The sequence below is a fragment of the Streptomyces sp. NPDC093149 genome (genome assembly GCF_044754145.1).
In the GTDB taxonomy this organism is placed as follows: Bacteria; Actinomycetota; Actinomycetes; order Streptomycetales; family Streptomycetaceae; genus Streptomyces.
This window is the reverse complement of sequence record NZ_JBIVON010000011.1, coordinates 184,011-291,172: the sequence shown is the minus strand read 5'-3', so window position 1 is coordinate 291,172 and position 107,162 is coordinate 184,011. Positions and strand designations below refer to the sequence as shown.

Annotated in this window: 91 protein-coding genes, 3 pseudogenes and 1 riboswitch; of the genes and pseudogenes, 68 read left to right on the top strand and 26 right to left on the bottom strand. The window is 70.5% G+C overall.

Annotation, left to right across the window (positions count from 1 at the left end; translation table 11 throughout):
* The 9 genes from ACIQCZ_RS30230 to ACIQCZ_RS30190 form a co-directional block, all read right to left on the bottom strand.
* On the bottom strand, positions 1-249 hold a 249-nt coding region (locus ACIQCZ_RS30230; RefSeq protein ID WP_402286694.1), incomplete at its 3' end, for a DUF6507 family protein.
* Between the two features lie 55 nt (positions 250-304).
* Positions 305-616 (bottom strand): pore-forming ESAT-6 family protein, encoded by a 312-nt coding sequence (locus ACIQCZ_RS30225; RefSeq protein WP_376222002.1) that lies wholly within the window; start codon positions 614-616, stop codon positions 305-307.
* A 21-nt stretch (positions 617-637) separates the two neighbouring features.
* Positions 638-970 (bottom strand): hypothetical protein, encoded by a 333-nt coding sequence (locus tag ACIQCZ_RS30220; protein ID WP_376222001.1) that lies wholly within the window; start codon positions 968-970, stop codon positions 638-640.
* A 361-nt stretch (positions 971-1,331) separates the two neighbouring features.
* A complete protein-coding gene (locus ACIQCZ_RS30215; RefSeq protein WP_402286690.1) occupies positions 1,332-2,186 on the bottom strand; it encodes a carbon-nitrogen hydrolase family protein in 855 nt (284 codons plus the stop codon).
* A 281-nt stretch (positions 2,187-2,467) separates the two neighbouring features.
* On the bottom strand, positions 2,468-2,944 hold the full coding sequence (locus ACIQCZ_RS30210; RefSeq protein ID WP_402286688.1) for an SUKH-3 domain-containing protein: 477 nt from the start codon (positions 2,942-2,944) through the stop codon (positions 2,468-2,470).
* Positions 2,945-3,043: 99 nt separating this feature from the next.
* Positions 3,044-3,280 carry a hypothetical protein gene (locus ACIQCZ_RS30205; RefSeq protein WP_402286685.1) on the bottom strand — a complete coding sequence of 79 codons (237 nt, stop codon included), beginning with the start codon at positions 3,278-3,280 and terminating at the stop codon, positions 3,044-3,046.
* Between the two features lie 177 nt (positions 3,281-3,457).
* Complete coding sequence (locus tag ACIQCZ_RS30200; RefSeq protein WP_402286683.1) at positions 3,458-3,994, bottom strand: hypothetical protein; 537 nt, start codon at positions 3,992-3,994, stop codon at positions 3,458-3,460.
* Between the two features lie 238 nt (positions 3,995-4,232).
* Entirely contained in the window at positions 4,233-4,520 is a 288-nt protein-coding gene (locus tag ACIQCZ_RS30195; RefSeq protein ID WP_402286681.1) for a DUF397 domain-containing protein, read from the bottom strand.
* On the bottom strand, positions 4,502-5,344 hold the full coding sequence (locus tag ACIQCZ_RS30190) for a helix-turn-helix domain-containing protein (RefSeq protein WP_402286679.1): 843 nt from the start codon (positions 5,342-5,344) through the stop codon (positions 4,502-4,504). The genes ACIQCZ_RS30195 and ACIQCZ_RS30190 overlap by 19 nt, the downstream gene beginning before the upstream one ends.
* Before the next feature lie 170 nt (positions 5,345-5,514).
* Between ACIQCZ_RS30190 and ACIQCZ_RS30185 the strand changes: the two genes are divergently transcribed.
* Genes ACIQCZ_RS30185 through ACIQCZ_RS30175 form a run of 3 tightly spaced genes read left to right on the top strand, consistent with a single transcriptional unit; the run spans position 5,515 to position 6,400 of the window.
* A complete protein-coding gene (locus ACIQCZ_RS30185) occupies positions 5,515-5,739 on the top strand; it encodes a hypothetical protein (RefSeq protein WP_402286677.1) in 225 nt (74 codons plus the stop codon).
* Positions 5,736-6,020, top strand: coding sequence for a hypothetical protein (locus ACIQCZ_RS30180; RefSeq protein ID WP_402286675.1), 285 nt, complete (start codon positions 5,736-5,738; stop codon positions 6,018-6,020). The genes ACIQCZ_RS30185 and ACIQCZ_RS30180 overlap by 4 nt, the downstream gene beginning before the upstream one ends.
* Positions 6,017-6,400 carry a hypothetical protein gene (locus tag ACIQCZ_RS30175; protein ID WP_402286672.1) on the top strand — a complete coding sequence of 128 codons (384 nt, stop codon included), beginning with the start codon at positions 6,017-6,019 and terminating at the stop codon, positions 6,398-6,400. The genes ACIQCZ_RS30180 and ACIQCZ_RS30175 overlap by 4 nt, the downstream gene beginning before the upstream one ends.
* Before the next feature lie 367 nt (positions 6,401-6,767).
* Here the strand turns inward: ACIQCZ_RS30175 and ACIQCZ_RS30170 are convergent, their stop codons facing one another.
* The 4 genes from ACIQCZ_RS30170 to gcvT form a co-directional block, all read right to left on the bottom strand.
* Positions 6,768-8,150, bottom strand: a complete 1,383-nt coding sequence (locus tag ACIQCZ_RS30170; RefSeq protein WP_351074618.1) for an L-serine ammonia-lyase — start codon at positions 8,148-8,150, stop codon at positions 6,768-6,770.
* A 183-nt stretch (positions 8,151-8,333) separates the two neighbouring features.
* Complete coding sequence (gene glyA, locus ACIQCZ_RS30165; RefSeq protein WP_402286670.1) at positions 8,334-9,593, bottom strand: serine hydroxymethyltransferase; 1,260 nt, start codon at positions 9,591-9,593, stop codon at positions 8,334-8,336.
* A 20-nt stretch (positions 9,594-9,613) separates the two neighbouring features.
* Positions 9,614-9,991: a glycine cleavage system protein GcvH gene (gcvH, locus tag ACIQCZ_RS30160; RefSeq protein WP_376221987.1), complete on the bottom strand. Its 378-nt coding sequence runs from the start codon at positions 9,989-9,991 to the stop codon at positions 9,614-9,616.
* A 91-nt stretch (positions 9,992-10,082) separates the two neighbouring features.
* Positions 10,083-11,198 carry a glycine cleavage system aminomethyltransferase GcvT gene (gene gcvT, locus ACIQCZ_RS30155; RefSeq protein WP_402286667.1) on the bottom strand — a complete coding sequence of 372 codons (1,116 nt, stop codon included), beginning with the start codon at positions 11,196-11,198 and terminating at the stop codon, positions 10,083-10,085.
* Between the two features lie 141 nt (positions 11,199-11,339).
* Positions 11,340-11,437: riboswitch (glycine riboswitch) on the bottom strand.
* Between the two features lie 157 nt (positions 11,438-11,594).
* Between gcvT and ACIQCZ_RS30150 the strand changes: the two genes are divergently transcribed.
* The 11 genes from ACIQCZ_RS30150 (at position 11,595) to ACIQCZ_RS30100 (ending at position 23,773) form a co-directional block, all read left to right on the top strand.
* Complete coding sequence (locus ACIQCZ_RS30150; RefSeq protein WP_402286665.1) at positions 11,595-12,296, top strand: AAA family ATPase; 702 nt, start codon at positions 11,595-11,597, stop codon at positions 12,294-12,296.
* Between the two features lie 36 nt (positions 12,297-12,332).
* Complete coding sequence (locus tag ACIQCZ_RS30145) at positions 12,333-13,103, top strand: enhanced serine sensitivity protein SseB (RefSeq protein WP_402286663.1); 771 nt, start codon at positions 12,333-12,335, stop codon at positions 13,101-13,103.
* A gap of 167 nt (positions 13,104-13,270) precedes the next feature.
* Positions 13,271-14,053, top strand: coding sequence for an enhanced serine sensitivity protein SseB C-terminal domain-containing protein (locus ACIQCZ_RS30140; RefSeq protein ID WP_402286661.1), 783 nt, complete (start codon positions 13,271-13,273; stop codon positions 14,051-14,053).
* 603 nt (positions 14,054-14,656) lie between these two features.
* The gene (locus ACIQCZ_RS30135) at positions 14,657-15,661 is read left to right on the top strand and encodes an ABC transporter permease (protein WP_402286659.1); all 1,005 of its coding nucleotides are present in this window, start codon (positions 14,657-14,659) and stop codon (positions 15,659-15,661) included.
* Between the two features lie 96 nt (positions 15,662-15,757).
* Positions 15,758-17,533, top strand: a complete 1,776-nt coding sequence (locus ACIQCZ_RS30130; RefSeq protein WP_402286657.1) for an ABC transporter substrate-binding protein — start codon at positions 15,758-15,760, stop codon at positions 17,531-17,533.
* Between the two features lie 144 nt (positions 17,534-17,677).
* Positions 17,678-18,679 (top strand): ABC transporter permease, encoded by a 1,002-nt coding sequence (locus tag ACIQCZ_RS30125; RefSeq protein WP_376217076.1) that lies wholly within the window; start codon positions 17,678-17,680, stop codon positions 18,677-18,679.
* Complete coding sequence (locus tag ACIQCZ_RS30120) at positions 18,676-19,776, top strand: ABC transporter ATP-binding protein (RefSeq protein ID WP_402286654.1); 1,101 nt, start codon at positions 18,676-18,678, stop codon at positions 19,774-19,776. Before ACIQCZ_RS30125 ends, ACIQCZ_RS30120 begins: the two co-directional genes overlap by 4 nt.
* A 35-nt stretch (positions 19,777-19,811) precedes the next feature.
* Positions 19,812-21,077, top strand: coding sequence for an ABC transporter ATP-binding protein (locus tag ACIQCZ_RS30115; RefSeq protein WP_402286727.1), 1,266 nt, complete (start codon positions 19,812-19,814; stop codon positions 21,075-21,077).
* A gap of 18 nt (positions 21,078-21,095) precedes the next feature.
* A complete protein-coding gene (locus ACIQCZ_RS30110; RefSeq protein ID WP_402286652.1) occupies positions 21,096-21,767 on the top strand; it encodes a trimeric intracellular cation channel family protein in 672 nt (223 codons plus the stop codon).
* Positions 21,768-21,865: 98 nt separating this feature from the next.
* On the top strand, positions 21,866-22,732 hold the full coding sequence (locus ACIQCZ_RS30105; protein ID WP_402286651.1) for a thioesterase family protein: 867 nt from the start codon (positions 21,866-21,868) through the stop codon (positions 22,730-22,732).
* Between the two features lie 51 nt (positions 22,733-22,783).
* Complete coding sequence (locus tag ACIQCZ_RS30100) at positions 22,784-23,773, top strand: helix-turn-helix transcriptional regulator (RefSeq protein ID WP_402286650.1); 990 nt, start codon at positions 22,784-22,786, stop codon at positions 23,771-23,773.
* A gap of 68 nt (positions 23,774-23,841) precedes the next feature.
* Here the strand turns inward: ACIQCZ_RS30100 and ACIQCZ_RS30095 are convergent, their stop codons facing one another.
* Positions 23,842-24,471: a TetR family transcriptional regulator gene (locus tag ACIQCZ_RS30095; protein WP_402286648.1), complete on the bottom strand. Its 630-nt coding sequence runs from the start codon at positions 24,469-24,471 to the stop codon at positions 23,842-23,844.
* A 116-nt stretch (positions 24,472-24,587) separates the two neighbouring features.
* Between ACIQCZ_RS30095 and ACIQCZ_RS30090 the strand changes: the two genes are divergently transcribed.
* From ACIQCZ_RS30090 to ACIQCZ_RS30080, 3 genes are all read left to right on the top strand, one after another.
* Positions 24,588-24,749, top strand: a complete 162-nt coding sequence (locus ACIQCZ_RS30090; RefSeq protein ID WP_402286646.1) for a hypothetical protein — start codon at positions 24,588-24,590, stop codon at positions 24,747-24,749.
* Between the two features lie 88 nt (positions 24,750-24,837).
* Complete coding sequence (locus ACIQCZ_RS30085; protein WP_402286644.1) at positions 24,838-25,200, top strand: DUF4190 domain-containing protein; 363 nt, start codon at positions 24,838-24,840, stop codon at positions 25,198-25,200.
* Positions 25,201-25,500: 300 nt separating this feature from the next.
* Positions 25,501-26,670, top strand: a complete 1,170-nt coding sequence (locus ACIQCZ_RS30080) for a cysteine desulfurase family protein (RefSeq protein WP_402286641.1) — start codon at positions 25,501-25,503, stop codon at positions 26,668-26,670.
* 31 nt (positions 26,671-26,701) lie between these two features.
* Here the strand turns inward: ACIQCZ_RS30080 and ACIQCZ_RS30075 are convergent, their stop codons facing one another.
* Positions 26,702-27,394, bottom strand: a complete 693-nt coding sequence (locus ACIQCZ_RS30075; RefSeq protein WP_402286638.1) for an N-acetylmuramoyl-L-alanine amidase — start codon at positions 27,392-27,394, stop codon at positions 26,702-26,704.
* A gap of 61 nt (positions 27,395-27,455) precedes the next feature.
* On the opposite strand from ACIQCZ_RS30075, the gene mnmA reads away from it, so the two are divergent.
* Complete coding sequence (gene mnmA / locus ACIQCZ_RS30070; protein WP_402286635.1) at positions 27,456-28,586, top strand: tRNA 2-thiouridine(34) synthase MnmA; 1,131 nt, start codon at positions 27,456-27,458, stop codon at positions 28,584-28,586.
* 347 nt (positions 28,587-28,933) lie between these two features.
* Here the strand turns inward: mnmA and ACIQCZ_RS30065 are convergent, their stop codons facing one another.
* The gene (locus tag ACIQCZ_RS30065; RefSeq protein WP_402286633.1) at positions 28,934-29,734 is read right to left on the bottom strand and encodes an alpha/beta fold hydrolase; all 801 of its coding nucleotides are present in this window, start codon (positions 29,732-29,734) and stop codon (positions 28,934-28,936) included.
* Between the two features lie 94 nt (positions 29,735-29,828).
* Positions 29,829-30,164, bottom strand: a complete 336-nt coding sequence (locus ACIQCZ_RS30060) for a DUF427 domain-containing protein (protein WP_376280769.1) — start codon at positions 30,162-30,164, stop codon at positions 29,829-29,831.
* Positions 30,165-30,305: 141 nt separating this feature from the next.
* Here ACIQCZ_RS30060 and ACIQCZ_RS30055 point away from each other — a divergent pair, with 141 nt between their 5' ends.
* From ACIQCZ_RS30055 to ACIQCZ_RS29975, 17 genes are all read left to right on the top strand, one after another.
* Positions 30,306-30,845, top strand: a complete 540-nt coding sequence (locus ACIQCZ_RS30055) for a TIGR00730 family Rossman fold protein (RefSeq protein ID WP_365690975.1) — start codon at positions 30,306-30,308, stop codon at positions 30,843-30,845.
* 27 nt (positions 30,846-30,872) lie between these two features.
* Positions 30,873-31,562, top strand: coding sequence for an SDR family oxidoreductase (locus ACIQCZ_RS30050; protein WP_402286629.1), 690 nt, complete (start codon positions 30,873-30,875; stop codon positions 31,560-31,562).
* Between the two features lie 210 nt (positions 31,563-31,772).
* A complete protein-coding gene (locus ACIQCZ_RS30045; protein WP_402286627.1) occupies positions 31,773-32,798 on the top strand; it encodes a methionine synthase in 1,026 nt (341 codons plus the stop codon).
* 30 nt (positions 32,799-32,828) lie between these two features.
* Entirely contained in the window at positions 32,829-35,021 is a 2,193-nt protein-coding gene (gene ligA, locus ACIQCZ_RS30040; RefSeq protein WP_402286624.1) for an NAD-dependent DNA ligase LigA, read from the top strand.
* A gap of 393 nt (positions 35,022-35,414) precedes the next feature.
* Positions 35,415-37,580: a putative bifunctional diguanylate cyclase/phosphodiesterase gene (locus ACIQCZ_RS30035; RefSeq protein WP_402286621.1), complete on the top strand. Its 2,166-nt coding sequence runs from the start codon at positions 35,415-35,417 to the stop codon at positions 37,578-37,580.
* A gap of 602 nt (positions 37,581-38,182) precedes the next feature.
* On the top strand, positions 38,183-38,479 hold the full coding sequence (gatC, locus tag ACIQCZ_RS30030; protein ID WP_015036350.1) for an Asp-tRNA(Asn)/Glu-tRNA(Gln) amidotransferase subunit GatC: 297 nt from the start codon (positions 38,183-38,185) through the stop codon (positions 38,477-38,479).
* Positions 38,480-38,484: 5 nt separating this feature from the next.
* Positions 38,485-39,987 carry an Asp-tRNA(Asn)/Glu-tRNA(Gln) amidotransferase subunit GatA gene (gene gatA / locus ACIQCZ_RS30025; RefSeq protein WP_402286619.1) on the top strand — a complete coding sequence of 501 codons (1,503 nt, stop codon included), beginning with the start codon at positions 38,485-38,487 and terminating at the stop codon, positions 39,985-39,987.
* Positions 39,984-40,223 (top strand): hypothetical protein, encoded by a 240-nt coding sequence (locus ACIQCZ_RS30020; RefSeq protein ID WP_402286616.1) that lies wholly within the window; start codon positions 39,984-39,986, stop codon positions 40,221-40,223. Before gatA ends, ACIQCZ_RS30020 begins: the two co-directional genes overlap by 4 nt.
* Before the next feature lie 15 nt (positions 40,224-40,238).
* Complete coding sequence (gene gatB / locus ACIQCZ_RS30015; RefSeq protein ID WP_402286614.1) at positions 40,239-41,747, top strand: Asp-tRNA(Asn)/Glu-tRNA(Gln) amidotransferase subunit GatB; 1,509 nt, start codon at positions 40,239-40,241, stop codon at positions 41,745-41,747.
* Positions 41,748-41,809: 62 nt separating this feature from the next.
* Positions 41,810-43,132, top strand: coding sequence for an SLC13 family permease (locus ACIQCZ_RS30010; protein ID WP_402286726.1), 1,323 nt, complete (start codon positions 41,810-41,812; stop codon positions 43,130-43,132).
* A 132-nt stretch (positions 43,133-43,264) separates the two neighbouring features.
* Complete coding sequence (locus ACIQCZ_RS30005) at positions 43,265-45,391, top strand: phosphocholine-specific phospholipase C (RefSeq protein WP_402286611.1); 2,127 nt, start codon at positions 43,265-43,267, stop codon at positions 45,389-45,391.
* A 163-nt stretch (positions 45,392-45,554) separates the two neighbouring features.
* Positions 45,555-47,018: a hypothetical protein gene (locus tag ACIQCZ_RS30000; protein ID WP_402286610.1), complete on the top strand. Its 1,464-nt coding sequence runs from the start codon at positions 45,555-45,557 to the stop codon at positions 47,016-47,018.
* 302 nt (positions 47,019-47,320) lie between these two features.
* Positions 47,321-49,567 (top strand): MMPL family transporter, encoded by a 2,247-nt coding sequence (locus ACIQCZ_RS29995; RefSeq protein WP_402286608.1) that lies wholly within the window; start codon positions 47,321-47,323, stop codon positions 49,565-49,567.
* Positions 49,567-50,121 (top strand): GNAT family N-acetyltransferase, encoded by a 555-nt coding sequence (locus ACIQCZ_RS29990; protein ID WP_402286605.1) that lies wholly within the window; start codon positions 49,567-49,569, stop codon positions 50,119-50,121. Before ACIQCZ_RS29995 ends, ACIQCZ_RS29990 begins: the two co-directional genes overlap by 1 nt.
* A 79-nt stretch (positions 50,122-50,200) precedes the next feature.
* The gene (locus tag ACIQCZ_RS29985; RefSeq protein ID WP_402286604.1) at positions 50,201-50,983 is read left to right on the top strand and encodes a hypothetical protein; all 783 of its coding nucleotides are present in this window, start codon (positions 50,201-50,203) and stop codon (positions 50,981-50,983) included.
* A gap of 335 nt (positions 50,984-51,318) precedes the next feature.
* The gene (locus ACIQCZ_RS29980) at positions 51,319-51,504 is read left to right on the top strand and encodes a hypothetical protein (RefSeq protein ID WP_402286602.1); all 186 of its coding nucleotides are present in this window, start codon (positions 51,319-51,321) and stop codon (positions 51,502-51,504) included.
* Between the two features lie 70 nt (positions 51,505-51,574).
* A complete protein-coding gene (locus ACIQCZ_RS29975; protein WP_402286725.1) occupies positions 51,575-54,733 on the top strand; it encodes an AAA family ATPase in 3,159 nt (1,052 codons plus the stop codon).
* Between the two features lie 492 nt (positions 54,734-55,225).
* On the opposite strand, the pseudogene ACIQCZ_RS29970 reads toward ACIQCZ_RS29975, so the two are convergent.
* The 3 genes and pseudogenes from ACIQCZ_RS29970 to ACIQCZ_RS29960 all read right to left on the bottom strand — a co-directional run.
* A pseudogene (locus ACIQCZ_RS29970) lies at positions 55,226-55,382 on the bottom strand (DUF6191 domain-containing protein); the annotation flags it as partial.
* Positions 55,383-55,413: 31 nt separating this feature from the next.
* The gene (locus ACIQCZ_RS29965) at positions 55,414-56,655 is read right to left on the bottom strand and encodes a PQQ-dependent sugar dehydrogenase (protein ID WP_402286601.1); all 1,242 of its coding nucleotides are present in this window, start codon (positions 56,653-56,655) and stop codon (positions 55,414-55,416) included.
* Between the two features lie 112 nt (positions 56,656-56,767).
* Positions 56,768-57,760: an aldo/keto reductase gene (locus ACIQCZ_RS29960; RefSeq protein WP_402286599.1), complete on the bottom strand. Its 993-nt coding sequence runs from the start codon at positions 57,758-57,760 to the stop codon at positions 56,768-56,770.
* A gap of 171 nt (positions 57,761-57,931) precedes the next feature.
* On the opposite strand from ACIQCZ_RS29960, the gene ACIQCZ_RS29955 reads away from it, so the two are divergent.
* The 7 genes from ACIQCZ_RS29955 (at position 57,932) to ACIQCZ_RS29925 (ending at position 68,597) form a co-directional block, all read left to right on the top strand.
* Positions 57,932-58,882: a 2-hydroxyacid dehydrogenase gene (locus ACIQCZ_RS29955; RefSeq protein WP_402286598.1), complete on the top strand. Its 951-nt coding sequence runs from the start codon at positions 57,932-57,934 to the stop codon at positions 58,880-58,882.
* Between the two features lie 407 nt (positions 58,883-59,289).
* Entirely contained in the window at positions 59,290-62,127 is a 2,838-nt protein-coding gene (locus tag ACIQCZ_RS29950; protein ID WP_402286595.1) for a putative bifunctional diguanylate cyclase/phosphodiesterase, read from the top strand.
* 217 nt (positions 62,128-62,344) lie between these two features.
* Complete coding sequence (locus ACIQCZ_RS29945) at positions 62,345-64,201, top strand: acetolactate synthase large subunit (RefSeq protein ID WP_402286593.1); 1,857 nt, start codon at positions 62,345-62,347, stop codon at positions 64,199-64,201.
* A gap of 22 nt (positions 64,202-64,223) precedes the next feature.
* Positions 64,224-64,751: an acetolactate synthase small subunit gene (ilvN, locus tag ACIQCZ_RS29940; RefSeq protein ID WP_351080820.1), complete on the top strand. Its 528-nt coding sequence runs from the start codon at positions 64,224-64,226 to the stop codon at positions 64,749-64,751.
* 313 nt (positions 64,752-65,064) lie between these two features.
* Positions 65,065-66,066 (top strand): ketol-acid reductoisomerase, encoded by a 1,002-nt coding sequence (ilvC, locus tag ACIQCZ_RS29935; protein WP_037690024.1) that lies wholly within the window; start codon positions 65,065-65,067, stop codon positions 66,064-66,066.
* A gap of 273 nt (positions 66,067-66,339) precedes the next feature.
* Complete coding sequence (gene serA, locus ACIQCZ_RS29930) at positions 66,340-67,932, top strand: phosphoglycerate dehydrogenase (RefSeq protein ID WP_402286590.1); 1,593 nt, start codon at positions 66,340-66,342, stop codon at positions 67,930-67,932.
* Between the two features lie 77 nt (positions 67,933-68,009).
* Positions 68,010-68,597 (top strand): TetR/AcrR family transcriptional regulator, encoded by a 588-nt coding sequence (locus tag ACIQCZ_RS29925; protein WP_402286589.1) that lies wholly within the window; start codon positions 68,010-68,012, stop codon positions 68,595-68,597.
* A 428-nt stretch (positions 68,598-69,025) separates the two neighbouring features.
* Here ACIQCZ_RS29925 and ACIQCZ_RS29920 read toward each other — a convergent pair whose 3' ends face one another.
* Entirely contained in the window at positions 69,026-70,168 is a 1,143-nt protein-coding gene (locus tag ACIQCZ_RS29920) for a PucR family transcriptional regulator (protein WP_402286587.1), read from the bottom strand.
* Positions 70,169-70,347: 179 nt separating this feature from the next.
* Here ACIQCZ_RS29920 and ACIQCZ_RS29915 point away from each other — a divergent pair, with 179 nt between their 5' ends.
* Together ACIQCZ_RS29915 and pruA are read left to right on the top strand one after the other, a co-directional pair.
* Positions 70,348-71,274: a proline dehydrogenase family protein gene (locus tag ACIQCZ_RS29915; protein ID WP_402286585.1), complete on the top strand. Its 927-nt coding sequence runs from the start codon at positions 70,348-70,350 to the stop codon at positions 71,272-71,274.
* 48 nt (positions 71,275-71,322) lie between these two features.
* The gene (gene pruA / locus ACIQCZ_RS29910; protein ID WP_402286582.1) at positions 71,323-72,954 is read left to right on the top strand and encodes an L-glutamate gamma-semialdehyde dehydrogenase; all 1,632 of its coding nucleotides are present in this window, start codon (positions 71,323-71,325) and stop codon (positions 72,952-72,954) included.
* A gap of 111 nt (positions 72,955-73,065) precedes the next feature.
* Here pruA and ACIQCZ_RS29905 read toward each other — a convergent pair whose 3' ends face one another.
* Positions 73,066-73,776, bottom strand: coding sequence for a nitroreductase family protein (locus ACIQCZ_RS29905; protein ID WP_376222138.1), 711 nt, complete (start codon positions 73,774-73,776; stop codon positions 73,066-73,068).
* Between the two features lie 225 nt (positions 73,777-74,001).
* Between ACIQCZ_RS29905 and ACIQCZ_RS29900 the strand changes: the two genes are divergently transcribed.
* The 3 genes from ACIQCZ_RS29900 to ACIQCZ_RS29890 all read left to right on the top strand — a co-directional run bounded on the left by ACIQCZ_RS29900 (position 74,002) and on the right by ACIQCZ_RS29890 (position 75,457).
* Positions 74,002-74,556, top strand: a complete 555-nt coding sequence (locus ACIQCZ_RS29900) for a GNAT family N-acetyltransferase (RefSeq protein WP_402286579.1) — start codon at positions 74,002-74,004, stop codon at positions 74,554-74,556.
* Entirely contained in the window at positions 74,474-75,145 is a 672-nt protein-coding gene (locus tag ACIQCZ_RS29895) for a hypothetical protein (protein WP_402286576.1), read from the top strand. The genes ACIQCZ_RS29900 and ACIQCZ_RS29895 overlap by 83 nt, the downstream gene beginning before the upstream one ends.
* 183 nt (positions 75,146-75,328) lie before the next feature.
* Complete coding sequence (locus ACIQCZ_RS29890) at positions 75,329-75,457, top strand: hypothetical protein (RefSeq protein ID WP_351080802.1); 129 nt, start codon at positions 75,329-75,331, stop codon at positions 75,455-75,457.
* A 165-nt stretch (positions 75,458-75,622) separates the two neighbouring features.
* On the opposite strand, the pseudogene ACIQCZ_RS29885 reads toward ACIQCZ_RS29890, so the two are convergent.
* Positions 75,623-75,913, bottom strand: a pseudogene (locus tag ACIQCZ_RS29885) (phosphoesterase); the annotation flags it as partial.
* 107 nt (positions 75,914-76,020) lie between these two features.
* Here ACIQCZ_RS29885 and ACIQCZ_RS29880 point away from each other — a divergent pair.
* The 8 genes from ACIQCZ_RS29880 (at position 76,021) to cimA (ending at position 85,921) form a co-directional block, all read left to right on the top strand.
* The gene (locus ACIQCZ_RS29880; protein ID WP_376272662.1) at positions 76,021-77,064 is read left to right on the top strand and encodes a 3-isopropylmalate dehydrogenase; all 1,044 of its coding nucleotides are present in this window, start codon (positions 76,021-76,023) and stop codon (positions 77,062-77,064) included.
* Positions 77,065-77,300: 236 nt separating this feature from the next.
* The gene (locus ACIQCZ_RS29875) at positions 77,301-78,389 is read left to right on the top strand and encodes a branched-chain amino acid aminotransferase (RefSeq protein ID WP_402286573.1); all 1,089 of its coding nucleotides are present in this window, start codon (positions 77,301-77,303) and stop codon (positions 78,387-78,389) included.
* Positions 78,390-78,594: 205 nt separating this feature from the next.
* Entirely contained in the window at positions 78,595-79,275 is a 681-nt protein-coding gene (gene ureA / locus ACIQCZ_RS29870; protein WP_402286570.1) for an urease subunit gamma, read from the top strand.
* On the top strand, positions 79,272-80,960 hold the full coding sequence (locus ACIQCZ_RS29865; RefSeq protein WP_402286567.1) for an urease subunit alpha: 1,689 nt from the start codon (positions 79,272-79,274) through the stop codon (positions 80,958-80,960). Before ureA ends, ACIQCZ_RS29865 begins: the two co-directional genes overlap by 4 nt.
* A 19-nt stretch (positions 80,961-80,979) precedes the next feature.
* Entirely contained in the window at positions 80,980-81,993 is a 1,014-nt protein-coding gene (locus ACIQCZ_RS29860) for an agmatine/peptidylarginine deiminase (RefSeq protein ID WP_402286565.1), read from the top strand.
* Positions 81,994-81,996: 3 nt separating this feature from the next.
* Positions 81,997-82,620, top strand: coding sequence for a TetR/AcrR family transcriptional regulator (locus ACIQCZ_RS29855; RefSeq protein ID WP_402286563.1), 624 nt, complete (start codon positions 81,997-81,999; stop codon positions 82,618-82,620).
* An 81-nt stretch (positions 82,621-82,701) separates the two neighbouring features.
* Positions 82,702-84,036: an MFS transporter gene (locus ACIQCZ_RS29850; protein ID WP_351080789.1), complete on the top strand. Its 1,335-nt coding sequence runs from the start codon at positions 82,702-82,704 to the stop codon at positions 84,034-84,036.
* Positions 84,037-84,313: 277 nt separating this feature from the next.
* Complete coding sequence (gene cimA / locus ACIQCZ_RS29845) at positions 84,314-85,921, top strand: citramalate synthase (protein ID WP_351080787.1); 1,608 nt, start codon at positions 84,314-84,316, stop codon at positions 85,919-85,921.
* 67 nt (positions 85,922-85,988) lie between these two features.
* On the opposite strand, the gene ACIQCZ_RS29840 is transcribed toward cimA, so the two are convergent.
* Positions 85,989-87,857, bottom strand: coding sequence for a lectin (locus ACIQCZ_RS29840; protein ID WP_402286560.1), 1,869 nt, complete (start codon positions 87,855-87,857; stop codon positions 85,989-85,991).
* 290 nt (positions 87,858-88,147) lie between these two features.
* Here ACIQCZ_RS29840 and ACIQCZ_RS29835 point away from each other — a divergent pair, with 290 nt between their 5' ends.
* The 10 genes from ACIQCZ_RS29835 to ACIQCZ_RS29790 all read left to right on the top strand — a co-directional run bounded on the left by ACIQCZ_RS29835 (position 88,148) and on the right by ACIQCZ_RS29790 (position 102,162).
* On the top strand, positions 88,148-89,122 hold the full coding sequence (locus tag ACIQCZ_RS29835; RefSeq protein ID WP_402286558.1) for a LacI family DNA-binding transcriptional regulator: 975 nt from the start codon (positions 88,148-88,150) through the stop codon (positions 89,120-89,122).
* A gap of 559 nt (positions 89,123-89,681) precedes the next feature.
* Positions 89,682-91,355, top strand: a complete 1,674-nt coding sequence (locus ACIQCZ_RS29830) for an ABC transporter substrate-binding protein (protein ID WP_402286555.1) — start codon at positions 89,682-89,684, stop codon at positions 91,353-91,355.
* Positions 91,356-91,385: 30 nt separating this feature from the next.
* A complete protein-coding gene (locus ACIQCZ_RS29825) occupies positions 91,386-92,504 on the top strand; it encodes an ABC transporter ATP-binding protein (protein ID WP_402286553.1) in 1,119 nt (372 codons plus the stop codon).
* A complete protein-coding gene (locus tag ACIQCZ_RS29820; RefSeq protein WP_402286551.1) occupies positions 92,501-93,481 on the top strand; it encodes an ABC transporter permease in 981 nt (326 codons plus the stop codon). Before ACIQCZ_RS29825 ends, ACIQCZ_RS29820 begins: the two co-directional genes overlap by 4 nt.
* Before the next feature lie 3 nt (positions 93,482-93,484).
* Complete coding sequence (locus ACIQCZ_RS29815; RefSeq protein WP_402286550.1) at positions 93,485-94,483, top strand: ABC transporter permease; 999 nt, start codon at positions 93,485-93,487, stop codon at positions 94,481-94,483.
* Positions 94,480-95,496, top strand: a complete 1,017-nt coding sequence (locus ACIQCZ_RS29810) for an ABC transporter ATP-binding protein (protein ID WP_402286548.1) — start codon at positions 94,480-94,482, stop codon at positions 95,494-95,496. Before ACIQCZ_RS29815 ends, ACIQCZ_RS29810 begins: the two co-directional genes overlap by 4 nt.
* Before the next feature lie 269 nt (positions 95,497-95,765).
* A complete protein-coding gene (locus tag ACIQCZ_RS29805) occupies positions 95,766-97,184 on the top strand; it encodes a GH1 family beta-glucosidase (RefSeq protein WP_402286546.1) in 1,419 nt (472 codons plus the stop codon).
* A gap of 73 nt (positions 97,185-97,257) precedes the next feature.
* Positions 97,258-98,631, top strand: a complete 1,374-nt coding sequence (locus ACIQCZ_RS29800; protein WP_402286543.1) for a hypothetical protein — start codon at positions 97,258-97,260, stop codon at positions 98,629-98,631.
* A 218-nt stretch (positions 98,632-98,849) separates the two neighbouring features.
* A complete protein-coding gene (locus ACIQCZ_RS29795; protein ID WP_402286541.1) occupies positions 98,850-101,543 on the top strand; it encodes a SpoIIE family protein phosphatase in 2,694 nt (897 codons plus the stop codon).
* A 172-nt stretch (positions 101,544-101,715) separates the two neighbouring features.
* Positions 101,716-102,162: a hypothetical protein gene (locus ACIQCZ_RS29790; RefSeq protein WP_402286539.1), complete on the top strand. Its 447-nt coding sequence runs from the start codon at positions 101,716-101,718 to the stop codon at positions 102,160-102,162.
* Between the two features lie 34 nt (positions 102,163-102,196).
* Here ACIQCZ_RS29790 and ACIQCZ_RS29785 read toward each other — a convergent pair whose 3' ends face one another.
* Positions 102,197-103,132 carry a hypothetical protein gene (locus tag ACIQCZ_RS29785; RefSeq protein ID WP_402286537.1) on the bottom strand — a complete coding sequence of 312 codons (936 nt, stop codon included), beginning with the start codon at positions 103,130-103,132 and terminating at the stop codon, positions 102,197-102,199.
* 205 nt (positions 103,133-103,337) lie between these two features.
* Positions 103,338-103,958: a YceI family protein gene (locus ACIQCZ_RS29780; RefSeq protein WP_402286535.1), complete on the bottom strand. Its 621-nt coding sequence runs from the start codon at positions 103,956-103,958 to the stop codon at positions 103,338-103,340.
* A 214-nt stretch (positions 103,959-104,172) separates the two neighbouring features.
* Here ACIQCZ_RS29780 and ACIQCZ_RS29775 point away from each other — a divergent pair, with 214 nt between their 5' ends.
* From ACIQCZ_RS29775 to ACIQCZ_RS29765, 3 genes and pseudogenes are all read left to right on the top strand, one after another.
* On the top strand, positions 104,173-104,697 hold the full coding sequence (locus tag ACIQCZ_RS29775; protein WP_402286533.1) for a hypothetical protein: 525 nt from the start codon (positions 104,173-104,175) through the stop codon (positions 104,695-104,697).
* Between the two features lie 453 nt (positions 104,698-105,150).
* Positions 105,151-106,326, top strand: coding sequence for a macrolide family glycosyltransferase (locus tag ACIQCZ_RS29770; protein WP_402286530.1), 1,176 nt, complete (start codon positions 105,151-105,153; stop codon positions 106,324-106,326).
* A gap of 311 nt (positions 106,327-106,637) precedes the next feature.
* A pseudogene (locus ACIQCZ_RS29765) lies at positions 106,638-107,162 on the top strand (collagen-like protein); the annotation flags it as partial.

The window sequence follows — 107,162 nt, the reverse complement described above, 5'->3', positions numbered from 1 at the left end:
CGGTGTCGTGTGCTCCGCGAACTGCGACAGGGCCAGCGCGACAAGACCACCCACGGCCTTCTCACCGTCCTTGCCACCACCACCGCCACCGTCACTGCCGCCCTCGGCGGTGATCGTGCCCGCACTCGACGCCGCCGACGACAGATGATCCCCGTACGACGTCGCATACGTCTGCAACTTCGACGCGACCTCACCCGTCGTCTTCAGCACACCCGAAATACCCTGCGGCTTCAGATCCCACCCAGTCACCAGTACACCCCCGTGAACTGCCTGCCGAACCAACCGAACGTCTACCAGGAACAACTCAGCCGATGTTGTCGACCGCGGCCTTCGCGCGTGTGATCGTGTGCTGCGCCGTGCCGTCGTTCTTCTCCAGCGTCGTCTTCAGCAGCTGGATGATGTTCTTGACCTCCTGCGAGGAGCGGTTCCACCGCAGTTCCTTGCCGTGGTACTCATCCGCGACACCATCGGCCGCGAAGTCCGCCATCGCCGCCTTCACCTGCGCGTCCCGCGCGGCGATCACTTCCTCCAGCCGCGCGATCACGACCTGGATGTTGCCCTGCGCATCAGCCGACGCGCCCGTGTCGTACGCACGACGGTCACCGTCACCAGCCATCAGAAACCCAACCCCCCGTGATCAACGGCCGCCGAAGCGCGCCGCATCGAAATTCGCCGCCGACATCTGCTGCCGCGCGTTGTCACCCTGCTCCTGGTCACCCGAACCGAACGCCTGCTCCATCCCCGACTGACCACCCAGGAGAGCCGACAGCGAACCGTTCAACGCAGCCGTGATCTCGTCCGAACGACTCTTGAACGAATCGAAGGCCACACGCCCCGCACCGTGGAACTTCCCCTCCAACGGAGCCGCCGCCTGCACCAACTGACGAATCAACGTGCCCAGATCATCACTCGACCCACGCGACTTCGACGACAGAGTCGTCAGAACCTGGGCCCCCATGTCGAACTTCATCCAGTCCCCCTGCCGAACCCGAGCAAACAAATGTGCCCCCCATCCCTATCAACTCCCAGGGAGCCGAAGCAATCGAGAACCTCAAAGCTGTGGACAGGCTGTGACACAGCCGAGTTCAGACGTGCGCGCAGTATCCGCAGTGCGGTTCGGCCCGTTCACCGTGCCACGGGGGTCTCGACCCGGTCGCGCAGTGCGGCCAGGTCCTCGGGGGCCTCCTGCCGGGCAGTCATTCTGCGCGACGGTGGTTGAGTGCAGGTCAGAAAGGGCGGGCGCGATCAAGGATGCCGCTGCGGCAGGCACGGCCTTCCAGGGTGATCACACGGCGTAGACACCCGCATGATCTCGGATCACCGCGCCTGTCTCACAGCCGGACACCGCTGCGGGAGCGGACCGGGGCGCTGAGCGAGGGGTCGACCAGGACCGGCTCTTCCGCCCGGGCTCGCGCCAGGACCCCCGGAAGGAGACCGGCGACGGCCAGGCCGGGTTGGGCGGTGGCGGCATCGGTGAGCAGAGTTCCGTCCGGATTCCAGACGGCACTGCCGCCGCAGCCGTGGAACGGGCCGCTGGGCCCGCTGTGATTGGCAAGCAGGACATAGCTGGTGTTGTCCAGAGCTCGCGCAGGAAAGATGATTGCACGCTGACGTTCACCGTTGCCCCGGCCGAACATTGCGCCGACCAAGTACACGTGACAGCCATCGAGGGCTGCGGCCCTGGCATGCTCGGGATAGCCGGAGTCCCAACAGATCCCGAGCCCGAGACGCCAGCCGTCCAAAGTGATGGTGCAACCGCGAACGCCCGCGCCGAAGCCGAAGGCGCGCTCGCTCGGAGTGACGTGCTGCTTGTCGTACTGGGCGGCGAAGTGCCCGTCACGCCCCAGGACCAGAGCGGAGATGCGCAGTTCCCCGGTCTCGGCGTCGCGCGTGGGTGCCCCGGCCACGACGGCGGTGCGGGTCTCGGCGCAGGCGGCGGCCAGTAGGTCCAGCCGGGAGTCCGTGGGGCTCAGCGTGCAGGTCGCCGGGTCCGCCACGATTCCCGGCAGCTCGTAGCCAGTGAGGAAGAGCTCGGGCAGAACCAGCAGATCGGCGCCCTGGTCGCCGGCACGGCGGACCAAGTCGGCGGCGGTGTCGGCGTTGGCTGCGACATCCAGCGCGACGCAGGCCGCCTGGCCGGTCGCCACGGTGAGCGGGGCAGAGGGCAGGGCATGAAGATCAACCATGACGGGTCAAGCTACCCCGAGCACGCTCGGACGGCGGCATCACGGGGCATCTCCGCGCCCGTTCCCCATCCCTCGCACACATCGGATGATCCATCACCGAAGCAGACGTAGTTCCACTTTGCAGAGGCTCTGTCGAGTCAGAGGCCCGGCGTATGGCCCGATTCGTCCGCCGTCCTGACCTGTCACAGGTCAGGACGGGGCGTCGCGTCTCTGCCGGAGAGGCGTGAGCTGCGTCGCCCCGGCCGCCGATCAGCGGGCAGGAGGCCACGGCAGGGAACTGCTCAGGCAAAGAAATCCTCCGCGTCAGGATCGGGTGCGCCGATCAGGAATCGGGAGAAAGCGTCCGCCGCGTTTTCTCCCAAATAGTACCCGCCTGTGTGATGGAGGTGGAAGAAGCGTTCCCTCTCGTCGATCAAAAGAATTCCATACTCGGAAGACTCATAACCAATAGGGAAGAGTTCTGTGCCCAGTCCGAATGCCAGTTCTTGGATGACTCGCGCATCGCCCTCGTATCCGAGGGTCGGTTCCATGATCCAGGAGATGTGCTGCGTCGTGGGATGGGGCAGGTGCAGCAGGCCGAATGTGTGGATGACGTGCACCGCGGCGGGTGCCGGAGTCAGGGTGAATCCTTGTCGCCGGGCGTCCTGTACCCGCACTCGAATGAGCTCGTCTGCACGCTCCCCGATGTCGCGGCCCGGGGACCAGCCGTTTGTGATGAGCCAGTCGCGTACCTCGGGAGTCAACTGTTCAGAGGTCATCGTCCATTCCGTTCCGTGAGCCGACGCGTCACGAGTGCACGGGACGACTCCGGAGGGCTGCCCGGAGCCGCCTGGGGTCGTTCGGGCAGCTACGGGCGGCTACGGGCGGAGGTGCTTCTCCGCCTCCGCTTGTTCGATCAGCTCCGCGTAGGAGTCGTCCTCCCCTGGCTGTCCCGACACGTGGCGAACGGACGCGGACCACGGAATGGGGCACGGCGGTGCGTGGTCCGGGTCCGGGCACAGCAGCTTGGCGATGCGTTCCTCGACCTCTTCGGCCTGCTGCTGAGTGGCGTAGATACCCAGCCGCACTTCCCAGATACTCGGGTTCTCGGACATCGCTCACGTCCCGGATCGGCGGAGAAAAAGGGGGAGGGGGAGGAGGGAAAAGCATAAGGGGGAAAGGCGCAGAGAAAACAAAACAGGGAGTGAAATGAAATGCCCCTTGCCGAGGCTATCAGGTGCGCTTGGCCTCGCAGCGACATTCCTCGCCGCGTGGGCCTCCGGCGGGGCCGGTCAGCGGCCCCGGCCCCGCCCCTGGGGGAACTCTCCGAGATGAACCGCGCGGTGGACCACCGTGGCCAGCTCCCGCATGTCCTCGGTGAAGGCGTCCACGCGGATCCGGCGTCCGCTGTGCAACCGGATCTCGCACGTGGAGCCCATGCCGCGAGCATCGGCGAGCGCACGGCCGTCGCCGCCGGAAGCGCTCACCAGCGCCACGTCCTCCCAGGGGATGACGGTGGCGTCGCCCGCCACGCGGTGGGTGAACCCCCGCTCATGGATGTCGAAGGACTGTTCCCGGGTACGGAACGCCTGTACCAGGCGCCAGATCCCCAGCCCCCATCCCACCAGGCCGACCCCGAGCAGCAGCCCCGCCAGCTTCGGAGCCCCGTGAACGGTGCCCACCGACGCGATCGCCACCGGCAGCCCGATGGCTGTGCCCGCCGCTCCGACCACCAGCCAGATGCCCGCCTGCCGCAGGCGTTTCGCGCCGTCGGTGCGGTGCTCCCGTACGAATCCGCCCAGCTGTCTGGCCACTTCTGTACGCCTCATCGGGCCCCTCCCGGATCGTGGACATCCCCCACACTGCCCGCTGCCGGAGGTTCCACTCACCCGCAGACCGCGAACCCCGCGCGGACCGGCTCGCGGGTCCGTCAGGTTACGCCGAAACCATCATGATGGAGTGTCAATCACTCGACGTAGTAGCCGAGTTGAGGAACGCCAACGCTCCGGTACGACAACGGCCCACGCCGCTCGGCGAGGGCCGGTCGTGCGCATGCTGTCGCGTGGCTCAGACGGTGAACTCCCCGCCCTTGGCGGCGGTCACGAACGACGACCAGGCGACCGACTCGAAGATGAGCGCGGGGCCGCCCGGGTTCTTGCTGTCACGTACGGGCACGACGGCGGGGAAGCCGTCGGCCACCTCGATGCAGTTGCCGCCGTCCGTGTTGCTGTAGCTGGACTTGCGCCAGGTGGCGGCGCTCAGGAAGTCGTCGGAGACCTCGATGCAGTCGCCGCCGTCCGTGTTGCTGTAGCTGCTCTTGCGCCATGTCACGTTGCTCAGGTCGATGGCTCGCACGGTGCTTCCTCCAACATTCGCATGATGAACTTCCGCGACTCGACCGGGGGCAGCGCCAGGTCACGCGCCGCATCATATCTGCGCTGCACACGCTCAACCCTGCTTGATTCCTCGATCAGTTCACCCCGTACGTCGTTCTCGGTGTAGGCCACCGTACGACCGTCCGGCAGTCGCAGGAACATCGCGTCGGTGCTCATCAGGCCGTGCGGACCGGCGTGGAACGGCAGTACGTGGAGGGTGATGTTGGGGCTGTTCGACGCCTCGGCCAGATACTCCACCTGCTCCCGCCACGCCTGGGTGTCGCACAGCCGCGTACGCAGCACGGCCTCGGAGAGGATGACGCGGAACGGCGGTGCGTCGTCACCCTCCAGCAGTTTCCGTCGCCCTATGCGTGCTTCGACCTGCTGGTTCAGCTCTTCGCCCCTGGTGCCGCCCGCCGCAAGTGCCTCGCGCGCGTACCCGCTCGTCTGGAGCAGGCCCGGCGGGGCGCTCACGGAGTACTGCCACAAGCTCACCGCCTCGGCCTCCAAGGTCATGTACCGGCGGTACTGCTCGCGGAACTGGGTGGGATCGCCGACCGCCAGCTCCCACAGAGTGAGCAGGAGGCCAGGCGTCCCGTAATGCTGGTCGAGCGCCTGCACGACCTCCGGACCGCCGAGGGTCTCCCCGCTCTCCATCTTGCCGAACAACGACCAGTCCCAGCCGAGGACTTCGCCCAGCTTGCGCAGGCTGTCGCCGTTCCGCGCGCGGAGCAACCGCAGCTCCTCGGCGAACCGTTGACGTGGTTGCCGGCTGCGGTCCGTGACCACCCGTCTCGGCGGCATGACGTGCTCCTCCGTGGAAGGTGTGGAACTACCGTCGTACGGCTGGGAAGTACAGCCCGCCGGTGGTGTTCGTTCCCTGTTCCGGGTCCATTCTCGTAATGCCCGGAACACGCACAGTAGTCCAAGCCCCCACATCTCACACCGATGTCGGGCGAACGGAACGGAACCCCATGACGACACAACGGCGAGCGGTGCGGAAGATCGACGAAGCCGAGGAGGCGCGCGACGCACTCGGTGCGGCGCTTCGGCGGGCAGGCATCCAGCTTCCTGCGCTGGACGTCCGTCCCGTGTCGCGCGCCGACGGTGCCGGGTACGGGCTGGTGACCCTCGGCGACTGCTCCGCGCCCGTGGCCCGTGCGCTGGCGGCGGTCATCGAGCAGGGAGCGGCGCGGTGACCCGGCGGGTGTTCCGCTACGTACCGTTCACCATCGAGCAGGACGCGACGGCGGAGCCGGAGTACGAGGTCCGCTGCGTGTCCGGTGACGAGACCGAGTGCGGCGCACGGTCCGGCACGTACAGCCATCCGGCACCGGTCGAGGAGTGGCAGCGCAGGCACACGCAGGAGACCCGGCACCGGCGCTACCACCGGCACTTCCGCGACTACGCGGTCATGCGCCCGACGGCCGGGTCGAGTGAGCCGGCTGAGCCGGTGCGGGCGGGCGGAGGCGCGGGGTGAGCTTCGCCCCGGCGGTCGAACGTCCGTGGCGCGATGCGTGGCCGCTCGCCGCGCGGACGGACGACGGCAACGCGTGGGTGACGGGCGACTGCTGGCTGTACTGCCGCCGTGACGGCGTGCGCGTGCTGTGGATCGGCTCCGTGCACGCGCCCGGCGCGACGGCCGACCTGTACGCGTGTGGCCCGTGTGTCGCGGAACTCGACCACATGGTGCGCGTCCAGTCGCACGGCAGGGACGTCCTTGCCGGGACGGAGACCAGGAAGAAGGCCGAGGTCAGGAACGAGACCCGGCCCAAGTCCGAGGCGTGCGAGCACTGGCAGACCGAGGAGCGCGACGGCAGGACCCACTGCCGCGCCTGCGAACGACAGCTCTACCTGTGACCGGACGCCACCGACCGAACGTCTGGTACCGAAGGCCGCGGCCGATGACGACGGCAAGCCCGGTGCCACGGTGAAGCTCACCGCGACCGACGACCACGAGTTCCGGCTCCCCGAGCCCGGCAAGTGGATGGAGGCCGGTGAGCTCCGGGCCGGTCAATGATGAAGATCAGGGACGGGCTCCGCGGCCAGGACCCGGCCGCCTTCAGGGACGACGTCGCCACCTGGTGGCAGCGGGCCTACGAGGAGGTCGAGCTCGACGCCGTCCGAGACCGGGCACGAGGGCCACCGATGCCCGGAAGGAACCGGGGCCGGGTCACCGGCCCCGGTTCCGTTCTTCGGCGGCCGACCGGGCATTCGATGCTGTCGGTCAGCACTCGATGATGTTCACCGCGAGCCCGCCCCGCGCCGTCTCCTTGTACTTCACGCTCATGTCCGCGCCCGTCTCCTTCATGGTCTTGATGACCTTGTCCAGGGAGACCTTGTGGCTGCCGTCGCCGCGCAGTGCCATCTTCGCCGCCGTGACGGCCTTGACCGCGGCCATGCCGTTGCGCTCGATGCACGGGATCTGGACGAGACCGCCGACCGGGTCGCAGGTCAGGCCGAGATTGTGTTCCATGCCGATCTCGGCGGCGTTCTCCACCTGCTCGGGTGTGCCGCCGAGGACCTCGGCGAGGGCGCCCGCGGCCATGGAGCAGGCGGAGCCGACCTCGCCCTGGCAGCCGACCTCGGCACCGGAGATGGAGGCGTTCTCCTTGAAGAGCATGCCGATGGCTCCGGCGGCCAGGAGGAAGCGGACGACGCCGTCCTCCTTCTCCGCCTCGGTGGCACCGCCGGCCGCGAAGTTCATGTAGTAGTGCAGCACGGCCGGGATGATGCCCGCGGCGCCGTTGGTGGGTGCGGTGACGACGCGTCCGCCTGCCGCGTTCTCCTCGTTGACCGCCATCGCGTAGAGGGTGATCCACTCCATCGCGTGGGTCTGCGGATCGCCCTCGGCGCGCAGCTGACGCGCTGTGGTCGCGGCACGGCGGCGGACCTTGAGACCGCCGGGCAGGATGCCCTCGCGGGACATGCCGCGCGCGACGCAGGCCTGCATGACGTGCCAGATGTCCAGCAGCCCCGAGCGGATCTCGTTCTCGGTGCGCCAGGCCTTCTCGTTCTCCAGCATCAGCGAGGAGATGGACAGGCCGGTGTCCTTGGAGAGCCGCAGCAGTTCGTCGCCGGTGCGGAAGGGGTACTTCAGCACGGTGTCGTCGAGAACGATCCGGTCCTCGCCCACCGCGTCCTCGTCGACCACGAAGCCGCCGCCGACCGAGTAGTACGTCTTCTCCAGCAGCGTCGAGCCGTCCCGGTCGAAGGCGAAGATCGTCATGCCGTTGGCGTGGTACGGCAGGGCCTTGCGGCGGTGCAGGACCAGCTGCTCGTCGGCGTCGAAGTCGATCTCGTGCATGCCGAGCAGGTTGATCCGGCCGGTGGTGCGTATCCGCTCCACACGGTCGTCGGCGGATTCCACGTCGACGGTGCGGGGCGACTCGCCCTCCAGGCCGAGCAGGACGGCCTTGGGCGTGCCGTGGCCGTGGCCGGTCGCGCCGAGGGAGCCGTACAGCTCGGCCCGTATCGAGACGGTGTGGGCGATCAGGCCCTCGTTCTTCAGCCGGCGCGCGAACATGCGGGCGGCGCGCATCGGGCCGACCGTATGGGAGCTGGACGGGCCGATGCCGATCGAGAACAGGTCGAAGACCGAGATGGCCACGGGTGACTCCTAAGGGGTTGGTAGACGCCGTTGTCTGCCGGGTGGTGCGGTACGGGCCGGTCGGCCCGAAGAGCAGCGGGGACAAGGGATGGGGCACCGCGCCCACTGACCAGTGTGCGTGGTGCCCCGCCCGAAAGGTGATGAACTGTGTCCCGTATTACTCGGGACGAGCCGCGTCCCGGACTACTTCAGACCGGGGTACAGCGGGAATTTCTCGGCCAGCGCGACGACACGGGCCTTCAGGCTGTCCGCGTCGTAGGACGGCTTGAGCGCGGAGGCGATGATCTCGGCGACCTCGGTGAAGTCCTCGGCCTGGAAACCGCGGGTGGCCAGGGCCGGCGTACCGATCCGCAGACCCGAGGTGACCATCGGCGGCCGCGGGTCGTTCGGGATGGCGTTCCGGTTGACCGTGATGCCCAGCTCGTGCAGCCGGTCCTCGGCCTGCTGGCCGTCCAGCTCGGAGTTGCGCAGGTCGACGAGGACCAGGTGGACGTCCGTACCGCCGGACAGCACGGAGACACCGACCTCGGTGACGTCCGGCTGGATCAGCCGCTCGGCGAGGATGCGGGCGCCGTCCAGGGTGCGCTGCTGGCGCTCCTTGAACTCCTCGGTCGCCGCGACCTTGAACGAGACTGCCTTGGCCGCGATCACGTGCTCCAGCGGACCGCCCTGCTGGCCCGGGAAGACCGCCGAGTTGATCTTCTTGGCGAGCTCCTGCGTCGACAGGATGACGCCGCCGCGCGGACCGCCGAGGGTCTTGTGCGTGGTGGTCGTGACGACGTGGGCGTGCGGCACCGGGTTGGGGTGCAGACCCGCGGCCACCAGGCCGGCGAAGTGCGCCATGTCGACCATCAGGTACGCGCCGACCTCGTCCGCGATGCGGCGGAAGGCGGCGAAGTCCAGCTGACGGGGGTACGCGGACCAGCCGGCGACGATCAGCTTCGGCTTGGACTCCTTGGCCAGACGCTCGACCTCGGCCATGTCCACGACGCCGGTCTCGTCGACGTGGTACGGGACCACGTTGTAGAGCTTGCCGGAGAAGTTGATCTTCATGCCGTGCGTCAGGTGACCGCCGTGGGCCAGGTTCAGGCCCATGATCGTGTCGCCCGGCTTCAGCAGCGCGAACATCGCGGCGGCGTTGGCCTGCGCACCGGAGTGCGGCTGGACGTTGGCGGCCTCGGCGCCGAACAGCGCCTTGATGCGGTCGATGGCGATCTGCTCGACGACGTCGACGTGCTCGCAGCCGCCGTAGTAGCGGCGGCCGGGGTAGCCCTCGGCGTACTTGTTGGTGAGGACGGAGCCCTGGGCCTCCATGACCGCGACCGGAGCGAAGTTCTCCGAGGCGATCATCTCGAGGGTGGACTGCTGACGGTGGAGCTCGGCGTCGACAGCGGCGGCGACGTCCGGGTCCAGCTCATGGAGGGAGGAGTTGAGAAGCGACATCAGGTGGTCCCTTGGGGTCTTTAGTTGCCGGAGAACTCGGTGTACTCGTCGGCGGAGAGCAGGTCCTCCGGCTCCTCCGCGACGCGTACCTTGAACAGCCAGCCGCCTTCGAAGGGAGCGGAGTTCACCAGCGACGGGTCGTCCACGACGTCCTGGTTCGCCTCGGTGACCTCGCCGGTCACCGGGGAGTACAGGTCGCTCACCGACTTGGTCGACTCCAGCTCGCCGCAGGTCTCGCCCGCGGTCACCGTGTCACCGACCTCGGGGAGCTGGGCGTAGACGACATCGCCGAGCGCGTTGGCGGCGAACTCGGTGATGCCGATCGTCGCCACACCGTCCTCGACGGCCGACAGCCACTCGTGCTCCTTGCTGTAACGCAGCTGCTGGGGGTTGCTCATGACCTGAATTCTCCTGTACGCGTGGGAGTGCTGATGAACGGTGGTCTTACGGTGTGAGACGGGAATGCGTCACTTCTGAGGTGCGCGGACGTCACTTCTGACGCTTGTAGAAAGGCAGCGCCACGACTTCGTACGGCTCGTGGCTGCCCCGGATGTCCACCCCGACGCCCGTGGTGCCGGGCGTGGCGTGCGCGGCGTCCACGTACGCGATGGCGATCGGCTTGCCCAGGGTGGGCGACGGAGCGCCCGAGGTGACCTCGCCGATGATCTCGCCGCCGGCGACCACGGAAAAACCGGCGCGCGGCACCCGGCGGCCCTCGGCGATCAGCCCGACCAGCTTGCGGGGCGGGGCGGTCTCGGCGCGCTCGGCGGCGGCCGTCAGGGCCTCGCGGCCGACGAAGTCGCCCTCCTTCTCGAACTTCACGACCCGGCCGAGGCCGGCGTCGAAGGGGGTCAGCTCGGTGGTCAGCTCGTGCCCGTAGAGCGGCATGCCCGCCTCCAGGCGCAGCGTGTCGCGGCAGGAGAGCCCGCACGGGATCAGGCCGTGGGAGGCGCCGGCCTCGGTGAGGGCCTTCCACAGCTGCTCGGCGTGCTCGGGGGCGACGAACAGCTCGAAGCCGTCCTCGCCGGTGTAGCCGGTGCGGGCGATCAGCGCGGGCACACCGGCGACCGTGCCGGGCAGACCCGCGTAGTACTTCAGCCCGTCCAGGTCGGCATCGGTGACCGAGGCCAGGATGGCGGGGGACTCCGGGCCCTGGACGGCGAGCAGCGCGTACGCGTCGCGGTCGTCGCGCACCGCGGTGTCGAAGCCGTCGGCCCGCGCGGTCAGCGCGTCCAGCACGATCTGGGCGTTCCCGGCGTTGGCGACGACCATGTACTCGTCGTCACCGAGGCGGTAGACGATCAGGTCGTCCAGGATGCCGCCGTCCTCGGCGCAGATCATGGTGTAGCGGGCGCGGCCCACGGCGACGGTGCCGATGTTGCCGACCAGTGCGAAGTCGAGGAAGGCCGCGGCCTCGGGGCCGGTGACGGTGATCTCGCCCATGTGGGACAGGTCGAAGAGACCGGCCCGGGTGCGCACCGCGTTGTGCTCGTCGCGCTCGCTGGCGTACCGCAGGGGCATGTCCCAGCCCGCGAAGTCGGTCATGGTCGCGCCCAGCGAACGGTGCAGGGCATCGAGGGCGGTGAGACGGGGGGCGGTGCTCATGGATGTGACTCCCGGGGCATGACGACGAGGACAATCCCTCCCCATCTGTCATCGGAACCTGAGAGGTTCGCCGAGAGCCCCCTGAGGGGTTCGGCTTGCACCTTGGGTGGAGCCGCGGAGCGGCCCGCTTTTCAGATCTGCCTCATCCACGCGGTACGGGGCCTGAGAGATTCAAGGGAGGAACTTGCTCCTTCGGCGCCCGGCACATGCAGTGACCGGAACTCTCCCGCGCGGATTCAAGCGGCCTTTATGCAGTTGGCCGGGTCATCATCGCACGCATTGCGCCGGAGTGGGGCCCCGGTCCCCCCTCGGAATCAACGGCGTGGACGGTTGTGTCGCATTACCTTTTCTTTACACTTCAGAAGCATACGCGGGTGACCCGACAGGGGGAGGGCGATGACGTTGCAGCGGTACGCGACAACCGCGGGAGTCGCGCACGACGCGATGCCCGCACAGCCGGGGATCCCGGCCGACGAGACGCTCGGCCCGCGCACGCCCGTCGTACGCGACCTGCGGGCGCGGGCCGGGCGCGGCCCGCGCAGCCTGCACTTCGCGGCGGGCGACGTGGTGGTGGTCTCCGGACTGCCCGGCAGCGGCAAATCGACGCTCATCCGGCGGACGGTGTCGACGGCCCGCGCCATCGACTCCCAGGACACCCGGGACCGCTGGGCCCGGCTGATGCCCCGCTTACTCCCGTACGCCGTCTATCGTCCGCTGGTCCGCGCCGCCCACTACCGGGGACTGTGGCGGGCGCTGCGCTCCGGCGAGTCCGTGGTCGTCCACGACTGTGGGACCCAGGCGTGGGTGCGCGGCTGGCTGGCCCGTGACGCCCGGCGCCGGGGCCGCGTCCTCCATCTCGTCCTGCTCGACGTCACACCGCAGACGGCGAAGGAGGGCCAGCGGGAGCGCGGGCGGGGTGTCTCCGGATACGCGTTCGCCCGGCACCGCAGGGCGGTGGGGAAGCTGCTGCGGGGCGCCGAGAGCGGCCTGCTGCCGCCCGGCTGCGCCTCGGCGGTGCTGCTGGACCGCGAGGCGGCGGGGGCGCTGGGCCGGATCATGTTCACCACGGCACCGAAGAGGCGGGCGGCCGGACGTTAATCTTCTGCGGGAAGGCTCGGGCAAGAAGGGGAAGCAGTGGACATTCCGGCGCAGGTCCAGTCCCATCCGCAGAGCGGATGGCCGGCCAATGAGCTCGAAGAGGTGCTGATGGCCTCGGTGGGCAACCCGGAGGCGGGCGGACGGCTCGTCGAGGTGCTCGGGCGCAACCAGGTCTGGGTGCCCCTGCCCAATGGCGGCGGACCCGACTCCCCGGACCTGGACCTGCCGACGCTGGAGATCGACGGCGCCGCGTACGTTCCCGTGTTCAGCTCCGAACAGCAGTTCCACGCCTGTGTCGGCACCCATATGTCCTTCACCGTCGCACCCGCCCGCGACTTCGCACGCGGCCTGCCCCCGCAGCTCGGCATCGCGGTGAATCCGGGCGGCGCCGTCGGGATGCCACTGCCGCCGCCCGCCGTGGCCGAGCTCTGCCGCGCCGGACGCACCCCGCTGGACGGGCCGGCCGGCGGCGGCCGGGTCCGGCTGTACGAACCGTCCTGGCAGGAGGAGCCCGTCGACTTCCTCGCCGCGGCGGCCGGCGAATTCGAGGAGAGCGGCGTCGTGCTCACCGCCCGCCGGACGCTGGCCAGCATCGAGGGCGGCGAGCCCGTCCTCTTCATAGGGGTCGAGTTCTCCGCCTGGGAGGGTGCCGGAGGCAACGCCCCGATGGACGCCCTCGGCCGTGCGCTGGGCCGGGTCGAGGTGCCCTGGCCGGTCAACCTGGTCCTGCTCGACGTGGCGCAGGACCCGGTCGGCGACTGGATGCGGGAGAAGGTCCGGCCGTTCTACCGGCGCGAGACCCGGTAGCACGCCGCGCGCTCCGGAGCCGCTTGCCGCGTCGGTCCATCGCGTCAAGTCGGTGTCAGGACCGACGCATAAGCTGGTTTGATGGCTGGTGCCTCGGCATCATGCCGCACCCGTGTGCCCCGGGAGCGGCGGGCCGACACAGTGGATCGAAGAGGGGGCGGGACCAGGTGAGTGCGTCAGGCACCGCGGCGGCCGGGCAGGTCGAGCACATGCTGCGCCAAGTGACGCCGGGACGCTACGACGCGTACGAGGCGCTGCTGCAGGCCCTGGTGAACGGCCGGATCTGGATGCTCCTCTGGCACGGCCAGGCGGGCTCGCCCGACGCCCAGTACGGAAACATGGAGATCGACGGTCTCGGCTACGCCCCCTGTGTGACCTCCGCCCAGGAGCTCTCGGCCAGTGGCTGGAACCGGGCCCATGAACTGGTCGGCGGGCGCGACATCGCCCGTGCCCTCTTCCCCGACCGCTGGGGCATCTGGCTCAACCCGCACGCCCCGGGCGGCGGAGTCGGCATCCCCTGGCTGGATCTGCGCCGGATCGCCACTGGCCTCGACCGGATGCCCGCGGGCCCCCTCCGGCTCACCGAGCCGGCCATCGAGATCCCGCAGTTCTACGCGCTGCTCGCGCAGAACGCCCACCACACCCCCGCGATCCGCTCGCTGCGCCGCGCCTGGGTGCAGCCCGCCCTCGGCGTCCCCTATCTCGCCATCGGCCTCGACCTCTACGACACGAGCCAGACCTCGGTCGACGCGGTGCGCGCGATGATGCAGCAGTCGATCGGCGCGGTCCCGGACGGGCTGCCCGTCTCCACCGTCGCGATGTCCGACGAGTACGACCCGGTCGCGATGTGGCTGCGCGCCAACGCCCGTCCGTTCTACGACCGCGAGGCCCATGCCCCGGTGGCCCCGGTGGCGGGCTACGGCTATCCGCCGCCGCAGGGCGCGTACTGAGCGCGCGCCGTCGAAGCCGCGCGTACCGCCGGCAGGGGCGCGCGGTCGGCCGTACCCGGTGTCCGTGACACACCGGCCGTTCCCGGTGCGCGTGGACGCGGACCGGGGTTCCGGGCGTCCGGAAGTTCCAGGCGCCCGTGGATGCCCCCGAAGGCGCCGAGCTCCCGTGACGTGACCGCGTGAGCCCGGTGTGCCCGGAATGCAGGTGTACGTTCCTGATTCCCGGGACATACCCATAGAGGTCCAACTCCCGAAATGCGGGTGCGTGTTCACGGCTTCCCGGTGCATCTCGCCCTGCATGTCCGGGATTTCCGCGCTGGGGACGTCTGGTGGTGAAAGCGGTGCGAATCTGCGTGCGTGCCCCTCTTCCGCCTCAACTGGCCCGTGTTCGAGGGGCGTTCACATCCGTCCGGATAACGGAACACCCCTGACCGCATCACGGTTAGGCATCCATTCGCCTGACGCTATGGCTACCTGTCACGACGGCAATGAAGACTCCCGCAGCAAGGGCGTCTTGCCGCCTCTGCGTACGACTGACTGATCGCGCCGCCACAGCGGCCAGTTCGGCCCGGCCACCGCCGGTTGAGAGGGGTCCTTGCCACGATGACGGCACCACTGCACGAGCCGACCACGGAAGCGGACTCGATCGCGACCGGCGGTCCCGCAGTCGACTCCGGGACGAAGAAGGTCGAGGGGCGTTCCCTCAAGCAGATCGCCTGGAACCGCCTCAAGCAGGACAAGGTCGCTCTGACGGGTGGCATCGTTGTCCTCGTCCTGATCGTGGTGGCCATCCTGGCGCCGCTGATCGTGGGCCTGCTGGGCCATCCGCCGAACGACTTCCACCAGGAGAAGCTCGACCCGCTGACCAACCTCCCCCAGGGGAGCCTCGGCGGCGTCAGCAGCGACTTCCTCTTCGGCGTCGAGCCGAACAAGGGGCGCGACATCTTCAGCCGGATCGTCTACGGCGCCCGGATCTCGCTCCTCGTGGCCTTTCTGGCGGCCCTGGTCGCGGTGGCCCTCGGCACGCTCTTCGGGATCGTCGCCGGCTACTTCGGCGGCTGGATCGACGCGGTGATCAGCCGGATCATGGACGTGCTGCTCTCCTTCCCGCAGCTCCTCTTCATCATCTCCCTCGTCTCCGTCCTCCCCGACGACCTGCTCGGCCTCACCGGCAGCGGGGTGCGCATCGCCGTACTCGTCGCCGTCATCGGGTTCTTCGGCTGGCCGTACGTGGGTCGCATCGTCCGGGGACAGACGCTTTCGCTGCGTGAGCGCGAATACGTGGAAGCGGCGCGCAGCCTGGGCGGCGGGCGCGGCCACATCCTCTTCCGCGAACTGCTGCCGAACCTGGTGGCGCCGATCACCGTCTACGCGACGCTGATGATCCCCACCAACATCCTCACCGAAGCGGCCCTCAGCTTCCTCGGTGCCGGTGTGCGGCCGCCCACGGCCTCCTGGGGCGGAATGCTGCGGGACGCCCTGGAGACGTACGAGCACGACCCGATGTTCATGGTCTTCCCCGGTGTGACGATCTTCATCACCGTACTGGCCTTCAACCTCTTCGGGGACGGGCTGCGCGACGCCCTGGATCCCAAGGGGACCCGATAGCCCACGACTTGCCCCTGCCGCACTGTCAGGTGGCTCTTCCCATGGTTCTCCGGCAAGCAACGGCCTGGGACCGCGATCTCGGAGGTTGCGAGAATAATGTCCACAGTTACCTCGAAACGACGGCTCACCGCTGGTGCGGCCCTCGTGGTCGCGGCGCTGATGACCACCACGGCGTGCGGCGGTGGCGACGACGGCGGCAGCGGCGACAGCAAGGCGAAGGGCGCCGGCTTCAACGCGGCGTTCAACAAGGTCGCCAACCCGTCCACCAAAAAGGGTGGAACGCTGAAGATGGTCGGCAAGCAGGACCTCGACTCCGCCGACCCCCAGCGTGCCTACTACGGCATGGCGTGGGACTTCATGCGCTTCTACACCCGCCAGCTGGTCACGTACGACACCAAGCCCGGCGCCGCGTCCACCAAGCTGGTCGGCGACCTCGCCACCGGCCCCGGTGAGATCACGGACGGCGGCAAGACCTACACGTACAAGCTGCGGGACGGCCTCACCTGGGAGGACGGCTCCAAGCTGACCTCCAAGGACGTCAAGTACGGCATCGAGCGCATCTGGGCGACGGACACCATCACCGGTGGCCCGCAGTACCTGAAGCAGACGCTGGACCCCAAGGGCGAGTACAAGGGCCCCTACAAGGACTCGTCCCCGGACAAGCTCGGTCTGAAGGCGATCGAGACGCCCGACGACAGCACCATCGTCTTCAAGCTGCCCAAGCCCAACGGTGACTTCGAGCAGTTCCTCGCCATGCCGTCCGGCACGCCGGTGAAGGCGTCGAAGGACACCAAGGCGAAGTACACCCAGCGGCCGTTCTCCTCGGGCCCGTACAAGTTCGAGACGTACAAGCCGGGCAAGAGCATCGTCCTCGTGCGCAACGACAAGTGGGACAAGGCTTCGGACCCGGTCCGCGCCGCGCTCCCGGACAAGGTCACCGTCACGATCTCCGCCAACCTGGAGGAGAACGACAAGAAGCTGATGGAGGGCGACTACGACGTCGACCTCAACGGCACCGGCATGACCCAGTCCGGCCGCGTCACCGCCGTCCAGGACCACAAGGACAGCGTCGACAACATGCAGACGTCCTTCGTCCGCTACGTCGCGCTCGTCCACACGGCGAAGCCGCTGGACGACGTCCACTGCCGCAAGGCCGTCTTCTACGCCACGGACTTCGCGGCCCTGCAGCAGACCCGCGGTGGCGAGATCGCCGGTGGCGCGATCGCCAACAGCACCCTGCCGGCCTCCATCAAGGGCCACAGCGACTACGACCCGTACGGTGTCCTCGCCCGCAAGGGCAAGCCGGACGAGGCCAAGGCCAAGGACGAGCTGAAGCAGTGCGGCCAGCCGAACGGCTTCGCCACCAAGCTCACCGCCCGTAACAACAACCCGGGCGAGGTCGACGTCGCCGAGGCGCTGCAGGCGCAGCTCGGCAAGGTCGGCATCAAGATCGAGGTCGACCCGATCGACGGCGCCGAGGCCTCCAGCATCACCGGTTCGCCGTCCGTCGTGAAGAAGCGCGGCTACGGCATGACGATGAGCGGCTGGGGCCCGGACTTCCCGTCCGGCCAGGGCTTCGGTCAGCCGCTGTGGGACAGCCGGTTCCTCTCGGAGACCGGTAACTACAACGAGTCGCAGATCAAGGACCCGCAGATCGACAAGCTCTTCGACGACGCGATCGCGGAGACCGACGCGGACAAGGCCGGCGAGATCTACAAGCAGCTCGACAAGCGGATCCTCGACCAGGCCGACTGGATGCCCTTCATCTACGAGAAGAACATCACCTGGCGCGGCAAGCGGCTGACCAACGCCTACATGTCCGACGCCTACAACGGCCGTTACGACTACGTCTCGCTGGGCGTCGTCAAGTAGCCGCTGTAGTCAACAGCATTCGCAGTCAACCCCGTTGACTGCCCCACCGCCGCCGAAACCCGCCAGTCCGAAGGGCAGGTGATGGCCGGGGCGGTGGCCGGGAGCCCTCACAAGGGGTTCCCGGCCACCGCCGGGCCGCGCACAGTGCTTGCTTATCTCATCCGGCGCCTGTTCGCCGTAGTCATCATGGTGCTCGTCGTACTGCTCGCGACCTTCACCATCTTCTTCATGCTGCCCAAGTGGGCGGGTCAGGACGTCGCAGTCCTCTTCGCCGGCAAGGCTTCCGGTGCCGAGCAGCTCGCAGGCATCCGGGTCAAACTGGGTCTCGACGACCCCCTTCTCGTCCAGTTCTGGGACTTCGTCAAGGGCATCCCGCTGGGGCGCGACTACGCCAACGGTGACGACGTCACCCACTGCGCCGCACCCTGCTTCGGGTACTCCTTCCGCACCGAGGTGCCGGTCTGGACCACCCTCAAGGACGCCCTGCCCGTCACCGGCGCGCTCGCCGCCGGCGCCTGCGTGCTGTGGCTCCTCGGCGGGGTCGCCACCGGTGTCGTGTCCGCGCTGCGGCGCGGCAGCATCTGGGACCGTGCCGCGATGACCACCGCCCTCGGCGGCGTCTCCCTGCCGATCTTCTTCACCGGCATGGTCGCGATGGGCCTGTTCGTGCACAACCTCGGCTGGGTGCACATCGCCGACAACCTCTCCACGGACGACGGCATCGGCACCTGGTTCCAGACACTGGTCCTGCCGTGGATCGTGCTCGCCTTCCTGAACGCCGCGATGTATGCCCGGCTCACCAGAGCCACCATGCTCGAAGTGCTCGGCGAGGACTACATCCGTACCGCCCGCGCCAAGGGCCTGGGCGAGGGCACCGTCATCACCCGGCACGCCCTGCGTTCGGCGATGACCCCGATCCTCACCGTCTTCGGCCTCGACATCGGCGTTCTCCTCGGTGGAGCCGTCCTCACCGAGTCCACGTTCAACCTGCCGGGGCTCGGGCTCGCGGCGGTCCAGGCCATCAGCAACAAGGACCTGCCGGTGATTCTCGGCGTCACCCTGTTCGCGGCTCTCGCGATCGCCGTCGCCAACCTCGTCGTCGACATTCTGTACGCCGTCATCGACCCGCGAGTGAGGCTGGGATGACCGAACTGCACAAGAGTGGTGCCGCGCTGGGCGAACCCGCCCCGGCCGGCTCGCCCGCTCCCACAGCCTTCCTCGAAGTGCGCGACCTCAAGGTGCACTTCCCGACCGACGACGGCCTGGTCAAGTCCGTCGACGGGCTCACCTTCCAGCTGGAGAAGGGCAAGACCCTCGGCATCGTCGGCGAGTCCGGCTCCGGCAAGTCCGTCACGTCGCTGGGCATCATGGGCCTGCACACCACGGGCCAGTACGGAAAGCGCAAGGCGCAGGTCTCCGGCGAGATCTGGCTGGACGGCAAGGAACTGCTGTCCGCGGACCCGGACGAGGTGCGCAGGCTGCGCGGCCGGGACATGGCCATGATCTTCCAGGACCCGCTCTCCGCGCTGCACCCGTACTACACGATCGGCAAGCAGATCGTGGAGGCGTACCGGGTCCACCACGACGTGGACAAGAAGACCGCACGCAAGCGTGCGATCGAGATGCTCGACCGGGTCGGCATCCCGCAGCCCGACAAGCGTGTCGACAGCTACCCGCACGAGTTCTCCGGCGGGATGCGCCAGCGCGCGATGATCGCCATGTCGCTGGTCAACAACCCCGAGCTGCTGATCGCCGACGAACCGACGACCGCGCTGGACGTGACCGTCCAGGCGCAGATCCTCGACCTGATCCGGGATCTGCAGAAGGAGTTCGGCTCCGCGGTCATCATCATCACCCACGACCTGGGCGTCGTGGCGGAGCTCGCCGACGACCTCCTGGTGATGTACGGCGGGCGCTGCGTGGAGCGCGGACCGGCCGAGAAGGTGTTCTACGAGCCCCGGCACCCCTACACCTGGGGTCTGCTGGGCTCGATGCCGCGCCTCGACCGCGACCAGACCGACCGGCTCATCCCGGTCAAGGGGTCCCCGCCGTCGCTCATCAACATCCCTTCGGGCTGCGCCTTCAACCCGCGCTGTCCGTACGCGGACGTACCCAAGGACGACGTGACCCGCACCGTTCGGCCCGAGCTGCAGGAGGTCGGCAGCCGGCACTGGGCGGCCTGCCACATGTCGCAGGAGCAGCGGGAGCGTATCTGGACCGAAGAGATTGCGCCCAAGCTGTGAGCGAGGACAAGGCCGTGACGAGCGAGGACAAGGGCGTGGACGTTCCGGCGCAGAGGTCTGCCGGGAGCGGTGCGCCGGCCGAGGACGCCGCCTCCCACGAGGTGCTGCTCAAGGTGACCGGGCTGCAGAAGCACTTCCCTCTCAAGAAGGGGATGCTGCAGCGCAACGCCGGTGCCGTGAAGGCCGTCGACGGGATCGACTTCGAGGTGCGCTCGGGGGAGACCCTGGGCGTGGTCGGGGAGTCCGGCTGCGGAAAGTCGACGATGGGCCGGCTGATCACCCGGCTGCTCGAACCCACCGCGGGGAAGATCGAGTTCGAGGGGAGGGACATCACGCACCTCGGCGTCGGTGCCATGCGCCCCATGCGCCGCGACATGCAGATGATCTTCCAGGACCCGTACTCCTCGTTGAACCCCCGGCACACGATCGGCACGATCGTGGGCGCCCCCTTCAAGCTGCAGGGCGTCACGCCCGAGGGCGGCGTCAAGAAGGAGGTGCAGCGGCTGCTGGAGGTCGTGGGCCTCAACCCCGAGCACTACAACCGCTATCCGCACGAGTTCTCCGGCGGCCAGCGCCAGCGCATCGGGATCGCCCGCGCGCTCGCGCTCAACCCCAAGCTGGTCGTGGCGGACGAGCCGGTCTCGGCGCTGGACGTCTCCATCCAGGCCCAGGTCGTGAACCTGCTCGACGACCTCCAGGCCGAGCTGGGTCTCACGTACGTGATCATCGCCCATGACCTGTCGGTCGTCCGGCACGTCTCGGACCGGATCGCGGTGATGTACCTCGGCAAGATCGTGGAGCTGGCCGACCGCGAGTCGCTCTACAAGGCGCCGATGCACCCGTACACCAAGGCGCTGCTCTCGGCGGTTCCGATTCCGGACCCGAAGCGCCGTTCGGCCAAGAGCGAGCGCATCCTGCTGAAGGGCGACGTGCCGTCGCCGATCTCGCCGCCCAGCGGCTGCCGATTCCACACCCGGTGCTGGAAGGCCACGGAGGTCTGCAAGACGCAGGAGCCGCCGCTGGTCGCGCTGAAGACCGGACACCAGGTGGCCTGCCACCACCCGGAGAACGCGCCCGACCAGGTGCCCGGTGAGACGGTGACGGCGGCGGCGCGCGAGGCGATCGAGATCGTCACGACGGGGCAGCCGGAGCCGGACGGGGCGCAGGAGGCCGAGGCCGTCACGGCGGCGGAGCCGGAGTCCGCCGCGGCGCGGGAGCCCGAGGCCGAGGAGGCCGGGGAAGCCGCCCCGGACGGCGGCACCGGATCGTCCGATACGCCGGAGGGCGGTCCGAAGGAGTAGTACCGGCACAATTGCCCGGTGCTCAATGAACTGTTCACGCCCTCCGTCCAGCATGCGCTCGACATCGCCGGGATCTTCGTCTTCGCGATCTCCGGCGCACTGCTCGCCGTACGCAAGAACTTCGATGTCTTCGGCATCGCGGTGCTCGCCGAGGTGACCGCGCTGGGCGGGGGGCTGTTCCGTGACATCGTCATCGGTGCGGTCCCGCCCGCGGCCTTCACGGACCTCGGCTACTTCACCACCCCGCTCCTCGCCGCCGGCCTGGTGTTCTTCCTGCATCCGCAGGTCGAACGGATCCAGGTCGGCGTCAACGTCTTCGACGCGGCCGGTCTCGGGCTGTTCTGCGTCACGGGCACGGTCAAGGCGTACGCCTACGGTCTCGGCCTCACCGCGTCGGCGGCCCTGGGGCTGGCCACCGCGGTCGGCGGCGGTGTGCTGCGCGACGTGCTGGCCAACGAGGTGCCCTCGCTGCTGCGCTGGGACCGGGACCTGTACGCGGTGCCCGCGATCGTCGGCGCCACGATGATCGTGCTGTGCATCCGCTTCGGCGTGCTCAACGCCTTCACCAGCGGTACCGCGGTGATCCTGGCGTTCCTGCTGCGGCTGCTCGCGATGCGCTTCCACTGGCGGGCCCCGCGCGCCTACAACCGGCGGTCGGCGACGGCCGAGGAGGGGCCCGCGACCACCTGACACGGTTCTCGCGGGCCGGTCGACGACGTGCGCCGCCGACATCTTCCGGCCACAAAAAAGCTACCGCTCAGTAATAATATCGGTGTACGGTGCCTCGCATGGCACACGCAGCAGAGCAGACCGCGCGGACCGCGCAGGCGACCATCGGCGACAGCGAGTTCGACCGCGACACCGCCGTCACCCTTCGAGAAGAAGGCGTCTACGACGCCGAGCTCTCCGCCGGATGGACGATCATCCACGCGGTCAACGGCGGCTACCTGCTCGCCATGCTCGGCCGCGCACTGGGCGAGGCCCTGCCGCACCCGGACCCCTTCTCGGTCTCCGCGCACTACCTCACCGCCTCCGTCCCCGGCCCCGCGGTGATCCGCACCCAGACGGTCCGCACCGGCCGCACCCTCTCCACCGGCCAGGCCTCCCTCTTCCAGTACGCGCAGGACGGCACCGAGGTCGAGCGCATCCGGGTGATCGCCACCTACGGTGATCTGGGTGCGCTGTCCGACGAGGTGCGCACCTCGGCGAAGCCGCCGGCCATCCCGCCGCCGACGCACTGCCTCGGCCCGGCCGACGGTCCCGCCCCGATCCCCGGCAGCTCCGCCATCACCGAGCGGCTCGACATCAAGCTCGACCCGGCGACGGTCGGCTGGGCCGTCGGCGCCCCCTCCGGCAAGGGCGAGATGCGCGGCTGGTTCGGTCTCGCGGACGGCCGGGACGCCGACCCGCTCTCGCTGCTGCTGACCGTCGACGCGCTGCCCCCCACCTCGTTCGAGCTGGGCCTCAAGGGCTGGACGCCGACCGTCGAACTCACCACCCACATCCGCTGCCGCCCCGCCCCCGGCCCGCTGCGCGTCTCCATCACCACCCGCAACCTGGCGGGCGGATACCTGGAGGAGGACGCGGACGTCTGGGACAGCGCGGACCGGCTGGTGGCCCAGTCCCGCCAACTGGCGCGGGCGCCCCGCGCGTAGCCGTACGGGTGCGGCGCGCCGGCGAGCGCGGCCGCGGGGGAAGCTGGTGGCGTGAAATCCGACCGGCTGCTCTCGATCCTCCTGCTGCTCCAGACCCGCGGCCGCGTGCCCGCCGGTGAGCTCGCCGAGCGCCTCGAAGTCTCCGTGCGCACCATCTACCGCGACATCGAGGCGCTCTCGGCCGCCGGTGTCCCCGTCTACGCCGAGCGGGGCCGGCACGGCGGCATCGCGCTGCTGCCGGGGTTCCGCACGGACGTCACCGGGCTCACCGCCGACGAGGCGCGCGCCCTGTTCGTCCTCGCCGCGCAGGGCGCCCATGCCGCCCTCGGCCTCGACGCCGCGCTCGGGTCCGCGCTGCGCAAGGTGATGGCCGCCCTGCCCGAGCCGCACCGGCCCGCCGCCGAACTGACCAGCAGACGCATCCTGGTCGACCCGGTGCGCTGGATGAGCGGCCCGCGACCGGTCGTGGATGTCGCCGAACTGCACGATGCCGTGTTCGCCGACCGACGGTTGCGGCTGGACTACCGGCACAGCGGTACGCGCACCCCGCGTGCCTACACCGTCGATCCGTACGGCCTCGTCGTGAAGGCGGGCGTCTGGTACCTGGTCGCGGACCGCGACGGGGTGCCGCAGCTCTTCAGGGCGGACCGGGTGCGACGGGCCGTCCTCACCGACGACGCGGTCGTGCGCCGGCCCGGGGTGGAGCTCGCGCAACTGTGGGACGCGTTGCGCAAGCAGGTCGAGGAGCGGCCCGGCGGCGTACGGCTGCGGGTGCGCGTGCACCGTTCCCGGCTCGATCTGTTCGCACGCCTGCACGCCGGGGCGCTGATCGGGGAGCCGCGGCCCGAGGGGGAGGGGGAGTGGGCGCGGGCCGAGCTGGCCGTCGACTCGGTGGAGTGGGCCCGCTCCCTGCTCTCCTTCGGCCCGAACCTCGAAGTGCTCTCCCCGCCGGAGGCGCGGACCGTGCTCGCCCGTCACGCGGCGGCGGTCGTGGCGCTGTACGGAGAAGCGGGCCACGGGCCGGGCGCGGAGGGCGGGTGAGGTCGCGCGCGGGGCGGTTGGGATTGCGTGCGCATCCCGGTCGGTCCTGCGGACCGGTTCCGGCGGCCTCAGATGTCCGCGTCGTCCAGCCAGTGCAGCCTGCCGAGGGTGACGAGTCTCAGCCGACGGCGGGCCACCTCCGCCACCCGCTGCTCGCCGCCCGGCCCCGCGTCCAGCAGGGCCGAGGCCGTGATCACCATGTGGTCGACGTACAGGCCCCCCAGCATCAGCAGGTCCTCGTCGCTCCAGCCCCGGGACTGCGGCTCCTCGGCGAGCGCCGCGGCCACCTCCTCGGCGAAGCCCCGCAGTTGGGCCGCTATGGCCTCGCGGACCGGGCCCACGCCGCCGTGCTGCTCACGGGCGATGAAGCGGAAGTGGGCAGGCTGCTCCCGTACATGACGTGTGATCAGCTCCACGCTGCGGTCCAGCCGCTCCTCGGTGTCGCCGGTCTCGGCGAGTGTCGCGCCGATCATCCCGTGCAGGCTGCCCAGCGTCTCCTCGACGAGTGCCACGCCGAGTCGGGCGGTGTCGTCGAAGTGCCGGTAGAAGGCGGTGGGCGTGAGTCCCGCGGCCCGGGTCACCTCGCGCAGTCCCAGGCTGCTGAGGCTCTGGTGCTCCAGGAGCCCGAGCGCGGCGTCCAGGAGTGCCTGGCGGGTCCTCAGCTTCTGGGTCCGGCGGATGCCGACGGTGTGACTCATGCCATTCAGTAAACAACTGTTCTCCGGGGCGGGGAAGGAGGGAGCGGTCTAGACTGAGTGGTCAGTGAACAGTCGTACTCTCAAGTGCTCGTGGAGAGCCCGCAGAAAGGCTGAACATGGTCCTCCTCGTCGCCGCCCTGCTCCTGCTCGGAGTCGTACTCGGAGCGGTGGTCCAGATTCCGCTTCCGCTCACCTTCGCGCTCGCCACCGTGATCGGCTGCTGGTTGCTGATCTTCGCCGTACGGGAGTGGCGAGGTGCGCAGCGCGGGCCCCGGTGACCGCCTGTCCTCATGCCCCCGCATTCCCTTGCGGCTGCCGAATGCCCGATCGCCGATCGTCCGATCATCGATTGAAGGAGCTCGCACCATGACACTCACCGCATCCGTCCGCCGCCCCGCCGGGAAGCCCATCGGCGGCACCGACACCGGCATCGGTGTCAGCACCGGCACCGAGATCGGTGCCGGAACCCCGCCGGACGGGCGCACGGGCCGTGCCCGGGACGCCGACGGGCTTGCCGTCGCCTCCTTCGTGCTCGGGCTCGTCGGTCTGCTGGTGATGAACATCCTGCTCGGCCCGGCAGCCGTCGTCATGGCGGTCATCGCCCTCGCCCGTTCCACCTCCCGGCGCGGTCGTGCCTTCCTCGGGCTCGCCCTCGGCATCGCCGACCTCGTGGTGCTGGCCCTCCTGGTCACCGGCAACGGAACCGTCTCCTGGAACTTCGCCGGCTGACCGAGGCCGACCGGAACGACCGACACGTACGGCCGAGACGTACGGCCGAGACGTACGACCGACACGTACGGCCGAGACGTACGGCCGAGACGCACGGCCGACATGTACGGCCGAGACGCACGGCCCGCACTCGGCAGCCGGCGCCGACGGCCCGCACCGGCGGTCCCCGTCGACGCCGTCCCTGACCGGATCGGGCTCCGGATCGGGGTGCGCGATCGAGTGCCCTGCCCGGTGCGCGGGCACCGGGCTGCGATGCGCCCGGCATACGCCCCACCGAGGGCTCGTAGAATCGAGCCCACCATGGCCTACCTCGACCACGCCTCGACCACGCCGATGCTTCCGGAGGCGATCGCGGCGATGACCGCCCAGCTCGCCGTCACCGGTAACGCGTCCTCACTGCACGCCGCCGGGCGCCGGGCCCGCCGTACCGTCGAGGAGTCGAGAGAGACCCTCGCCGACGCCCTCGGCGCACGCCCCAGCGAGGTGGTCTTCACCTCCGGCGGCACCGAGGCCGACAACCTCGCGGTGAAGGGCCTGTACTGGGCCCGCTGCGCGGCCGACCCCCGTCGCACCCGGGTGCTGGCCAGCCCGGTCGAGCACCACGCGGTGCTGGACGCCGTGGACTGGCTCGCCGAGCACGAGGGCGCGAACGTCGAATACCTTCCCGTCGACCAGCACGGACGCGTCCACCCCGACGTGCTGCGCGAGGCGATCCTCCGCAACCCCGACGATGTCGCGATGGTCACGGTGATGTGGGCCAACAACGAGATCGGCACGATCATGCCGGTACGTGAACTGGCTTCCGTGGCCCGCGAGTTCGACGTACCGATGCATGCCGACGCGGTCCAGGCGTTCGGACAGCTGGAAGTCGACTTCGCCCGGTCGGGGCTGGCCGCGATGACGGTCAGCGCGCACAAGATCGGCGGACCGTTCGGCATCGGCGCGCTGCTGCTCGGCCGCGCGTACACCCCCGTACCCGTGCTTCACGGCGGCGGCCAGGAGCGGCACGTGCGCTCCGGCACGCTCGACGTGCCCGCCATCGCCGCCTTCGCCCTCGCGGGGCGTCTGGCCGCCGACGGCCGCGAGGACTTCGCCCGGGAGATCGGCGGCCTTCGCGACGATCTGGTCGCGGCCGTGCTGACCGCCGTGCCGGACGCCGTCCTCGGCGGCGACCCGGCCCCGGGCGGTCGGCTCCCCGCCAACGCCCACTTCAGCTTCCCCGGCTGCGAGGGCGACTCCCTGCTCCTGCTGCTGGACGCCCAGGGCATCGAATGCTCCACCGGCTCCGCGTGCACCGCCGGAATCGCCCAGCCGAGCCATGTCCTGCTGGCCACCGGCACCGACCCGGACCTGGCCCGGGGCACTCTGCGCTTCTCGCTCGGCCACACGTCCACCAAGCAGGACATCGACGAGGTGGCCCGCGCGATCGGACCGGCGGTGGAGCGGGCACGGACGGCGGGACTCAGCTGAGAACGGGCCCGTCCCCCCAGCAGCTCGCTCCTCAGGCGCCGGACGGCTTCGCACGTGCCGCTCGGACCAGCTTCAGATAGCGGTCCCAGTCCCAGTGCTTCCCCGGATCGGTGTGATCCGTGCCCGGTACTTCCACGTGCCCGATGATGTGCTCGCGGTCCACCGGCATCCCGTACCGTCCGCATATCGCCGCCGCCAGACGCGCCGACGCCCCGTACATCGCAGCCGTGAAGTCCTGCGGACGGTCCACGAAGCCCTCGTGCTCGATGCCGACGCTGCGTTCGTTGTACGACCTGTTCCCCGCGTGGAACGCCACATCGAGCTCACGGATCATCTGCGTCACATGGCCGTCCTTGCGTACCACGTAATGCGCCGCCGCCCCGTGCCCCGGGTCCTGGAAGGCCTTCACCGCGCCCCGGTAGCCGCCCTGGGTGACATGGATGACCACCCGGTCGACCGGATAGTCCGCGGGGCGGTCGGCTCGCCGCCAGTTCGCCGGGGACGCCGATATCCATTCGGCCCGCGCGAAGTCCACCTCGCCGGGCGTCCGGGGCTTGTCCACCCCGGGCAGCCGCCACCAGGCGTGCTCCAGCTTCTCCCGCGCCAGCGCGGCCGTGCCCACGGCCGTGACGGCGGCGCCGATCAGCAGCCCGCGCCGACCGATGCCGTGCCCCGACCCCGCCCGCCCGGACCGGCCGCCACCCGATGTCCCCTTGGTCCCCATGTGATCCACAACGCATATCCGCGAGCGTTCGGTTCCCGGAGCCCCGTACTCTGGTGGAGCTATGACTCAGACTTCCCAGCGCCCCCTCCGTGTGCTCGCCGCCATGTCCGGCGGTGTCGACTCCGCCGTCGCCGCGGCCCGCGCCGCAGAGGCGGGGCACGACGTGACCGGTGTGCACCTCGCCCTCTCCGCGAACCCGCAGTCCTTCCGTACCGGGGCGCGCGGCTGCTGCACGATCGAGGACTCCCGCGACGCGCGCCGCGCCGCGGACGTCATCGGCATCCCGTTCTACGTCTGGGACCTGGCGGAACGCTTCCGCGAGGACGTCGTGGAGGACTTCATCGCCGAGTACGAGGCGGGGCGCACCCCGAACCCGTGTCTGCGCTGCAACGAGAAGATCAAGTTCGCCGCACTGCTCGACAAGGCCCTCGCGCTCGGCTTCGACGCCGTGTGCACCGGCCACTACGCCACGGTCGTACTGCGCGAGGACGGCAGCCGCGAACTGCACCGTGCCTCCGACATGGCCAAGGACCAGTCGTACGTCCTCGGTGTCCTGGACGAGAAGCAGCTCGCCCACGCGATGTTCCCGCTCGGCGACACCCTCACCACCAAGGACGAGATCCGCGCGGAGGCCGAGCGCCGGGGCCTCGCCGTCGCCAAGAAGCCCGACAGCCACGACATCTGCTTCATCGCCGACGGCGACACCCAGGGCTTCCTGGCGAGCAGGCTCGGTACCGCCGAGGGCGACATCGTCGACGAGTCCGGTACGAAGGTCGGCACCCACGAGGGCGCCTTCGGCTTCACCATCGGCCAGCGCAAGGGGCTGCGCATCGGCCACCCCGCCCCGGACGGCAAGCCGCGCTACGTCCTGGACATCTCCCCGGTGAACAACACCGTGACGGTCGGCCCGGTCGAGTCCCTCGATGTCACCGCGCTCACCGCCATCAGGCCCCGCTGGTGCGGCAGCGCCCCGGCGGGCTCCGGCACGTACACCGCCCAGCTGCGCGCCCACGGCGGCGAGACCGAGGTGACGGCGGAACTGGTCGACGGCACGCTGAACGTCACCTTCACCGAGCCGGTACGGGGCGTGGCCCCCGGCCAGGCGGTCGTGCTCTACGACGGCAGCCGCGTGGTCGGCTCGGCGACGATCGCGACGACGGTGCGGCGGGAGACCGCGGCGGCGTCCGGCTGACCGGTCCCGGTCCGCCCCGGCCCCGGTCCGCCCCGGCCCTGGCCGAACGCCGGGACCGGGACCGCCGGACCGCGGATCAGCGCGGGATCTTGGCCCTTGACGTCGCCGAATTCCTCGCATGCGGATTCCCGTCGGCCGTCGTCTCCGAGTCGATGCGCATCCGGAAGCCACCGGCGTCGACCTGTGTGAACGTCCCCGCAGCGGCGGCCGGTTGCCCTCCGAGGAGAGCGACCGCCGCAGTGAACCGAGCGACGAGCGCGGCCCACGTCCGGCGAACAGGCACGGCGACGCCCCGCGCGGTCACGTCCGACCCCTGTACGGACGTGACCGCGGGGCGGACCGTGGGCTCAGGAGGCCTGGTGCGCGTACATGTCGCGGGCGAAGAACTCCGCCAGGACGGGCGCGATCGCCTGGGGCGCCAACTCGCGCGTCTGGCCCGTCAGAGTGCGATGACGGGCGCGCGGGAGGGCGTCCGCGAGAGCGCGGGCCGCCAGCCGGGCCCGCGTGGGGCTGGAGCCGCCGCACACCACCAGGGTGCGCGCCGTGACGGACGCGAACCGTTCGGCCGGGATCGCGCCGTTGCCGAGCAGCGCGTCGTCGTACGCGAGGGTGTGCGCCATCGACACCAGGTCCCGCCACAGCGGCGCGCGCCGCATCCGGGCGATCATGTCGGCCGGGACGCCCGTCACGGACAGGAAGAGCTCCACGGCCCCGGCGCGGTCCCCGGCGGTCAGCAGCCGGTGCAGCCGAGCCGTGCAACAGGCTTTGAACCGCTCTCCCGAGGCGCCGGGGGTGTAGGGCGGCTCGTACACCGCCAGCAGGTCGACGGGGAGCCCTGCGGCCTGTGCCTCCAGGGCCAGCGCCCCGCCCGCCCCCGTGCCGAACAGCGAGGCCCGTCCGCCGGCCGCCGCGACGAGCGCGGCCAGGTCCTCGATCTCGCGCTCCACCCGGTACGGCCCGCTGTCGCCGCTGGAGCCGCGACCGCGTCTGTCGTACGTGATGACGCCGAGGCGCGGCGCGAGGAGCCGCGCCAGGGGGGCCTCGGTCGCGGCCGTGCTCAGAGCCCCGCCGACCAGGATCACCGGCGGCCCTTCACCCCGGCGCCGATACGCGATCGAGGTGCCGTCGCGGGAGAGAATCTTGTCCATGTGGGGGTGGACTGCGGCGCCCGCGAAAATTCATCGCCGGCGCCGAGATTTCTTCAGATCTCTCAATTCTCCGGGCCCGAGGAGTGGTTGACGGTCATTCGTCGACGGTCTCGGTGTCGTAGAAGCAGAAGTGGTCCTTGATCGCGGCGACTTCGGGCTTCGGTTCGGGGTAGGCCCAGACGAGATCGGCCGCGTCCGGCAGCGACCAGTAGGAGGCCTCGCCCTTGAACGGACAGTGGGTGTGGGTGTCCGAGGCCGTCAGCAGCTCCGTGCGGACGTCCTCGGGCGGCAGGTAGTAGCGCGCCGGACAACCCGTCTCGCGCAGGACGAGCGGGCGCCGGCTCTCGGCGAGCACCTGCCCGTCGCGCACCACACGTACATGCTCGGTGCCGGGTTCGACCGTGATGTGGTGTCCTGCTGTGGCAGTCATGTCAGGTTCAGCCGTGCCGCGCGCCGTTTTCTTCCCGGCGGCTTCATTTCCCGGCGGTTTCCTTCCGGGCGGGCTCCTTCCCCGAGGGCCTGTTCGCCCCCGTCCGCCGGGGCTGTCGGTGGTGGCCTTTACGGTTGCTGCATGAATATCTGTGTTTTCCTCTCCGCCGCCGATCTCGACGACCGCTACACCCAGCCCGCCCGCGAATTCGCCGAGCTGCTCGGCCGGGGCGGACACACACTGGTCTGGGGAGGGTCGGAGAGCGGCCTGATGAAGGTCGTCGCCGACGGCGTGCAGGAATCGGGCGGCCGGCTGGTCGGGGTGTCGGTCGACTTCCTGGCCGCCAAGGCCCGGAGCAACGCGGACGAGATGGTGATCGCGCGCGATCTCGCCGAGCGCAAGGCGCTGCTCCTGGAGAAGGCGGACGCGGTCGTGATCATGGTGGGCGGTACCGGGACGCTCGACGAGGCGACCGAGATCCTGGAGCTGAAGAAGCACGGCAAGCACGACAAGCCGGTCGTCCTGCTCAACACGGCGGGCTTCTACGACGGGCTCCGCCAGCAGTTCCAGCGGATGGAGGACGAGGGTTTCCTGCCCCTCCCGCTGACCGACCTGGTGTTCTTCGCGAAGGACGGCGTGGGCGCCCTGGCCTACCTGGAGGAGTGGTCCGGCCTGCGGTGACGCGATGACGGGTGAGATCATGGCGGGATGTCCACTCATGTCATCACCGGCGCCGGCTCCGGCATCGGCGCAGCCGTCACCCGTCGTCTACTGGAGCGCGGCGACGAGACCGTGCTGCTGGCCCGTGACGCCGGCCGCGCGAAGGAACTGGCCGCGCTCCACCCCGGCGCCCGGACGCTCGTCGGTGACCTCTCCAACCCGGACCGGCTCTCCTGGGCGTTCGCCCAGCAGGCGATGCCGGAGCGCGTCGACTCGCTGTTGCACGTCGCGGGCGTCGTCGAGCTCGGCAAGGTCGGTGACCTCACGCCCAAGGCGTGGCACTTCCAGCTCAACACCAACCTGGTCGCGCCCGCCGAGCTGACCAGGCTCTTCCTGCCGCAACTGCGCGTCTCCCAGGGTCATGTGCTCTTCGTGAACTCGGGTGCCGGCCTCGCCGCGCACGCCGAGTGGAGCGCGTACGCCGCGAGCAAGCACGGCCTGAAGGCGCTCGCCGACTCGCTGCGCCAGGAGGAGCACGCCAACGGCGTCCGGGTGACCTCCGTCTACCCGGGGCGTACCGCCAGCCCCATGCAGGTCAAGGTCCACCAGCAGGAGGGCAAGGAGTACGACGCCTCCCGCTGGATCGACCCGGAGTCGATCGCCACCACCATCCTGATGGCCATCGACCTCCCGCGCGACGCGGAGGTCAACGACCTCACGGTGCGCCCCGGGCACTGAGCCCTCGGCCACCGGCGGTGCCGGTGCCGTTCCACACGGACAAGCTGAAGGCAGGAGACGAGCCTCGGCCCCCGGCGGTTCCGGTGCCGGGGTGTCGCGCGCGATGCCGTCCCCAGGGGCCCCGGGCCGCCTCGTGGGGGCCGGACCGCCCTCGCCCGTGACGGGCCCGCCCCGCGACGGGCACGGGCGCTCGGACCGTAGGCTTCCCACGTGAGCGAGAAGAGCAAGTTCAGCGGGTGCCCGGCCACCGGAATCGGTTCCATGCCCGGGGGAGACGCACGGGAGGCGGCGAAGACCGTCACCGGGTCCTTCGGGGGCGGCGAGGGCCTGCCGCATCTGGCGGAACTTCCGGCCCGCGGGCCCGGTGCGGACATGATCGGGCGGACCATCGGGCTCCTCGTCGACCTGTACGGGCATGTCGAGCCCAGCGGCTGGCGGATCAGCGACCGGCCCGGACGCGACACCCGCCGGGCCAGGTCCTGGCTCGGCGAGGACCTCGACGCGCTGGAGGAGTTCACCCAGGGCTACGAGGGGCCGCTCAAGGTCCAGGCCGTCGGTCCCTGGACCCTGGCCGCCGCGCTGGAACGGCGGGGCGGCGAGGCCGCGCTCGGGGACCCGGGGGCCTGCCGGGACCTGGCGGGCTCACTGGCCGAGGGGCTGCGCGACCACCTCGGCGAGGTACGGCGCAGGGTGCCCGGCGCCGAGGTGATCCTCCAGCTCGACGAACCGTCACTGACCGCCGTACTGCGCGGACGGATCAGGACGGCGAGCGGGTACCGCACCCACCGGGCCGTCGACCGCCAGGTCGTGGAGGGCACCCTGCGCGATGTCCTGGCCGCGGCCGGGGACGGGGCGACGGTGGTGCACACCTGCGCGCCCGAGGTGCCGTTCGGGCTGTTGCGCCGGGCGGGGGCCGACGGCATCTCCTTCGACTTCTCGTTGCTCACCGAGCGTGAGGAGGACGCGATCGGGGAAGCGGTCGAGGGCGGCACCCGGCTCCTCCTCGGGGTGGTGCCGGGCACCGACCCGGCCTCGGGCGCATTGTCCGACCCGGGAGGTAGCGTCATGGGTGTCAGGACGCTGTGGCGCAGGCTGGGGCTGAATCCGGGGACGCTGTCGCAGTCCGTGGTGATCACCCCTTCGTGCGGGCTCGCGGGTGCCTCGCCCGCGTACGCGCGCGCCGCGCTCGCCCACTGCGTCCGGGCCGCGAGATCGCTCGCAGACAACCCTGAGTAACGGGGCAACGGGTAACGGGAGGACGAGACGATGGCCGGCGAACAGCAGATGGCAGTGCCCGCACAGGCCCGGGAGCAGCACGCGCTCCTGGCCGAGCAGATCGAGGAGCACCGCTTCCGGTACTACGTGAACGACCAGCCGGTCGTGAGCGATGCCGAGTTCGACCGGCTGATGCGTGAGCTGCAGGCCCTGGAGGAGACGTATCCGCAGTTGCGTACGCCCGATTCGCCGACGCAGAAGGTCGCGGGGCCGTACCAGACGCAGTTCACCTCCGTCGAGCACCGCGAGCGGATGCTCTCACTGGACAACGCCTTCAGCGACGTCGAGTTGGCGTCCTGGGGCGAGCGGATCGCCAAGGACGTCGGCACCACCGACTACCACTTCCTGTGCGAGCTGAAGGTCGACGGTCTCGCGGTCAACCTCACCTACGAGCACGGGCGGCTGACCCGGGCGGCGACCCGTGGTGACGGCCGCACCGGCGAGGACATCACCCCCAATGTCCGCACGATCGCCGAGATCCCCCACCGGCTGAAGGGCGACCGCGTCCCGGCGCTGGTCGAGATCCGCGGCGAGGTCTTCTTCCCGATGGAAGCCTTCGAGGAGCTCAACGCCCGGCTCGTCGAGGCCGAGGACAAGCCCTTCGCCAACCCGCGCAACGCGGCGGCCGGTTCGCTGCGCCAGAAGGATCCGAAGGTCACCGCCACCCGCCCGCTGCACATGGTGGTGCACGGCATCGGCGCCCGCGAGGGCTTCGACATCGACTGCCTCTCGCACGCCTACGAGCTGCTCCACGAGTGGGGTCTGCCCACCGCCAGGCACAACAAGGTGGTGGCTTCCCTTGACGAGGTACGGGAGTTCATCGCGTACTTCGGCGAGAACCGGCACTCCGTGGAGCACGAGATCGACGGCGTCGTCGTGAAGCTGGACGAGATCCCGCTCCAGGGCCGACTGGGCTCCACCTCGCGTGCACCGCGCTGGGCGATCGCGTGGAAGTACCCACCCGAGGAGGTCAACACCAAGCTGGTCAACATCCGGGTCGGCGTCGGGCGCACCGGGCGGGTCACGCCCTACGCGCAGGTCGAGCCGGTCGAGGTGGCGGGTTCCGAGGTCGAGTTCGCCACCCTGCACAACCAGAACGTGGTGAAGGCGAAGGGCGTCCTCATCGGGGACACGGTGGTGCTCCGCAAGGCCGGCGACGTGATCCCGGAGATCCTCGGTCCGGTCGTCGATCTGCGTGACGGCACCGAGCGGGCGTTCGTGATGCCGACGCACTGTCCCGAGTGCGGCACGGAGCTGCGGCCCATGAAGGAGGCCGACATCGATGTCCGCTGCCCCAACGCGCGTTCCTGTCCAGCACAGTTGCGCGAGCGCCTCGCCTATCTCGCGGGTCGTAAGAGCCTCGACATCGATCACTTCGGCTATGTCGCGGCAGCGGCTCTGACGAAGCCCTTGGAGCCTGCCGAGCCACCGCTGCGCGACGAGGGCGATCTCTTCGGTCTGACCGTCGAGCAGTTGCTGCCGATCCGGGCCTATGTCCTGGACCAGGACAGCGGATTGCCCAAGCGTGACCCGAAGACCGGCGAGGAGAAGACCGCGTGGGTCTTCGCCAACCAGCAGGGCGAGCCGAAGAAGAACGCCCTTGCCATGCTCGACGCCGTGGCCGCGGCCAAGGAAGCCCCGTTGGCCCGGGTTCTCACCGGCCTCTCCATCCGTCATGTGGGCCCGATCGCGGCCGAGGAGCTGGCCCGTCAGTTCCGCTCCATCGACCGGATCGACGAGGCGTCCGAGCAGGAACTGGCCGAGGCCGACGGGGTCGGTCCCATCATCGCCGCCTCGGTGAAGCAGTGGTTCGCCGAGGACTGGCACCGGGAGATCCTGCGCAAGTGGCGGGAGGCCGGAGTCCGGATGGAGGACGAGGGGTCGGGGGAGGACGTGGGTCCGCGCCCGCTCGAAGGCCTCACCGTCGTCGTCACCGGCACGCTGTCCGGACACACCAGGGACGGTGCGAAGGACGCGCTCCAGAGCCGGGGGGCGAAGGTGACGGGATCCGTCTCGAAGAAGACCTCCTTCGTGGTCGTCGGTGACAACCCAGGTTCGAAGTACGACAAAGCGGTGCAACTGAAGGTGCCCGTGCTGGACGAGGGCGGTTTCGCCGTGCTGCTCGAAGAAGGGCCGGACGCGGCGCGCGCCGCGGCCGTGACTGTCGGGGAACCTGCGGAATAGGACAGATCCCTGACCGAAAACAGGCGGAATATGGCGGGATCTTCGCGGAAGAATTAACGCAATGGGATAGATCCCCGTCGGAGAACCCCACATCGTGATCGATCGATGGGCGAACAGCGAACAAGGGTGCACAGAAAGGGTGTAGGGGGACGGACGGGGGCAGAGGTCGTCGCCGGTGGATCGGGTTCACCCGATCGGCGCATAGCAGATGCTGACGGACGGTTGGTTCGCATTCGGGCAAGAGCTGTAGAGCGCTGCCCGTAGAAGCGTTCCGCGGCCTACTGTTGAGAGATGCAACTGCCGTGCCCGGCCACGAGGTGGGAATTCGGGTCGTGGTGGCATGGAGCTGAACCATCAGGCGACATCGGCACCGCCGGCTGTGAGAGGGACGGAATGAAACCGACCGAGAGCGCCGCACCGGTGTCGCGGCTGCAAGGTTTCGTCGGCCTCACGCCCAAAGTGGGTGCCGTCTTCGTGGTGATCGCCGTTGTTCAGCTCACGACCGGTTTCTACCGGACCGTGAGCGAAGGACGCGCGCTCTTCCCCGACGGCAGGGTCGGGTGGTCCCTGGCCGTCCTCACCGGAATCGTCGTCGGCCACCTGGTCGCGCTCGGACGCGACCGATGGTGGGGCGGCACCGGTTCCGGGGCCGCCCTCACTCTCGCCGTGCTGCTGCTCTACGGCTGGGTGCCCGCCGGTCTGGTCAGCCTGGTCGTCGTCGTCCTCGTCGGCGCGGCCCGCAGACACCGCTGGTGGCAGGGGCTGCTGCACGGCGCCGTGGACATCCTGGGGATAGGCGCGGCGGCCCTGGTGCTCGCCGCGTTCGGCGACGTCCAGACCGTCGAATCGCCCTGGCGGCCACTCGACTGGGGCATCGCCGCCGTCCCCGAGGTCCTCCTGGCCGCCTCCACCTATCTTCTGGTCACCCGGGTCCTGCTGTGGTACGCACGGGCGCCCCAGGGCGGCGGACTGCCCACCGTCGCCCGCACCGCGCTGCTGCGCCAGGGCCTCGTCGCGGTCGCCCTCCTCGGCATCGCACCGCTGATCTGCGTGGTGGCGATGGCCATGCCCGTACTTCTGCCGCTCTTCGCGGTCCCCCTGATCGCCCTGGACTCCACCCTCTGGATAGCCCGCGCGCGGGCCGAGGAGCAGCTGCGCGACCCACTGACCGGACTGCCCAACCGGCAGTGGCTGCTGGAGCGCACCTGGACGGCCCTGGAGGACGCCGAGTCCGTCGGCGCCAGATCCGCTCTCGTCCTGATCGACCTCGACCGGTTCCGTGCGGTCAACGACACCCTCGGGCATCTGGCGGGGGACCGGCTGCTGCTGCAGATAGCGGAACGCCTGCGCCTCGCGCTCCCGCGGGGGGCGGAGGCCGCGCGGCTCGGCGGTGACGAATTCGCGGTGCTCCTGCCGACCGCGGACTCCACCACCAGCGCCCAGCGGGTCGCCCGCCACCTCGTCGCCGAACTGTCCTCCCCGCTGGACCTCGACGGTCTGACCCTGGTGCTGGAGGCCAGCGCCGGGGTCGCCGTCCACCCGGACCACGCGCTGGACGCCGAAGGGCTGCTCAGGCGCGCGGACGTGGCCATGTACCAGGCCAAGCGCGACCGTACGGGTGTCGAGGTGTACGAGTCGAAGCGGGACAGCAACACCCCGGACCGGCTCGGGCTGCTCGGTGATCTGCGGCGCGCGCTGGACGCCGGCGAGGTGGAGCTCCACTACCAGCCGAAGGTCCGCTTCGACGGACAGGTGGCCGGCCTCGAAGCGCTGGTCCGCTGGGTGCATCCGGAGCGCGGGCGGGTCCCCCCGGACGAGTTCATCGCCATCGCGGAGTCGTCCGGCCTGATGCCGCACCTGACGGAGTACGTCCTGGAGACTGCGCTGGCCCAGGTCGCCCGGTGGCGGGCGCAGGGGCTGTTCGTTCCGGTGGCCGTCAACGTCTCCCCGCGCGACGTGCACACTCCCGGATTCGCGGGCGGTGTGGCGGCCCGGCTCGCCCGGCACGGCGTCCCGGCCGGGGCACTGCAGCTGGAGATAACGGAACACGTGCTGCTGGAGGACCCGCAGCGCGCCGCCGACACCCTGGCCGGGCTGACCGGGCACGGCGTGAAGATGTCCCTCGACGACTTCGGCACGGGGTATTCCTCGCTGGTCCATCTGCGCCGGCTGCCGGTCAGCGAGCTGAAGATCGACCGCTCGTTCGTGGCCCGTCTGGCCGTGGACAACGAGGACGCGGAGATCGTCCGCTGCACCATCGACCTGGCCCACTCGCTCGGCCTGCTGGTCGTCGCGGAGGGGGTCGAGGACGACGAGACCTGGGAGCGGCTGCGGGATCTGCGGTGCGATGCGGTGCAGGGGTGGCTGGTCGCCGCGGCCATGCCGCCGCAGGAGGCGACGGCCTGGCTGCGGGCGCGGGGCGAGCACGGCTGGCGCCGGCCGGCGGAGCTGGCCGCGGCTGCCGCGGCGGCCGCCGCCGCGGCAGCCGCGGGCGCGAAGCCCGAGCTGGAGCAGCGGGCGTCCGGGCGGGCGGTCAAGCCGAGGCCCGCGACGACGTGAGCGCGGGGCGCCGGCCCGGCGTTGAACCATTCGCCGGGTGCGAGGCCGCGACGACGTGAGCGCGGGGCGCCGGCCCGCGTCGGACCCCACGCCGGGGGCGACGCGGCGACGACGTGGGCGCGGGGCGCCGGCCCGGCGTTGAACCATTCGCCGGATGTGAGGCCCGCGACGACGTGAGCGTGGGGCGCCGGCCCGGCGTTGAACCATTCGCCGGATGTGAGGCCCGCGACGACGTGAGCGTGGGGCGCCGGCCCGGCGTTGAACCATTCGCCGGGCGCGAGGCCCGCGACGACGTGAGCGTGGGGCGCCGGCCCGGCGTTGAACCATTCGCCGGGCGCGAGGCCGCGACGACGTGGGCGCGGGGCGCCGGCCCGCGTCGGACCCCACGCCGGGGGCGACGCGGCGACGACGTGGGCGCGGGGGGACGGGGGGTGCGCGATCCGGGGGCGCGTGCCCGGGTGCCGGCGGCCGTTGTGCCGCCCGACCCCGGGCGGACCCGAATCCGGCGCCCGACCAGGGCGTTCGCCCGGGTGGCGGGAGCGGCCACGGCCGACACCATAGGATTGGGCCAAAACCACACACCAACCCCTGAGGATCGCTGCATGCCTGGCATCACGCGCGAGGAGGTCGCCCACCTCGCCCGGCTGGCGCGTCTGGAGCTGAAGGGCGAAGAGCTCGATCACTTCGCCGGTCAGCTCGACGACATCATCGGCGCGGTCGCCCGCGTCTCCGAGGTCGCCGACCAAGACGTACCGCCGACCTCCCACCCGCTGCCGCTGACCAACGTCATGCGCGCGGACGAGGTCCGTCCGTCGCTCACCCCCGAGCAGGCGCTCTCCGGCGCCCCGGCCCAGGAGCAGCAGCGTTTCAAGGTGCCGCAGATCCTGGGGGAGGACTAACAGCCATGACGGACAACAGCACCATCATCAAGCTCACCGCGGCCGAGATCGCCGAGAAGATCGCGTCCGGCGAGCTCACGGCCGTCCAGGTCACCGAGGCCCATCTGGCCCGGATCGACGCGGTCGACGAGAAGGTCCACGCCTTCCTGCACATCGACCGCGAGGGCGCGCTCGCGCAGGCCCGTGCCGTCGACGCGAAGAGGGCCGCCGGCGAGAAGCTGGGCCCGCTGGCCGGTGTCCCGCTCGCGCTGAAGGACATCTTCACCACGGAGGGCATGCCGACCACCGTCGGTTCCAAGATCCTCGAAGGCTGGATCCCGCCGTACGACGCGACCCTCACCAAGAGGCTGAAGGCCGCCGACGTCGTCATCCTCGGCAAGACCAACATGGACGAGTTCGCCATGGGGTCCTCCACCGAGAACAGTGCCTACGGCCCGACCGGCAACCCGTGGGACCTCACCCGTATCCCGGGCGGTTCCGGCGGCGGCTCCTCGGCCGCGCTCGCGTCGTACGAGGCCCCGCTCGCCATCGGCACGGACACCGGCGGTTCCATCCGTCAGCCCGCCGCCGTCACCGGCACCGTCGGCGTCAAGCCCACCTACGGCGGCGTCTCCCGCTACGGCATGGTGGCGTTCTCCAGCTCCCTGGACCAGGGCGGCCCCTGTGCCCGTACCGTTCTTGACGCGGCCCTGCTGCACGAGGTGATCGCCGGGCACGACCCGATGGACTCGACGTCCATCGACGCCCCGGTCCCGCCGGTCGTCGAGGCCGCCCGCAACGGCAGCGTCGAGGGCATGCGCATCGGAGTCGTCAAGCAGTTCGCCGGTGAGGGCTACCAGGCCGGTGTCGTCCAGCGCTTCAACGAGTCGGTCGAGCTGCTGAAGTCGCTCGGTGCCACGATCGTCGAGCTGGACTGCCCCTCCTTCGACCTCGCGCTGTCGGCGTACTACCTGATCGCGCCGTCCGAGTGCTCCTCCAACCTGGCCCGCTTCGACGCCATGCGTTACGGCCTGCGCGTCGGTGACGACGGCACGAGGTCCGCCGAGGACGTCACCGCGCTCACCCGTGAGGCCGGCTTCGGTGACGAGGTCAAGCGCCGCGTCATCCTCGGTACGTACGCGCTCAGCTCCGGCTACTACGACGCGTACTACGGCTCGGCACAGAAGGTCCGCACCCTCATCACGCAGGACTTCGAGAAGGCCTTCGAGCAGGTCGACGTGATCGTCTCCCCGACGACGCCCACCACCGCCTTCCCGATCGGCGAGCGCGCCGACGACCCGATGGCGATGTATCTCGCGGACCTGTGCACCATTCCGACCAACCTCGCCGGGAACTCCGCCATGTCGCTGCCCTGCGGCCTGGCCCCGGAGGACGGCCTGCCGGTCGGACTGCAGATCATCGCCCCCGCCATGAAGGACGACCGTCTCTACAAGGTCGGAGCGGCCGTCGAGGCAGCCTTCGTGGAAAAGTGGGGACACCCGCTGCTGGAGGAGGCTCCGTCACTGTGAGTGCACTGACCAAGGCCAAGGGCTTCAAGAAGTCCAAGACCGGTACGTACCTGTCCATCGGCACCACCGCCTACGGTGCAGTGGGCGTCGTCAAGCAGGTCAGGAAGGCCCGCCTCGAGCACGACACGCTCCAACTGATCGACGCCGTTGTCTCCGCCGCCGCCATCGCCACCGGTCTCGCCCTGCTGCTGCGCGAACTCAAGCGCCTCGGCGATGACGACGTACTGCTGGGCTGAGAGGGAAGTTTCACCGTGACTGTCACCGACCTGGTGTCGTACGAGGACGCGCTCGCGTCCTACGACCCCGTCATGGGCCTGGAGGTCCATGTCGAGCTCGGCACCAAGACCAAGATGTTCTGCGGCTGCTCGACCGAGCTCAAGCAGGACGCCAACTCCCAGACCTGCCCGGTCTGCCTCGGCCTGCCCGGCGCGCTGCCGGTCGTCAACGAGATCGGCGTCGAGTCCGCCATCAAGATCGGTCTCGCGCTGAACTGCGAGATCGCCGAGTGGTGCCGCTTCGCCCGGAAGAACTACTTCTATCCGGACATGCCGAAGAACTTCCAGACCTCCCAGTACGACGAGCCGATCGCCTACAACGGCTATCTGGACGTCCAGTTGGAGGACGGGGAGGTCTTCCGGGTGCAGATCGAGCGTGCCCACATGGAGGAGGACACCGGCAAGTCGACCCACGTCGGCGGTGCCACCGGCCGTATCCAGGGCGCGTCCCACTCCCTGCTCGACTACAACCGCGCGGGCATCCCGCTCATCGAGATCGTCACCAAGCCGATCGAGGGAGCGGGCGCACGCGCCCCCGAGGTCGCCAAGGCGTACGTCGCCGAGCTCCGCGAGCTCATCAAGGCGCTCGGCGTCTCCGAGGCCCGGATGGAGATGGGCCAGATGCGCTGCGACGTCAACCTGTCGCTGCGCCCCAACGGCACCGAGACGTTCGGCACGCGCTCCGAGACGAAGAACGTGAACTCGCTGCGTTCCGTCGAGCGCGCCGCCCGCTTCGAGATCCAGCGCCACGCCGCGGTGCTGAGCTCGGGCGGCACGGTCGTGCAGGAGACCCGGCACTTCCACGAGGAGGACGGCTCCACCACGGCCGGCCGTATCAAGGACAACGCCGAGGACTACCGCTACTTCCCCGAGCCCGACCTGGTGCCGGTCGCCCCGGCCCGTGAGTGGGTCGAGGAGCTCCGCAAGGGACTCCCCGAGATGCCGCGGGTGCGCCGCAACCGGCTGAAGGAGGAGTGGGGCGTCTCGGAACACGACATGCAGTCCATCCTCAACGCGGGCGCGGTCGACCTGATCGTCGCCACGACCGACGCGGGCGCCCCCTCGGACCAGGCCCGCAAGTGGTGGATGGGCGAGCTGGCCCGTAACGCCAACGAGACCGGCCGCGGCCTCGACGAGCTGCCGATCACCCCGGTGCAGGTCGCCAGGGTGGCCGAGCTCGTCACCTCGGGCGATCTCAACGACAAGCTGGCACGCCAGGTGATCGAGGGCGTCCTCGCGGGTGAGGGCGACCCGGACACCGTCGTCGAGAAGCGCGGCCTGAAGGTCGTCTCCGACGAGGGCGCGCTGGGCGCCGCCGTGGACGAGGCGATCGCCGCCAACGCGGCCATCGCGGACAAGATCCGCGGCGGCAAGGTCGCGGCCGCGGGCGCGCTCGTCGGCGCGGTCATGAAGGCCACCCGCGGCCAGGCCGACGCGGCCCGGGTGCGTGAGCTGATCCTGGAGAAGCTCGGCGTCGAGGGCTGATCCCGGCCCCTGCGCGGGCGGTTTCCGCACGTCCCCGAAGGGGCGGTGCATCCATGGGACGGATGCGCCGCCCCTTCACCCGTCCAGAGAGTCCCCGGTCACCCGTCCAGAGAGTTCCCGGTCCGCTGAACACCGTCACTGCCGAGATCGTCTCCGTCGTGCTCCTGCTCGGCGTACTGGCCTTCGCCGTCGTACGCCCCCGGGGGCTGCCGGAGGCGACCGTCGCCGTACCCGCGGCCATGCTCGTGACCGCGGCCGGTGCGGTCCCCTGGTCCCGGGCCCGCGATCAGGTGGACAGCCTGCTGCCGGTCGTCGGCTTCCTCGCGGCGATCCTGGTGCTGGCCCAGCTCTGTGCGGACGAGGGGCTGTTCACGGCCGCCGGTGACCTGGTCGCACGGGCCTGCGGTGGCCGGACCGGCCCTCTGCTCGGCGGCGTCTTCGTCGTCGCCTCGGTGATCACCGCCGTGCTCAGCCTCGATGCGACGGTGGTTCTGCTGACCCCCGTCGTCCTCGCCACCGCGGCCCGCGTCGGCGCCCGGCCCCGCCCGTACGTCTACGCCTGTGCGCACCTGGCCAACTCGGCGTCCCTGCTGCTGCCGGTCTCCAATCTCACCAACCTCCTGGCGTTCACCGCGAGCGGCCTCTCCTTCACCCGCTTCGCCGCGCTGATGGCCCTGCCGTGGCTGGCCGCCATCGCCGTCGAGTACGTCGTCTTCCGCCGGGTCTTCGCGGCCGACCTGGCAGCCGGCGCGTATCCGCCGAAGCCGCAGGAGGAGCGTCCCGGCGCCCCCGTCTTCACACTCGTCGTCCTCGCCCTGACCCTGGGCGGCTTCGTCGTCACCTCGTTCGCGGGCGTGGAACCGCTGTGGGCAGCGCTGGCCGGTGCCGGGGTGCTGGCGGTCCGTGCGCTGGTGCGGCGCGAGACCACGGTGAAGGGCCTCGTCCGCTCCGCCAACCCGCTGTTCTGCCTGTTCGTGCTGGCGCTGGGCGTCGTGGTCGAGGCCGTGGTCGACAACGGCCTCGGTACCGGCGTCGAGACCTTCCTGCCGGACGGCTCGTCACTTCCCGCCCTGCTGGCGGTGGCCGCGGTGGCGGCCGTGCTCGCCAACCTGATCAACAACCTGCCCGCGATCCTCGCCCTGCTCCCCGTCGTCGCGGCGGCCGGTCCCGGACCGGTCCTCGCCGCACTGATCGGGGTGAACCTCGGCCCGAACCTCACCTACGTCGGCTCGCTCGCCACCCTGCTCTGGCGCCGCATCCTGCACAGCCACGGTGCCGCGCCCGACCTCGGCCACTTCACCCGGCTCGGGCTGCTGACCGTGCCGGCGACACTGGGCGTGTCGACCCTCGCGCTGTGGGGCGCTCTGCGGCTGATCGGGGCGTGATCCGTCCCGGAGCGCGGTTGGACTTTCCCGGCCGACCTGTTGGACGTTCACCACGGGGCCGTACGAAATCCTTCCCGGCGCCACCTGGCTTGATTAGTTTCCGGGCTGTACGACCGGACTCGGGAGGCTCACTTGACCACGGACATTTCACGGCGGCGACTTTTCGCGCTCGGCGGCGGTGCGCTCGGCGTCGCGGCGGCGGGGTCGCTGCTGCCGCCGTCGCTGCAGGCAGCGATGGCCGCGCAGCCGGCGCACTCGGCGGGGTCCGGTGGCGGCGACGGGCTCGGGGCCGTCAAGCACGTGGTGATCCTGATGCAGGAGAATCGTTCCTTCGATCATTACTTCGGGACGCTCCGGGGCGTACGCGGCTTCGGCGACCGCAACGCCGTCGAGCTTCCCTCCGGCAGGCCGGTCTTCGAGCAGCCCGCCGCGGCGGGCACGTCCGTGCTGCCGTTCCCGGTGCGCGACGCCGCCGAGACGCAGAAGAAGGACCTCCAGTACATCGGCGCGCTCGACCACTCCTGGAGCGGTGGCGGCAAGGCATGGGCCGGGGGCTGGATGAACGGCTGGGTGACCGCGAAGACGGCCGCCACCATGGCGTACTACGACCGCCGTGACATCCCGCTGCACTACGAACTGGCCGACACCTTCACGGTCTGCGACGCCTACCACTCCTCCATCCACACCTCGACCAGCCCCAACCGCAACCACCTGTGGAGCGGGAAGACGGGCAACGAGGCGAACGGCAAGCGGGCCGTCGGGAACGACGCGTACGACGAGGGCACGCACCCCGGCTACGGCTGGGGCACGTACGCGGAGCGGCTGGAGAAGGCCGGGCACAGCTGGCGTACGTACACCGAGTGGGAGAACTTCACCGACAACCAGATCGAGTTCTTCGCCACCTTCAAGGCGATCGCCCGCAAGGCACTCGCGAAGACCGGCGGCCATACGTACATGGAGTCGTTCTACTCCGCTATACGGGACGCCGGTGCCGCGGAGCGGGAGCGGCTGTTCGGTCTGCTCGAAGAGGGTGTCGCCACCCTGGACAAGGCCGAACGCAGCCTCTTCGAGCGGGCGTTGCGCCGGGTGGAGACCGGAACGCTGGCCGATGAGTTCGCCAAGGACGTGGCGGCGGGCACGCTGCCCGAGGTGTCCTATCTGGTGCCGTCGGCCGTCGACTCCGAGCACCCGAGCGTCTCCTCGCCGATCCACAGCGCGACGATCGTCTACAAGGTCCTGGACGCGCTGGGCAAGCACCCCGACGTGTGGCGCCACACCGTCGTCCTCATCAACTACGACGAGAACGACGGCTTCTTCGACCACGTGCCGCCGCCGGTCGCACCGCCCGAGGTCACCGAGGAGCAGTGGGAGGGCAAGCCCACCGGTCTCGGGGTGCGGGTGCCGCTGCTCGTCGTGTCGCCGTGGACCGTCGGCGGCTACGTCTGCTCCGAGGTCTTCGACCACACTTCCGTGATCCGCTTCCTGGAACGCTGGACCGGGGTGAAGGAGCCGAACATCAGTGACTGGCGGCGCACCGTCACCGGTGATCTGACCTCCGCCTTCGACTTCACGCGCGGGCGTCGCCGGCCGGAGGTGGAACAGCCGGGCGCCATCCCGCCGTTCAGCGGACGCTGGGCGCCGAAGCCGCCGCTCGTGCAGCAGATGCCCGTACAGGAGCCCGGGGCGCGCCCGGCCCGTGCGCTGCCGTACCAGCCGGACGCCCAGGCGAAGCTGGTGGACGGGGCGGTGCGGGTGGCCCTCAGCAACACGGGTCGCTCGTCCGCACACTTCGCGCTGTACCCGTACGCGGGGGAGTTCCCCGTTCCGCAGCACCGGGACGTGACGGGCACCGCGCAGTGGACGGTGCCGATCAACGGTGCGGCGTACCGGTTCACGGTGACGGGACCGAACGGCTTCCGGCGCGAGTTCGCCGGGTCCGGGAAGGACGGCGTCTCCGCCGGGGCCGAGGTCGCCTCGCGGATCGACGCGCACGAGCGGGACCTGCACCTCACCCTGCGCAACACGGGACGGACCACGCTCACCTTCACCGTACGGCCGCTCGGATACGTCGAAGAGGCGGATCTGCGGGACTGGACCAGGACGGTCAAGGTCAAGCCCGGCCGCAGCCGTACGGTGGTGCACTCGGCGGCCGACGCGCACGGCTGGTACGACCTGGCCGTCACCGTCGACGGGGACGACGCCTTCCGCCGCAGGCTGATGGGGCACATCGAGAACGGCCGGGTGAGCGTCTCCGGCTGACGACTGACGACTGACGGCTGACGGCTGACGGCTGACGGCTGACGGCTGACGGCTGACGGCTGACGGGGGAGGCGGACCGGCAGGTCCGGTCGGCGGACCCTTGTGCGTACGGGAGTTCGACGCGCGACGGAACCGCCGGAGCGCGGGCCGCGTTTCCCCGATCATGAGTGAACTGATCGAGAAATGGGCCGGGGTCGCGCCGGACGCCGCTCCCGAGGAGGCGGACCCCGTCGTTCTGGAGTGCGCCCGCCTGCTCACCGCCGAACCGGGCGGTGAGCAGGCGGTCCTGCTCACCCTCGGTCTGGTGAACATGGCGCCCTACGTCCTCGGACGGCGCGGCGCTCCCGTCGAGCGGGCCGTGGTGGACGCGCTCGCCGCCGCGGCGAAGGCCCTGGACGCGCGGTTCCCGGGGGCCGACGGCTGCGGGCACACGGCTCACCCGTACACCGGGACCCTGGAGAGGTGGGACACGGACGCGAGCGCGCTGCGCGACGCGCCGGACGTCCGGGTTCCGCTCGCCCCGGACGGGGCCGAGACCTGCCCCCGCAACGCCGCCGGCTGGGCGCGGACAGCCGCCGATGTGATCCTGCCGGGCAGTGCGGAGGGCATTCCCGACATCGTCCCGGAGGACCACCGCAGCAGCATCAGCAGCCTGGGGAGCGTGCTCAACGACTATCCGAACGGCGATCCGTTCTGGGACCTGGACGTCCATGCCGTGCCGCCCGCCACCCTCTCGCGGGCCGCTCTCGCCGGCTATGTCGTCGTCGTCCACGCCAACTGCTGGTACGCGGCGTCGGGCCGGATCAGGCAGCGGTCGCTGCTCGACGACATGATCGAGGGCCTGGAGTCCGTACTGCCGTTGCTGCCGGACACGGCATGCGCGCACGGCGACGGCGAGCACCCGGCGATGGACTCCGGCAGCGACCAGCAGGCCGCCGAGGGCATCCACCTGCAGAGCCCCGGCGGCCGGGCGCTCCTGCGCGAGGAGCACGAGGACGGATACGGCGCCTCGCTGGAGGCATGGACCTGCACCACCTTCCTGCGCGCTCTCGCCGTCGAGGCCCGTGACCATCTGCGCGGCGCGGTCGACGCCCTCTTCGGCACCAGGGAGACGGCCCATGTGGACGCGGTGTACCTGCGCCCCGACGGCCGCCTCGACATCGGACCGCTGAGCGAGCGCCATGTCCCGTTCAAGGACGAGAACGCCTCCGCGGAAGCGGCGCTCTGGGCGGCCAGGCGGTACGAGGAGCTCGGCCCCGGCGGACCCGCGCTCGACCGGTCCGTCCTGCTGCTCCTGATGGGAACGGCGGCCGAGTCCCTGGAACTGCCGTACGGGATGGCCCGGGAGATCCTCGACGTCCTGCGTACCGCTGTCGCCACCCCGCCCGGCGAGGTGTGCGCCCACGACGACGGCCACGCGCCCCGGTACGAGCGCGCCGCCGACCGCATGGCCCGCGTCGCGCACCTCTACGCCCCCGACATCTGTCCCGCCCCCGACCCGGCCTCCGACAGCGGGCGGCTGACCTGCCCGGCCCACCTGGCGGAGGTCGTGGCGAGGGGCGTGGCGGAGATCGAGGAGCGGTTCGAGGCGGAACTGGAGGCGGAGGAGGAGCGGCTGACCGGCTGAGAGCCTGTCGGATGAGCCGGTCGCAGGGGTGGGGCCGATACGGCGGTGCATGACGAGTTCGTGGCGGGTCCCTACGCCGTCGCGCGTCCGGAGGCCACGGTCCCCGAAGGTCGTCGTGCGTCCGGAGGTCGTGACGAGCCGGGAATCCGCGGTGTGTCCCGAAGCCATTGTGAGTATGGCCACGAAAGGGGCAAATGATCACCATCGGCTGCCAGAGTGGCAGTTCTCAGGTCATGTGTTCTTTGCGGACAATTCATGTTTTGTTCCGCTGATGAGCCACGAACCCTCAGGGAGCACGTCCGTTGGCTGCCATTGCCCGCTGGTGCATCAGGCACCGCCTCGTCGCCGTTCTCATCTGGCTCCTCGCCCTCGGCGGTGCGGCCACCGCGGCGGGCTTCGCGGGTTCCGCGTACTCCAACGACTACGAGGCGCCCGGTACGGAGTCCGGCCGGGCCGCCGAGCTCCTCAAGAACGGCTTCACGGACCTCGGCGGTGACACCGACACCATCGTCTGGCACACCACCGACTCCACCGTGCGGGCCGCCGATGTCCGCCAGGCGATGACCCGGACCCTGCATGAGGTCGAGGCACTGCCCGGCGTCGGAGCCGTCACCGGGCCGTACGGGGAGTCCGGAGCCGGGCAGATCAGCGAGGACGGACACACCGCCTACGCCACGGTCACCTTCGACCACCAGTCCGAAGACATTCCGGTGCAGCAGGCGCAGGCAGTCGTCGACACCGCGAAGGCGGCCGCGGGCGACCATCTCCAGGTGGAACTGGGCGGCTCGGCCGTGGCCCTCACCGAGGCGCCTTCCGTCCACTTCAGCGAGGTCATCGGGGTCGTCGTCGCGGCGGTCGTGCTGTTCCTGGCCTTCGGCTCGCTCGCCGCCAGCATCCTGCCCATCGCCACCGCCCTCGTCTCCGTCGGAACGGCGTACGCGGGCATCGTGCTGCTCGGTCATGTGATGACCGTCGCCGACTTCGCACCCATGCTGGGCATGCTGATAGGGCTCGGCGTGGGTATCGACTACGCGCTGTTCATCGTCACCCGGCATCGCACCGGGCTGCGCAGAGGCATGACGGTCACCGAGGCGGCGCGGAACGCCGTCGCGACGACCGGGCGGGCCGTCGTCTTCGCCGGAGCCACCGTCTGCGTCGCGCTGCTCGGCATGCTGATTCTGCGGCTCGGCTTCCTCAACGGTGTGGCGGTCGCCGCCTCGCTCACCGTCGTCCTGACCGTGGCCGCCTCCGTGACCCTGCTGCCCGCCCTGCTGTCCTTCATCGGCATGCGGGCGTTGAGCCGGCGCGAGCGCAGACAACTCGCCGAACGCGGGCCGCAGCCCGAACTGCCCACCGGCTTCGCCGCCCGCTGGTCCGCCTTCGTCGAACGCCACCCCAAGCTGCTCGGGGCGTTCGCCGCCGTGGTGATGCTGGTCCTGGCGCTGCCCACGTTCTCCCTGCATCTGGGCACCTCCGACCAGGGCAACAACCCCTCGTCGTCGACCACCCGGCAGGCGTACGACCTGCTGGCCGACGGATTCGGTCCCGGGGTCAACGGCCCGTTGACGATCGCCGCGAAGCTCGACGGCGCGGACGACCGGCTCGCGATGGACGGCCTGCCGGCCACGCTGCGGGCCACCCACGGGGTGGCCTCGGTCGGCCCGGTCACGTACAACGCCGACGGCGGTACGGCCTTCGTCACCGTCGTACCGAAGTCGTCTCCGCAGTCGCAGGAGACCAGCGCGCTCGTCGACCGGCTGCGTACGAACGTTCTCCCACGGGCCGAGGCGAACACCTCGCTCCAGGCCCATGTGGGCGGGGTGACGGCCAGCTACGACGACTTCGCCCGGATCATCATCGGCAAACTCCCGCTCTTCGTCGGTGTCGTCATAGGGCTCGGCTGTCTGCTCCTGCTGCTGGCCTTCCGGTCGATCGGTATCCCGCTGAAGGCCGCCGCGATGAACGTGGCCGCCGTCGCCTCCTCGTTCGGAGTCGTCGTCGCGATCTTCCAGTGGGGATGGGGGAGCGAGCTGCTGGGACTGGGCAGTTCCGGTCCCATCGAGCCGTTCCTCCCGGTGATCATGGTGTCCGTGCTCTTCGGGCTCTCCATGGACTACCAGGTGTTCCTGGTGGGGCGGATGTACGAGGAGTGGCTGGAGACCGGCGACAACAGACGGGCGGTCCGGGTCGGTCTCGCCGAGACCAGCCGCGTGATCAACTCCGCGGCCGTGATCATGATTTCGGTCTTCCTCGCGTTCGTCCTCAGCGGGGACCGGGTCATCGCCATGTTCGGCATCGCGCTGGCCGCGGCCGTGGCCCTCGACGCCTTCGTTCTCCGCACCCTGCTGGTTCCCGCGCTCATGCATCTGCTGGGCGGCGCGAACTGGTGGCTGCCGGGCTGGCTGGACCGGCGGCTGCCGCGGATCAGCATCGAGTCCCCCGACTGCCGCGCGCCGCGTGCGAAGATCCCGCAGACGGCACAACCGGTGGACCCGGTGGACGCGGCGCAGTCGGCGCACGCGGCGGAAGCGGTTCGAGAAGGAGCATGATGTTTGCGATATCCCTGGGCGACGACGGAACCGAACTGCGGCCGTTGGAGATCTGGCAGGCGGAGGAGTTCCTCGCCCACGTGGACCGGGCCCGCGAGCTCGTCGACCCCTGGATCCCCTTCGCCTCCTACGCCACCGACCTGGACTCGGCGCGTGCCCTGCTCCGGCGGTACGCGGAGAAGCAGGCGGCCGACACGGGACGGCTCTACGGCATCTGGCTGGACGGCACCCTCGTCGGCGGCGTCCTTTTCCGGGTCTTCGACACGGAGTCCGGGAACTGCGAGGTCGGCTGCTGGCTGGAATCGGCGGCGGAGGGGCGCGGGCTGATCACCCGGGCGGCACGGAAGCTGATCGACTGGGCGGTGTTCGAGCGCGGCATGCACCGCGTGGAGTGGCACGCGTCCGCCGCGAACACCCGCAGCATCGCCGTGGCCGAGCGGCTCGGCATGAAGCGGGACGGGGTCATACGCGAGAGCTACCTGTACCGCGGCGAGCGGCACGACACGGAGATCTGGTCCGTGCTGGCACCGGAGTGGCGGGCACGGAACGCCTGAGGGCGGCCGGAGGGATCGCGACGGGCCGAGGGCGGCCGGGGGGCGGGCGTTAAGAGGGTTCTCATCCGGGCCGCCTACCGTGCGGGACATGAACCCCAGGACTCCCACCAACCCCACTGACCTCACCACCCCCGCAGGCCCCGCCGCTTCCGACGCCGAGAGGACGGGTGCCGAGCAGACCGCCCCCGAGGGCACGGTGCACAGCCTCGACAAGGGAGCGGCCGAAACCGGGGGAGAGCGCGCGGTGGCCGCCGGAGACACGGCGGCGGGCGCCGCCCCGGAGCCCGCGCAGGATCTCGGCCCGGACGCCGGACCCGGGGAATCAGGACCCACGGGCGTCGACCGCAAGGACTCGGGCCTCAAGGACCCGGGCCTCACGGAATCCGAGTCCGAGAACTCCGAGTCCACGGACTCCGAGATCGAGGACTCCCGGTTCGAGGACTCCGACAAGGGTCCGTCCGGTCTCGGCCCGGCCGCCTCGGCCGTGGCCGCCGCCGGTCTCGGCGTCGTCGCGCTCAGCGGGTCCTGGACCGGCAAGATCGCCGCCGAGCGCGAGACCCTCATCGGGCAGATCAAGACCTCGACCGGCAGTTCCGCGGCCCAGCAGATCTCCGAGATCTACGGCGACGCCTGGCACGCCACGGCGCTGGTCAACGGCCTCTTCGCGCTGCTCGCCGTGCTGGTCGGCGTCTTCGCCCTGGTACGCCCGGCCTTCGGCGCGCCCTCCCCGCACCCGCAGCCCGGCTGGGTGCGGGCCGTGGCGACCGCCGGCATCGCGCTCGGCGTCCTCGGTGTGGTGCTCTCCATCGGTATGTACTTCGACCTCATCGTGTCCCTGCCGACCGCGGGCATCAGCAAGTGAGTACGCACCGCCCCGGACCCTGAGGTCTTTTGTTCGGATCAGGCCGGGCTCGCATGCCCGATCGCTGATCCGGCCTGGTCCGAACGGAAGGCCCTGAGAGCCCGTCGGGTGACCGCGCCCGCCCGGTCGGAGGTCCCCCGGCAGGCTCTAAGGCATCGAGCCGGTCTGCCCCGCGCCGTATGCGGCGGTGTCCGCACCCGGCTAAGGCCCCCCGGCCGCGGAAGATGCGGAACTCGCCCGATGTGGCGACACCCCCTTGCGGACGAGAGTGGGAGCACGGCAGAGGCACTGCCGTCCCCAGGCCCGAACGGGCCGTCGTCCTCAGGGAGAAGCACATGTACACGTTCGAACTGCACCAGGTGAAAGTGGCCGAAATGCTGCGCCGGGCCGAGCAGGAGCGGCTGGCCGGGGAGGCACGCCGCGCTCGCCGGGCGGCTCGCCGGACCGCCTGTGATGCCGTGCACAAGGAGGCGGAGGGGCCGGTGAGTACGGACAGGGACCGGTTCGCCCACGCCGCGTAGCGGCCGTGTGACGGCCGTCGTCATGTCGGACGAACCGATTCCGTTGCCCGGACCGTCGGACCCGTGTGCGATGCTCGGCGACGTGGAGACCAGGTCCGTCAGTCCGGTGTTCGTCGGCCGCGCAGGTGAATTCGCCTCGCTCGTCGACGCGCTCACCCGCGCCGGCGCCGGGGGCACCGGCCGGGCCGACCACCCCGGCGGCGAGCCGCAGGCGCTGCTCGTCGGGGGCGAGGCGGGGGTCGGGAAGACCCGGCTGGTCGAGGAGTTCCTCGCGGCGGCGGTGCGCCGCGAGGCCGTCGTCGCCGTCGGCGGCTGTGTCGAGATCGGCGCCGACGGTCTGCCCTACGCCCCGTTCTCCACGGCCCTGCGCGCCCTGCGCGGTACCCTGCCCGACGAGATGGCCGCGGCCTGCGCCGGGCAGGAGGGCGAACTCGCCCGGCTGCTCCCCGAACTCGGCGAGGCCGACCGGGACGCGACCGACGAGCACAGCACCGCCCGACTCTTCGAACTCACCGCCAGACTCCTGGAACGCATCTCCGCGCAGCGCGCGGTCGTCCTCGTCCTGGAGGACCTGCACTGGGCCGATGCCTCCACCCGGCATCTCCTGGCCTACCTCTTCCGCACCGTGCGCAGCGGGCGCCTCGTCGTGATCGGCACCTACCGCACCGACGACATCCACCGCCGTCACCCCCTGCGCCCCCTCATCGCCGAACTGGACCGGCTCCGTACCGTCCGCCGCATCGAACTCGCCCGTTTCAACCGCGCCGAGGTCTGCCGCCAGCTCACCGGCATCCTCGCCGCCACCCCCGAGGCCGCCCTCGTGGACGAGATCTTCGAACGCTCCGACGGCAACGCCTTCTTCGTCGAGGAACTCGCCTGCAGTCTGGAGAGCGGCGACCGCTCCCGGCTCTCCGACTCACTGCGCGACCTCCTGCTCGTCCGCGTCGAAGCGCTCCCCGAGGACGCGCAGAAGATCGCCCGGATCGTGGCCGAGGGCGGTTCCGCCGTCGAGTACGAACTGCTGGCCGCGGTCGCAGGCCTGGGCGAGGACGAGCTCATCGGGGCGCTGCGGGCGGCCGTCGGCGCCAACCTGCTGCTCACCACCCCGGAGGGCAACGGCTACCGCTTCCGGCACTCCCTGGTCCGCGAGGCCGTCAGTGACGATCTGCTGCCCGGCGAGCGTTCCCGGCTCAACCGCCGGTACGCGGAAGCGCTGGAGCTCGATCCCGCACTGGTCCGCGCCGGTGAACGCGCCACCCGGCTCGCCAGCTACTGGTACGGCGCGCACGACGCGGCCAAGGCCCTGCCCGCCGTACTGAAGGCCTCGGTCGAGGCCCGCCGCCGCTACGCCTTCTCCGAGCAACTCCGTCTGCTGGAAAGGGCGATGGAGCTGTGGGACGACGCTCCCGACAGCGTGCGCCGCACCCTGCGCCCCATCGACTACGCGGAGAGCTACCCGGCCTGCGGCTGCGACCCCGAGGCCACCCCGCTGCGCTATCTCGACCTGATGGCCGAGGCCACCGTCGCCGCCTGGTTCGGCGGCGAACGCGAACGCGCCCTGGCCATCGCCAAGAAGGCCATGCGCGTTCTCGACGGCGAGGACGACCCGCTGCGCGCGGCCTGGTTCTGGGTCCAGCGCTCCCGGCTGATGCAGGACCTCACCCGTGGTGACGGATGGCAGGAGCTGGCCAACGCCCAGGAGCTGGTCCGGGGCCTGCCCCCGTCCGTCGTCCACGCCGACGTCCTGATGAGCGTGGCGGGCTGGGGCGCCCTGCACCGGCCGGGCGCCGAGACGCTGCGCGCCGTCGACCGTGCTGTGGAGTACGCCCGACTCGTCGGCGACGAGTACATCGAACTGCACGCCAGACTGACCCGTGGCTGGCTCACCGCCGACGCGGGTGGTGTCGACGAGGGCATCGCCGAGATGTACGCGGTCCGCGACCGCGCCGACGAACTGCACCTGGTCGGCATCATGAGCCGGGCCGGCATCAACCTCCCCTCCACCCTCGAAGCCCTGGGGCGCTCCCTGGAAGCCGTGGCGGCCGCCGACCACGGCATCGAGATCAGCCGCAGCCACGGCATCGTCGACATGGAGGCATGGGTCCGCTGCAACCAGGCGACCTCGCTCTTCTCCCTCGGCCACTGGGACGAGAGCCGGGCCACCACCGACGCGGCGGCCCGCGCCGCCCAGTCCAGCAAGGCGCAGGGGTTCGTCGCCGCACGCCGTACCGAACTGGCCCTCGCCCGGGGTGACCTGGCCGAGGCGGAGATCCAACTCGCCCTGACCCGGCGCTGTTTCGGATCACGTGACCCGCAGCCCCAGCTCCTCATCTCCCCCGTGCGCCATGCCATGGCCCTCGCCGTGCAACAGGGCAGGCTTTCCGAGGCGCGGGCCGCGTTCGAGGCCCAGGCGAAGGAGGGCTTCCCGCCCGGCACCCAGCGCTATGCGCTGCCGCTGCTCCATGTCGCCGCCGCCGCCGAGGCCGACGCCCGGGGTCTGCCCGCCGCCGAACCCGGCCGTCCCGCGATCCTCGCGAGCATCCGGACCCACCTGAAGCGGCTGCCGATGCTCATCCCCCTCTGGGCCGCCTACGGTCTGCTGGTCGACGCCGAACTGGCCAGGGCCGAGGGCCTCGACACCCCCGACCACTGGTCGCGCGCCGCCGCCGCCTTCGCCCCTCTGCGACGCCCGTACGAGCTGGCCCAGATCCGTCACCGCTGGGCCGAAGCGCTCCTCATCGCCTCCGGCGACCGGTCCGCGGTCACCACGCTGCTGCGCGAAGCCCACCGGACCGCCCGGCGGCTCGACGCACGCCCGCTGACCGAGGCCATCGAGCTGCTGGCCGGCCGGGCCCGTGTCACGCTCACCCCGCCCGACCGGACCCCGGCATCCGGCACGGCGCACGAGATGCCCGCCGCCGTCACCGTCCCTGCCCGGGACGGCGGCTCCGACGAGGCCGTGGGCCGCGAGCAGACCGAGGACCACCTGCGCGAGGCGGCCGCGGCGGCGGTGGAGTCCTTCGGGCTGACACGACGCGAACAGGATGTGCACCGACTGGTCGCCGCCGGTCACACCAACCGCAGAATCGCCGAGGAGCTCTACATATCGCCCAAGACCGCGAGCGTGCACGTCTCGAACATCCTCGCCAAGCTCGGCGTCGCCAGCCGCGGCGAAGCGGCCGCGCTGGCCCACCGGCTGCGCCTGTACCCGCCGGGGAGCGCCTCCTGACCCCGGGGGAGTGCCTCCCGGTCCCGGAACGGCCCCGGGCCGCCCGGCCCGATTCCCCGGTCAGGGCGCCGCGCCCCGGCCGCCCGGACCGTCCTCCTGCGGCGATGCACCCGGACCGGCCGGCCCTCTGCGACCGCGCGTCCGGAAGGACCCTCTACCGCGTGCCCGGAAGGACCCTCTACCGCGTGCCCGGAACGGCCCGCGGAGCGCTTGAGGCATCGGGCCCGGACGCCCCGTCCGGAGCGCGCGCGGCGCGGTCCCGGCCGGATGGCGTCCCACCACCGGCCCCGGAACCACCGCCGGTGCCGGGGCCCCTGTCGGCACCGGCACCGGCCTCGGGGCCTTCGTCCCCGGTGGAAGTGTCCTCCGCACCGACGTCGCCGCCGGTGCCGGGACCCCCGTCGGTACCGGAGCCCCCGCCGACACCGGAGCGCTCGTCCTCGCCCGGAGCGCCGTCCGCACCGCCGCCGGGCCCCCTGTCGGCACCGGTACCGGAGGCCCTGACGACCACCTTTCCGGAGGCCAGGTCTATCGGCCCGCGCCCCGGGTCGCCGACGCCGAGGTCCACCCGGGTCAGCTCCAGGCGCTTCTGCTCCTCGGCGGCATGCCTGCGGCCCGGCGCGAAGAGTTCCTCGAAGAAGTTGAACACCGGTCGCACGCCCTTTCACCTGCTGTAGCCGCTACCGCACCTCCAGCACCAGGATCCTGTCGTCTCCCGGCTTCGGGGTGCCACGGGTGTCCGTATTGCTCGTGACGAGCCAGAGCCTGTCGCCGCCCGCGGCGAGCACGGTGCGCAGACGGCCGTACTTCCCCTTCAGGAACGCTTCCGGGGCCGCCAGGGGTTCCCCGTTCGCCTTGCCGGACAACGGAATCCGCCAGAGCCGCTCACCGCGCAGGGCCGCCATCCAGATGGAGCCCCCGGCGAACGCGATCCCGCTCGGAGACGCCTCGGACGGCTTCCACTGTGCCACGGGATCGATGAAACCCTTCTTCCCCGCCTTGCCCTCGACCTCCGGCCAGCCGTAGTTCCCACCCGGCACGATGCGGTTCAGCTCGTCCCAGGTGTCCTGCCCGAATTCGGACGCCCACAACTGCTTGTGCCCGTCCCAGGCCAGCCCCTCCACATTGCGGTGTCCGTACGAATACACCACGGAGTCGGCCTCCGGATTGCCGTGCAGCGGCAGACCGTCGGGGGTCATCCGCAGGATCTTGCCGGCCAGCGACTTCTTGTCCTGCGCGAGCTCGCGGTCCCCCGTCTCCCCGGTGCCCGCGTACAGCATGTGGTCCGGGCCGAAGGCGATCCGCCCGCCGTTGTGGATCGAGCCCTTCGGGATGCCCCGCAGGATCGTGTCCGGGGCGCCCAGCAGCCGGCCCGGCGTGGTGCCGTTCTCGTCGTACTGCATGCGTGCGATGCGGTTGTCGGACGCGGTCGTGAAGTACGCGTACACCAGATGGTCCGAACCGTACGTGGGGGAGACCGCGATGCCCAGCAGCCCACCCTCGCCGCCGGGCGACACCCCGGGCACGGCGCCCAGCAGCGTCTTCTTCCCGTTCTTCGCGTCGATCCGGGTGATCGTTCCCTTGTCGCGCGAGGAGACCAGCAGATCGCCGCCGGGCAGTTCGGCCAGCCCCCACGGCGAGTCGAGACCCTCGGTGAGCGTGGAGACCACCTTCACCGAGCCCTTCGCGGGCGGCAGGTCGGCCGACGGGGACGGGTCGGCCGACGCGCCCGAGGCGGACGGCGAGGGGCGGGACGCCGACGGCATGCCTCCGCCGCCCGCCGGACCGCCCACGCCGTTGCCCGGGGAGCACCCCGCGGCCAGCACCAGCGTGCCCGCCGCCAACGCGGCCACCGCCCCCCGGCGCCCGCCCCGGCGACGCCCCACGGGGCCCCGTGCAGATCCGAACAGAACACCGCGCACAGCATCGATCCCTTCGACGGCCAGCCGACTACTGTTCTTACACCGCGGCCCCGCCCCGGGTTCCCGTGCGCGCCGAGTTTCTCCACGGGCGATCACGAAGACGGTCCGCCGATCAGTCCCAAGACCCCCGCGCCGCGGGCAGCCGGGCGATCTCCGTCAGATCCTGCGCGGTCAGTGTCAGCCCGGACGCCCCCGCGTTCTCCACCGCCCAGTGCTCCCGCTTGGTCCCGGGCACCGGCACCACGTGCGACCCCTGCCGCAGCACCCAGGCGAGTGCCACCTGCGCGGCAGTCGCCCCGTGGCGCTCGGCGATCCGCCGCAGGCCGACCACCACCGGCTGGTTCGCCGCCATCATCTCGGCCGTGAACCGCGGATGCCTGGCCCGCAGGTCCTCCGGCTCGAAGCCCTGCCCAGGGGTCAGTGTCCCCGTCAGATAGCCGTTCCCCAGCGGCATCGCCGCCAGCAGCCCCACGCCCCGTGCCGAGCACCACGGAAGCAGCGACTCCAGCGCCTCCGGAGACCAGACCGAGAGTTCGGCCTGCACCGCGCTCACCGGGAATACCTGCTGCACCCGATCCAGCTGACGGATCGTTTCGTCATACATGCGGGCACCCGGCCGGCGCGAGGCCCGCGCCCCGACGGCACAGAGCCCGAGCGCCCGCACCTTGCCGGCGGTCACCAGCTCCGCCATCGCGCCCCAGGTCTCCTCCACCGGCACCTCGGGATCGGCCCGGTGCAACTGGTACAGATCGATCACATCGGTCTGGAGCCGCCGCAGCGAGGCGTCGCAGGCCCGCCGCACATAGCCGGGGCGGCCGTTGGCGACGATGTGCTGATCACCCACCAGCAGCCCGCACTTGGTGGAGACGAAGGCCTCGGACCTGCGGCCCTTCAACGCCCGGCCCACCAGCAGCTCATTGGTGAAGGGGCCGTACATGTCGGCCGTGTCGAGCAGTTGCACCCCCGCGTCGAGCGCGGCGTGCACCGTTCGCAACGCACGGTCACCGCGCTGTTGCGAGGCGCTGTACGCCCAGCTCATCGGCATACAGCCAAGACCGACCGCACCCACGGCGAGCGCCGCCGCCCCGAGACTCCTGCGCTCCAACTCCCCGAACCTTTCCTAGGTCCCGCCGTCGCGGGACCACAACGCACCCCCAACGTAGCCTCTGCCGACCGCGACCCCGCGCGCAGCCTCCCGACGACAACGCCGGAGGCGAAGTCGCATGACGCCGGGAGCCCGCTCGCTGTCGTGCACCAGGCCGTTAGCCTCCTGACCATGACTTCGAAGAAGATCCCCGACGTATGGCTGCCTCTTCCCGCCGATGAGGTCGAAGGACTCCCCGACGGTTTCGACTACCGGTTCTGGGACGGCGAGCCGGACTACCCCGCCGACCCGGCCGACTGCGCGTTCTACGTGGTGCCGTACATGAAGGGTTCCGAGATCGCGGTCCGTCCGCTCGCCGACATGACACGGGTCCGGGTCGTGCAGACGCTCACCGCGGGCATCGACCATGTCGAGCCGGGCCTCGGCCTGCTGCCGGCCGGGGTGCGGCTGTGCAATGCCAAGGGGGTCCACGAGGCGTCGACCGCGGAGCTCGCGCTCGCCCTGATCCTCGCCTCCCTGCGCGGCGTCCCCGGGTTCGTCGACGGCCAGGCCAAGGAGGAGTGGCGGGCCGGCTTCTACCCCGCCCTCGCCGACAAGTCCGTACTGATCGTGGGATACGGATCGATCGGCGCCGCCATCGAGGACAGGCTCGCGCCCTTCGAGTGTGCGCGGGTGGTGCGCGTCGCGCGCTCCGCACGGGCGACAGCACGCGGCCCCGTACACGCACTCGACGATCTGCCCGCACTCCTGCCCGGGGCCGACGTCGTCGTGCTGTCCACGCCGTTGAACCCGTCCACACAAGGGCTGGTGGACGCGGAGTTCCTCGCCGCGATGCCGGACGGGGCGCTGCTCGTGAACGTCGCACGGGGCGGTGTCGTCGACACCGGGGCGCTGCTCCTCGAACTCGGATCCGGGCGGCTGCGCGCCGCCCTGGACGTCACCGACCCCGAACCCCTGCCCGCCGGCCACCCCCTCTGGCATGCTCCGAACGTCCTGATCACTCCGCACGTGGGCGGCAGTTCCTCGGCGTTCCTGCCGCGCGCCAAGCGTCTGGTGGCCGAGCAGCTGAATCGATTCGCCTCGGGCGAGCTGGTGCGGAACGTCGTACGCGTCGTGGAATGACCACGCTGTGAGTCCGTATGGATGCGTACAGTGTCGACAATGCCCCTCGTCGTCACTGAGCGTAGATAACCTATGTCCCTGCGTGACTAGTCTGGTGTATCGTCCCGAAAGGGGCGCTGCGCCGAGGAGGGGACGGCGCCGGGGAGGACGCAACACACGAGGGGGCGACGGGCGATGTACGGCCGATGGGCGAACGATCCGGTACCGCGGAGCGGTCGACGGCGACCGGGGTGTGCTCCGGTTCTCCCGTCGTCCGCCCGCGCGGCGGGTGTCGCGGCGTCCCGTGCGGCGGGCCGCCCGCGTACCGCGGGCGTCCGGACGGGACCGGTGGCGCGGCGGGCGCGGGTGCCGGGTGTCGTGACGTGGACGGCGGATCCGGAGCGGGCCCCGGCATGGGGTGCGCCCCGATGAGCGCGCCGGCCGGAGCGCTCGGGGCGTTCCTCTCCCGGCGGTCGGCCGTCGACGGCGCGTCCGCACTGGTTCCGCAGGTCCTGCTCGGCCTCGTCTGCGGCGGATACGCGGTGGGGTCCGCCCTCGGCTGGGGCTCCTCGGAACTGGCACTCTTCATGGGGGACTTCGGCCTCAGCGTCGCCGCGCTGATCGCGGCCGTCTCCTGCTTTCTCTACGCGCGGTCCGCCGGCGGCCGGTTCCGGCCCGCCTGGCTGCTGTTCTCGATCTCCTCGTTCATGGCCGCCGGGGGCAACGCGGTCTGGGGCTGGTACGAGGTGGTGCTCGGGCGTTCGGTGCCCAGCCCCTCCCTCGCCGATGTCTTCTTCCTCTGCTTCGCCCCTCCCGCCATCGTCGGGCTGCTCGTCCTCGCCAAACGCCCCGTCACCCGGGCCGGCTGGGTGTGTCTCGCCCTGGACTCCTGGCTGATCGGCGGCTCGCTGCTCACGCTCTCCTGGAGCCTCGCCCTCGCCCATACCGCCCATCTCGTGGACGCCGAGGGGGCGAGCGTGGCCCGCGCGGCGCTCTCGCTGGCCTACCCGCTGCTCGACATCGTGCTGGTCTCCATGGTGCTGGCCCTGCACTTCCGGCGGTCCAACGCCAACCGCTCCGCGGTGAACACCGCGATCGTCGCCCTCGCCCTGACGGTCCTGTGCGACGCCCTGTTCACCTCTCCGCTGCTGCGCCAGAGCTATCACTCCGGCCAGCTGCTGGACGCAGGCTGGTTCGGCGGTTCCCTGCTCCTCGCGTACGCGCCCTGGGGCGCCCGCAGCGCGACGGACGACGCTCTCCCGCCGCGCGACGCGCCCCGCCCGACCAGCCGCCCCATCGCGGGATCGCTGGCCGCGCTGACGCCGTATCTCGCCGCCGCCGTCTGCACCCTCGGCATTCTCTACAACGTCATCGAGGGCCGCCGAGTGGACCGCGTCGTGGTCTTCACCGGCTGCACGGTGGTGCTCGCCCTGGTCGTCCGGCAGGGCATCATGCTCGTCGACAACATCGCCCTCACCCAGGAACTGGCGCAGAAGGAGAACCACTTCCGCTCCCTGGTGCAGGGGTCCAGCGACGTCATCATGATCGCCGCCCCGACCGGCGTCCTGCGGTACGTGAGCCCCGCCGCCGCCGGGGTGTACGGGCGTGACGCCGACGACCTGGTCGGCGCCGAACTCGCCTCGATCATCCACCCCGAGGACCTGGGACGAGTGGTCCACGAGGTGCGCCGGTTCCTCGCCGCCCCTCCGGGCGAGGAACCCGCCACCCGGATCGAGTGCCGCTTCAGATCCGGTACGGGGGACTGGCTCAACGTCGAATCCACGGTTAACCGCCACCAGGGCGGGCTGATCCTCAACAGCCGCGATGTCACCGAACGGGTGCGGCTGCAGGCGCAGTTGCAGCACAACGCCGAGCACGACCCGCTCACCGACCTGCCCAACCGAGCCCTGTTCACCCAGCGGGTCCGCCAGGCCCTCGGCGGCCGTCGCTCCGGCGACCCCGGCACCGCCGTGCTCTTCATCGACCTCGACGGCTTCAAGGCGGTCAACGACCGCCTCGGCCACCAGGCGGGCGACGAACTCCTCATCCAGGCCGCCCGCCGCCTCCACGAGTCCGTGCGGGCCGGTGACACCGCGGCCCGCCTCGGCGGGGACGAATTCGCGGCCATCATCCTCGGCGACGGCACCCGTGACCAGTCCGCCCGGGAATGCCAGGTCCACGAGATCGCCGACCGGCTGCGCCTCACCCTCTCCCAGCCGTACCGCATCAGCGCCGGTGAGGTCCGGGTCGCCGCGTCCATCGGGGTGGCCTTCGCCGAACCCGGCATCACCCCCAGCGACCTCATGCGCAACGCCGACCTCGCCATGTACCGCGCCAAGGCGGGCGGCAAGGACCGCGTCGAGCTGTACGCCCCGCAGATGCAGGCCGAAGTCGTCCGCCGCTCCGAGCTGGCGGCCCGGCTGCGCACCGCCCTGCGCGACGGCGAGTTCGCCCTGCTCCATCAGCCCGTGGTGCATCTCGCCAGTGGCACCGTCGTCGCCGTCGCCGCACAGGCCCGCTGGCGTTCGGCGCAGGGGATCCTGTTCACCCCGGCCGAATTCCTCCGCGTCGCCGAGGACAGCGACCGCACCGCCGAGCTCGGCCGCTGGCTCCTCGAAGAGGCCGTCGAGCAGGCCGCCGACCGGGCCAGGGCCGGGCACCCGGTCTCCGTCGCCGTGCGGCTCTCCGCCCGCAGGCTCCTCGACAAGGGGATGCCGTTCGGTTCCATCGAGGCGCTGCTCACCCGGCACAGCCTGCCCTCCGGTGCCCTGATGATCGAGGTGTCCGACAGCGACCCCCGGATCCCCTTCGACGAACTCGAACAGCGCCTCGTCGCGCTCCGCCGGCTCGGCGTCCGTATCGCGCTCGACGGCTTCGGCAGCGGTTACGCGGCGATCAACGCCCTGCGCCGGCTCCCCATCGACGTACTGAAGCTGGATCGCGGTCTCGTCGAGGGAGTCGTGGAATCCGCCCGACTGCACAAGATCACCAGCGGCCTCCTGCGCATCGCCTGCGACCTCGGCATGCAGTCCGTGGCCGACGGGGTCGACGTACCGGAGCAGGTCCTCGCGCTGCGTGCCATGGGCTGTACGCACGGCCAGGGAATGGCCTTCTCCGGGCCGCTCGACGAGTACCGGCTGCGCCGTGCCCTGGCCCGGGGCGAGTTCCCGGTGCCCGGCAGCGCCACCGCCCAGCCGGTGCTGGCCGGTGGCTCGATCCCCCTTCTCAGCGGCTCACATTCTGAGACGCCCGTCCCACCCACTTGACACGCCGCGTGCGTCGGAGAGAGGGTCATTGCCATGCGCACCCGAATTCTCGTACTTGGAAAGCGCGTCGGCTGAAGCTGAGTCCCTCGTAGACACTCTGCAGACCACTCCGACGCGCTCCCCTCGCTTGCCTCACGGCACGAGGGGTTTTTTGTTGCACTGGAACCACGCAAAACGTCGCAAAACACCCGCAAGAACCCTCAGCTTCGAGAAGAGAATGCCGATGACCGAGCAGGCCACCGGGGCCCACCATCCCCAGCCGCGGGCCCGTAACGGCGGATCGTCCTCCGCCACCGTTGAGCACGTCACGGGTGCGCAGTCCCTCATCCGGTCTCTTGAGGAAGTGGGTGCCGACACGGTATTCGGCATTCCCGGCGGCGCCATCCTTCCGGCGTACGACCCGATGATGGACTCCACCCGGGTCCGTCATGTGCTGGTCCGCCACGAGCAGGGCGCGGGACACGCCGCCACCGGCTACGCGCAGGCCACCGGCAAGGTCGGCGTCTGCATGGCCACCTCGGGCCCCGGCGCCACCAACCTGGTCACGCCGATCGCCGACGCCCACATGGACTCCGTCCCGCTGGTCGCGATCACCGGCCAGGTCGCCTCCAAGGCCATCGGCACGGACGCCTTCCAGGAAGCCGACATCTGCGGCATCACCATGCCGGTCACCAAGCACAACTTCCTGGTCACCAGGGCCGAGGACATCCCGCACACCATCGCCGAGGCCTTCCACATCGCCTCCACCGGCCGTCCGGGCCCCGTCCTCGTCGACATCGCCAAGGACGCCCTCCAGGCGCAGACCACGTTCAGCTGGCCGCCCACCCAGGACCTGCCCGGCTACCGCCCGGTCACCAAGCCGCACGCCAAGCAGATCCGTGAAGCCGCCAAGCTGATCACCCAGGCCAGGCGCCCGGTGCTCTACGTCGGCGGCGGTGTCATCAAGGCGGGGGCCACCGCCGAACTGAAGGTCCTCGCCGAGCTCACCGGAGCGCCCGTCACCACCACACTGATGGCGCTCGGCGCATTCCCCGACAGTCACCCGCTGCACGTCGGAATGCCGGGCATGCACGGTGCGGTCACCGCCGTCACCGCGTTGCAGAAGGCCGACCTGATCGTCGCCCTCGGAGCCCGCTTCGACGACCGCGTCACCGGCAAGCTGGACAGCTTCGCCCCGTACGCCAAGATCGTCCACGCCGACATCGACCCGGCCGAGATCGGCAAGAACCGCGCCGCCGACGTCCCGATCGTGGGCGACGCCCGCGAGGTCCTGGCCGATCTGGTCCAGGCCGTCCAGGCCGAGCACAACGACGGCCACGTCGGTGACTACGCCGCCTGGTGGAAGGACCTCAACCGCTGGCGCGACACCTACCCGCTCGGCTACGACCTGCCCGAGGACGGCAGCCTCTCGCCGCAGCAGGTCATCCAGCGCATCGGACAGCTCGCCCCCGAGGGCACGATCTTCGCGGCGGGCGTCGGCCAGCACCAGATGTGGGCCTCGCACTTCATCCAGTACGAGCAGCCCGCCACCTGGCTGAACTCCGGCGGTGCCGGAACGATGGGTTACGCGGTCCCGGCCGCGATGGGCGCCAAGGCCGGCATGCCGGACCGCACGGTCTGGGCGATCGACGGCGACGGCTGCTTCCAGATGACCAACCAGGAACTCACCACCTGCGCGCTCAACAACATCCCGATCAAGGTCGCCATCATCAACAACGGCGCGCTCGGGATGGTCCGCCAGTGGCAGACCCTGTTCTACAACCAGCGGTACTCCAACACCGTGCTGCACTCCGGTGCCGACACCGAGGGCGTCCCGGCGAAGGGCACCCGCGTCCCCGACTTCGTCAAGCTGTCCGAGGCCATGGGCTGCCATGCGATCCGCTGCGAGGACCCGGCCGAGCTGGACAAGGTCATCGAAGAGGCCAACTCCATCAACGACCGCCCCGTCGTGATCGACTTCATCGTCCACGAGGACGCCATGGTGTGGCCGATGGTCGCCGCAGGCACCTCCAACGACGAGGTCATGGCCGCGCGGGGGGTCCGCCCCGACTTCGGCGACAACGAAGACGACTGAGAGACAGAGAGAGACCGACTCCATGTCCACCAAGCACACGCTCTCCGTCCTGGTCGAGAACAAGCCCGGTGTCCTCGCCCGGATCACCGCGCTGTTCTCCCGCCGCGGCTTCAACATCGACTCGCTCGCGGTCGGTACCACCGAACACCCCGACATCTCGCGCATCACCATCGTCGTCAGTGTCGAGGACCTGCCTCTTGAGCAGGTGACCAAGCAGCTCAACAAGCTGGTGAACGTCCTCAAGATCGTCGAACTGGAGCCGACCGCTGCGATCCAGCGTGAGCTCGTCCTGGTGAAGGTCCGCGCAGACAACGAGACCCGCTCCCAGATCGTCGAGATCGTCCAGCTGTTCCGCGCCAAGACCGTGGACGTCTCCCCGGAGGCCGTCACGATCGAGGCGACCGGCGGCGCCGACAAACTGGAGGCCATGCTCAAGATGCTGGAGCAGTACGGCATCAAGGAGCTGGTGCAGTCCGGCACCATCGCCATAGGGCGCGGCGCGCGCTCGATCACCGACCGTTCGCTGCGCGCCCTCGACCGCACGGCCTAGGGCGTGTTTCGAAAGTCCCGCCTGCCAGGCGGCGTCCGGCACGCACACTCGCTGCGTTGTCGGGCCCGCCCCGATACGACCGATATCGGGGCGACCCTCCGCCTTGCGATCGCACGCACCGGACGCCGCCTGGCCCGCCCTGCGGGCGGACGACGCTACTTTCGAAACACGCCCTAGCCCCGCACGGTCCCGGCCCGCTGCCGTGGCACCGGGGCGCCGCCCCCTCGCCGCCCGTATGGCGAGACCCGAAAACGCATCTCAAGCACCCCGCCGTACGGTGGGACGCAACACCTGCACACCAAGGAGAGACCCAGTGGCCGAGCTGTTCTACGACGACGATGCCGACCTGTCCATCATCCAGGGCCGCAAGGTCGCGGTCATCGGCTACGGCAGCCAGGGCCACGCCCACGCGCTGTCGCTGCGTGACTCGGGTGTCGACGTCCGTGTCGGTCTGCACGAGGGCTCCAAGTCCAAGGCCAAGGCCGAGGAGCAGGGCCTGCGCGTGGTGACCCCGTCCGAGGCCGCAGCCGAGGCCGACGTCATCATGATCCTCGTCCCGGACCCGATCCAGGCCCAGGTCTACGAGGAGTCCATCAAGGACAACCTCAAGGACGGCGACGCGCTGTTCTTCGGCCACGGCCTGAACATCCGCTTCGACTTCATCAAGCCGCCGGCCAACGTCGACGTCTGCATGGTCGCCCCGAAGGGTCCGGGCCACCTGGTCCGCCGTCAGTACGAGGAGGGCCGCGGCGTTCCCTGCATCGTGGCCGTCGAGCAGGACGCCTCGGGCAATGGCCTGGCGCTCGCCCTGTCGTACGCGAAGGGCATCGGCGGCACCCGCGCCGGCGTCATCAAGACGACCTTCACCGAGGAGACCGAGACCGACCTCTTCGGTGAGCAGGCCGTGCTCTGCGGCGGTACCGCCGCTCTGGTCAAGGCCGGTTTCGAGACCCTGACCGAGGCCGGTTACCAGCCGGAGATCGCGTACTTCGAGTGCCTGCACGAGCTGAAGCTCATCGTGGACCTCATGTACGAGGGCGGCCTGGAGAAGATGCGCTGGTCCATCTCGGAGACCGCCGAGTGGGGCGACTACGTCACCGGCCCGCGGATCATCACGGACGCCACCAAGGCGGAGATGAAGAAGGTCCTCGCGGAGATCCAGGACGGCACCTTCGCCAAGAACTGGATGGCCGAGTACCACAACGGTCTGCCCAAGTACAACGAGTACAAGAAGGCGGACAGCGACCACCTCCTGGAGACCACCGGCCGCGAGCTGCGCAAGCTCATGAGCTGGGTCAACGACGAGGACGCGTAACACCGACGCCCCCGCGGGGCGGGTCCGAGGACCTGCCCCCGGGGGCGTTCTCCTTCACCGCTGGAAGAGGCGGCGCCGTACGTGTGTACAAGTCGTCCACCCCCGTGTGGGTGATCCTTCCATCGGGGCGCAGTATGCGCCCTGGCGCATGACTACACTTCTCCACACATACACGCGTCAGGCCCACAGTGTCGTGCGTCTTCCACGCGGCAAGCCCCTCCACCGCCTGCGGCCGTCGGGACGGCCGTCCGCACTGGACCTGTGAGGACTCACGTGAGCTCGAAACCTGTCGTACTCATCGCTGAAGAGCTGTCGCCTGCCACGGTTGACGCCCTGGGTCCGGATTTCGACATCCGGCACTGCAACGGCGCGGACCGCGCCGAACTCCTCCCCGCGATCGCCGACGTCGACGCCATCCTGGTGCGCTCCGCCACCAAGGTCGACGCCGAGGCCATCGCCGCCGCGAAGAAGCTCAAGGTCGTCGCCCGCGCAGGCGTCGGTCTGGACAACGTCGACGTCTCCGCCGCCACCAAGGCCGGCGTGATGGTCGTCAACGCACCGACGTCCAACATCGTCACCGCCGCCGAGCTGGCCTGCGGTCTGCTGGTCGCCACCGCGCGCAACATCCCGCAGGCCAACACCGCCCTCAAGAACGGCGAGTGGAAGCGCTCCAAGTACACCGGCGTCGAGCTGAGCGAGAAGACCCTCGGCGTCGTCGGCCTCGGCCGCATCGGTGTCCTGGTCGCGCAGCGCATGTCGGCCTTCGGCATGAAGATCGTCGCGTACGACCCCTATGTGCAACCCGCGCGCGCCGCCCAGATGGGCGTCAAGCTGCTCGCGCTGGACGAGCTGCTGGAGGTCGCCGACTTCATCACCGTGCATCTGCCCAAGACCCCCGAGACGATCGGCCTGATCGGCCACGAGGCGCTGCACAAGGTGAAGCCCTCGGTGCGTATCGTCAACGCCGCGCGCGGTGGCATCGTCGACGAGGAGGCGCTCGCCTCCGCCCTGAAGGAGGGCCGGGTCGCCGGCGCCGGTCTCGACGTGTACGCGAAGGAGCCCTGCACGGACTCCCCGCTGTTCGAGTTCGACCAGGTGGTCTGCACCCCGCACCTCGGCGCCTCCACCGACGAGGCCCAGGAGAAGGCGGGCATCGCGGTCGCCAAGTCCGTACGGCTGGCCCTCGCCGGTGAGCTGGTGCCGGACGCGGTCAACGTCCAGGGCGGTGTGATCGCCGAGGACGTGCGTCCGGGCCTGCCGCTCGCCGAGAAGCTCGGCCGGATCTTCACCGCGCTCGCGGGCGAGGTCGCGGTCCGCCTCGACGTCGAGGTGTACGGCGAGATCACCCAGCACGACGTCAAGGTGCTCGAACTCTCCGCGCTCAAGGGCGTCTTCGAGGACGTCGTCGACGAGACCGTGTCCTATGTCAACGCGCCGCTCTTCGCGCAGGAGCGCGGTGTCGAGGTCCGCCTCACGACCAGCTCCGAGTCGCCGGACCACCGCAATATGGTCACCGTGCGCGGCACGCTCTCGGGCGGCGAGGAGGTCTCGGTCTCCGGCACGCTCGCCGGGCCCAAGCACCTCCAGAAGATCGTCGCCGTCGGCGAGTACGACGTGGACCTGGCGCTGGCCGACCACATGGTGGTGCTGCGTTACGAGGACCGTCCCGGTGTCGTCGGCACGGTCGGCCGGATTCTCGGCGAGGCCGGTCTGAACATCGCGGGCATGCAGGTCTCGCGGACGGGCGCGGGCGGCGAGGCGCTGGTCGTGCTCACCGTCGACGACGACGTCCCGTCGTCGGTGCTCGCCGAGATCGCCACGGAGATCGGTGCCGCGTCGGCCCGCACGGTGAACCTGACCGACTGACGGCCCCCGGCCTCGCGTACCCGGTATCTAGACGTGTGTTTTACACAAACGTCTGTGTGCCGGGTACGCTGCTTTCCATGGGACATCGTGAGGATCTGCTCGAAGGCGCCAAGCGCTGCCTGCTGGACAAGGGGTACGCCCGGACGACCGCCCGTGACATCGTGGCCGCCTCCGGTACGAATCTCGCCTCCATCGGCTACCACTACGGTTCGAAGGAGGCCCTGCTCAATCTCGCCTTCCTCAAGGTGACGGAGGAGTGGGGCGATGTGCTCACCGAGCAGCCGGACGAGGTCGCGGAGGCCGACGGCGGGCCCCGGTCGCCGCTGGACCAGTTCCGCGACACCTGGGAGCGGGTGATCGAGAGCTATGAGCAGACCCGATCCGTCTGGCAGCTCCAGATGGAGGTCGTCTCCCGGATCGACCAGGACCCCGAGCTGAAGCAGGCCCTGGTGGGTCCGCAGCGCGAGGGCCGTGACGGGCTCGCCGAGAACATGCTCGGCATCGACCCGGAGACGGACCCGGAGAAGGCGCGGGTGGCGGGGCTGTTCTGCCAGGCGCTGCTCGCCGGGGTGATGGTGCAGTGGCTGATGGACAGTGATTCGGCACCTTCCGCCCAGGACCTGACGGACGGGCTGAAGGCGGTCCTGGAGGGGCGGGTGCGGTAGCGGGGGCGTATACGGGCAGGGTCTGCGGCAGCGGCTTCGCAGTCGGGCGCCGGACGGGGGCGCCGGTGCCGGGGCGGCGGGCCCGGCACCGTTTACGCCGGGCGGGTGCGGAGAGGTGCCGGCGCCGGGTCGGCGCATCCGGTCCGGCGCGGTGATCCGGTCATGTCCCCTGCGTACCAGCCGAGTTGGAAGCGGGTCGCAGCCTCCGCCCGTCACGGCCTCGCCCACGATGGGCAGTGGGAGAAGGAGCGGCGTCCGGGGCCTTCGGATCCGAGGCGGAGGAGGGAGTCGGATGGGGTCTCCCCTGCTCGAACGCGGATGAGAGCTCGGGGAAGGAGCTTCGGCGACTGACGACAACGCCTGAGGTGGAGGTCCCGGACGCCGCGACGCCGCTGCCCGTCGTGGGCGAGGCCGTAAGGCGCGCCGGGTCAGAGGCGCGCGCCCTTGAGCGCCATGTGCAGCAGCAGCCGGTCCTCGCCGTCGTTCAGATCGAGGCCGGTGAGCCGTTCGACCCGGGAGAGCCGGTAGTAGAGCGTCTGGCGATGGATGCCGAGCGCGGCGGCCGTCCGGGACGCCTGGCCCGCGCAGTCGAGGAACACCTCGGCGGTGCGGGCCAGATCCCTGTGCGACGGGGTGAGCAGGGCGCGGACCGCGGGGTCGGCGTGCGCCTGGGCGGGGAGAGCGGTCAGCATCCGGTACGGGCCGATCGCCGACCACTCGGCGACCGGGCCGAAGCGGGACTCGGCCGCCGCCGCGCGGGCCGCGGCCGACGCCTCGTGCCAGGCCCCGGCCAGGTCCGCCAGCCCCCGCCGGGGCACCGCGACCCCGGCGGCCGCGTCCCGGCCCGCGCCGGCGCGCAGCCGGTCCGCGGCGCCGAGCGCCGGGTCGAGGACATCGGTGGAGCGCAGCCGGATCAGCGCGGCCAGCGAGGGGGCCCCGGTCACCTCCGGAGCGGGGACCGAGGACAGGGCGGCCGCCGCCGACACCGTGCGGACCGACGGCGGATCGTCCGGCCACGGGGTCACGCACACCACCGTGTGCAGCCCCTCCGCGTCCCGGCCCAGCGCCTCCTGCAGCGCGGCCACCGCCATGTCGCGCTGCCAGCCCCGTGCGGCGGTGAGGACCGCACCGAACTCCCGGGACAGATCCGTGCCCGCCCGCGCCTCGTCGGAGAGCAGCCCCCCGATCCGGGTCGCCACCTCCATCGCCGCCGCCAGCTGTTCGTCCGTCGGTCCGGGGTCCGCGTCGAGCAGCCACACGTAACCGAGCACGACACCCCGATGGCGCACCGGCAGGCAGATCCGGTCCCGGAACACCCCGGCCTCCGGGGCGGCCGGAATCCGGACCGGGCCGATGGCGCGGGCGATGCCGAAGCCCTCGAACCAGGCGCGGACCGCGGGCGTTGAGCGCCGGGTCAGGATCGAGCGGGTGCGGACCGGGTCCATCGCCGTGTCGTCGTCGCTGTCGTGCGCGCCGAAGGCGACCAGGCCGAAATCCCGGTTCTCCAGCGTCGCGGGGGCGCCGAGCAGCCCGGAGATCTCGTCGACCAGCTCCTGGTAATCGCCCTTCACCCGGTCATTCTCGCACCCCTTCAGACATATGTCTGAGAACCCGGGAACGGATGCGTGACAGCTGTCGATGGCACACGATCGGAGGGATCCTTAGATTTCACGGTGGTTCTCCGTGCTGTACCGCTTTGTTCCCCCTCTGCCGGTACGGCCTTCGTTCGTACTTTCCGTGGAGGTGCCCCGTGCTGGGTCCCGTGATTCTCGCCGCGTCCCGCAGCGACAGGATGCGCCGTTTCATCTCGGCCGCACCTGGCACCAAGCAGGTCGTCGACCGGTTCATCGCCGGTGAGACCGTCGACCAGGTCGTCCGGGTCGTCGAGGACGCCGCCGACAAGGGTCTCGAAGTCACCCTCGACGTGGTCGGCGAGGACATCACCACCCCCGAGCAGGCCGCCGCCGCCCGCGACGCCTACCTCGAACTGGTCGACCGTCTCAAGGATCTGGGCCTGGGCACCAGGGCCGAGATGTCCGTCAAGCTCTCGATGTTCGGCCAGTCGCTGGACGGGGGCCACGAGCTGGCGCTCGCCAACGTCCGCCCGGTCGTCGAGGCCGCCGCCGCGATCGGCACCACGGTCACGCTGGACGCCGAGGACCACACCACCCTCGACTCGATGTTCGCCATCCACGAGGAACTGCGGAAGGACTTCCCGCAGACCGGCTGCGTGATCCAGGCCTACCTGTTCCGCACCGAGGAGGACGCCCGCCGCCTGGCCGCCGCCGGCAGCCGCGTCCGCATCGTGAAGGGCGCCTACAAGGAGCCCGCCTCCGTCGCCTACCAGGACAAGGCCGAGATCGACAAGGCGTACGTCCGCATCCTGAAGACCCTGATGGAGGGCGAGGGTTACCCGATGATCGGGTCGCACGACCCGCGTCTGATCGCCATCTCCCAGGAGCTGGCCCGCAAGGCAGGGCGCAAGCTGGACGAGTACGAGTTCCAGATGCTGTACGGCATCCGCAGCGACGAGCACGTCCGGCTCGCGGCCGAGGGCCACCGGATGCGCGTCTACACGGCTTACGGAACCGACTGGTACGGCTACTTCATGCGCCGTCTCGCGGAGAAGCCGGCGAACCTGCTGTTCTTCGGCCGCTCCATCCTCACCAAGGGCTGACCTGCCCGGGCTGACCCCCACCCCCTGACACAAGGAGACAAGGCACTCATGGACGCTGTGACCCAGGTCCCCGCGCCGGTCAACGAGCCGGTCCACTCCTACGCCCCGGGCTCCCCGGAGCGCGCCCGCCTGGAGGCGAAGCTCAAGGAGCTCGGCCAGAACCCGATCGACCTTCCGATGACCATCGGCGGCGAGAAGCGGATGGGCGGCGGCGAGCGCTTCGACGTCGTGCAGCCGCACAACCACAAGGCCGTCATCGGTACCTTCGCCGCTGCCACGCAGCAGGACGCCCAGGACGCGATCGACGCCGCCCTGGCCGCCGCCCCGGCCTGGCGCGCGATGTCCTTCGACGACCGCGCCGCGATCATCCTGCGCGCCGCCGAGCTGCTGTCCGGTCCCTGGCGCGAGACGCTGGCCGCGTCCACGATGCTCGGCCAGTCGAAGACCGCCCAGCAGGCCGAGATCGACACCCCCTGCGAGCTCGTCGACTTCTGGCGCTTCAATGTGCACTACGCGCGCCAGATCCTCGCCGAGCAGCCCCCGGCCAACTCGCCGGGCGTGTGGAACCGCATGGACCACCGCCCGCTGGAGGGCTTCGTCTACGCGATCACGCCGTTCAACTTCACCGCCATCGCGGGCAACCTGCCCACCGCCCCCGCCCTCATGGGCAACGTCGTGGTGTGGAAGCCGTCCCCGACGCAGACCCACGCCGCCGTGCTGCTGATGCAGCTCCTGGAAGAGGCGGGCCTGCCCAAGGGCGTCATCAACCTGGTGACGGGCGACGGCATCGCCGTCTCCGAGGTGGCCCTGAACCACCGCGACCTGGCCGGTATCCACTTCACCGGCTCGACCCCCACCTTCCAGCACCTGTGGAAGACGGTCGGCAACAACATCGCCAACTACCGCACCTACCCGCGGCTCGTCGGCGAGACGGGCGGCAAGGACTTCGTCGTCGCCCACCCGTCGGCCGACCACGCCGTCCTGAAGACCGCGCTGACCCGTGGCTCCTTCGAGTTCCAGGGCCAGAAGTGCTCGGCCTCGTCCCGTGCGTACATCCCGGCCTCCATCTGGAACTCCGGTTTCAAGGAGAAGTTCGCCGCCGAGGTCGACTCCATCACCATGGGTGACGTCACCGACCTGTCGAACTTCATCGGCGCCGTCATCGACGAGCGCTCGTTCGCCAAGAACAAGGCCGCGATCGACCGCGCCAAGTCGGACCCGTCCTGCACGATCATCGCGGGCGGCACGTACGACGACTCGGTGGGCTACTTCGTCCGTCCGACCGTCATCGAGTGCACCGACGCCACGAACGAGGTCTTCACGACCGAGTACTTCGGCCCGATCCTCGCCGTGCACGTCTACGAGGACGACAAGTACGACGAGATGCTGGAGCAGATGGAGTCGGTCTCCGACTACGCGCTGACCGGTTCCGTCATCGCGAACGACCGCGCCGCGGCCGCGCACACCATGGAGAAGCTGCGGTACGCCGCGGGCAACTTCTACATCAACGACAAGTCGACCGGCGCCGTCGTCGGCCAGCAGCCCTTCGGCGGCGGCCGTGCCTCGGGTACCAACGACAAGGCCGGTGCCCCGCAGAACCTGCAGCGCTGGACCCTGACCCGGGCCATCAAGGAGACGCTGGTCCCGCCGACCGACTACACCTACCCCCACCAGGGCTGACCCCTCCGGGGCGCCGCACCCCGGCGCCCCGCCACGAGTCCCGCCTCCCGCCCGGTTCCCCTGCCGGCCGGGAGGCGGTTTCCATCCGGACCGGCGTTCGGACCGGCGGGTTCAGATCTCCACGAGCACCTGGTCCAAGGACTTCCGCACCAGGCCGGGCACCTCGCAGTCGTCCGCCGGATACCCGACCGGGATCACCGCGAACGCCTTCTCGTTCTCCGGGCGGTCCAGCACCTCCCGCAGGAACCGCATCGGGCTCGGCGTGTGGATCAGCGCGGCCAGGCCCGCCAGGTGCAGGGCCGAGAGCAGCATCCCGACCGCGATCCCGACGGACTCGTCGACGTAGTAGTGCTTGCGCCGGGTGCCGTCCTCGCCCATCCAGTACCGCTGCTGGAACACCACGACGAGGGCCGGGGCATCCGTCATGTGCGCCTTGACGGAATCCGTGCCCAGCGGCCGCAGCGCCGCCAGCCACTCCTCGCCGAGCCTGCCGTCGTAACTGATCCGCTCCTCGTGCTCGGCCGCCTCCCGGATGCGCCGCCGCACCTCGGGGTCCTTGACCAGGACGAACGTCCACGGCTGCTGATGGGCGCCGGACGGGGCGGTCGCGGCGCAGGCGATCGCGTCCTTCACGACCTGCTCCGGCACGGGATCCGCGGAGAACCGGCGTACGGTTCTGCGCTCGTCCATCCGCCGTCGCAACTCCGCGGAACGGGAAAGGGACTCATCGGCCGGGGCCCGCTCGGGACGGTAGGGGACCGGCCGGTACGGCTCTCCATGGGTGGGGGTCCACCGCGGGGGCAGGGCTGTGGTGTCAGACATGTCGGCAGTGTGGCGCCGACGGCAGGTCCGGACCAGGGGGCCGTCGGACAGAAACGGCGCGCCCGGCCGGTCGGTGTCCGCAGAGCGGGCAGGTCATGGGCCCGCACCGGGCCCGGGAGCGGGGCGGCCGTTCCGGGCGCCGACTCCGTGGGGCGCACGGCCCCGGCACGTGACGGGGTACGGGGCCCCACCCCGGCGGCCGTGGCGTCCGGGAGGATGGAGCGCATGACCGAGCCGATCGACCCGATCCTGCGCACCACGCACACCCACCGGCTGACCCCCGCCGACCTCGACGAGATCCGCGCCCTCCTGGACACCGCCTTCGAGGGGGAGTTCAGCGCCGACGACTGGGACCACGCCCTCGGCGGCATCCACGCCCTCGTGCGGGACGACAGCGGGCTCCTCGCGCACGGCAGCGTCGTCCAGCGCCGGGTGATCCACGAGGACCGCTCGTACCGGGTCGGCTACGTGGAGGCCGTGGCCGTCCGCGCCGACCGGCGCCGGGAGGGGCTCGGCGGGCGGGTGATGGCCGCGCTGGAACAGGTCGTCGACGGGGCGTACGTCTTCGGGGCCCTGTCCGCGTCGGCCGCGGGGGCGGCGCTGTACGCGGGACGCGGCTGGCAGGTGTGGCCGGGACGGATCGCCGTGCAGGGAAGGCACGGGGTGGAGATGCTGCCGGACGAGGAGGGCAGCACCTATGTCCGCGGCGGGACCGGCCGCGTGCTGCCCCGGGTGTCCGGGACCCTGGTCTTCGACTGGCGGGACGGGGACGTGCTCTGAGCGGAGCCCGCCCGTCGCCGGAACCCGCACCCCGGCGTCCCGCGACGCGTGGCCGGCTCCCTGCAGCGCGCCCGCGGCGAGCGCGGAGTCCGAGGCGCTGTGGACGGAGCATCGGGTGGCGCCCGGCCGCGCGGAGCACAAGCGGTTCCCGCATCAGGTCGTCGGGCTCCTGGGCCTGGAGTGCGAGGTGCTGCTCGGTGCGGCCTGCGGGCAGAGCCTGGTCATCCATACGGCGCGGCCGGGCGGCGAGGCCCACGAGCGGCTGCGACTGCTGCGCGTGGTGGGGGCGCAGGAGTTCGGTCAGCGCGTGGGACGAGTCCCGGGGGCGCTCCCGATGGCGTCCCGTGGTCCCGGCATGGTGATCAGGCCGCTGCCGTCACCCGGAACAGCACCGGGCACGGCCGGGATCACCGCTTCCGGGCCGGGGCGTCCGACGTGCTGGATCGGCCATGTCACCGCCTCTGATCAGGCACGATCGCTCACGGTCCGGGCCCTGGTCCGGGAACTGCGGGCGGTCAGCCGCAAACCTCCGTCTCAGATAGTAGGAAGTCCGAGTAATTGTGGAGACAGACCGGCCGGACTGCCTTAGCTTTGTAGAAGCCGAACGTCTCGCTAGATCCAGCGACTGGCGGTCGTGAGCGCGCGCCCCCTGCAGGCAACCCCTGCGGCGCCCGCTTCCCGCCCCTTCCGGCGCCTCGAAATCCCGATCTCGAAATCACTTTCACGGTTTTTCGATCTCGAAATCCTCGCGATCTCAAGGAGTCGATCCACCATGGCCGAGACGACTGTCCGCCGCGTCCGTCACACCCACCGTCCGACCCAGTCGGAGCGCAAGAACGCCGCCGCCGCCCTGCAGCGGGCCCTCGACCGCCGGGACAACGGCGGCTCCACGGGCCACTGAGACGGGTCGCCCGTACGGGGCGTCGGTACGAGTCGCCTGTACGAGGTGGCTGTACGAGCCGCCTGTACGCGCCGCCGAGAGACCGGCGGCGCGCCCCGATCGGCTGCCGGGCCGGTCGGCGGGACCGGCCAGGGGAGCGCCGCTCCGCCGGGCCTCGGCGGGTGCTCAGCCGCGGCCGGTCTCGAAGTGGTCGATCCGTTCGCCCGACTCGGCGAGCGCGGTGACCTTCATCCGGGCGTGCCGGCCGGGTTCCACCTCCACCGCCAGGAGCGAGAAGCCGGTGCAGCGCACCCGCGACCACTCCACGGTCCCGCTCGCCTTCCCGCCGCCCGGCACCCAGGCGTCGCGCACCCCGCCGTCCGAGGCGTGCGCGTTGGTCGTCGAGAAGGCGCAGTGGTGGAAGGAGACCACGACGAAGTCGATGCCGTGACGGGCCCGCAGAACATCCACCCGCCGCCCGACGCCGTCCCGTCGAGTGGGTGAACGGTACACGTACAGCTCCCCATGTGTCCGTATGGTGGACGTGACATGTCATGGGGTGGGACGCGCAGTAAGGTGCGGACATGTCTCGCAGCATCAATCTCGCAGTGATCCCCGGTGACGGTATCGGCCAGGAGGTCGTGGCCCAGGGCCTCAAGGTCCTCAACGCTGTTCTCCCGCAGGATGTGAAGCTGGAGACCAAGGAGTACGACCTCGGCGCCCGGCGCTGGCACCGTACCGGCGAAACCCTTCCGGACGCGGAGCTGGCAGCCCTCAAGGGCCACGACGCCATCCTGCTCGGCGCGATCGGTGACCCCTCCGTGCCCTCCGGTGTGCTGGAGCGCGGGCTCCTGCTGAAGCTGCGGTTCGCCTTCGACCACTTCATCAACCTGCGGCCGTCGAAGCTGTTCCCGAACACCGCGACCCCGCTGGCCGGCCGTCCGGACATCGACTTCGTCGTCGTCCGCGAAGGCACCGAGGGCCCGTACACGGGCAACGGCGGTTCGCTGCGCACCGGTACGCCGGCCGAGGTCGCCACCGAGGTCAGCGTGAACACCGCGTACGGCGTCGAGCGCGTCGTCCGTGACGCCTTCGAGCGGGCGAACTCCCGCCCGCGCAAGAAGCTGACGCTGGTTCACAAGAACAACGTCCTCGTGTACGCGGGCCACATGTGGAAGAACATCTTCGACCGGGTCGCGACCGAGTACCCCGAGGTCACCACCGACTATCTGCACGTCGACGCCGCGACGATCTTCTTCGTCACCCAACCGGAGCGCTTCGACGTCATCGTTACCGACAACCTCTTCGGTGACATCCTCACCGACCTCGCCGCTGCCGTGACCGGCGGCATCGGCCTGGCCGCGTCCGGCAACATCAACCCGACGGGCACCTTCCCGTCGATGTTCGAGCCGGTTCACGGCTCTGCCCCCGACATCGCGGGCCAGGGCAAGGCCGACCCGACCGCCACGGTTCTCTCCGTCGCCCTCCTGCTGCGCCACCTCGGCTACGAGGCCGAGGCCGTGCGCATCGAGGACGCCGTCTCCGCCGACCTCGCGGAGCGCGACGGTGCGACGACCCGTACGACCGATCAGATCGGCGACGCGCTCGCGGTACGAGTAGCGAGCTGACCCGACGACTTTGTTTCGAAGCCGCCGGGTCGCAATCGCACCCGGCGGCTTCTCCTGTGCGGCCCCGGGTGCAACCATCGACCACGGACCGCATTCGCGTCATTTCGTGCACGGCCACCCGGGAGCGATAATCGAACGGGGCCGTAGCTCGCACTGAAGCTCGGACGTCCTAGCACCTGCCCGGCAGGAGCGGCGCGAGCGCGGTCCAACACACACGACGTGAAGGACACGCACTCATGACGACGCCCACGATCGAGCTCAAGCCCTCCTCGAATCCGCTGTCCGACGCGGAGCGCGAGGCGATCCTGGTCAAGCCCGGATTCGGCCGCTACTTCACCGATCACATGGTGACGATCAAGTGGACCGAAGGCCGCGGCTGGCACGACGCCCAGCTCGTCCCGTACGCACCGCTGTCGATCGACCCCGCCAACATGACCCTGCACTACGCGCAGGAGATCTTCGAGGGCCTCAAGGCCTACCGCCAGCCCGACGGCTCGGTCGCCACGTTCCGTCCCGAGGCCAACGCCAAGCGCTTCCAGGCGTCCGCGCAGCGGCTCGCCATGCCGGAACTGCCCGTCGAGACGTTCATCGCGGCCTGTGACGCGCTCGTCCAACAGGACAAGGCATGGGTTCCGACGCACGGCGGCGAGGAGTCGCTCTACCTGCGCCCGTTCATGATCGCGACCGAGGTCGGTCTCGGGGTGAAGCCCGCCAACGAGTACCTGTTCCTGGTCATCGCCTCGCCCGCCGGCGCGTACTTCCCCGGTGGCGTCAAGCCGGTCTCGATCTGGCTCTCGGAGAACCGGGTGCGGGCCGTCCCCGGCGGCATGGGCGACGCCAAGACCGGCGGCAACTACGCCGCGTCCCTGCTCGCCCAGGCCGAGGCCACCGCGAAGGGCTGCGACCAGGTCGCGTACCTCGACGCGGTCGAGCACAAGTGGGTCGAGGAGCTCGGCGGGATGAACCTGTACTTCGTGTACGGGAACAAGATCATCACCCCGGCCCTGACCGGCTCGCTGCTCGCCGGCGTCACCCGTGACTCGCTGCTCAAGGTCGCCCGCGACCTCGGCTACGAGTCCGAGGAGGGCCGCGTCTCGATCGACCAGTGGCGGGCCGACACCGAGAACGGCACCCTCACCGAGGTCTTCGCCTGCGGCACCGCCGCCGTCATCACCCCCGTCGGCACCGTCAAGTCCGCGGGCGGCGAGTGGGCCCAGAGCGACGGCGTGCCCGGCGAGGTCACGGTGAAGCTGCGCGAGCGTCTGCTCGACATCCAGCGCGGCATCGTCGAGGACACCCACGGCTGGATGCACCCGCTCGGCTAGTGCCCCTCCCGGCCAGGGCCGGTCACGGCACTGGCCGACCTCGTCCGTCGTCCGCGCGAAGGCCGCGCCCGGTTCCGGGCGCGGCCTTCGTCGTGTGCCCGAAACGGTCGCACTGTTGGAGCGCTGCTCAAAAGTGACGCGATCGAACTTTTGCTCACCCCTGTCTCACGGTTAGAGTGCTGCTCTAAACAGGAGGTGTTCTGGCGTGCGACTGACCCCGACGGAACGTGACCGGTTGCTGCTGTTCAGTGCCGCCGAACTGGCTCGGGCCCGCCGCGCCCGAGGGCTGAGGCTGAACGTGCCCGAGGCGACCGCTCTGATCGCGGACACGGTCTGCGAGGCGGCCCGCGACGGGCGCAGGCTCGCGGAGGCCATCGCGGCGGGGCGGTCCGTGCTCGGCCCCGACGACGTGCTGCCCGGGGTCGCCGACGTCGTCACCGAGGTCCATGTGGAGGCCGTCTTCGACGACGGTTCGCGGCTCGCCGTCGTCTCCCGGCCCCTGGGCGACGGGCTCGGCGACGAGGCGCCCGGCGCCGTCGTCCCCGGCCCCGCCACGCCCGAGCCGGAGCCCGCGGCGCGGCTGACCGTCCACAACACGGCGACCGTCCCGGTCTCCGTCACGTCGCACTTCCACTTCTTCGAGGCCAACCCGCGGCTCGACTTCGACCGGGCCGCGGCGTACGGGATGCGGCTGTGCGTCCCCGCCGGATCCTCCGTCCGCTTCGGGCCGGGGGAGTCGGTCGAGGTCGGTCTCGTGCCCATCGGCGGTGACCGGATCGCCGTCGGGTTCGCCGGTCTGGTGGACGGGCCGCTGGACGCGCCCGGCGCACGCGAGGAGGCCCTGCGGCGCGCAGCGGCCTGTGGATATCTGGGAGCCGAGCGATGAGCATCGATCCGTACGAGTACGCCTCCGTGCACGGCCCGCGCGCCGGGGACCGGGTCAGACTCGGTGACTCCGGGCTGACCGTCCGCGTGGAGTCCGACGCGCAGCGGTACGGCGAGGAGTTCCTCGCCGGATTCGGCAAGACCGCCCGCGACGGGCTGCACCTCAAGGCCGCGGCCGTCCGGGACACCTGTGACGTCGTCATCAGCAATGTGCTGGTCATCGACGCCGTGCAGGGCATCCGCAAGGTCTCGATCGGTATCCGCGAGGGCCGGATCGCGGCCATCGGACGGGCCGGCAATCCCGACACGCTCGATGGCGTCGACGTCGTCGTCGGTACGGGGACGACCATCGTCTCCGGTGAGGGAATGATCGCGACGGCGGGCGCCGTCGACACCCATGTCCATCTGCTCTCGCCACGGATCATGGAGGCCTCGCTCGCCTCCGGCGTCACCACGATCATCGGCCAGGAGTTCGGCCCGGTCTGGGGTGTCGGCGTCAACTCGCCGTGGGCCCTGCGCCACGCCTTCAACGCCTTCGACGCCTGGCCGGTCAACATCGGCTTCCTGGGCCGCGGATCGTCCTCCCACCGGGCCCCGCTGGTCGAGGCGCTCGCGGAGGGCGGGGCCTGCGGCTTCAAGGTCCACGAGGACATGGGCGCCCACACCCGTGCCCTGGACACCGCGCTGCGGGTCGCCGAGGAGCACGACGTGCAGGTCGCCCTGCACAGCGACGGGCTGAACGAGTGCCTGTCGGTCGAGGACACCCTGCGGGTCCTGGAGGGCCGCACCATCCACGCCTTCCACATCGAGGGCTGCGGCGGCGGTCACGTCCCCAACGTCCTGAAGATGGCGGGCGTCGAGAACGTCATCGGCTCGTCCACCAATCCGACGCTGCCCTTCGGCCGGGACGCCGTCGCCGAGCACTACGGGATGATCGTCTCCGTACACGACCTCAAGACGGACCTGCCGGGCGACGCGGCCATGGCCCGCGACCGCATCCGCGCCGGGACGATGGGCGCCGAGGACGTCCTGCACGACCTGGGTGCCATCGGCATCACCTCCTCCGACGCGCAGGGCATGGGACGGGCCGGCGAGACGGTGCGCCGCACCTTCGCGATGGCCGGGAAGATGAAGGCCGAGCTCGGCCCGATGGACGGCGACGGCCCCGCGGACGACAACGCCCGGGTGCTGCGCTACATCGCGAAGCTCACCATCAACCCCGCCATCGCCCACGGCCTCTCGCACGAGATCGGCTCCATCGAGACCGGCAAGCTCGCCGACATCGTGCTGTGGCGTCCGGAGTTCTTCGGCGCGAAACCACAGCTCGTGCTGAAGTCCGGCTTCCCGGCGTACGGGGTCACCGGCGACCCGAACGCCGCCACCGACACCTGCGAACCCCTCGTCCTCGGGCCGCAGTTCGGGGCGTACGGAGCCACCGCGGCCGATCTCTCCGTGGCCTTCGTCTCGCAGGCCGCCACGCAGCTCGGCGCCGACCAGATGCCCACGCGCCGACGCCGCGTCGGGGTGCGCGGCACCCGCGGCATCGGCCCCGGCGACCTCGTCCACAACTCCCGCACCGGAGAGGTCGCCGTGGACGCCCGCAGCGGCCTGGTCACCCTGGACGGCGATCCGCTGCGCTCCGAGCCCGCCGACTCCGTCTCCCTCAACCGTCTCTACTTCCTCTGACGCCCCCCTAGGACACTTCATGACCTTCCGCATGCCGCCCGAGTGGGCCCCGCACGAACGCACCTGGATGGCCTGGCCGGGCCCCAACCCCACCTTCGACACCGACGCCGAACTGGACGAGGCGCGCGCCGCCTGGGCCACCGTCGCCCGCGCGGTCCGCCGCTTCGAACCCGTCACGATGGTCGTCGGCCCCGGCCAGGAGGACAGCGCCCGCGCCCTCCTCGGCCCGGACATCGAGCTGGCCGTCCGCCCGCTCGACGACGCCTGGATGCGGGACATCGGTCCCACTTTCGTCACCGACGGGCGCCGACTGGCCGCGGTCGACTGGACGTTCAACGGCTGGGGCGCCCAGGACTGGGCCCGCTGGGAGCACGACCGGCACATCGCCCGCTCCGTCGCCGAGCTCGCCGCCGTACCCGTGCACAGCTCCACGCTCGTCAACGAGGGCGGCGCCATCCACGTCGACGGCGAGGGCACCGTCCTGCTCACCGAGACCGTCCAGCTCGGCAAGGAACGCAACCCCGAGTGGAGCCGCGCGCAGGTCGAGGCCGAGATCCACGCCCGGCTCGGCACCGAGAAGGCCATCTGGCTGCCCCGCGGGCTAGCCGGTGACTACGGGATGTACGGCACCCTCGGTCATGTCGACATCGTCGCCGCCTTCGTCCGCCCCGGCACGGTCGTCGCCCATGTCCAGCCGGACCCGGCCCACCCCGATCACGAGATCACCCGGGAGACCGTCCGCGTCCTGCGCGCCGCGACCGACGCCAGGGGCCGCTCCCTCAACGTCGTGGAGGTCCTGGCACCCACCGTGCTGGAGGCCGACGGCGAGTGGGTCGACTACTCCTACATCAATCACTACCTCTGCAACGACGGCGTGATCCTCTGCGCCTTCGACGACCCGCGCGACAAGGAAGCGGCGGCCGTCTTCGGCGAGCTGTTCCCCGACCGTACGGTGACCCTCGTCGACGCACGTACGATCTTTGCCGGCGGTGGAGGCATCCACTGCATCACCCAGCAGCAGCCGAAGGTCTGAACCGTGCCCCCCGCTCCACGCCGTCGCAACACCGCCCCGCCCCGCGAGGAACTGCTGGCCGCCGCCATGGCCACCATCGCCGAACGGGGTCTGGACGGCCTCACGATGGCCGGTCTCGGCCGTGAGGTCGGCATGAGCAGCGGACATCTCCTCTACTACTTCCGCACCAAGGACGAGCTGCTGCTCCAGGCCCTGGAGTGGAGCGAGGGACGGCTCGGCGCACAGCGGCGCACCCTGCTGTCCGGGCGGGTGACGGTGCGCGAACGGCTGGACGCGTACATCGATCTGTACCTTCCCGACGGTCACCGCGATCCGCACTGGACGCTCTGGCTGGAGGTCTGGAACCGTTCGCGGAGCGCGGACGACGACGCACGCGCCCGGCAGGCCGCGATCGAGGGCGCCTGGCACCGCGACCTGGTGGCGCTGCTGGCCGAGGGCGCCTCGCGCGGCGAGTTCCGCACGGTCGACGCCGAGCGGTTCGCGACCCGGCTGCGCGCCCTGCTCGACGGGTTCAGCGTCCATGTCGCCGTCGGCATCCCCGGCACCGGACGCTCCCAAGTTCTCGAACAGGTCAGGGAGTTCATCGACGATTCGCTCATCGCCGATCAGCCGCACCCACCGCGGTGAACGAAACGTACGTAAGTACGCGTGATCGTTGCCCGCCCGGCCCTTGTTGTGCTCCCGCCCGTTCGGGCACGGTGACGGACCATGGGACGAGAGCAGTGGAAGAAGATCTGGGTCGGCTCGGCGGGCAACATGGTCGAGTGGTTCGACTGGTTCGTGTACGCGACCTTCGCGGTCTACTTCGCGGATTCGTTCTTCCCCGAAGGCAATGAGACCGCCAATCTCATGAACACCATGGGCATCTTCGCCGTCGGCTTCTTCATGAGGCCGGTCGGCGGCTGGATGCTCGGCCGCATCGGTGACCGCAGGGGCCGCAAGGCGGCGCTCACCCTCACCGTCACCCTCATGTCGGCCTCCGCGATCCTCATCGCCGTCGCGCCGACGTACGACGTCGCCGGATACGGCGGGGTCGCCGTCCTGCTGGTGGCCAGGCTGCTCCAGGGCCTCTCCGTCGGGGGCGAGTACGCCGCCAGCGCCACCTATCTGACCGAGGCGTCCGCGCCCCACCGGCGCGGCTTCGCCTCCAGCTTCCAGTACGTGTCCATGACCGCGGGCCAGCTCATCGGCCTCGGCCTCCAGATCGTCCTGCAGCGCAACATGTCCGACGCGGCGCTGCACAGCTGGGGCTGGCGCATCCCGTTCATCGTCGGTGCGCTCGGCGCCGCGGTCGTCTTCTATCTGCGCCGCTCCATGCTGGAGACCGAGGTGTACGCGGAGTCCGGCGCCGCCGAGCAGGCGGACCGCGGCACGCTGAAGGCGCTGTGGCAGCACAAGCGCGAGGCGTTCCTGGTGATGGCGCTGACCATGGGCGGGACCGTGGCGTACTACACGTACACGACGTACCTCACCAAGTTCCTCTCCAAGAGCGCGGGCATGGAGAAGTCCACCGCCTCGCTCGTCAGCTTCTGCGCCCTGTTCGTCTTCATGTGCATCCAGCCCCTGGCCGGTCTGCTCTCCGACCGGATCGGCCGCCGCCCGCTGCTGATCACCTTCGCGATCGGCTCCACCTTCCTGACCGTGCCGATCATGACGATGCTCAGGCACGCCGGCACCTTCTGGCCCGCCTTCGGCCTGGCGCTGCTCGCCCTGGTCGTCGTCACCGGGTACACCTCGATCAACGCCTGTGTGAAGGCCGAACTCTTCCCGACCGGCGTCCGGGCCCTGGGCGTCGCCCTCCCGTACGCCATCGCCAACGCGCTCTTCGGCGGCACCGCCGAATACGTGGCGCTCTGGTTCAAGAAGGCGGGCGTCGAGTCCGGCTTCTACTGGTACGTGGCGGGCTGCGCCGCGGTCTCCCTGGTCGTCTACCTGACCATGCGCGAGACCCGCGACATCGACCTGGGCCGGGTCGGCGCCGACGAGTCCGCGCACGGGCGGACGGAACCGTCCGGCGCGACGAGTGCGACGCCCGCATCCTGAGACGGGGCACGGCACGGAGGCGGCCCTGTGCAAGACTGCTTCCGTGCCCTCGTTCGTCATGATTATTGGCAACAGGCGCGCCGGTCCGCAGTGACCGTCCGTACCACCATGTACGGCACGGCCACCGTGCCCCAGACCCGCGCGCAGACCTCTCGCACCCGCGAGGGGTTTTTTCGTTTTCCGGCCCTCACCTCGGCCGGGACGAGGCGCGCGGGATGATGGGGGCAAGTGGAGCCTGAACGTCCGGATCCACTCATCCGACAGGAGTCAGACCAGCATGACCACCAAGGCCAAGGCCACCGACGACAGTTTCCATGTCTTCGACACCACGCTGCGCGACGGCGCCCAGCGTGAAGGCATCAACCTGACGGTCGCGGACAAGCTGACCATCGCCCGGCACCTGGACAACTTCGGCGTGGGCTTCATCGAGGGAGGCTGGCCCGGCGCCAACCCCCGCGACACCGAGTTCTTCGCCCGCGCCCAGCGGGAGATCGAGTTCGAGAACGCTGAGCTGGTCGCCTTCGGCGCGACCCGCAGGGCCGGCGGCAAGGCATCCGAGGACCCGCAGGTCAAGGCGTTGCTGGAGTCCGGCGCCCCCGTGATCACGCTGGTCGCGAAGTCCCACGACCGTCATGTGGAGCTCGCGCTGCGCACCACCCTCGAAGAGAACCTGGAGATGGTCCGCGACACCGTCTCCTTCCTCCGCGAGCAGGGCCGCCGGGTCTTCGTGGACTGCGAGCACTTCTTCGACGGCTACCGCGCCAATCCCGAGTACGCGAAGTCCGTCGTCCGCGTCGCCCACGAGGCCGGCGCCGACGTCGTGATCCTCTGCGACACCAACGGCGGCATGCTTCCCGCCCAGGTCCAGGCCGTCGTCTCCACCGTGCTCGCCGACACCGGCGCCCGACTCGGCATCCATGCCCAGGACGACACCGGCTGCGCCGTCGCCAACACCCTCGCCGCCGTCGACGCGGGCGCCACCCACGTCCAGTGCACCGCCAACGGATACGGCGAGCGGGTCGGCAACGCCAACCTCTTCCCCGTCGTCGCCGCCCTGGAACTGAAGTACGGCAAGACCGTCCTGCCCGAGGGCGCCCTCGCCGACATGACCCGCGTCTCGCACGCGATCGCCGAGGTCGTCAACCTGACGCCCTCCACCCACCAGCCCTATGTGGGTGTTTCCGCCTTCGCCCACAAGGCCGGACTGCACGCCTCCGCGATCAAGGTCGACCCCGATCTGTACCAGCACATCGATCCCGCACTGGTCGGCAACACCATGCGGATGCTGGTCTCCGACATGGCCGGCCGCGCCTCCATCGAGCTCAAGGGCAAGGAGCTCGGCATCGACCTCGGCGGCGACCGCGAACTCGTCGGCCGGGTCGTCGAGCGCGTCAAGGAACGCGAGCTCAAGGGCTACACGTACGAGGCCGCCGACGCCTCCTTCGAGCTGCTGCTGCGCGCCGAGGCCGAGGGGCGGGTACGCCGCTACTTCCGCACCGAGTCCTGGCGCGCCATCGTCGAGGACCGCCCCGACGGCACGCACGCCAACGAGGCGACCGTGAAGCTCTGGGCCAAGGGCGAGCGCATCGTCGCCACCGCCGAGGGCAACGGCCCGGTCAACGCGCTCGACCGGGCTCTGCGCGTCGCCCTGGAGCGGATCTACCCGCAGCTCGCCAAGCTGGAGCTGGTCGACTACAAGGTCCGCATCCTCGAAGGCCGCACCGGCACCGAGTCCACCACCCGAGTCCTCATCACCACGGGCGACGGCAACGGCGACTGGGCGACGGTCGGCGTCGCGGAGAACGTCATCGCGGCGTCCTGGCAGGCGCTGGAGGACGCCTACACGTACGGGCTGCGCCGGGCCGGGATCGAGCCGACGGAGTAGACGGCGTTCGTCCTCGGTCGTCGGACGCGCCCGGGACCGGGCCCGTCCGACGACCGAGGACCCCGTCCTACTGCAGGCGCCACTTCTGGTTGGCCGCCCCCGTGCATGTCCAGATCTGGGCGCGGGCCCCGTTCGCCGTCGACCGGTCGGTGATGTCCAGGCACTTGTCCGCGGCCGTGTTGACGATGTCGCCCGTGGACGCGTCGTACCTCCAGCGCTGCGCCCCCGACCCGTTGCAGGTGTACAGCTGGACCTTCGCCCCGTCCGCCGTCGAGCCGGAGGTCACGTCCAGGCAGGCGCCCAGCGCCCGGATCGAGCCGTCCGCCGCGACCGTCCAGCGCTGGGCGGCCGTCCCGTTGCAGTCCCAGAGCTGGACGGCCGTGCCGTCCGCGCCGCTGCCGCCCGCCGTGTCGAGGCACTTGCCCGCCGCGCCGGAGAAGACGCCCGAGGTGCCACCGGAGCCCGACTGCGTACCCGACCAGGTGAAGGTCGCCGAGGTGCGGGCCGGCAGCTGGTAGCCGAACTTCTGGCCACCCCAGTCGACCGTGATCTGCTGCGCCGAGGCGGAGCCGTTGTAGGCGATCAGCGCCTTGGAACCGTCCGGGTTGCGCCAAGCGACATTGGGCACGGCCGAACTCGCCGTGGAGGCGATCCGGGCAGCGCCGGGGCGGACGAACTTCGTCAGGTGGCCCATCGTGTAGTACTCGATGTTGTAGTCGACCTGACCGCTCCTGCTGTCCCCGTCGTGCACGGTGATCAGGCCGTCGCAGGTGCCGCAGCCGCCGTTGTGCGGGCCGCGGTTCTGGTCCACGGCGAGGGACCACTTGGTCACCGACTTCGCCCAGTTGCGGGTGTAATCGATGATGTTCAGCATGTCCTCGCGCTGCTGGTCGGCTATCCAGGTGCCGCCGGAGTGCTCGGTCTGGAAGGCGTCCATCGACGGGTACTGGTCGTGCACCGCGGTCTGCTTGGCGATGTCACCGCCGTAGCCGTGCCAGGCAACCCCGCCGAAGTTGGGGTGGCTGCGCACCGCCGGGTCGTCCACGGTGGCCGCCGCGTACGCGTCGTAGGTGTCCCAGTTCCAGTCGTGGGCCAGGACCTTGGTCGCGAGCCCCGCCGACCGGAGCTTCGGCAGCAGTTCGTTCTTGGTGAAGTACGCGAGGCCCGAGCCGTTCCAGCTCATCGACGGATAGCCCGAGCAGCAGGTCGGCTCGTTCTGCGCGGTGACGTAGTCGACCGGGACGCCCCGGTCGCGGTAGGCCTGGAGGTACTTGACGAAGTAGTCGGCGTAGGTGCCGTAGTTCTCGGCCTTCAGCCAGCCTCCGTTGAGCTGGCCGCTGTCCTTCATCCAGGCCGGGGCCGTCCACGGCGAGGCCACCGTCGTCAGCGCCGGGTTGAGCTGCCTGGCCTGTGCGGTGAGCGGGAGAACGTCCTCCAGATCGTGTGCGATCGAGAACTTGGCGAGCGTGGGATCGCTCTGGCCGGACGGTACGTCGTCGTAGGTGTAGCCGTACCTCGCCAGGTCCGAGCCGCCCATGGGATTGCGTACGAAGGACAGTCCGATGCCTTCGGTGGGGGAGAACAGCTTCTTCATCGTGGCGTCGCGGGTCGCCTGGGTGAGCGCCCCGCTGCTCTTCATCAGGTACGCGGCCGTGTCCGTGAAGGAGGCGCCGCCGCCGGTGAAGGTCTGGTAGCGGGTGTTCTCGTCGACCGTGATGTTCGTGCCGCTGCCGCCGTTCCCGGCGACGAACGAGACCGGGGCCTGGGCTTCGAGGCCGCGCGTGACATGACGGCCACCGGAATCGTCGGTGCTGGTCAGAGCGATGTTCACGGTCTCGCCGGCGGCCTGGGCCGTACCGGAGGCGAGTCCGGTGAGACCGGCCGCCGCGAGCACGGCGGCGAGCAGGGCGCGTGCGGCTCTTCCTGATCGGATCATGGGCTGTTGCCTTCCTCGGCAGAGGTGTGGGGGAGTAGCCGTCGATCGAGGCGAGAGTGAACTGCTCCTGGATGGCCGCGTCAAGAGGGTGTGCGTTCAGAACCTGAAGACACAACTCGTCCCGCCTGCGCCGGAGATCGGTACGGACCAATGTCGGCGTGAAGTATTGACGGCACTGTTCCGGCGGGGTTAACTCACGCCCCAACGCCGGTACCGGTTCCGGAACCGGTTGCGGTACCGGTTCCAGCACTCCTGCCCTGCCCCGTCATGTCCTGTCCCGGAGGCCCCCGATGCGTGTCACCATCGCCGATGTCGCCCGTGAGGCCGGCGTCAGCAAGACGACCGTGTCAAGGGTCATCAACACCAAGGGCGAAGTGGACGGTTCGACGGCCGCCCGCGTTCGGGAAGTGATCGAGCAGCTCGGCTATGTGCCCAGTTCGGGTGCCGTCGGACTGGCCCGCGGCAGCAGCCGTACGGTCGGCATGCTGGTGCCCTCGCTCACCTGGCCGTGGATGGGTGAGGTGCTCCAGGGCGTCGTCGACACCGTGGAGGCCGCCGACTACGGGCTGCTGCTCTTCACCTGCAACCGCGGTGCCGAGTCCGTGGAGCGCTTCACCAGCCAGGTGTCGGCGCGCGCCTTCGACGGGCTCGTCGTCGTCGAACCCGAGAACACCCTCGACCATCTCACCGCGCTGCACCGGGGCGGTCTGCCGATCGTGCTGATCGACGACCGCGGCCACCACCCCGAATTCCCCTCCGTCGTGACCACCAACCGCGAAGGAGGCGCTTGTGCGGCCCGTCATCTGCTGGCCGCCGGACGCACCAGACCCCTGGTCGTCACCGGGCCCCAGAACTTCGGCTGCGTACGCGACCGGCTGGACGGATTCCGTACGGTCCTGCCCACCGAGCTCGTCGTCCACGGGGACTTCACCGAACGCTGCGGCCGACTGGCCGTGGAGCAACTCCTTTCCTCCGGCGTCGAGTTCGACTCGGTCTTCGCCCACAACGACATCAGCGCGGCGGGCGTGCTGCGGGCGTTGCGTGCGGCCGGGCGGTCCGTGCCGGACGACATCGCCGTGATCGGCTTCGACGACATCCCGATGGCCGAGCACACCGAACCACCGCTGACCACCGTGCGCCAGCCCACCCGGCAGATGGGTGAGACGGCGGCGCGGATGCTGCTCTCCCGCCTCGGTGGCACGAGCGCGTCCGACGCACCGGTCGTGCTGCCCACCGAACTGGTCGTGCGCCGCTCGGCGCCGTAGCGGGGGGGGGGGGCCCCCCCCCCCCCCCCCCCCCCCCCCCCCCCCCCCCCCCGCCCCCCCCCCCCCGCCCCCCCCCCCCCCCCCCCCCCCCCCCCCCCCCCCCACCCCCCCCCCCCCCCCCCCCCCCCCCCCCCCCCCCCCCCCCCCCCCCCCCCCCCCCGCCCCNNNNTTTGTTTTTTGGGGGGGGGGGGGGGCCCCCCCCCGGCGGGGGGGGGCCCCCCCCCGGGGGGGGGGGGGGGGGGGGGGGGGGGGGGGGGGGGGGGCGCCCCCCCCCCCCCCCGCCTCTCCGCAAGCTCCCCGTGCGCCGTCCGTCGCCACCTGCACCACCGGCGCCGTCCGCATCACCGGCACCGCCTGTACCACCGGCGCTGTCCGCACCGTCCGCATCACCGGCACCACCCGTACCACCTGCACCTCTGCACCACTGGCACCGCCTGTACCACCTGCCCCGTCTGCACCACCGGCACTACTTGCACCGCCCCGTACCGCCTGTACCCGGCGCGCCGAGCGCTGCCCATCACCCGGATCTCCCAGACCCGCAGTCCCTCATGGAGTCGCCATGTCCGCACGACGTCACGCCACGCTGAGAGCGCTCTCACTCGCTACCGCCGTGGTCGCGCTCGCCGCCGGTTGCTCGTCCGCCAACTCCGGTGCCAACAAAGGGGGCGGTGCCTCCGGCGTGCTGACCCTGGGCAAGCCGGACGGACCGCAGACCAACAACAGCAACCCGTTCCTGAGCACCTCGGCCGGTGCGACGCTCGGCTACCGCTTCATGATCTACGAGCCGCTGGCGATGACGAACCAGATCCGGCCCGCGGACAAGGCCGCCCCGTGGCTGGCGACCGACTGGAAGTGGGAGTCGAACTTCACCAAGGTCACCTTCTCCCTCGACCCCGAGGCCAAGTGGGCCGACGGCAAGCCGCTGACCGCCGACGACGTCGCGTACACCTTCGACCTCCTGAAGAAGCACCCGGCGCTCAACGGCAACGGCATCCCGTTCGACGGGGTCGAGGTGCAGGGCAAGACGGTCGTCCTGACGTTCAAGGACTCCCAGTACGTCAACCAGAACAAGATCATCCAGCAGTTCATCGTGCCCAAGCACATCTGGGAAGGCGTCAAGAACCCGGAGACCTGGCCCAACCGCACGCCGGTCGGCTCGGGCCCGTACAAGCTCAAGAGCTTCACCCCGCAGACCACCACGCTGACCGCCACGCCCACGTACTGGAAGGGCGCGACCAAGGTCAAGGAGCTTCGCTACACCGCGTACAACGACAACAGCGCGGCGACGACGGCGCTGGCGAGCGGCAAGGTCGAGTGGTCGTTCGTCTTCATGCCGAACTACAAGCAGCTGTTCATCAGCAAGGACCCCAAGAACCACAAGCTGTGGTTCCCGTCCGGGCTCGGCATCCACGGACTGTGGTTCAACACCGCCCGCAAGCCGTTCGACAACCCGGCGCTGCGCAAGGCCATGGCCATGGTCGTCGACCGCAAGGCCATCTACACCCAGGCCGAGGCGACGCTCTACCCGGAGATCACCAACCCGACCGGTATCCCGCTGCCCGCCGGTGAGTCCTTCCTCGCGCCCGAGTACAAGAGCGCCACCACCGCACCGGACGTGGCCGGGGCCAAGAAGATCCTCAGCGACGCAGGGTTCAAGCTCAGCGGCGGGGTACTGAAGGACCCGAGCGGCAAGCCGGTGCGACTCACCTTCACCGACCCGGCCGGCTGGAACGACTACATCACCGGGCTGGCGATCATCAAGGACAACATCAAGCAGCTCGGCATCGAGGCCAAGGTCAAGACGCAGACCGCGGAGGCCTGGGGCGCGGACGTGGCCAACGGGAACTTCGACGCCACCCTGCACTGGACCAACAGCGGCGCCACCCCGTACGACATGTACCAGAACATCATGGACGGCGCGTTGCTCCAGCCCGTGGGCAAGGCGTCCCAGCTCGGCAACTTCGGCCGCTTCAAGAACGACGAGGCCACCAAGGCACTCAAGGACTTCGCCAACGCCACCGAGGACTCCGCCCGGACCACGGCCATGAACACCCTGCAGAAGATCATGGTCGAGCAGGCTCCGATGATCCCGACGGCCGCCGCCCCCATCGGAGCCGAGTACTCCACGAAGAACTGGGTGGGCTGGCCCACCGAGGCCGACCCGTACGCCCCGCCGCAGCACACCCAGCCGTCCGCGCTGCAGATCGTGCTGAAGCTCAAGCCCGCCAAGTAGAGCCAGGGATACGGGACACAGGGACCGGCCATGTCAGAACAGCCCACGAAGAACCACGTCGTGCTCGAAGCACGCGGAGTCACCAAACACTTCCCCGTACGGCGCACCGGACGCGATCTCGTCACCGGCAGGCGCCGCACCGTCCACGCCGTCGACGACGTCTCGCTGCGACTGCGGCGCGGCACCGTCACGGCGCTGGTGGGGGAGTCGGGCTCCGGGAAGTCCACCGTCGCCAGGCTGCTCGCCCAGCTGTATCCGCTCTCCGGGGGCGAGATCCGACTGGACGGCACGGCGGTGAAGGCCGGACGCGGCCGGTCCTTCCGCGCGTACGTACGCCGGGTCCAGCTCATCTTCCAGGACCCGTTCGCCTCGCTGAACCCGGTGCACACCGTGCGCTACCACCTCACCCGCGCGCTGAGGATCCACGGGCGGGCGGGCAGCGGTGAGGAGGAACTGGAACAGCGTCTGACCGCTCTGCTGAACCGTGTCCAGCTGACCCCTGCGCACCAGTACCTGGACAAGTTCCCGCACGAGCTGTCGGGGGGACAGCGCCAGCGCGTGGCCATCGCCCGCGCGCTCGGCGCCGATCCCCAGGTCCTGCTCGCCGACGAGCCCGTCTCGATGCTGGACGTATCGATCCGGCTCGGGGTGCTCAATCTGCTCAAGGACCTCAAGGACCGGCTGCACCTCGCGATCCTCTACATCACCCACGACATCGCCTCGGCCCGCTACTTCGCGGACACCACGCTGGTCATGTACGCGGGCCGGATCGTCGAGGGGGGTGACAGCGAGACCGTCACCCAGCGCCCCGCCCACCCCTACACCCAGCTCCTCACCGCCTCGGCGCCCGACCCGGACCGGGTGGTCGCCGAGGCGGAGCAGGAGGAGACCGGAAGCGGCGAACCGCCCTCGCTCATCGCCCCGCCCGCCGGCTGCCGCTTCCATCCCCGCTGTCCCAAGGCGATGGAGCGCTGCCGTACCGAACCGCCGCCGCGCTTCGACCTCGCGGACGGCCAGTGGGCGGCCTGCTGGCTGTACGCGGACGACGGCGACGCCCACCGGGCAGGCGACGACACCCACCGCACCGACGACGGCGGCACCCACCGAGCCGGCGGCGACGACACCCACCGGAAGGAGACCGCGAAATGAAGTACCTGCTGCAGCGGCTCGCCTTCTACCTGGTCACCGCCTGGGCCGCGATCACCATCAACTTCCTGATCCCGCGCATGATGCCCGGCGACCCCGTCCAGGCGCTCATCTCCCGCTTCCAGGGCCAGCTCGACACCAACGCCGTCAACTCGCTCAAGGCGCTCTTCGGCCTCGACAAGCAGCAGTCGCTCTGGCAGCAGTACACCGACTACTGGTCGCATCTGCTCGACGGCGACCTCGGGCTCTCCTTCACCTTCTTCCCGACACCGGTCAGCGAGGTGATCGCCCAGTCGCTGCCGTGGACACTCGCGCTCGTCGGAGTCACCACCCTGATCAGCTTCGTGCTCGGCACCGGCATCGGGGTGTTCACCGGCTGGCGGCGCGGCTCCTGGATGGACAGCCTGCTGCCCGTCACCACTTTCATCTCGGCCATCCCGTACTTCTGGCTGGGGCTCATCGCCATCGCGCTGTTCGCCGTGAAGTGGCCGCTCTTCCCGGCCGCGGGAGGCTACGACAGTTCGCTCGTGCCTGCCTTCGACTGGCCGTTCGTCTCCAGCGCGCTCTACCACGCGGCGCTGCCCGGCCTCACCATCGTGCTCAGCGCCATGGCCGGCTGGATCCTCGGCATGCGGAACATGATGGTGACGGTCTCCTCGGAGGACTACGTCATGGTCGCCCAGGCCAAGGGGCTCTCCGAGCGCCGGGTGATGTTCGGGTACGCCGCACGCAACGCGATCCTCCCCAACATCTCCGGCTTCGCCCTGTCGCTGGGCTTCATCGTCGGCGGCACGCTGCTGGTGGAGATGGTCTTCTCCTACCCCGGCATCGGCTACCAGCTCTTCCAGGGCGTGGGCGCCAAGGACTACCCCCTGATGCAGGGCGTCTTCCTGATCATCACGCTCTCCGTCCTCGCGGCGAACCTCCTCGCCGACGTGCTCTACATGGTCCTCGACCCCCGTACAAGAAGGGAGGCCTAGGACATGGCCGTCACCGCTGCCGAGGCCGCCGTGATCGACGCGACCGAGACCCCGGCCCCCAGCAGACGCCGCCTGCGCTTCCTGCGCGGCCGCAAGACCGTCATCGGCCTCGGCATCCTGTCGTTCTTCGTCGTGATCGCGGTCATCGGGCCGTGGATCGCACCGTACGACCCGGACACCATGAGCAACGAACTGCTCCAACCGCCTTCCGGCGCGCACTGGTTCGGCACCACGCAGACCGGTCAGGACGTGCTCTCCCAGATCCTCGTCGGCACCCGGGGCGTCCTCGTCGTCGGCTTCGTCGCCGGGATCTTCGCGACGATCCTGTCCGTACTGGTCGGGGTCAGCGCCGGCTTCCTCGGCGGCACGGCCGACGAACTGCTCTCGGTGCTCTCCAACGTCTTCCTGGTCATCCCCGGACTGCCGCTGATCATCATCATCGCCAGCTTCGTCTCGGACACGGGCGACCTGCTCATCGCCACCGTCATCGCCTTCACCTCATGGGCGTGGGGCGCACGGGTGCTGCGCGCCCAGACGCTGTCGCTGCGCCGCCGGGACTACGTCGAAGCGGCCCGCGCCACCGGCGAGTCCACCTGGCGGATCATCTTCTTCGAGGTCCTGCCGAACCTGACGGCCGTCATCGCCTCCGGCTTCGTCGGCACGGTCATCTTCGCGATCCTCTCCGAGATCACCCTCGCCTTCATCGGCGTGGCCGACATCTCCAACTGGAACTGGGGGACCGTTCTGTTCTGGGCGCAGTCCAACCAGGCCCTGGCCCAGGGCGCGTGGTGGTGGTTCGTCCCCGCCGGGCTCTGCATCGCCCTGCTCGGCATGTCGCTCTCCCTGATCAACTTCGGCATCGACGAGTTCGTCAACCCGCGCCTGCGTACGGAGACCGGCGCATCCCGGAAGGTCCGGATGCGGGTCGGCTTCACCCCCGTGGCGCGCGGCACGCACGATGCCGCGGCGCGCGGCACGCATGACAAGGAGACCCGCTCATGAGCAGCGAGCCCGTCCTCACCATCAGCGGCCTGAACGTGGACTACGGGACCGGGGACGACGCCGTGCACGCGCTGCGCGACATCGACCTCACGCTGCACCGGGGCGAAGTCCTGGGCCTGGCGGGCGAGTCCGGGTCCGGCAAGTCCACACTCGCGTACGCCGTCACCCGGCTGCTCTCGCCGCCCGGAGTGATCACCGGCGGCGAGGTCCACTACCGGAAGAGGGACGGCGAAACGCTCGACCTGCTGACCCTGTCGGCCGCCGAACTGCGGGCGTTCCGCTGGCAGGAGCTGTCGATCGTCTTCCAGGGCGCGATGAACTCGCTGAACCCGGTGCACACGGTTCACAGTCAGCTCACCGACGTGCTCCAGGCACACCGCCCGGAGATGAAACGGCCCGAACGGACCGCTCGCGCCAAGGAGCTGCTGGGACTCGTCGGCATCTCCGCCGACCGGCTCTCCGCCTACCCGCACCAGCTCTCCGGCGGGATGCGCCAGCGCGTGATGATCGCGATGGCTCTCGCGCTGGAGCCCGAGATCGTCATCATGGACGAGCCGACGACGGCCCTGGACGTCGTCATGCAGCGCCAGATCCTGCGCCAACTGGTGCGGCTCCGCGAGGAGCTGGGCTTCTCGGTCGTCTTCATCACCCACGACATCTCGCTGCTGATCGAGTTCTCCGACCGGATCGCGATCATGTACGGCGGCCGGATCGTCGAGGAGGCCGGTGCCTCCGTGATCTACCGGGACCCCCGTCACCCCTACAGCGACGGCCTGCTGCACTCCTTCCCGGCGCTGCACGGCCCGCGCCGTGAACTCACCGGCATCCCCGGCTCGCCGCCGCACCTCACCGCCATGCCCGCCGGCTGCGCCTTCCACCCCCGCTGCGGGAAGGCGCTCGACGCCTGCGCCACCCACGTCCCGGTTCTGGCCACACCCGACGGGGACGATTCGCGCGCGGTGGCCTGCTGGCTCCACCGGCCGGTCCCCGCCACCGCGGCCCCCCGCCCCTAGTGCTGTGACCGGAGAGGTTCACCGGCTCGCGACGCCCGGCAGGGCACCTCGCCGCGTTGTCGCATCACCCCAGGGCGTCCGGCACGAGGACGACGATCCTCCGCCTCGCGACGCGCCGCACCGGACGCCGCGAGCCTCCCGGCACACCTTTCCGGCCACAGCACCAGGGCCTCTCGTCGGGATCACGCCGGGCTCGCGGGGTCCGCTCCGCGATCCGGCCTGATCCCGACGAAAGACCCCAGCGACCCCACGCACACCACAGGAGACCCATGAACATCGTCACCCCCCAGGGATACGCGCGCGAGATCGCCGCCGAGGCCGTCCCCGGCCTGCCCGCCGACTTCCGCTGGGGCGTCGCCACCGCCGCCTACCAGATCGAGGGGGCCGCGGCCGAGGACGGCCGGACCCCGTCCATCTGGGACACGTACTGCAGGACGCCGGGCATGGTCGTCCGCGGCGAGAACGGCGATGTGGCCTGCGACCACTACCACCGGATGCCCGACGACGTGCGGCTGATCGCGGACCTGGGCGTCGACACCTACCGCTTCTCGCTCGCCTGGCCGCGCATCCAGCCGGGCGGTCGCGGCCCGGCGAACGCGAAGGGCCTGGACTTCTACAAGCGCCTCGTCGACGAGCTGCGGTCCAGGGACATCACCCCCTGGATCACCCTCTACCACTGGGACCTCCCGCAGGAACTGGAGGACGCGGGCGGCTGGCCGGCCCGTGACACCGCCCACCGGTTCGCCGAGTACGCCGCGCTTGCCTACGACGCGCTCGGTGACCGGGTCACGCACTGGACGACGCTGAACGAGCCCTGGTGCTCGGCCATGCTCGGTTACGCGTACGGCAACCAGGCCCCGGGCCGGAAGAACTTCGGCGACGCGATCCGGGCCGTCCACCACCTGCTCCTCGGCCACGGCCTCGCCGCGCGGAACCTCCGGGAGACGGCCGCCGCCCGCGGCAACGAGCTCGAACTGGGCATCACGCTCAACCTCGGCACCGCCACCCCCGAGACCGACAGTCACGAGGACGCCGAGGCCTGCCGCCGAGCCGATGGCATGGGCCGGCGCCTCTACCTGGACCCGCTCGTCAAGGGCGCCTATCCCGAGGACGTCGTGGCCGACCTCGCCCTGCGGAACGCCGAGCTCCCGGTCCAGGAGGGAGACCTGGAGATCATCTCCACCCCGATCGACGTCCTCGGCGTCAATTTCTACCGGGGCACCCTCTTCTCCGGCGTCACGGAGGAGGGCTCCCCGGTGGACGCCGACGGCCTGCCCGTCACCCGGGGTGTGGAGCGCGACCTGCCGCGCACCGCGATGGACTGGGAGATCACCCCCACCGCCCTCACCGACCTGCTGGTGCGCCTGGAGGAGGACTACGGGGTCCCCACGGTCGTCACCGAGAACGGTGCCGCGTTCGACGACGTCGTCGCCGAGGACGGACGGGTCCACGACGCGGACCGCACCACCTACCTCGCCGATCACATCGCCGCCGTGGCCGCGGCCCGCGCCGCGGGAGCGGATGTCCGGGGCTACTTCGCCTGGTCGCTGATGGACAACTTCGAGTGGTCCTACGGCTACGACAAGCGGTTCGGCATCGTCCGCGTCGACTACGGCACACAGGAGCGGACGCTCAAGGACAGCGCCGAGTGGTACCGCGACACGATCCGCCTCACCCGCGACGCGTAACGGCCCGGCGCACGGGGAGCCGGCCCGGGTGGGTGACCGCGCAGGGGTCACCCACCTGGGTTAGCTTCGAGATATGCGGAACAGGCTGTTCCCGATGCTGCTGGCGGGTCTGCTGCTGATCCTGTCGGCGGCCGTGCTCGCCATGGCACCGAGCGCCGCGCCCGGGGCGGTCCGCGCATCGACCGTCAACGACGTCGCGCAGGCGCTCCGCAAGGGCCCGGTCTACGTCGACCCGGCCGCCGCCGACCAGCTCTCCCCGGGCCAGGCCGCCGCCCTGACGAGGAAGATCAAGGACGCCGACAAGCCCGTGTTCGTCGCGGTGCTGCCGCGGACCCCGGCGTTCCCCGCACAGACCGTGCTGCCGACCCTGCGCACCGACACCGGCATCACCGGTGTCTACGCGGTCCGTCTCGGCAACGGGTTCAACGCGGGCGCCGACCCCCGGGTCATGCCCACCCGAGCGGTCCAGAACCTCACCGCCGCCGTGAAGACACCCGGCACGGACACCGACGCCGCGACCCAGCTCAACGCCTTCGTCGACCGCGCCGTGGAACAGGCCCGGGGCAGCGCCCCCGCCTCCTGGGGCGGATCGGCCGCGGGGAGGGGATCGTCGTCCACCGCCGGACTGATCGCCGTCGGCGCCGTCCTGGTGCTCGGCGGCGGAACGGCCTACGCGCTCGTCCGGCGCAACCGCAGGCGCAAGGAGGAGAACGAACGGGCCGCACTCGCCAAGCTCCGGGTCGTCGTGGACGAGGACATCACCGCGTACGGCGAGACGCTGGACCGTCTCGACTTCCATCCCGCCGAGGCGGGCGCCGACGACGCCATGCGCGCCGACTACGAGCGGGCGCTCGACTCCTACGAGACCGCGAAATCCCGCATGGACCGGGCCCGACGTCCGTCCGACGTGCGCGGCGTCACCCAGGCACTGGAGGAAGGCCGCTACTCCCTCGCCGTCCTGGAGGCCCGCCGCACGGGCGGTGAGCTGCCCGCCCGCCGCCCCCCGTGCTTCTTCGACCCGCGCCACGGGCCCTCGGTCGCCGACGTCCGGTGGTCCCCGTCCGGCGGTACGGGCCGCGAGGTCCCGGTCTGCGCGGCCGACGAGATCCGGCTGCGCGAGGGCGCGGAGCCGTTGAGCCGCACCGTCGACACGGCCGACGGCCGTCGCCCGTACTGGGAGGCGGGCCCGGCGTACGGCCCCTGGGCGGGCGGCTACTTCGGCGGGGGCCTGCTCCCCGGGCTGCTGGCCGGCACGCTGCTCGGCTCGATGCTGTCGTCCCCCGCGTACGCGGCGGAGTACGGCGGCGGCGACTTCGGTTCCGGCGGCGACTGGAGCGGCGGGGACGTCTCCGGCGCCGACTTCGACCCGTCGGGCTTCGACGGCGGAGGTTTCGGGGACGGCGGCGATCTCGGAGGGGGCGGCGGCTTCGACGGCGGCGGGTTCTGAGCCGCTGATCGGCGAACTCTCGGGCAGGGACGATCCATGCTAGACCTGAAGTTATGTCTGGTATCGGCCGATTCCGGGCGAGGCTGCGACGCTCCGTCCGGAGTTCACATCGGCACGATGGGGGGAGCTCGGGCCGAGCCACCCCCGCGTCGTCGCGCCAGGAGACGACTCACCGCTCCCCGGGCCGCGACCTTCTCGCGCTGTTCAGTGTGCGCACCGTGGCCGGCCAGGTCTTCTGTTTCGTGCTGGGGCTCGTCGTGCTGCTCATCACCGGCTTCGCAGTCGCGCTGGTGCTGCAGGGCCGCCGCGACAGCCTGCAGGAGGCCCGGATGCGCACACTGAGCGTGGCCCAGACCTTCGCGCACTCGCCGGGCATCGTGCCGGCGCTGGACAGCAAGGACCCCACGGCGCTCCTGCAGCCGCGCGCGGAGCAGGTCCGCAAGGACGCCCATGTGGACTACGTCGTCGTGGCCAGCACCCAGGGCATCCGCTACACCCATCCGGACCCCGCGCTGATCGGGGGACACCTCATCGGCCCCTGGAAGGAAGCGTTGACCGGCCCCGGCTTCACCCGGACGTTCAAAGGCAGCCGGGGTCCCTCGATCAACTCGGTGGTGCCCGTGCCGAGGCCCGACGGATCGGTGGCCGGACTGGTGTCGGTGGGCATAACCGACCGGGCGGTGAACAGCGTGGCCGACCGGTCCATCCCGTTCAGCATCGGTGCCGGGGTGGCGGCCCTGGCGGCGACCGCGGGTGGCGCGGCACTCGTGAGCAGACGGCTGCGGCGGCAGACCCGTGGGCTCGGGCCCCGGGAGATGACCCGGATGTACGAGCACCACGACGCGGTGCTGCACGCGGTCCGCGAGGGCGTCATCATCATCGGGCCCGGTCACCGGCTGACACTCGCCAACGACGAGGCGCGCAGGCTGCTCCGCCTTCCCCCCGATGCCGAGGGCCGGGCGGTGACGGACCTCGGACTGGAGCCCGCCACCGCCGAACTGCTCGCCTCCGGCCGGACCGTCACGGACGAGGTACTGCGCAGCGGCAACCGCCTGCTGGCCGTCAACCTCAGACCGACGGACGCGCGTGGCGGGCCGCCCGGCACCGTGGCGACCCTGCGGGACACCACCGAGCTCCGCAAGATCACGGGCCGGGCGGAACTCGTCCACGAACGCCTGCTGCTGCTCTACGAGGCCGGTACCCGCATCGGCACCACCCTCGATGTGACGCGGACGGCCCAGGAACTGGCGGAGGTGGCGACGCCCGGATTCGCCGACGTGACCACCGTCGACCTCGCCGATCCCGCGATCCCCGGGGAGGAACCGACCGCCCAGTCCGACACCCCGCTGGACATGCGCCGTACCGCCGTCGCGGCCACCGACCCGGACCAGCCCCTGTACCCGGTCGGCCGACTGGTCGGATTCGTTCCCTCCAGAATCCGCGCCATGCGGGTGAACAGCGCGGAGACCGGTCTGGGCCCCGAGGTGATCACCCAGCTCGGCTGGCGCTACTGGGATCCCGAGCGGGCCGCCGGCATTCTCGACTACGGCTTCCACTCGGTACTGTCCGTACCGCTGCACGCCCGTGGCATCATCCTGGGCCTGGCCAACTTCTGGCGCGCGGGCGATTCCGAACCGTTCGACGACGACGACCAGTCCTTCGCCGAGGAACTGGTGGCGCGGGCGGCCGTCAGCGTGGACAACGCACGCAGGTACACACGCGAACACGAGATGGCCGTGACACTGCAGCGTAGCCTGCTGCCCAGCGACCTGCCCGAGCAGAACGCCCTCGACGTCGCCCACCGCTACCTGCCGGCGCGGGCCGAGGTAGGCGGCGACTGGTTCGACGTGATCCCGCTGTCCGGCGCCCGGGTCGCCCTGGTCGTCGGCGACGTGGTCGGGTACGGGCTGCACGCCGCGGCCACCATGGGACGGCTGCGTACCAGCATCCACAACTTCTCCGCGCTGGACTTCGCGCCCGATGAACTCCTCGGGCATCTGGACGAAGCGGTCAGCCGGATCGACCAGGGCGAAACCACCGCCGACGGCCGCGGTGCCGAGATCACCGGTGCCACCTGTCTGTACGCCATCTACGACGCGGTCTCCGGCAACTGCTCGGTGGCCCGCGCCGGCCATCCGTCCCCCGCGCTGGTACTCCCCGACGGCACCGTCGAGTTCCCCGAGATCCCGGCCGGCCTGCCTCTGGGCATCGGCGGCATGCCTTTCGAGGCGGCCGAGTTCCACGTACCCGAAGGGAGCCGGTTGATCCTGTACACGGACGGTCTCATCGAACCCCGTGACCGCGACATCGACGACGGCCTGGAGCTGCTGCGCACCACCCTCGCCGGTCGTGACCGGACACCGGAGGAGACCTGTGACGACCTGCTCGACGCGATGCTGCCCGAGCAGCCGACCGACGATGTCGCGCTCCTCGTGGCCCGTACCCACATGCTCGATCCCGACCAGGTCGCGCAGTGGGACGTCGCCATCGACCCGGCGGCCGTGGCCGGAGTCCGCAAGAACGTCGCCGAGTGGCTCGCCGACCGGGGTCTGGACGAGGAGGCGTTCACCACCGAGCTGATCCTGAGCGAACTGGTCACCAACGCGGTGCGCTACGGCAGCGGACCGATCGAAGTCCGCCTCCTGTACGACCGCAACCTGATCTGCGAGGTGTCCGACACCAGCAACACCTCGCCGCACCTGCGTTACGCGACGACGACGGACGAGGGCGGCCGGGGCCTGTTCCTCGTCGCCCAGATCGCCGAACGCTGGGGCACCCGGTACACCGAGACGGGCAAGGTGATCTGGTCCGAGCAGACGGTCGGCGAACCGGAGGAGGAGAACGGGGGGAACGAGGAGAACGAGGAGAACGGGAGGAAGAGGGGGAACGGGAGGAACGGGAGGAACGACTGAAGCGTGCTGCGGAAGGCCCTGGGCGGTTGTCGCCCGGAGTGCCGACGCGGAGCCGCCGTGACACGCTGAAACGAAGGGGGACGGGGATCTCGCCGACAGGGGGACGGGGATCCCGCCGGCCGGTCCCGGCATGGCCGCCGGACCGACGGTTCTGCCACCCGAGGAGATCGACATGGCCAGTGACACGACCGGGACCGCGGCAAGCCACACGTACCCGAGCCCTACGCACGCGCCCACATCCGGTACCACCGTCCTGGCAGCAGTCCTGCTGATCATCGGTGGAGCCATGGCGATCTTCGAGGGGGTCGCGGCCCTTGCGAAGGACCATGTGTTCGTCTTCACGCGCCACTACGTGTTCGAGTTCAGCCTGACGGGCTGGGGCTGGGTCCACCTCGTCCTGGGCATCGTTCTCGTCCTCGCCGGCTGTGCCGTGTTCGGCGGAGCCCTGTGGGCGCGGTTCTTCGGTGTCGCCGTCGCCGGTCTGGGCGCGATCGCCAACTTCCTGTGGCTGCCGTACTACCCCCTGTGGGCCATCGTGCTGATCGCCGTCAACATCCTCGCTGTCTGGGCACTGTGCATGGGTATGCACCGAGAAGCGCACGCGGGCCCGACCGTCTGACCCGGTACGTCTTGGACCGAGCAGCGTCACCGTGTCAACCGCGTCCGACGGCGGCGGAGAGTTCCGTCCGCAACTTCTCGTACGTCGGAGCGAGTTGACGCAGCCCCTTCTCCAGGGCCGGATCGTCCCCGGTGACGAGCGGGTGCTGCAGGCCGCCCAGGATGCGGGACTGCTCGTTCAGTACGGCCGCGCAGTCGGACAGGCCGATCAGGTCCAGGCAGGCCGCGGCATCGCCCAGACGGCGGGCGCCGACGCGTATGCCGAACCCCGCCATCATGGCGTGGATGCCCGGCGCGAGTCCCACGGCCACCTGCGAGGCGAGGGCCTCGACCGCAGCCGCTCCGCCGAGCGATCCGGGCGGCATCGCCGGATCGTCGCGGCCGGCCAGCCATCGCAGGGCGCCGGGCAGCGAGTCCCACAGCGCGTCGGCCACCGTGACGTCGCGTTCCCGCACGAAGCCGGTGCGCATCACGAACGGTGCGTCGGTGTACGTGACGCTCTTCGCCTCCCAGGCGGCGGCGAAGTCCGCCGTCGGCAGCGTCGCGTACGGATGTCCGTGCGGGTCGTGGAGCAGCACGGTGTCGCCGTCGACGGCGAGCACCTGTACGAAGTGGTCGCCACCGTCGGCCGCGGGGGTGCCGGGGTGGTACAGCAGCAGCCCCATGTCCACGGGGCCGACCAGGACGGGCCCGTCCGCGCAGGCGGAGCGCAGTCGGTGCAGGGCCTCCTCGGGGGTGCCCCCGTCGGTGCGCTCGCAGCGCACACCGAGCAGTTCGACGGCGGCGTCCAGGCCCAGATCGGGATCCCAGCCGTACGGGTCGAAGAGCGGCAGGGCACCCGCGATCAGCTGGGCGCCGAAGGGTGAGCCGGTGAGCGTCTCGATGACCGAGGGAGAAGGGGCCCCGGGGCCGAGCATCATCGCCAGGGAGTTGGTGAAGCAGTACGGGCCGGAGCCGATGTAGCCGGACATGCGGATCGATCCTTGTGTCGGTGACCGGGTGGAGGCCCCACTCCAGGCCATCACACGGTGACAAGGTCAAGGAACCGCCGCTCGGGCAAGCCGCCCGTCTCCGCACGGCCCCGCCCCCGACAACGCCGAGCGCCCGTCTTCCGTCCCTGGCGGGGGAGGGGGAAGGCGGGCGCGCTCGGGTTCGGGCGTGAGGCGGCGGGACGCGTCAGGCCTGCGGCGCCGCGGCCTTGATCGCGGAGATGTCGAAGTTGAGCTTGACCTTGTCGCTGACCATCACGCCGCCGGTCTCCAGCGCCGCGTTCCAGGTCAGGCCCCACTCGGAGCGCAGGATGTCGGCGCTGCCCTCGAAGCCGACGCGCTCGTTGCCGTAGACGTCGGTGGCCGAGCCGTTGAACTCCAGGTCGATGGAGAGGGGGCGCGTGACGTCCTTGATCGTGAGGTCGCCGGTGATGCGGTAGGCGTCGCCGCCGAGCTGCTCGGCCTGCGTGGAACGGAACGTCATGAGGGGGAACTTCTCGGCGTCGAAGAAGTCGCCGCTGACCAGGTGGCCGTCGCGGTCGGCGATCCCGGTGTCGACGCTGGCGATCTTGACATCGATCGAGGCGGTGGAGTTGGCGGGGTTGTGACCGTCGAGCTTCAGGCTGCCCTCGTGCTCGCCGAAGGAGCCGCGCACATTGGTGACCATGGCGTGGCGGACGGTGAAGCCGATGCTGCTGTGCGCCGGGTCGATCGTGTAGTCACCGGTGAGGGCGGCCAGAGCCGGGTCCACGGGGGTGGCGATGGTGGCGGACGGGGCGTTGTTGTTCTTGCGGTTGAACAGAGCCATGGCTCCTCCTCGGGGGACGTGATCGAGCGGCGGTGAAGTCGTTGTTTTAACCTTCAACGAGATTGACTGTAGCGCTATCTAGTTCAAAGTTCAACATCAGGCGTGTGAATTGTTCGCGTGAGGGGCCTCCGGTGCCGCCACCCCCTGGCGACGCGCGTAGAACTCGGGCAGTATCTCCCTGCCCCTTACTTGTCATGAGCAGGAGGATCCCCCCATGGTGTCCCGTATGACACTGCGCCCCGTCCTGACCGCCCTCGCCCTCGTCCTCGGCGTCCTCTTCGCCCCCGGCGTCGGCGTCCTCGGCGGCGGTGCCACCCAGGCCCACGCCGACACGAAGCTCACCCACGCCCAGGCCACCGCCCGGTTCAGCTCCTCCGGGATCACCTGGTCGTCCTCCGGCAACTGCTCCGACCGCAACGTGTCCACCTGCACCTCGTTCGACCAGCTCAACCTGGCCACCGCCCAGGGCGCCCAGACCCTCAAGAGCGCCACGGGCTGCGCGCTGAACATCACCGGCGGCACCGAGACCGGGCACGCCAGCGGGACGTACTCGCACTGGAACGGCTACAAGCTCGACTTCGGCAAGTCCACCTGCCTCACGAACTACGTCCACGGCGTCTTCACCTACATAGGGCTGCGCGGCGACGGCGCACCCCAGTACAAGGCCGGTTCCGGCAACATCTACGCGGACGAGGGCAACCACTGGGACGTGACGTACTACAACTGCGGCGGCTGCTGACCGCGTCGTATCCGCTCGCACGGGGTGCCTCGTTCTGCCACGGACGCCGTTGGCCGATTCGGGGTCCGCGTGACCTCGGCCTCCATGACCTGCTCGCGGTCGTGGAGGCCGACGTCGTTGCGCGGGGCGAATGGAGAGGGCAACTCGACGCGGAGGCAAAGGCGTTCATCGTGGTCGGCCACGGCGAACGGGCCGGTCGGTCGGCCGGCGGAGAGCATGCGCTGTCGCCGTCCCTGGCCCGGAGCATGCGATGAACACTGTGCACGGGGGCCCGGGGGACGCTAAGGTCCCCGGCATGTATTTCCGTCAGATCTACGGCTGACACGAGCGGGCGGAGCCGCCGGCTCCTCTCCCGTACGCCCGTGCGTCCCGACGACAGGATCTCCTCTCGGACGGTGGCGCACCGGCTCGTCGTGTCCGTTTCGCCGTAGACCTGAAACGAGTTGATCCTCCATGACCCGTCGCCGTGCCCACATCGCGATGATCGGCATCCCCGCCATCAGCCACGTCCTGCCGAGCCTCGAAATCATTCGTGAACTGGTGGCCCGCGACCACCGGGTGACCTATGCCAACGACCCGGCGGTGGCGGACGTGATCACAGCCACCGGCGCGGAATTCGTCCCCTACGTCTCCGTCCTGCCGGTCGCCGACAACAGCTGGCCGGACGACCCCATGGATGCGATGGGCGTCTTCCTCGACGACGCCGTCCAGGCCCTTCCGCAACTGCGCGCCGCCTACGACCACGACCGCGCGGACCTCTACCTGTACGACATCGGCGCCTACGCCGCGCGCGCCCTCGCCGAGGCGCAGGGTCGCCCCCTCATGCAGCTGTCACCGACGTACGTCGCCTGGAACGGCTACGACCAGGACGTCGCGGCACAGTTGTGGCAACTGCCGGGCGCCGACGCGTACCGGGCGCGGTTCACGCGGTGGCTCGGCGACTGCGGGGCGTCCACCACCGACATGGACGCCTTCGCCGGACGCCCCGCGCATACCGTGGCCACGATCCCCCGGGCCATGCAGCCCCATGCCGATCGGGTCGACACCGACACGGTGAAGTTCGTCGGCCCCTGCTTCGGCACGCGGGCGGCCGACGGCGGCTGGACGCGTCCGGCCGATGCCGAGAACGTGCTGCTGATCTCGCTGGGTTCGGCGTTCACACACCAGCCGGAGTTCTACCGCCGGTGCCTGGCCGCCTTCGGTGACCTGCCCGGCTGGTACGTCGTACTCCAGATCGGGAAGCGTACGGACCCGAGGGAACTCGGCGACATCCCGTCCAACGTCGAGGTGCACTCCTGGGTGCCGCAACTCGCGGTGCTGGAACAGGCCGACGCCTTTGTCACTCACGCGGGGATGGGCGGCAGCAGCGAAGGACTGTTCACCGGCGTTCCCATGATCGCCGTCCCACAGGCCGCCGACCAGTTCCTGAACGCCGACAGGCTCGTCGAACTGGGAGTGGCCCGCCGCATCGACACCGCGGAAGCGACCGCGGCGAACCTGCGGGCCGCTCTCACCGGACTCGTCACCGATACGGCTGTCACGCGGCGTTCGGCACTGCTGCGAGCCGAGGTACGGGGCGAGGGCGGCACCGCACGGGCCGCCGACCTGATCGAGAACATGCTGGTCTGACCGCCGTCCCAGCAGCCCTCGGCCGCATCCACTCCCGCGGCTTCCGCGTCGACGCAGCCCAGCTCGAAGGCCGAATCGATCAGTCGAAGGACCGGCCCGCAGCGTGAGTCGGAGCCGAAGCGGTGGCGGCGCGCCGGGCATGTCCCCGGATGCACTGCGGCGCATCCGCCCATCGGGGGCTGCCACTGGGCTAAAAGCGCTAAATACGACCACTTGGATCTCAAGGGGAACCGGTTGCGATCCGAAGAAGCGGCAGAGCGTGGAAGCGCTTTGTTGTGGCTTCATCGATCCAGTTCCAGAGGGAGCAATGAATGAGTCCTGAACGCAGGGCCAAGTCCTTTCTCGGCCCGGTTCCCCGGCGGGGTGCGTGGCTGACCGGCACCACGATCGCCTCGATCGCTCTCATCGTCACGGGGTTCGCGAGCCCCGCGGTTGCCATGGCGCAGCAAGGGCGGGCGGTTGCCGACAGCAGCGTAGTAAGCCCGTCGGGCGGCGACAAGTGCAGGAATGAGCAGCCCAAGAAGAAGCCCAAGAAGAACAAGAAGCACCGCAGGTCGCTCACGGACGAGGCGCAGACGGCGCGAGCGCTCGGCGGCGGAGACAAGTGCAAGGTCGGCCCCACCGGCCCGACCGGCCCCACCGGGCCGACGGGTCCCCAGGGCCCCACCGGTCCCACCGGCCCCACCGGGGCGAATGGGAATACGGGTCCCACCGGTCCCACCGGCCCCACCGGCCCTAAGGGAGACAACGGGGAGAACGGGGCGACTGGGGCGACGGGTCCCACCGGTCCCACCGGTCCTACCGGCCCTAAGGGAGACAACGGGGAGAACGGGGCG

Coding starts and splice junctions, on each gene's coding strand:
- ACIQCZ_RS30225 (WP_376222002.1), bottom strand. CDS start 616: ATGGCTGGTGACGGTGACCGTCGTGCGTACGACACGGGCGCGTCGGCT.
- ACIQCZ_RS30220 (WP_376222001.1), bottom strand. CDS start 970: ATGAAGTTCGACATGGGGGCCCAGGTTCTGACGACTCTGTCGTCGAAG.
- ACIQCZ_RS30215 (WP_402286690.1), bottom strand. CDS start 2,186: ATGGTTGATCTTCATGCCCTGCCCTCTGCCCCGCTCACCGTGGCGACC.
- ACIQCZ_RS30210 (WP_402286688.1), bottom strand. CDS start 2,944: ATGACCTCTGAACAGTTGACTCCCGAGGTACGCGACTGGCTCATCACA.
- ACIQCZ_RS30205 (WP_402286685.1), bottom strand. CDS start 3,280: ATGTCCGAGAACCCGAGTATCTGGGAAGTGCGGCTGGGTATCTACGCC.
- ACIQCZ_RS30200 (WP_402286683.1), bottom strand. CDS start 3,994: ATGAGGCGTACAGAAGTGGCCAGACAGCTGGGCGGATTCGTACGGGAG.
- ACIQCZ_RS30190 (WP_402286679.1), bottom strand. CDS start 5,344: ATGCCGCCGAGACGGGTGGTCACGGACCGCAGCCGGCAACCACGTCAA.
- ACIQCZ_RS30185 (WP_402286677.1), top strand. CDS start 5,515: ATGACGACACAACGGCGAGCGGTGCGGAAGATCGACGAAGCCGAGGAG.
- glyA (WP_402286670.1), bottom strand. CDS start 9,593: ATGTCGCTTCTCAACTCCTCCCTCCATGAGCTGGACCCGGACGTCGCC.
- gcvH (WP_376221987.1), bottom strand. CDS start 9,991: ATGAGCAACCCCCAGCAGCTGCGTTACAGCAAGGAGCACGAGTGGCTG.
- gcvT (WP_402286667.1), bottom strand. CDS start 11,198: ATGAGCACCGCCCCCCGTCTCACCGCCCTCGATGCCCTGCACCGTTCG.
- ACIQCZ_RS30150 (WP_402286665.1), top strand. CDS start 11,595: ATGACGTTGCAGCGGTACGCGACAACCGCGGGAGTCGCGCACGACGCG.
- ACIQCZ_RS30135 (WP_402286659.1), top strand. CDS start 14,657: ATGACGGCACCACTGCACGAGCCGACCACGGAAGCGGACTCGATCGCG.
- ACIQCZ_RS30130 (WP_402286657.1), top strand. CDS start 15,758: ATGTCCACAGTTACCTCGAAACGACGGCTCACCGCTGGTGCGGCCCTC.
- ACIQCZ_RS30120 (WP_402286654.1), top strand. CDS start 18,676: ATGACCGAACTGCACAAGAGTGGTGCCGCGCTGGGCGAACCCGCCCCG.
- ACIQCZ_RS30105 (WP_402286651.1), top strand. CDS start 21,866: ATGGCACACGCAGCAGAGCAGACCGCGCGGACCGCGCAGGCGACCATC.
- ACIQCZ_RS30095 (WP_402286648.1), bottom strand. CDS start 24,471: ATGAGTCACACCGTCGGCATCCGCCGGACCCAGAAGCTGAGGACCCGC.
- ACIQCZ_RS30090 (WP_402286646.1), top strand. CDS start 24,588: ATGGTCCTCCTCGTCGCCGCCCTGCTCCTGCTCGGAGTCGTACTCGGA.
- ACIQCZ_RS30085 (WP_402286644.1), top strand. CDS start 24,838: ATGACACTCACCGCATCCGTCCGCCGCCCCGCCGGGAAGCCCATCGGC.
- ACIQCZ_RS30080 (WP_402286641.1), top strand. CDS start 25,501: ATGGCCTACCTCGACCACGCCTCGACCACGCCGATGCTTCCGGAGGCG.
- ACIQCZ_RS30075 (WP_402286638.1), bottom strand. CDS start 27,394: ATGGGGACCAAGGGGACATCGGGTGGCGGCCGGTCCGGGCGGGCGGGG.
- mnmA (WP_402286635.1), top strand. CDS start 27,456: ATGACTCAGACTTCCCAGCGCCCCCTCCGTGTGCTCGCCGCCATGTCC.
- ACIQCZ_RS30065 (WP_402286633.1), bottom strand. CDS start 29,734: ATGGACAAGATTCTCTCCCGCGACGGCACCTCGATCGCGTATCGGCGC.
- ACIQCZ_RS30060 (WP_376280769.1), bottom strand. CDS start 30,164: ATGACTGCCACAGCAGGACACCACATCACGGTCGAACCCGGCACCGAG.
- ACIQCZ_RS30055 (WP_365690975.1), top strand. CDS start 30,306: ATGAATATCTGTGTTTTCCTCTCCGCCGCCGATCTCGACGACCGCTAC.
- ACIQCZ_RS30050 (WP_402286629.1), top strand. CDS start 30,873: ATGTCCACTCATGTCATCACCGGCGCCGGCTCCGGCATCGGCGCAGCC.
- ligA (WP_402286624.1), top strand. CDS start 32,829: ATGGCCGGCGAACAGCAGATGGCAGTGCCCGCACAGGCCCGGGAGCAG.
- ACIQCZ_RS30035 (WP_402286621.1), top strand. CDS start 35,415: ATGAAACCGACCGAGAGCGCCGCACCGGTGTCGCGGCTGCAAGGTTTC.
- gatC (WP_015036350.1), top strand. CDS start 38,183: ATGCCTGGCATCACGCGCGAGGAGGTCGCCCACCTCGCCCGGCTGGCG.
- gatA (WP_402286619.1), top strand. CDS start 38,485: ATGACGGACAACAGCACCATCATCAAGCTCACCGCGGCCGAGATCGCC.
- ACIQCZ_RS30010 (WP_402286726.1), top strand. CDS start 41,810: ATGCGCCGCCCCTTCACCCGTCCAGAGAGTCCCCGGTCACCCGTCCAG.
- ACIQCZ_RS30000 (WP_402286610.1), top strand. CDS start 45,555: ATGAGTGAACTGATCGAGAAATGGGCCGGGGTCGCGCCGGACGCCGCT.
- ACIQCZ_RS29990 (WP_402286605.1), top strand. CDS start 49,567: ATGTTTGCGATATCCCTGGGCGACGACGGAACCGAACTGCGGCCGTTG.
- ACIQCZ_RS29980 (WP_402286602.1), top strand. CDS start 51,319: ATGTACACGTTCGAACTGCACCAGGTGAAAGTGGCCGAAATGCTGCGC.
- ACIQCZ_RS29975 (WP_402286725.1), top strand. CDS start 51,575: ATGCTCGGCGACGTGGAGACCAGGTCCGTCAGTCCGGTGTTCGTCGGC.
- ACIQCZ_RS29955 (WP_402286598.1), top strand. CDS start 57,932: ATGACTTCGAAGAAGATCCCCGACGTATGGCTGCCTCTTCCCGCCGAT.
- ACIQCZ_RS29950 (WP_402286595.1), top strand. CDS start 59,290: ATGAGCGCGCCGGCCGGAGCGCTCGGGGCGTTCCTCTCCCGGCGGTCG.
- ACIQCZ_RS29945 (WP_402286593.1), top strand. CDS start 62,345: ATGCCGATGACCGAGCAGGCCACCGGGGCCCACCATCCCCAGCCGCGG.
- ilvN (WP_351080820.1), top strand. CDS start 64,224: ATGTCCACCAAGCACACGCTCTCCGTCCTGGTCGAGAACAAGCCCGGT.
- ACIQCZ_RS29925 (WP_402286589.1), top strand. CDS start 68,010: ATGGGACATCGTGAGGATCTGCTCGAAGGCGCCAAGCGCTGCCTGCTG.
- pruA (WP_402286582.1), top strand. CDS start 71,323: ATGGACGCTGTGACCCAGGTCCCCGCGCCGGTCAACGAGCCGGTCCAC.
- ACIQCZ_RS29905 (WP_376222138.1), bottom strand. CDS start 73,776: ATGTCTGACACCACAGCCCTGCCCCCGCGGTGGACCCCCACCCATGGA.
- ACIQCZ_RS29900 (WP_402286579.1), top strand. CDS start 74,002: ATGACCGAGCCGATCGACCCGATCCTGCGCACCACGCACACCCACCGG.
- ACIQCZ_RS29895 (WP_402286576.1), top strand. CDS start 74,474: ATGTCCGCGGCGGGACCGGCCGCGTGCTGCCCCGGGTGTCCGGGACCC.
- ACIQCZ_RS29890 (WP_351080802.1), top strand. CDS start 75,329: ATGGCCGAGACGACTGTCCGCCGCGTCCGTCACACCCACCGTCCGACC.
- ACIQCZ_RS29880 (WP_376272662.1), top strand. CDS start 76,021: ATGTCTCGCAGCATCAATCTCGCAGTGATCCCCGGTGACGGTATCGGC.
- ACIQCZ_RS29875 (WP_402286573.1), top strand. CDS start 77,301: ATGACGACGCCCACGATCGAGCTCAAGCCCTCCTCGAATCCGCTGTCC.
- ACIQCZ_RS29865 (WP_402286567.1), top strand. CDS start 79,272: ATGAGCATCGATCCGTACGAGTACGCCTCCGTGCACGGCCCGCGCGCC.
- ACIQCZ_RS29860 (WP_402286565.1), top strand. CDS start 80,980: ATGACCTTCCGCATGCCGCCCGAGTGGGCCCCGCACGAACGCACCTGG.
- ACIQCZ_RS29850 (WP_351080789.1), top strand. CDS start 82,702: ATGGGACGAGAGCAGTGGAAGAAGATCTGGGTCGGCTCGGCGGGCAAC.
- cimA (WP_351080787.1), top strand. CDS start 84,314: ATGACCACCAAGGCCAAGGCCACCGACGACAGTTTCCATGTCTTCGAC.
- ACIQCZ_RS29840 (WP_402286560.1), bottom strand. CDS start 87,857: ATGATCCGATCAGGAAGAGCCGCACGCGCCCTGCTCGCCGCCGTGCTC.
- ACIQCZ_RS29835 (WP_402286558.1), top strand. CDS start 88,148: ATGCGTGTCACCATCGCCGATGTCGCCCGTGAGGCCGGCGTCAGCAAG.
- ACIQCZ_RS29830 (WP_402286555.1), top strand. CDS start 89,682: ATGTCCGCACGACGTCACGCCACGCTGAGAGCGCTCTCACTCGCTACC.
- ACIQCZ_RS29825 (WP_402286553.1), top strand. CDS start 91,386: ATGTCAGAACAGCCCACGAAGAACCACGTCGTGCTCGAAGCACGCGGA.
- ACIQCZ_RS29820 (WP_402286551.1), top strand. CDS start 92,501: ATGAAGTACCTGCTGCAGCGGCTCGCCTTCTACCTGGTCACCGCCTGG.
- ACIQCZ_RS29815 (WP_402286550.1), top strand. CDS start 93,485: ATGGCCGTCACCGCTGCCGAGGCCGCCGTGATCGACGCGACCGAGACC.
- ACIQCZ_RS29810 (WP_402286548.1), top strand. CDS start 94,480: ATGAGCAGCGAGCCCGTCCTCACCATCAGCGGCCTGAACGTGGACTAC.
- ACIQCZ_RS29805 (WP_402286546.1), top strand. CDS start 95,766: ATGAACATCGTCACCCCCCAGGGATACGCGCGCGAGATCGCCGCCGAG.
- ACIQCZ_RS29800 (WP_402286543.1), top strand. CDS start 97,258: ATGCGGAACAGGCTGTTCCCGATGCTGCTGGCGGGTCTGCTGCTGATC.
- ACIQCZ_RS29790 (WP_402286539.1), top strand. CDS start 101,716: ATGGCCAGTGACACGACCGGGACCGCGGCAAGCCACACGTACCCGAGC.
- ACIQCZ_RS29785 (WP_402286537.1), bottom strand. CDS start 103,132: ATGTCCGGCTACATCGGCTCCGGCCCGTACTGCTTCACCAACTCCCTG.
- ACIQCZ_RS29780 (WP_402286535.1), bottom strand. CDS start 103,958: ATGGCTCTGTTCAACCGCAAGAACAACAACGCCCCGTCCGCCACCATC.
- ACIQCZ_RS29775 (WP_402286533.1), top strand. CDS start 104,173: ATGGTGTCCCGTATGACACTGCGCCCCGTCCTGACCGCCCTCGCCCTC.
- ACIQCZ_RS29770 (WP_402286530.1), top strand. CDS start 105,151: ATGACCCGTCGCCGTGCCCACATCGCGATGATCGGCATCCCCGCCATC.